Source organism: Nonomuraea fastidiosa (assembly GCF_042751225.1).
Lineage (GTDB): Bacteria > Actinomycetota > Actinomycetes > Streptosporangiales > Streptosporangiaceae > Nonomuraea > Nonomuraea fastidiosa.
This window is the reverse complement of sequence record NZ_CP170570.1, coordinates 1145133-1258312: the sequence shown is the minus strand read 5'-3', so window position 1 is coordinate 1258312 and position 113180 is coordinate 1145133. Positions and strand designations below refer to the sequence as shown.

Genomic DNA, 113180 nt, shown 5'->3' with positions numbered 1-113180 from the left:
AAGCGGCTGCGCGACGCGCTGCACGCCGAGGACGGCGTGCTGGTCGGCGGCTACAGCGCCCAGCAGGTGGACACCACGGAGACCGCGCAGAAGGACACGCTGCTCATCGTCCCGGTCGTACTGGTGATCATCCTGCTGATCCTCATCGTGCTGCTGCGCTCGCTGGCCATGCCCGTGCTGCTGGTCGCCACCGTGGCGCTGAACTTCCTGGCCACGCTCGGCGTCTCCATGCTCGTCTTCGAGCACCTGCTCGGCTTCACCGGCAGCGACGCGTCCGTGCCGCTGTACGGGTTCGTCTTCCTGGTGGCCCTGGGCGTCGACTACAACATCTTCCTGATGTCCAGGGTCCGCGAGGAGACCCAGGCGCACGGGCCCCGCGAGGGAGTGCTGCGCGGCCTGGTCAGCACCGGCGGCGTGATCACCTCGGCCGGGGTCGTGCTCGCCGCCACGTTCGCCGCGCTGGTCGTGATCCCGCTGACGTTCCTCGTGCAGACCGCGTTCATCGTCGCGTTCGGCGTGCTGCTCGACACGCTCGTGGTGCGGTCGCTGCTGGTGCCCGCGCTCGTCCGCGACCTCGGCGGGCGCGCCTGGTGGCCGAGCAGCCTGGGCCGGGCGCGCGAGCCGCTGCCGGCCGCCGAGCCGTCACCGGTCCAGCGTCACTGACCAGCTGCGGCGGGCGTTGAGCGTGGTGGGTTCGAACCCGGCCAGCTTCTTGTAGTGCAGGGCGATCTCCTCGCGCTCGGCCCGCGGCATCACGTACTCGATGTCGGAGAAGCCCTGCGGCGCGCGCTCGTCGACCATCTTCAGGATGACCTCGGGGCCGTCCTTGCGGTTGGCCAGCACGATCTCGCCGGTGACCGGGCGGCGCTGCTCCTCGTAGAACTCCAGGCCCAGGCCGTTGGCCAGCGCGTACGCCAGCACGCGCGCGTCGATGATCGCCTGGGTGCCGCCGTTGGACCCGGTCGGGTACATCGGGTGCGCCGCGTCGCCCACCAACGTGACGTTCCCCTTCGACCAGTACGGCAGGGGATCCCGGTCCACCAGCGGATATTCGAGCACCTGCTCGGCCCCCGCGACGAGCCCGTACACGTCGAGCTCGTCGCAGTGCCAGCCCTGCACGTGGGGCAGCACCTTGGAGACGCTGATCGGCTGGTTCCAGTCACCGGTGGGCACGCCCAGGACGTCGGTGCGGTGCTGGATCGCCCAGTTGATGAGCTGGGTGCCGTCCTCCGACGGCGGCGCGATCGGGTAGATGACGAGCTTCTGCGTGCGGTCGCCGAGCATGATCATGGACCTGCCGGTCATGAACGGCCTGCCGTACGTGGTGCCGCGCCACAGCACGTCACCGCCCGGTATCGGCTCGCCCTCGTCGGGGAAGAGCGCCCGCCGCACGTCCGAGCGGATGCCGTCGGCGCCGACGAGCAGGTCGGCGTCGTGGTCGAGGCCGGTGATGCGGGAGCCGAGCACGACCGCGTCGGGGCCGAGCCGCTCGCGTACGGCGTCGAGCAGCAGTAACTGCAGCCGCCCCCGGTGGATGGAGTACTGCGGCCACCGGTAGCCGGCGGCGAGCCCGCGCGGCTCCGACCAGATCTGCTGCCCGCGCGGGGTGAGGAAGGTGAGGTCGGCCGTGGCCACCCCGACCTCGGCCAGGCGGTCGCCCAGTCCGAGCTCGATGAGCTCGCGTACGGCGTGGGGGAGGAGGTTGATGCCGACGCCGAGCGGGTGGATCTCCTCCACCGCCTCGTGGACGGTCACGTCGGTGATGCCGGCGGCGTGCAGGCTCAGTGCGGTGGTGAGCCCGGCGATGCCGCCACCGGCGATGATCACGCGCATAGAGCTGGTTCCTGGCATGGGCGGCTCCCTGTCAGGCGTCCGGCCGGGGCCGGGCGGTGGCCTCGGGGCTCCGATCACGCGGGCGGCGCCTGGGTCCGGCCGTGAACGCTCCCCTGGGGTGGGCGTGGTGCAGGACACATGATCTTGATCTGGAGCCTATAGCGGAAGGTGGAAGATCGCCATGGCCGCCGACCAGCCGGGACACCCCGTCCGCCGACCGCCCCCGGGGCCGGCGGACGGGGGTGTCGGGGGAGCGCGGGGACCGGCGTCGGCCGGGGTGTCAGGGGAGCGCGGGGACCGCCGGCGGCGTATCGGTCCAGCCGGCCTCGACCAGCGTCGTGGTCGTCCGGTCGGCAGGCCCGGCGCCGTCCTTCCTGATGTTCTCGAACGACAGCGGCACCATCCGCCCGGTGTCGATGATGAACCGTTGCGTGCCCGAGCTCTCGCCCTCGGCCCAGGTGATGACGACCGCGGCGCCGGTGCGGCCGAGCGCGTCCTTGGCCTGGCCTGCGGCCCGCGCGCCGGGCAGCGTGAGCAGCAGCCGGTACGCCCCGGCACGGACCTCCTTCGGGACGGGCAGGTCGAACAGGAGCTTTTCCAGGTTTCCCTGGACCCACGAGTTCATCTGGTTCTCAGCGATCTTCCGGACCCGGCCGGCCTGGCTGAGCCAGTCCTTCAGGCGGCGGGGGTCGGCGGGCAGGCGCTGCACCTCGTCGTACGTCAGCCGCTGCCCCGCCAGCGAGAACTGGTTCCGTTCGCGCTCGGGGGTGACGTGCCCGTGGGCGGGCTTGGCCGACAGCTTGACCGTCTTGCCGTCGATCGTCTTGTTCCACGTGGCCGGGGAGCCGTCCCGCCGCCACGCCTTCTCGTCGGCGGGACCGGCCGGCCGCGCCCCCAGGTGCCGGCTTCCGCTCCAGAAACGGCCGTCGGGCGTGGCCCACTTCTCGGCGACCAGCCGTTCGGAGAGCCGGTACGGGTGCGCCTTCGTGCCGAACCTGTGCGAATTGCTCCACTCCATGATGATCCGGGTGCGCCAGTAGGCTCCCTCGGGCGGCGCGGCGGCGGCAGAGGCGGCCGGCGGTGCGGCGGCGAGGGTGAGCACCGCACCGGCGGCGATCACCGAGCGGACCATCGATCTCATACGTCTCGTCACGCCCTCCTATACGCCCGAGCCCGCCCGGCAGTTGCCCGCGGGCGCCCGCGAGATGATCGCCGGCCACCGGGCAACGCGGCTCGCGGCCCAGGCGTACTAGAGGGCGTGACAGTGGAAAGACGATCATGAGCGGCGCGGAACACGACTTCGCCGCGTTCGTGGCCGCACGCGGCACCAGCCTGCTGCGCGTCGCCTACCTCGCCTGCGGGGACGCGACGGAGGCCGAGGACGTGCTGCAGACGGCGCTGGAGCGTACGTATCGGAACTGGGACCGGGTCCGGCGCGACAGCCCCGAGCCCTATGTGCGCCGCGCCATCATCAACCTCTCCATCAGCCGCGCCCGCCGCCGGGCGATTCTCAGCATCATCCCGGTGCACAGCCCGCCGGAGCGTGCGGCCCGCGTCACGGACGCCGACCTGCGGCACGTGCTCATGGAGGCGCTGCGCGCGCTGCCGCCCAGGCAGCGCGCGGTGATCGTGCTGCGCTACTGGGAGGACCTCAGCGAGCAGCAGACGGCCGAGGTGCTGGGCTGCTCGGCCGGGACGGTGAAGAGCCAGGCGTCGAAGGCGATGGCGAAGCTGCGTGCGGCGTTCGGCGACGAGGAACTGGAAGGAGTGATCAGGAATGCCCACGCTTGAGGAGGCGCTCCGCCAGGCCATGGCCGAGGAGACCGCGCACCTGCAAGCCGCGCCCGACCTGCTGGAACGGGTGATCGCCGGCACCGGCAGCCGGCGCAGGAGGCTCAGGGCGGCCGCGGCGGCTCTGGCGATGGCGGCGGCCGCGGCCGTGCCCGCCGGGTACGTGGCCGCGGGCTCCCTGGCCACGCCTCCCGACCCGGTCACGGTCACTCCCGCGCCGGAGCCGCCGCCCATCGACGACCTCCCGCAGGAGCCATCGGATCCGCCGAGCCTCGGGGACCTGGGCGACGGGCGGGAGTTCGGCCACGTCAAGGTGGGCTACCTGCCCAAGGGCCTGCGGTGGAAGCACCGGTCGCTCGACTTCGGCGACAGGTACACCACCTCCTACGACTACAACGGCGACGAGAACGGCTACTACTGCGTCCAGCTCTACGTGTACGAGAACGACGCCGCCGCGGACGTCACCGACCGCATCCAGGCGCTGCGCGACGAGAAGGACGGCGAGGACGTCACCGTCGGCGGCCGCGCCGGCTACTACGTCGTCCAGGGGCCGGCGAGGACGGCGGCGACGGCACGCCGACGCTGCTGCTGCAACTGGCCGAGCGGCAGTGGGTGGAGATCTCCATCAGCCCGCTGCTCGTGAAGGACCTCGGGAGCATGGCGAAGGTCAAGGCCGAGATGTGGAAGATCGCCGAGGGGCTCAGTTCGACGCTCTGACCGCCCGGCCCGGCCTTCCGGCTGCGGACCTGGCGCGCAGGCGGCGGCCGAACGCGTGGGCGGGCCGCTCGACGTACCGGTAGGTCAGGGCGGCCGACCCCACCACCGTGCAGCCCACCGCGAGCCCGTAGCCGATGCGGGCGGGCAGCGGCACCGGCCCCGGGTCGGGGACCAGCCGCCGCAGCACCTGAATGTAGAGGGGGTGCACCAGGTAGACGGAGTAGCTGATGAGGCCGAGCCGGACGAAGGGGCGCGGCATCGCGTACGAGCGGAGCAGGCGGCAGGCCAGGAACGTCAGCCAGGCCGCCGCCACCGCCGCCGACCAGCTCCACCGGAACGCCATCGCCTCGTCGTCCGGCATCCCCCAGCCGGGGCCGTACCAGACGGCGGCGGCGATGGACGCGGCGGGCACCAGCCCGATCGTCCAGCGCGCCACGCCGCGCCTGAGCTGGCCGTGGTCGAGCCGGTAGAGCGCGGTCCCGGCGAACATGGTGGCCATGATGGCGACGCTCTGCCAGGCCCCGATGCGGCTGTTGACGCACAGCAGCACGACGGCCAGCGCGGCCATGGCGGCGGCCCCGGCCAGGCGCAGACGGGGGCCGCCGGCGAGGACGGCGGCCAGCCCCAGCACGCCCACGGCGGTGACGGCGAGCACGGTCGTCTCGACGCCCAGCGCGCTCGACAGCGCGCCCGCGGGCAGCAGCCCGCCCGCCAGCACGCCCGCGACGGCCACGCCGAGCACCCCGGCGGTGCGCGGGCGGCCCCGGCCGAGCAGGAAGAGCGCGGTCACCAGCAGGTAGAACACCATCTCGTACGACAGCGTCCAGAACACGTTGACGACGCTGGGCACCTGGAGGAAGTCCTGCAACATGGTCACGTGGGCGACGGCTCCCGCGATGGGGTGCTCGGCCACCTGCTCCGGCAGCTCCCAGTAGACGGGGACCAGAGCGAAGAGGGTCCCGGCGAGCGCCACCAGGATCCACAGCGGGTAGAGGCGGAAGAACCGCCCCGCCCAGAAGCCGGTGACGCTGCCCCGCCGTTCCAGCGAGGCCGGCACCACGTATCCGCTGATGAGGAAGAACACCATCACGCCGTACTGCCCGAAGTCGAACCACGGGCTGACGGTCGTACGAACCTCGGGGAACAGCGCGTCGATCAGATGCTCGAAGAGCACGGCGAGCACGGCCAGGCCGCGGAGCGCGTCAAGCCAGGTCTGCCGGGCTTCCAGCGCTTGCGTGTGCCTTTGCAGGCCGCTGCCTTTCTCGGCGGCCAGGTTGGTAACCATCCCATAACGCTAAAGGGTCAACCTGGGTGAACGCTGAGAGTCAAGATGTGGCGGGGTGCGGCTCCCCGCCGCGCACCCCCGCTGACCAGGTGTCATGCCAAAGCGGTTGGGCATGAGGGTGGCGAGGCGTCCCGGGGGGTGGAGGTGAGCGAGCAGGAACGCGAAAACGGCGCGTACGGCGACGATCTGGGCCCGCTCGGCGCGGAGAGCGTCCAGCGGATGCGAGCGGGGCTGCGGCAGATCCAGGAGCTGCACGGCCGGATGGGGCGGCTGCTCGACGCGTTTCTGGCGATCAGCTCGGAGCTGGAGCTGAACCAGGCGCTGCACACCATCGTGGAGGTCTCGGCCGACCTGGTGGACGCCCGCTACGGCGCGCTCGGCGTGCTGGACGAGCACGGCGAGTTCACCGACCTGGTCACGTACGGCGTGGCGGACGACGTCGCCGACGAGATCGGCCGCATGCCCACCGCGCACGGGCTGCTGGCCGAGCTGGTCTCCCGCCGCCGCCCCATGCGGGTGGACGACGTGACCACGCATCCCGCCTTCCGCGGCTACCCGACCGGCCATCCGGTGATGCGCACCCTGCTGGGCGTGCCCGTCATGGTGCGCGGCACCGCGTACGGCAACATGTACTTCGCCGACAAGCGCGGCGGCGGCCCGTTCACCGACGACGACGAGCACCTCATCGCGGCCCTGGCCAGCGCGGCCGGTGTGGCCATCGAGAACGCCCGCCTGTACGAACGACTCCGCCGCGCCGCGGAGACCTTCAAGCGCAGCCTGCTGCCGCATCTGCCCGACATGCGCGGCCTGCGGGCGTGCGCCCGCTACCGCCCCTCCAGTGCGGTCCCGCCGATCGGCGGCGACTGGTACGACGTCGTCATGCTGCCCGACGGCGTGGCCTGCCTGGTGGTCGGCGACGTCATGGGCCACGACGTGCGCTCGGCGGTCGTCATGAGCCAGATCAGCAACATGCTCCGCGTCATCGCCTGGGAGCAGTGCAGTCCGCCGTCGCGCATCCTCGACCGCCTGGACGAGGTGCTGCACGCCCTGCACGGCGGGCCGATGGCGACGGTGCTGCTGGCCCGGCTGGAGGAGCACGGCGACCGGGAGTGGCTGCTGCGCTGGTCCAGCGCGGGTCACCCGCCGCCGCTGCTGGTCACCGAGGACGGCACCGCCTCCTACCTGCGCACCGACGGCGGTCACCCGCTCGGCGTCGCACCCGAGCTGTCGCGCCCCGACCACGCGCAGGTCCTGCCCGCCCGCTCGACCCTGCTGTTCTACACCGACGGCCTGGTCGAGCAGCCGGCGGAGGGGATCGGCGCGGGCATGGACGACCTCGCGGCCGCCGCTTCCGCGCTGCGCCACCTGCCGCTCGAGGAGATGGCCGACCGGCTGCTCGCGCACCGCGGCGACCGGTTCTGCGACGACGTCGCCCTGCTCGCGCTGCGGCTGGACGAGCCCGCGTCGTTGCGGTCATGAGCCGGTACGGTGTCGCGCTCTCGGGCCGGGGTGTCGCTCGCGGTAGCGGAGGAAGACCGCCATCGAGCCCAGCGCCCAGACCGCCAGCACCAGGTACGGTATCAGCCGCTGGTGCCCGCTGAAGTAGACGGCGGTGTGCTGGGCGTTGACCGAGGCGCCGGGCGGCAGCCAGCGGCCGATCGCGCCGAGCGGCGACGGCAGCAGCGGCCAGGACACCGCGCCGCCCGACGACGGGTTGCCGAGCAGCACCATCAGCCCCCAGGTGGGCACCATGGCCCAGCGCCCGACGAGGGTGTTGAACATCGTGAACACCATCCCCGACGTGAACATGGTCAGCGCCAGGATGAACCACGACTCCGGCACCGGCAGGTGGAGCGCGCCGAGCACCCAGTCGACGATGGCCACGATGGCCAGCGCGCCGAGCCCCGCGTACGCCGCGACGGCCGCGATGCGCTCCCAGGGCGACAGCTCCGAGGCGTGCACGCTGAGCTGGACGGCGCCGATGAACCCCATGACCACGGCGGCCAGCGTGATGTAGAACAGCGCGAGGCCGCGCGGGTCGCCGCGCTGCAGCGGCTTGATGTCGCGCACGGTCAGCCGTACCCCGATGCGGGCGGCCACCTGGGGCGCGGCCTCGGTGAGCACCTGTGCGACCGACGCGCCCGCGGCGCCGGAGACGTCGAGCCTGACGTCAGAGCCGCGCACCACGAGGATGCCGAAGACCCGCTGCTCTTCGACCAGTTGCAGGGCCGCCGCCAGGGACGGCTGATAGGTCAGGTCGAGCGAGGCGTCCAGCGCCTGCTCCATGCCGGCGGCGAACGCTTCGCCGCGTACGGTCTCGTGGGTCACCCCGACCACGGCGACCGGGATCCGGTGCGGGGTGGGGTTCGCCATGGCGTACGTGTAGGACCCGGCGAACAGCCCCGCGCCCGCGGACACGATGAGGACGAGCACGGCGGCGGGCACGAACGGCGACTCCTTGAAAGCCGCCCAGTGATGGCGTATCCGGTCGTCCATGCGCTCACGCTAGGCACGGACGGGCCGCCGTCCCGCTGGTGACACGCGCCCCTTGTGCAGGTTTGATCCTCGCGGCTCTGCCGGCAGCGGATAGTCTCGCGCGGTGCAATCGACTGAGAACGACCGGCTGACCGACGACCTGCTGGAGATCGCCGACGCGCTGGTGCCCGGAGCGCCGCTCGACAAGGCGCGGCTCGGCCCAGGGAACGTGCACGACGTCGTGCTGCTGCCGGGGGTGGCGGCCGTCCGCGTCTCCAAGCGCCCGCTCGGAGCGGCGCAGATGCCGCGCGGGGTCGAGATCCTGCGGGCGATCAAGGCCGCGGGGCCGCCGTTCCAGGTGCCGGAGCCGCTGACCCCCGTGGTGGAGTTCGGCTCGCGCCGGGCGGTCGCGGTCTCGTGGATCGACGGTGCGGGGCTGCCTGAAGGCCAGGGCGATCCCCGGCGGATCGCCGGGCTGCTGTCGGCGCTGCGCGAGCTGCCCGTGACGGACGAGCTGCGCAGGCTGCTGCCCGCGCCCCGGGCGCACGACGGGCACTGGGCGCGCGTGATCGAGCACGACGTGCTGCCCCGGCTGCCGTCGCGGCTGCGGTCTGAGGCGGAGCGCCGGCTGGCGGCGGCGCTGGAGCTGGAGGCGGTGCCCGACGTGCTGGTGCACGGCGACCTCGCCGGCGGCAACGTGCACTGGGCCCCGGACGGGACGCTGGTCGGGGTGCTCGACTGGGACCGTGCGCACCTGTTCGACCCGGCGATCGACGCCGCGTTCATGAGCCGGCACGGCTGGCCGAACGTGCGTGCGGCCGTGGACGCCGGGACGTACCGCCGGGCGCGGGTCTGGGACCGGCTGTTCGGGGTGAACATCCTGTGCGCCGTGTTCACGATCGGCGGTGATCCGCTGCCTTATCCCGGCAGCTACGCCGAGCACATCGCGGCCTGGCTGTCGGCGGAGATGGGGGCCTCGGACGGGCCGATGCGTTGACCGCTTTACGTAGTGAATTCGCCGTCAAAGGTCGGCGAAATCCGGAAATATGTCCTAGTTTGTGGTGATTTCCGGCCTAGTGTGAATGCGAAGGGAGTAAACACGGGGGAGGAATCACCATGGCTGGGATCCCGGGATACGACCAAGGGGGCGGCTGCGGACGCCGAGGCTGGCGATGCCGCTGGCGGAGAAGGCGCTGGCGCTGGAGGAGGAGGCGCTGGTGGGGCTGGGGCGGCCCCTGGGGCGGCTGGGACTGGTAACGGTTCCCGCCCAAAGCGTACGAACGACCATGATCGTCCCGGGCCTGGGGGACCCGGTACGGTCACGACCGCTCGAACGTCACACGCGCAACGTCGCCGAGCCATTGCCGGGGAGCCATGGCTGAGCATGCTGGAGCCGGTCGCTGAGTCATGCTTGGAGCACGCAACCGCCGGCGGAAACGCCGCACCGGACGGTGGCGCCCTGACCGCGGCCGCTGCGTCGGTGAAGCCCCCGGCTTGTTCCCATACGCCCTGCCTTCGCCGGCCTCTCGCTGACACCGGGTCTGGCGGCGCCGCTCCCCGTGGCACACCGGTGCTGTCAGTGGCGCCGGTGCGGTCGGCGCCGCGTGCGTGGCGTCGGTCCGGTCGGCGTGCGTGGCGTTGGTGTGGCTGGTGCTGCGTGCGTGGCGTCGGTGCGGTCGGTGCCGCGCCCGTGACGCGGCATGGCCGGCGCCACTCTCGTGACGCCGACCTGGCGGCGGGCCCCCGGCTCGTGGGTCCGCCGCGAGCTCCCCGGCCGGCCGCACTGTAAGGCCACCAGGGCTTCACGACCGGCCAGAGAGGTCGAAAGGCCCGGACCGGCCGGAGAGGACGGCCCTGACGGTGTGGAAGGGGGACGGCCTGACCCACCGGGAGAGGACGGCCCTGACGGTGTGGGAGGGGGACGGCCTGACCCACCGGGAGAGGACGGCCCTGACGGTGTGGGAGGGGGACGGCCTGACCTGCCGAGAGAAGGACGGCTCTGACCGTGTGGGACGGGGACGGCCTGACCCGCCGAGAGGAGGACGGCCCGGACCTGCCGGGGGCGACATCATGGACCGCCCCGGGGGAGGGGGCGGCCACGACCGGCCGGGCGTGGAGGGCCGGTCCGGGCAGGATCGGCCGGCCTCTCGCGCCCCCGGCCGCCCGCGGTGGTCGCTCACCCCAGCCGACCCCGCACCTCCTGCCCGGACCGGTGACCGTGGGCTGCGGTCGCAGCCTGGCCTTGCAGCCGCCGTCCCGCCCGACCCGCCACTGCGGAAAGTGAGGCTGGGAGCTCCAGGGTGTGAGGCCGGCTGAGCCCACACCCGTCTGCGCGCCTGCGCGAAGCCGGGCGGGGCGGCCATCGCCCTGGCAGCCGTCCCGGCAGACGGCGCCGCCGTCCCCGCCCGGCACCTCGTGCCGGGGCCTGTGGTCGCACCTGGTCTCGCCTCCCGTAGGGCGAGTCGTCGGGGAGGTGGCCGCTCGCCCTATCCGGCCCTCGCGCCGGCGCGTTGTTGCGGTCGCCTCGGCTCCGGCTCGCATGGGCCGCCTCGGCTCCGGCTCGCATGGGCCGCCTCGGCTCCGGCTCGCGTGGGTCGCCTCGGCTCCGGCTCGCGTGGGTCGCCTCGGCTCCGGCTCGCATGGGCCGCCTCGGCTCCGGCTCGCGTGGGCCGCCTCAACTCCGGCGCCCGCGCGAGGGCTGCGGTCGCTCACCTCTGGCGGCCTCGCGCGGGCGGTCGGTCACGGCGGCGGGTCACCCCCCCATCGCACCCCACGAGGCGGGTCACCCCTCGCTCGCGCTGCCAGAGGCGGGTCACCCCTCGCTCGCGCTGCCAGAGCCGGGTCACCCCCGCTCGCGCCGCCAGAGGCGGGTCAGCCGGTACGGCAGGAGACCGAGGGCCAGTTCCAATTGCCGCCATGCTGGATCGTGAAGCCGAACGTGTTGCCGTTGCCGTTCGGCCGCATCGTCATCACGTACCCGCTGGAGTCCCACGACGGGGTGCCGTTCCAGGTGGCGATGACGCGCTGCGGCGGGGTCAGGGTGACGGTGACGATCCACGAGTTGGACCCGGACACGGTCACGGACAGGTTGAACCGGTCGTTCCACTGCTGGCCGGGCGTGATGGTGGCGGTGCAGGAGTCGCCGGGCGGCGGGGTGGTGGGATCGCCTCCGTCGTCGGGTGCGACGGCCCGGCCGGTGGTGGGCGAGATCATGCCGGCGCACAGGTTGCGGCTGCGGAGATTCGCGGCGATCTGGGGGATGGCGGCCAGGGTGGTGGCGTACTGGTCGTGCATGAGGATGACCTGGCCGTTCTGCAGGCGGCTGGCGGCCTGGACGATCTGGGCGGTGCTGGCGCCGTTCCAGTCCTGGGAGTCGACGTCCCACAGCACCTCGGTGAGCCCGAGCTGCTGCGCGACGGACCTGACCGTGCCGTTGGTCTCCCCGTACGGCGGGCGGAACAGCCGGGGCGCGCTGCCGGTCGCCTGCTGGATCGCCTGCTGGGTGCGCTGCAGCTCGGAGGCGACCTGCGAGCTGCCGAGCTGGGTCAGGTGGGGGTGCGACCAGCTGTGGTTGCCGATCCACATGCCGGCGTCGCGCTGTGCCCTGACCAGGGAGGGGTTGTTCTGGGCGTTCTGGCCGATGTTGAACATGGTGGCGCGCAGGCCGTTCGAGGTCAGGGCGTTGAGCAGGTTGGCGGTGTTGCCGGGGTTGGGCCCGTCGTCGAACGTCAGCGCGACGTAACCCGCGCTGCAGTCGGCGGCTGCGGTGTGGCGCTGCGCGGCGGAGGCCGAGGCGACGGCGGAGGTCACGGTCACGGCGAGGCAGGTGGCGAGGAGCCCGCTTAAAAGCGCGGTGGCGAGCGCGCTGCGGCGTTTCCTTTCGATCATGCTGGTCCCTTTGATCATTTCGGGGGCTGCACCTGCCGGTCATTGTGAGTACGCCTCCGAAATGTGTCAACGAGAAGCAGAAATGTTTCGGTACATCATCGGTAAAAGCCCGGGTAACAGCGGCTCTCACGTGGATCTATAGCGGCCGAAAATTATCGGAACCATGAAAGCTTCTTTCAGTCCTACGGCAGGGGTCGGTCAACGGCGGCCCCGTAGTCGGTCACGGCCGCGACCGGGCGAGAGTCGAAAGGTATTCTCGGCAATAGATGCAGATTTGTGCGTCTATGTCAGCTCCTGTCCCTTATATCCGGGAAGGTGAGGTGATCTGAACAGCCGTGAAGATCCACACGCTCGTCACCTTCTGACAAGGGAGAGTGCCCCATGTCCGGCAACAAGGGAGTCGTGTACGAAGGCCCAGGCAAGGTCGAGGTGCACGAAGTCGACTATCCCGATTTCGAGCTCAAGGACGGCCCCGGCGTCAACCCGGCCAACGTGGGGCGCAAGGTACCCCACGCCGCCATCGTCAAGACCGTCGCGACCAACATCTGCGGCAGCGACCAGCACATGGTCCGCGGCCGTACGACCGCGCCCCAGGGGCTCGTGCTCGGCCACGAGATCACCGGCGAGGTCGTCGAGACGGGGCCAGGTGTCGAGTTCATCAAGACCGGAGACCTGGTGTCCGTGCCGTTCAACATCTCCTGCGGCCGATGCCGCAACTGCAAGGAGGGCAAGACCGGCATCTGCGAGAACGTCAACCCGGACCGGCCCGGCTCGGCGTACGGGTACGTCGACATGGGCGGCTGGGTCGGCGGGCAGGCGCAGTACGCGCTGGTGCCGTACGCGGACTGGAACCTGCTGAAGTTCCCCGACAAGGACCAGGCGATGGAGAAGATCCTCGACCTGGCGATGCTCTCGGACATCTTCCCGACCGGCTACCACGGCTGCGTGACCGCAGGGGTGCAGCCGGGCTCGACCGTCTACATCGCCGGCGCGGGTCCCGTGGGGCTGGCGGCAGCCGCGTCCGCGCTGCTGCTCGGGGCCGCCGTCGTCATCGTCGGCGATCTCAACGAGCAGCGTCTGGAACAGGCGCGCAGCTTCGGCTGCGAGACCGTGGACGTCTCGCAGGGTGAGCCGAAGGACCAGATCGAGCAGATACTGGGCGAGCCCGAGGTGGACTGCGCCGTGGACGCGGTCGGCTTCGAGGCGCGCGGCCACGGTAAGGAGGCGCAGAAGGAGCACCCGGCGACCGTGCTCAACACGCTGATGGACATCACCAGGGCGGGCGGCGCGCTCGGCATCCCCGGCCTGTACGTGACCGGCGACCCCGGGGCCGCCGACGAGGCCGCCAAGCAGGGCTCGCTGTCGATCAGGATCGGCCTCGGCTGGGCCAAGTCGCACGCCTTCACGACCGGCCAGTGCCCGGTGATGCGCTACAACCGGCAGCTCATGCAGGCGATTCTGCACGATCGCGTACAGATCGCCAAGGCCGTCAACGCGACGCCGATCCCGCTGGACGAGGCGCCGCGCGGCTACCACGAGTTCGACGAGGGCGCGGCCCGCAAGTACGTGCTCGACCCGAACGGCTACCTCGGCGCCGCCGCCTGAGCCCGACGCGCCTCCGGAGGCCGCCTCTCGTGGCCGGCGGCCTCCGGCACGGTGTCGCGCGTGCTCTGCGGCTCTCCCGGCACCGTCCTCGTCGTCATCCGCGGCAACTCCGGCTCCGGCAAGACCAGCGTCGCCCGCGCGCTCAGGCAGGCGTACGGCCGCCGCGGCCTCGCCCTGATCGGCCAGGACGTCGTGCGCCGCGACATCCTGCGCGAGCACGACCCGCAGCGCAGCGAGTTCACCGTGGAGCAGATGCGGCGGTGGTACCGCGAGCGCGATCTGCTGCCGGGCGGGCGGGAGACGATCGTGGGGCAGGACAGCACGCCGCAGGAGACCGTCCGCAGAATTCTCGACGCCACCGGCCTGGCTCCTCACCAGACCCCATGAGCCCGCACGAAAAGGACAGCTTCCGAAAAACCCGTTGAACGAGCGAGTACTCACTCATTAGCCTCGATCCCATGAGTATGAGGCGAAGGGTGCCGGCGAGTAAGAGGCGAAGGGTGCCGGCGATGGCGCCGGAAGACCGCCGGGCCGCACTCGTCGAGGCCACGCTCCCCCTGCTGCGCGAGCACGGCACCGCGGTGAGCACCCGGCAGATCGCCGAGGCCGCCGGCGTGGCCGAGGGCACGATCTTCGGCGTCTTCCCCGACAAGGCGTCGCTCGTACGGGCGACGCTCGTGCGCGCGTTCGACCCCCGGCCGGCGGTCGAGGAGATCGAGGCCGTCGGCACCGAGCTCGAACTGCGCGCCCGCCTGGTGCGGGTGGTCGGCAAAGTGCGCCAGGGCATGGCGATCAACGAAAGGCTGCACATCGCTGCCAGAGACCTCGCGATGGAGGACGAGGAATTCGGCCGGCATCTCGTCGACAGCCGCAACCGGATCATCGACGCGCTGGCCGCCCTCATGGAGCCCGACCGCGACCGGCTGCACCGTTCCCCCGGACCGCGGCGCACCTGCTGCTCATGCTGATCGCGGTCGCCGCGCAGGCGAAGTCGAGCTATGGCGCCGACGAGATCGACGACATGGACGACGCCCAGATCGTGTCCCTGCTCCTCGACGGGCTGCTCGTACGGCCGTCGCAGGAGCGGCACGACGACGACCTCGTGCTGCTCGGCCGGCTGCTCGACCAGCCGGAAACCCCCACCCCTGACACAGAAAGCAGTAGCTGATGCTGTTCCGTCTCCTGCGCGTCCAGCTCAGGCCGTACGGGAAAGAGATCACGCTCGTCGTCCTCTTCCAGTTCGTCCAGACGCTGGCCACGCTCTACCTTCCCACGCTCAACGCCGACATCATCGACGACGGCGTCGTCAAGGGCGACACCGGCACGATCCTGCGCGTCGGGCTCGTGATGCTGGGCGTCACGCTCATCCAGATCACCTGCTCGATCGTGGCCGTCTACTACGGCGCCTACACCTCCATGGCACTCGGCAGGGACCTGCGGGCCGCGGTCTTCCACCGGGTGCAGGACTTCTCCGTCCAGGAGGTCAACAAGTTCGGCCCGCCGTCGCTGATCACCCGCAGCACCAACGACGTGCAGCAGATCCAGCTCCTCGTCATGATGACGCTGATCATGATGGTGGCCGCGCCGATCATGTGCGTGGGCGGCATCGTGCTGGCGGTGCGGCAGGACACCGCGCTGTCGTCGCTGCTGCTCGTGGTGCTGCCGGTGATGGTCGTCGCGGTCGGCCTGATCGTCGTACGGATGCGGCCGCTGTTCCGCCTCATGCAGGAGCGCATCGACCGCATCAACCAGGTGCTGCGCGAGCAGATCACCGGCATCCGGGTGATCAGGGCGTTCGTCCGCGACCAGCACGAGCGCGAACGCTTCGCCGTGGCCAACGACCAGCTCACCGACGTCTCGCTCAAGGCCTGGCTGATGGCGCTGATGTTCCCCTCGGTCATGCTGATCGTGAACCTCTCCAGCATCGCCGTCGTCTGGTTCGGCGGCCACCGCATCGCCGGCGGCGACATGCAGGTGGGCGCGCTGACCGCGGTCATCTCCTACCTGATGCAGATCCTCATGTCAGTGATGATGGCGACGTTCATGTTCATGATGATCCCGCGCGCCGAGGTCTGCGCCGAGCGTATCAAGGAGGTGCTCGACACCGAGCCGACCGTGCATCCGCCGGCGAAGCCCATCACGCCCGAGCGCCGCATCGGCGAGCTGGAGCTGCGCTCGGTCGGCTTCCGTTACCCGGGCGCGGAGGAGCCGGTGCTGTCGGACATCACGTTCACCGCCCGTCCCGGGCGCACGACCGCGATCATCGGCGGCACCGGCAGCGGCAAGACCACGCTGCTCAACCTCATCCCCAGGTTGTTCGACGCGACCGACGGCGAGGTGCTGGTCGACGGCGTCAACGTACGCGACCTCGACCCGGCCGTGCTCTCCCGCATCGTCGGCCTGGTCCCGCAGGCGCCCTACCTCTTCTCCGGCACCGTGGCCTCCAACCTCAGGTACGGCCGCCCCGACGCCACCGACGAGGAGCTGTGGCACGCCCTGGAGATCGCGCAGGCCCGCGAGTTCGTCGAGGCGATGCCGAACAAGCTGGAGGAGCCGATCGCGCAGGGCGGCACCAACGTCTCCGGCGGCCAGCGCCAGCGCCTGGCCATCGCCAGGGCCCTGGTGCACCGGCCGGAGATCTACCTCTTCGACGACTCGTTCTCGGCGCTCGACTACGCGACCGACGCCCGGTTGCGGGCCGCGCTCGCCGAGGAGATCACCGACGCCACCATCGTGATCGTGGCCCAGCGGGTCAACACGATCCGCGACGCCGACCGCATTCTCGTGCTCGACGACGGCCGCTTGGTCGGCAGCGGCACCCACGCCGAGCTCATGACGACCTGCCCGACGTACCGGGAGATCGTCCTGTCCCAGCTCACCGAACAGGAGGCCGCGGCATGACGACCCAGGCACCCGCGCGCCGGCCCCAACCGCAGATCGGCCCAGGCCGCATGATGGGCGGGCCGCCGGAGAAACCGCTCGACTTCGGCGGCACGCTGCGCAAGCTGCTGCGGCTGCTGCGGCCGGAACGCGCACATGTGATCGTCATCCTGCTGCTCGGCGCGTCCAGCGTCGCGCTCACGGTGATCGGCCCGAAGATCCTCGGCCACGCCACCGACCTGATCTTCTCCGGCGTCATCGGCGAACGGCTCCCGGCCGGCGTCACCAAGGAGCAGGCGGTGGCCGGGCTGCGCGCCCAGGGCCAGGACACCTTCGCCGACATGGTCGCCTCGATGCACGTCGTGCCCGGCCAGGGCATCGACTTCACCGAGCTGGCCCAGGTGCTCGGCTGGGCGCTGGCCGTCTACCTGCTGGCGGCCGGGCTCGGCATCGCGCAGTTCCGCATGACCACCACCGTCGTGCAGCGGGCCGTCGCCCGGCTGCGCGAGCGCATCGAGGGCAAGCTGAGCCCGGCTGCCGCTGCGGTACTTCGACGACCAGCCGCGCGGCGAGATCCTCAGCCGCGCCACCAACGACACCGACAACATCGCCCAGAGCCTCCAGCAGACGATGGGGCAGCTCGTCACCTCGCTGCTGACGGTCGTCGCGGTGCTGGCCATGATGTTCGTGATCTCGCCGATCCTGGCGCTGATCGCGGTCGTCACGGTGCCGGTGACGGTCGTCGTCACCGCGTTCATCGGCAAGCGGTCGCAGCCGCAGTTCATCGCGCAGTGGGCCGCGACCGGCAAGCTCAACGGCCACATCGAGGAGATGTACGGCGGCCACACGCTGGTCAAGGCGTTCGGCAGGCAGAAGGAGTCGGCCGAGACCTTCACCGAGCACAACCAGGCGCTGTTCACCTCCGGCTTCCGCGCCCAGTTCATCTCCGGCGTCATCCAGCCGGCCATGATGTTCATCAGCAACCTCAACTACGTGCTGGTCGCCGTGGTGGGCGGGCTCAAGGTGGCGTCGGGGTCGATCTCGCTGGGCGACGTGCAGGCGTTCATCCAGTACTCCCGCCAGTTCAGCCAGCCGCTCACCCAGGTGGCCGGCATGGCGGGCCTGGTGCAGTCGGGCGTCGCCTCCGCCGAGCGGGTCTTCGAGCTGCTTGAGGCTGCCGAGCAGTCGGCCGAGCCGGCCGAGCCCGCGCGGCCCGAGCAGGTCAGGGGGCGGGTGGCGTTCGAGAACGTGTCGTTCTCCTACAGCCCCGACCGGCCGCTGATCGAGAACCTGTCGCTCACCGTCGAGCCCGGCCAGACCGTGGCCATCGTCGGCCCCACGGGCGCGGGCAAGACCACGCTGGTCAATCTCATCATGCGCTTCTACGAGGTGACCGGCGGCCGCATCACGATCGACGGCGTGGACATCGCCGAGATGTCGAGGGAGGAGCTGCGCTCCAACATCGGCATGGTGCTGCAGGACACCTGGCTGTTCGGCGGCACGATCGCCGAGAACATCGGCTACGGCGCCGAGAACGCCACCCGCGCGCAGATCGAGGCCGCCGCCGAGGCCGCCCACGTCGACCGCATCGCCCACACGCTGCCCGACGGCTACGACACCGTCATCGACGAGGAGGGCGCGGCGGTCAGCGCGGGCGAGAAGCAGCTCATCACGATCGCGCGGGCGTTCCTCGCCGAACCGGCGATCCTGATCCTGGACGAGGCCACCAGCTCGGTCGACACGCGTACCGAGGTGCTCATCCAGCGGGCGATGAGCAAGCTGCGCAAGGGGCGGACGAGCTTCGTCATCGCCCACCGGCTGTCCACGATCCGCGACGCCAGCCTCATCCTCGTCATGGAGAACGGGCAGATCGTCGAGCAGGGCACGCACGAGTCGCTGCTCGCCGCGGGCGGCGCGTACGCCCGCCTGCACGAGGCGCAGTTCGCGCAGCCCGTGGCGGAGGTCGAATAGCCGAGGAGCGGTGCGGGAGGGGCCGCGCGGGCCCTCCCGCAACCCGCCGTCAGGTAAGGGCCTGGTCGATGCGGATGAACGTGGCGCCCTGGGAGACCGCGCGGGCGCCGAGCACGTGGCCGTCGCACATCCGCGTCTCGCCGCCCGACCGGTCGATCACCTTCCACGTCACCGGCGCCCCGCACGGCTGACCCGGCCGCGGGGTGCTCCGGCTCCACCCGCACACCCGGCACTTCGACACGCCCGCCATGGAGGAGAGCGTGTTGCCGTGCTCGGGGCAGACCGCCCAGGCCAGGCCGCACGGCTCCACCTGCAGCCTGGCCAGCTCGGTCGCCGCGCGCCGCAGGTCGTCGGTGCTCCTGGCCAGCCAGTCGGCGGCCTGCCGCGCCGCCGCCAGGGGGTCGGCGCCGGGCGACGCGCCGGCGTCCGGGGTGGTGACAGGGGAGGGGTGGGCGCACAGGGCGCGGACCTCGGCGGCGAGTGCTTCTGCCCGGTTCGCGAGTGCCCGCAGTTGCGCCGGAGTGACGGTCATGGACGCTCCACAAAAGGCCGATGTGGTGACGATCTCGACCCTACGTTCTGGCGGCGCCGCCCACGCCGGGAGCGCCGCCTTCCCCGGTCAGGCGGGTGAGAGTTCGAGGTTGCCGGAGTCGCTGGTCAGCTGGATCGAGCGCTGCGCCTTGGCGTCGCCGGTCGTCTTGATGTCCTTGTCACCGGAGTCGGTCTTGGCGGTGATCCGGTACGGCCCCTCGGGGACGCGTACCTCGGTGTCCCCCGAGTCGGTCTCGGTGGTGAGCGAATCCGGCGGCCCGGCGAAGGCCAGCGTCACGTCGCCCGAGTCGGACTTCGTGATGACCCGCTTGCCGCTCAGCTCGTCACCCTTGATCGAGCCGGAGTCGCTGGTGACCTCCACGTCGCCCGCGACGCCGATCACCTTCACATCGCCCGAATCGGAGGCCAGCTTGAGGCGGGTCGCCTTGGGCACCTCGACCCGGTAGGACACGTCGCAGGTGACGCCGGCCGCGCCGAGCCCCCACGCGGTGGGGCACTCGAACGCCAGCTCCAGCGTGTCGCCGCGCACGTCGTGGGACGTGGTCGGCTTGTCCTTGCGCCACTGCAGCCGCTCGGTCACGTGGATGCCCTCACGGTCGGACCCGACCACCTCGATGGTGCCGCTGTCGGTCGTGACCCGCAGCGCCGCCACCTTGTCAGGGACGTCGTACGAGACGGAGTCCTCGCTCACGTAGCCCCCCACGCCGCAGGCCGTCGTCACGGCCGCGAGCCCGGCGAGACCCGCGATCAGCACCGCTCTCCTCATCGTCATGTCGCACCATTCTTCCGGGGCGGGCCCGCTTCGCCCTCCGGGTCATCCCTGGAATCACCCCTGAAAGCGGGGGCTTCGGCCCGGCGGGGTCTCAGGACAGGTCGCACGTCGTCGTCGGTATCCACGGATTGGCCGGCATCTTGGCGCTGACGTTGGAGTAGCCCGGGTACTTCCACCGGCACACCGCGGCCAGGTCTATCGTCGAGTCGGAGCCGTTGCAGCCGGTGTAGGTCCACCCGGCGGTGTACGAACCCGAATAGCCCTTGGCCTTGCAGTACCCGTCGACGTCCGACCACGAGATCGTGCCCGTGGTGGGCTCGGGGGCGGGCGCGGCGGAGGTGCGCTTGGAGGCCGGTGACCTCGATGCTTTCGCGGTGGGTTCGGGCGTGCGGGTCGCCGGTCTGCGGGTGGGCGTCGCGGACGCCTTCCTCGTCGGAACGGAGGTCCTCGTCGGAACGGAGGCAGGGGTCGGGGCGGCGGTCGTGGCGGGGACGCGGCGCGGCGCGGTGGGCGTGGCGGATCTGGGCCGTGAGCTCGCCAGGTCCTTCGCCCTGCGGGTCCTGGCCTCGGCGGGCTTGCGCTCCTCCGTGGGCTCTTCTGCGGGCTCTTCTGCGGGTTCTTCGGTCGTCGTCTCGGCGGTGGGCTGCGGCGGTGGCTGCGTGGCGGTTGGCACGGGGGTGCGGGCCGCCGCCTCAGGCCGGGAGACGGCGGGCGACAGGGCGTACCAGCCGATCCCGGTGGCGGCGATCACGGCCACCGCCCCGACCGGGACGGCCACCTTCAGCGCGCGCGTCCTGCCGCGCGGAGTGGGTCCGGTGTCGAGCGCGGCCCCCTGCACCTGCGCGCTCGGGCCGGTGTCGGCGGAGGGCGGCCCCTGAACGGCGCCGAAAGGTCTGGAAGGTGGTCCTTGGACGGCGCCGGAGGGTCCGGAGGGTGGTCCTTGGACGGCGCCGAAGGGTCCGGACGGCGGCCCCTGAACCGCGCCGAAGGGGCCGGACGGCGGGCCCCCGGGCGATGACGGATTCCCGGGCGGGTTCCCAGGAGCGGATGGGTGCCCAGGAGCGGATGGGTCTCTGGAGCACGGCGGGTTTCCGGGGCTCGGGGCGGGACCCAGGCTGGGCATGCGCGGGTCCGTCAACGAGGCGAACGCCCGTAACCGCTCCACCACCTGCGCCGACGCCGGACGGCGTGCCGGATCCTTGGCCAGGCAGTCGCGCAGCAGCCAGCGCAGCCGCTCGTCAAGCGGCGTCAGGTCGGGCTCGCTCGTCAGCACCGCGTGCAGCGTCGCCGGGATGCCCTCGCCGCCGAACGCGCGCCGGCCCGTGGCGGCGTAGTACATGGTGGCGGCCCAGGCGAACATGTCGGCGGGCGGCCCCACCTCGCCGCCGGAGATCTGCTCGGGGGCCATGTACGCCGGGCTGCCGAACGGCTGGCTGCTGATCACCGACAGGCTCTGGTCGAGCGCCTTGGCGATGCCGAAGTCGATCACTACGGGACCGTCGGGCCCGAGCAGCACATTGGCCGGCTTGAAGTCGCGGTGCACCACCCCGGCGGCGTGGATGGCGGCCAGCGCCGTGGCGGTGTTGATCGCCAGCCGGTGCAGCGCCGCCGCGCCGCGCGGCCCGTCGTCGCGTACGGAGGTCTGCAGCGACGGTCCCGGCACGTACTCGCTGACGATGTACGGCCGGCTCCAGGCGAACCCCGAGTCGAGCAGCTGGGCCGTGCAGAACGGCGCCACCCGCTTGGCCGTCTCCACTTCGCGCAGGAAGCGGTCGCGGGCGCCGTCGTCGGCGACGAGGTGGGCGTGCAGCAGCTTGATCGCGACGAGGGGGCCGCCGGGGGCGCGGCCGGCGTACACGACGCCCTGCCCGCCGCTGCCGAGCCGCCTCTCGATCCGGTAAGGGCCGACCGTGGCGGGGTCCTCGGGGGACAGGGGCGGTAGGCCGTTGTCGTCGGTGTTCAGGGCGTCTTCTCCGTGGTCGGGATGGTGGGATCACCGGGGGGCTTGTGCGCCCATGGCGAGTCCGGGACGGGCGCGCCCGGCGGCAGCCGGGCGACCAGCCCCTCGACGGCCGCGCTGAGCAGCAGCACGAAGAGGTCCTCCGGGGTGTGGTGGGGGATGCCGGACTTGGCCTGACGCAGCAGTGCCGAGTCGTCCATCGAGGCGAGCGCCTGCGCGACGACCGGCGACCCGGCGATGGTGGCCCGCTCCTCCTGGGCCACCGTGAGGCCGAGCGCGATGATCGAGACGCCGGAGGCGATGACGGTCGCGGCGGCGGGATCGTAGCCGCGCCTGCCGAGGGCGAGCAGCTCCTCCTCCATCAGCCGGAGACCGGACGCCCCGCGCGGGAACAGGCGCAGCATGTAGGAGGCGCAGCCCGGATGGGCGAGCGCGAAGCGGTGCAGCTGCAGCGCGAAGCTCACCAGGTGGGCGACGAGCGGCTCGTCGGGGTCGTCGGCCAGCCGCAGCTCGTCGAGTATGGCCTCGCCGACCAGCGTCTCCAGGTCGGCGCGGCTCGGCACGTGGCGGTAGATCGCCGCCGTGGTCACGCCGAGCGCGTCGGCGACGCGCTGCATGGTCAGCTCGTTGAGCCCGATCCGCTTGCCGGCCGCGATCACGTCGGCGACGGTGAAGCTCGCCGGGCGGCCACCCGTCCGCACCGGATCACCCCCTAAGTTATGGACCGTAACTTAGGGGAGCGGTAGTACCCGCGCAAGCGGCTTGGATTGCTGGAACGTTCCCGGGTCGCAAGCCCGTCAATGGCGCGCTGCGCCGTGCCGTCCGGCCCTTGCGGGTCTTGAGTAACCGTTGAAGCAGCGCCGCGCGGGGCGGGGCGATGTGACGAGTTCGCCTATGTCCGAGGCCGGACCGTGTCCTTTGAATTGCTCTTCAACACCGCTGTTTCGGCGCCATTGAAGGCCGAACCGCGGGCCTCGCCGGCCCGTACCCGGAATCATGAGGTGGAGGGTATGTTTAGTGTTGACCAGGGAAAGCGCCGGAGGACGGGCCATCGGAGGCACGACACGCCCCTGAGATGCGATTCCTGCTGAAGAGCGTTACAGTACCTGCAACGTAAACGTATTTGGAGCACCTAATGGCGAAGCGCATTGTTGAATCCTTTATCGATGACATCGACGGCAGTGAAGCCGAGGGCACGACGAGGTTCGCGCTCGACGGCACCAACTACGAGATCGACCTGTCGGGAGCCAACAGAGAGAAGCTCGAGAAGGCGCTGGCGCCGTTTATCACCAAGGCCAGGGCCGTCCGCGCCGACCGGGGCGGACGCGGCCGCCGCGGCGGCTCCTCGCGTGCCGTGAGCCGCGAGAAGGCCACCGAGATCCGCAAGTGGGCCAAGGCCCAGGGTCTGCCGGTGAGCGAGCGAGGCCGCATCGCCTCCTCCGTCGTCGAGCAGTACGAGGCCGCTCACTGACGGATCCGGACACGGATCCGCTGACGGACGCGCCGAGGGGCGCGACGACCTCGCGTCCCCTCCGTCCGGCAGAGCCGGTGACGTGACTCCTCGCGCCGGAGGCGCCCGCTTCGCCGCCTTCGCCGCGCGCCGCCGGACAGGGTCGAGCCCCCACCGGGCCCCTATCCGGCGAGCGCCGGAGTCGCTCCACCGTCTCCCTTCCGAGCCGCTCTCCCGAGCAGGGCGGAGACCGGGCGAGGAGCACTTACGGCGGCCACGGCCGGGCCCGCCACGATCAGACATACGCGGGCCTGCCGCCGCCGCACGGGTGCCCCAAGAGTCCTCACGGGCCGGGCCGGGCCGCCGCCGCCCGGGTGCGCCCCTGAGAAACCCACACGGGCGAGCCGCTGCCGCACCTGAAATCCGCGCTGCCAGAGATCACGGGCAGTGCGCGTTCTTCGCTCCCGACGCCGTCACCATGCGCGACGAGGCGCTCCTGTACGACCTCGGTCCCGCCGGCGGGCAGCGCGTCGCGGGCGGCCGCGCCGCCTGCTCGCCGGCTACGACGGGGCCGGACCCGTCAGCAACTGGTCGGGCACCACCTTGGGCAGCCCGCGCAGCCACGTCTCCAGGTCCGAGGGCCACCACCGACCGGCCGCCAGGCGGCCCAGCTCATGGGCGACCGCCGACGACGACGCGGGCACCGGCACCACCCGTACGGGCGCCGCCCCCGCCAGCACGCCGAGCCACCAGTGCCGCCACGTCTGTGGCATGTCGCCGGACTCCAGCACCAGGTAGTAGTCGGGCAGCGCCAGCCGGTCCGCCCGCAGGTCGGCGAGCGCGGCCTCGATGGCCACCTCCAGCGCGCCGACCACGCCCGTGCCGTCGAAGTACGCGGTCCACGCCGCGGCCACGTCGGCCAGCGGGTCGGCGTCGTGCACCACGTACGTGGCCGCCGACCTGGCCGCGAGATCCGTCACCTCGGCCGCGGTGCGCTCGCCGCGCCGGATCGCGTACACGTTGTGCCGGTCGTCCAGCCCCGCGATCACGTCAGCGGCCCCATCCCCGGCGACCACGACCACCGTACTGCTCAAACGCCGCATATCCGGCAGTTTATGCGCCCGCCGTCCGGACGAGCCGCCGGTGCGGCGTGGCGCCGGCCGCGACGACGGTCGCGTTCGCCACCATGGGAGACGCCGGCCACACAAGGCGAGGGGGATGGATGCGGGCGATCGCGGCCATGGCGGTGACGCTCGCGCTCGTCGCCGCCCCCGTACAGGCCGCCGAGGACGATGACGACGGGAACGGCGACGGCAAGAAGCCGGTCTGGCGCACGCTCACCTCTTTCTTCGTCTCGCCCGAGTCGCCGCACCAGAACGACGTCATCCGCGTGCTCCTGCACTGCCCGGACGCCGCCAGCCACGCGATCGTCGGCTCGACGGCCTTCCCCATCAAGGGCTCCTGGCGCACCTTCCGCGAGGTGGGCGTGGGTCTCACGGGGCGGAACTTCGGCAGGCGCGGCATCATCATCTCCCGCTTCGCGCCGCCTGGGCACCACGAGGTGCGGATGAAGTGCGTCAAGGTGCGGATCGACAGGAAGAAGGGCATCAGGAAGGTCAAGGTGATCAGCCGCGCGTCGGCGTCGCTGACCGTGCGCCCCTTCCATATCGGCCAGTACTTCTGAACCGGCCAGTACTTCTGAACCGGCCAGTACTTCTCGCCAGCCCTGCCGGACCCGGCCGCTCTCATCCCGGCCCTCGCCGGAGCCGGCCGCCCCCGGCCGTGCCCGCCGGAAACGGCCCCTTCCGCCCCCGCGGGAGGAAGAGGCCGCACGGAACTCACTTCTGCTGGGCCAGCCACTCCTCGAACGTGGTCGGCATGATGCGTACGCGCTCGCCCGGCAGCAGCACGTCCCCCGCCATCGACGGCCCGAACAACCCCGACCAGGTCGGCACCAGCTTCACCTCGCGCCCCCGTACCTGGTGCGTGCGCCGTGCCATGTCCACGAGGTCCTGCGGGTCGGGCCCGGCGACGTCGGCATAGCGGCCCTGGGGCTCGCCGAGCGCGACCTCGGCCAGCACCGCTGCGACGTCCTCGGGCGCGATGGGCTGGACGAGCAGCGGCGCGATGGTGGCCACGCCGTCCTTCTCCGTCCAGCTCGCGACCATCTCCGCGAAGTCGTGGAACTGCGTGGCCGGCACGATCGTCCACGGCACCGGCCCTGCCTCCACCAGCCGCTCCTGCTCACGCTTGCCGGCGTAGTGGGCGTTGCCCGGCACGCGGTGGACGCCCACGATCGACAGCAGCACGTGGTGCCGAACCCCGGCGCGCTGCTCGGCGGCCAGCAGGTTGCGGGTGGTGGTGCCGAAGAACGCGACCGTCTCCTCCACGCCCCCCGGCGGGCCGTTGAGCGCGTCGATGACCGCGTCGGCCCCGGCCAGCGCCTGGTCGAGCCCCTCGCCCGTGGTCAGGTCGACGCCGAGCGACCGGCTGATGCGGACGACCTCGTGCCCGTCCTTCTCAAGGATGGCGGCCGTCCTGGAGCCGATGTTGCCGGTGGCTCCGGCGACTGCGATGCGCATGGTTGATCTCCCCCATGTGTGCGATGACGTCACGAACTATATCTCGGACTTTTCGGATCCTCAATATCTCAGATTATGCTGGTCGTCGTGAAGTTGCCTGTGAGCACCGAATGGCTGTTGCACTGCGCCACGACCCTGGCGCAGCTCGACCCGGGAGCGACCGCGTCGGCCGCACAGCTCGCCGACTACTACGACCTGCCCGCTCCCTACCTGGCCAAGCAGCTCCAGGCGCTGGTCAGAGCGGGGGTGCTGGCGACGACGACGGGGCCGAAAGGCGGGTTCAGGCTCGGCCGGCCGCCGGGCGAGATCACGCTGCTGGAGATCGTGGAGGCGGTGGACGGGGCTGCTTCGCCGTACGAGTGCCGCGAGATCCGGATGCGGGGGCGCGGCGCGCTGCCGCCCGAGGACTGCAGGGAGACCTGCGTGCTGGCGGCGAAGATGTTCGAGGCCCACGAGGCGTGGCGGCGCAGCCTCGCGGCGGTCACGCTGGCCGATGTGCTCGCCGACCTGCCGCCCACGGCTCCGGCCCGCACCCGCTCCATCATCGCGGGCATACCGAGAACGCCCCGCTGACCCCCGCGAACGGGGGCCGGCGGGGCGTACGCGTGGCTCCGCCGGGCTGACTCCGGTGAGCGGAAGGGGTCAGCGGGGCGTGGATGGTGTTCCACCGGGCCGCGCGGAGGGAGGAGACCCGCGCCTCGCCCGGTGAGAGCCCGCCCGGCCGCCACGACCGCCGGACGGACCCGGTCTCATCACGCGAGCCCGATGGTCATTCCGCGAGCCCGATGGCGGCCCCCGGGCACACGGCGGCCGCCTCGCGCACCGCGGCGTGCTGGCCCGCGCCCGGCGTCTCGTCCAGCAGGATCACGATGCCGTCGTCCTCACGCTGGTCGAACACCTCCGGCGCGAGCAGCACGCACTGCCCCGCACCACAGCACTTGTCCTCGTCGATGATGACCTTCATCGGTGTCCGTCTCCTCTCGAACGGGGTGTCACCAGCGGACGGGCAGCGTACGCAGGCCGCCGACCGCCAGCCCCTCCACGCGCTCCAGCTCTTCCACGGGCACGGCCAGCTCCAGCGACGGGAGCCTGCGCAGCAGCACCTCCAGCACGACCTGCAGCTCGGTTCGCGCCAGCGCCTGGCCGAGACACGAGTGCGCGCCGGAGCCGAACGCGAGATGCGGGTTCGGGCTGCGGGTCATGTCCATCTCGGAGGCGTTGGCGAAGGCGCGCTCGTCGCGGTTGGCCGCCGCCATGCTGCAGATCACCGTGGTGCCCTTGGGCAGCACCTCACCGCCGACCTCCGCCTCGACCGGCAGGTAGCGGGGCAGGCCGACGCCGGCGTTCGCGTCCATGCGCAGCGACTCCTCGACCGTCGTACGGATCAGCGCGGGCTCGTCCAGCAGCCGCTCCCACCGGCTCCGGTCGGCGAGCAGCATCGCGACCATCTTGCCGATCATGTTGGCGGTGGTCTCGTGCCCGGCAACCAGCAGCCCCATGCCCGTCACCAGGATCTGCAGGTCCGACAGCCCGCCCTGCTCGGGACCGCCGGCCGCGAGCAGCTCGCTGAGCAGGTCCTCGCCCGGCTGCTCCCGCTTGGCCGCGACGTGGCCGGACATGTACTCGAAGAACTCCGCCTGGGCGGCGTCGATCTCCTCCTTGGAGTAGCGGGTGAGGTTGAGGAACGTGTCCGACCAGTACGAGAACCGGTCGCGGTCCTCGGCGGGCACCCCGAGCATGTCGCAGATCACGTACACCGGCAGCGGGAAGCCGAGCGACGCCTTGAGGTCGGCGGGCGCGCCGCGCTTGACCATGTCGTCGATGAGGTCGTCGGCGATCTGCGTCATCGACGGCCGCAGTGCCGCCATCCGCTTGGCCGTGAACCACCGGCCCACCAGCCGCCGCCAGTGCTGGTGGCCCTCGCCGCCGTCGGGGATGATCTGCGCGATGTCGCTGTTGAACACCCCGCCGCCGTCCGCCGACAGCCGCGCCGCGTCGGGGGCGGTGAGCCGGCGGGTGAAGCGCGGGTCGGCGAGCACCGCCTTGACGTCCTCGTACCTCGTGATGAGCCGCGCGCCGTCGCCGCTCGGCAGCTTCACGTGCGCCACCGGGCACTCCGCGCGCAGCCGCGCCCACTCCGCGGGCGGGTCGAGCGCCGCGTCGTTGGGGATCGGGTAGTTCAGGACCTGCTCGTTGGCACTCATGCGGCCTCTCCTCGTGTTCGGATGGTCCGCCGCCCGGCGCGGGCGGCTCGGTGATGCCGGTGACGCCGCCTCACGCGGGCGTGAGGTGCTGCTGGCGCAGGACGCGGGCCTGCTTGGCCATGTTCCAGCCGAGCACGCCGGTGATCCGGCCGTCCTCGCGGTAGACGGCGGCGAAGCGGCGCTGCTCGGGATCGCCCTCCGCGATGCTCGTCTCGGCCGCGGCCGACGGCAGGCCGTGCGCCTGGATCTTGACGTCGTACTGGTCGGTCCAGAAGTAGGGGATCGGCGTGTACGCCCGGTCCGCGCCCAGCAGGTTGGCCGCCACGACCTGGGCCTGCTCGGTGGCGTTGGTCCGGTTCTCCAGGCGCAGCCTGCGGCCCAGCCCTTCGTGATGCCAGGACGCCACGTCGCCCACCGCGTAGACGCCGTCGGCCGCCCGGCAGCGCGCGTCGCACTCCACCCCGTCGCCCAGCCGCAGCCCGCTGCCCTCCAGCCAGCCGGTGGCCGGGCGGGAGCCGATGGCCACCACCACGGCATCGGCGTCGAGCGTCTCGCCGGTGGCCAGGCGCACGCCCGTCACCCGCCCGGCCGTGCCGGTCAGCGCCTCGACGGCGACGCCGAGCCGCAGCCGCACCCCCTGCTCGGCGTGCGTACGGGTCAGGTGATCGGCGATGACGTCGCCGAGCTGGTCGGCGAGGATCGCCCTGCCCATGCCGACGAGCGTCACGTCGAGGCCCATGCCCCTGGCCGTCGCCGCGATCTCCGCGCCCAGCACGCCCTCGCCGACGACCACCAGCCGCCTGGCCGCGGTCAGCCCGAGGCGCAGCGCGAGCGAGTCGTCAAGGCTGCGCAGTACGTGCACGCCCGCGAGGTCGTCCTGGCCCGGCAACCGGCACGGGACCAGGCCCGTCGCGATGACGACGGCATCGGCGCGCACCACGCGGCCGGACGCCGTGGTGACCGCCCGCGCCTTCGCGTCCAGGGCCGTGGCCGGCTCGCCGCGTACGAAGCCGGCGCCCAGGGCGTCGAGCTGCTGCTGCGTGCGGAGCTGCGCGCGCTCCGGCTCCCACGCCCCGGCCAGCACCTGCTTGGACAGTGGCGGCCGGTCGTAGGGGAGGTGCGGCTCGGCGTCGAGCAGCGTCAGCCGCCCGGTGTAGCCGTTGCGCCGCAGTGCCTCGGCCGTGCCCAGACCCGCGGCCGAGGCGCCGACGATCAGGATGCTCTCTGGCGGTGTCACTCCGCCTTCCTCCCGTCCCCGGCTGCATGTATGCGCATATGTCCTGGTCCTTTCCGCCCTCTCGCCCCGAACATTACCCACACATGTAGGAAAACCTACACCTGTCGTCAGAAGGTAGGGTGAAGCGCGTGGCGACCTCGAGAGCAAGCAACACACCATCGGGTGATCGGCGCGTCCGCCGCACTCAGGCCGCCCTCGCCCGTGCCCTGCTCCGGCTCGTCGAGGAACGCGACCTGTCCCGCATCGCCGTCGCCGACGTCGCCGAGCTCGCCGGAGTCAGCCGCTCGACCTTCTACGACCACTACCGCGACGTGCACGAGCTGGCCGAGGCCGCCTGCACCGCGATGATCGACCGGCTCATCGAGTCGCTGCCCATGCCCGGCCTCGACGCCGACGACCCGCTCGCCGAGGCGGCCGCGTCGCTGGAGGCGTTCTTCGCCAGCCTCGCCGAGCACGCCGGGCTCTACCGCGCGCTGCTCGGCCCTCAGGGCAGCGCCCGCGTCGCCGACCACATCCGCCGCCGCACCGCCGCCGCCATCGAGGCCCGCCTGCACGAAGAGTCCACCCGCGCCGGCGCAGGACCAGCCGAGCCCGCCGCCCGCGCCGGCGTGCGTCCGTCCGAGCCTGCCGCCCGCCCCGGCACGCCCGGCGACCGTGGCGACTCGCAGGACACGCACGACGTGGTCGCCGCCTTCACGGCCGGAGCGCTCATCGGCGTCGCCGCTGACTGGCTCCAGCGCGGCTGCCCCCGCCCTCCGTCGGAGATGGCCGCCCTCACCTGGCCCCTGATCGCCGCTGTCCACCCCATCCCCGTCCGCCAGACCCCCTCACGCACCCCTGCGACGGACGACACCCACCCGCGCACGTGACTCGGCCCGCCCACTGACCGTCGGGGCGCGTGCTCAGCCGGTGTGGTGCGGTCAGGTCGGCCGGAAGCGGGAGCGGGCGGGCGCCGGCACCCTGCTCGACCACCCGCTCCGGTTCCGCGCAGCGCCCGGCCCGGTCTCGAATGCGGGCGGTTGATCCACCTAGGATGCGGTTCATGCCGCTTCACCTCCCCCCGCCCGACGACCGGCTGTCCGGACACACCGGCTGGACCAGGGCCCACTGGGAGGCGATGGCCGACCATCTGCTGGCCTCGGTGGTGCCGTACGCCACCGAGGGCTTCGCCCAATACCGGCTGCCCGGCAAGCCCAGCATCTCCGGTACGGTCAGCGACGGGCTCGAAGGCTACGCGCGCACGTTCCTGCTGGCCGCGTTCAGGATCGCGGGGGCGCGCGGCGAGGTGCCGCCCGAGCTGATCGAGCGGTACGCGACCGGCCTGATCTCCGGCACCGACCGCGGCCACCCCTACGCCTGGCCGGAGCTGACCGACATGGCGCAGCCGCTGGTCGAGGCCGCTTCCATCGCGATCGCCCTGCACGAGACCCGGCCCTGGCTGTACGACGGGCTCACGCCGGAGCAGCAGGAGCGGGTGGTGAGCTGGCTGGCCGGGTTCATCGGCAAGCGCACCCCGGACAACAACTGGGTGCTGTTCCGGGTGATCGTCGAGCAGTTCCTGGCCGAGGTGGGCGGCCCGTACGAGCCCGGCGAGATCACCGGCGGCCTTGAGCGCATCGAGGAGTGGTACACCGGCGACGGCTGGTACACCGACGGCACGGGCAAGAACTACGACTACTACTGCGGCTGGGCCCTGCACCTCTATCCGTCGCTGTGGGCCAGGATGGCGGGCGACACCGCCCGCGCCGAGCGGTACGCCGAGCGCCTGCGCCTCTTCCTCGAGCAGTACCAGCACTTCTTCGCCGCCGACGGCGGGCCCGTGCACCAGGGGCGGTCGCTGACGTACCGGTTCGCGACCGTCGCACCGCTGTGGCTGGGCGCGCTGACCGGCGCCACGCCGCTGCCGCCCGGCCGGACCCGCCGCCTGGCCAGCGGCGTGCTGCGGCACTTCGCCGAACGCGGCGCGCCCGACGAACGCGGCCTGCTCACCCTCGGCTGGTACGACCCCTTCCCGCCGGTCGTCCAGCCCTACTCCGGTCCGGCGTCGCCGTACTGGGCCAGCAAGGCGTTCCTCGGCCTGCTGCTGCCGCCCGACCACCCGGTCTGGACCGAGCCCGAGGAGCCGGCCCCGATCGACCTGGCCGACCAGAGCGTGGCCATGCCGGCGCCCGGCTGGCTGATCGAGGCCACCCGTGGCGACGGCGTCGTACGCCTGCTCAACCACGGCAGCGACCGCGATCGCGTCAGGAACCCCGACGGCCCGCCCGACCCCCACTACCTGAGGCTCGCCTACACCAGCCACACCGGGCCCGAGGCGAGCGGCGTGGACAACAACCTGGCCGTCATCGCGCCGGGCGGCGCCACGTACCTGCGGCGGGTCATCGAGCCCCTCGCCGTCTCCGACGGGTTCGCCGCGTCGGCGTGGCAGGACGGGGAGGTACGCGTGGTGACGGCGGTCGTCGCGGCGGGCGCGTCAGAGATCAGGATCCACCAGGTCACCGCACCGGCCGGGCACCACGTACGCGACGGCGGCCACGCGCTCGCCGATGCCGCGCCGCCCGAGCTGCGGCAGGGCGACGGCGTGGCCTCGGCCCGGCGCGCCGACGGCCTGACCAGCGCCGTACGCGCCCTGCACGGCTTCACCGGCACCGGCCTGGCCACGGCGGAGCACGCCAACGCCTTCGGCCCCTGCTCCGCCACCCCGTACGCCGTCGCGATCGGACACCCGGGCGGCACCGCCGTCTACGTCAGCCTCGTCCACCTGTCGGGAACGCAAGCCGAGCCGCCCGCACCGTCGGTGACGGTGACGGACGACGCGGTTCTCCTGGGCCTGCCGGACGGCCAGACGGTCACCGTCCGGCTCGGCCCCGTCCCCGCCTGCACCCGCTGACCCGCCGTCACCGTGTCCTCGACGGCGCCGCCACGGCGGGCGCCCGCACCCCCGGAAGGCGCCCGGGCGGCGGCGCGGGGTCACTTCTTGAAGGCGTCCTTGACCTTCTTGCCCGCGTCCTTCACCTTCTCGCCGGCCTGCTTCAGGCCGCCCTCGGTCTGGTCGGCGCGCCCCTCGGCCTGCAGCCGCTCGTCGTCGGTGGCGTCGCCGATGTTCTCCTTCGCCCGCCCCTTCAGCTCCTGAGCCTTGTTGCGGATCTTGTCGTCGGTGCTCATGCCCGTTCCCTCCCGCTCGTCGGATGCGATCCCTCACCTAACCGAGCGGGAGGGCGGGAAACATCAGGCGTTCCTGAGGTGCTCGGCGGGCGACGGCCAGGACGCGAGCCGGGCGTGGATCTCCTCGCGCGCCGGGAGCGTGAGCGCCTCGGCGTACGCGCTGGACAGCAGCTCCTCGATCGAGACCCGCTCACCGGTCTCGGCCGCGTGGACCGCCGCCTCCACCATGGCCAGGCTGCCGATGTTACGGGCGATCGCCCCCGAGGGCGTCGGGCCGCCGCGCACCGCCGCGACGAACTCCACCAGCGCCCCGGCGATCTGCTCGTGCTCGCCGGGCGGCACGTCGGCGGCCCCGTCGAGGCTGGAGGTGATCCGGTGCTCGCCGTCCCAGGTGGCGCTGCCACCGGGGCCGACGGCCCGCCACTCGCCGTTCCACGAGGTCTCCAGCCCGTCGGCGCACCAGCTTCCGTTGTAGACGTAGCGGGTGCCGCCTTCGAAGCGGAAGGTCGCGGTGGCGGAGGCGTCGCCGCGGTACCAGCTCCACGGCGGGTTCCAGCTCTCGCACGTCACCGACACCGGCTCGGCGCCGAGCAGGTAGCGGGCCGCGTCGAAGGCGTGGATGGCCATGTCGACGAGCAGCGGCTGGGGCATCTCCTCGCGGAACCCGCCGAATCGCGGCCCGCGGAAGAACGACGTGGCGAGCAGGCCGGGCGGGCCCAGCCTGGCGATCAGCCGCCGGTACTCGGCCAGCGCGGCGTAGTAGCGGCGCGACTGACTGATCATCAGCAGCCGCCCCGACGCCTCGGATGCGGCGGCCTGCAGCATGGCCTCGGCCAGGGTCGGCGCTGCCGGTTTCTCGCACAGCACGGGCACGCCGGCGAACAGCGCCTCGACGCTGACGGAGGTGTGCGCGGCGGGGACGGTGACGTTGACGACCGCGTCCGGCTCGACCCGCGCGAGCAGCTCGCCGAGCGAGCCCGCGACCGGCGCCGCACAGCCCACCTCGCGTACGGCGGCCCGCGCCCGTTCGACATCGAGGTCGGCCACCCCGGCCACCTCGACGTCGGCCGACGCCGTCAGCGTGCGCAGCCAGGCCATGCCCATCGCGCCCGCGCCCACCTGGACGACGCGCAGCCTCCCGCTCACTCGGCGTCCTTGTTGTGCATCGCGCCCCGGTAGCCGTGCCCGTTGAAGAAGTCGCCCATCTCGTAGCGCAGCAGGGTCGGCAGCGCCCGCCGGTCGGGGTCTCCTGCGGCCCACTCGACCCCGTTGGCGATCACCTGCAGCACGTCGGGGTGGTGGTAGACGGGATAGTCCTGGTCACCCGGGCTGAAGTAGAAGATCTTGCCGTTGCCGCGCCGGAACGTACAGCCGCTGCGGAACACCTCGCCGCCGGTGAACGAGCTGATGAAGATCAGCTCGTCGGGGGTGGGGATGTCGAAGAATTCGCCGTACATCTCCTGGGCGGGGATCTCGATGGGGTGCGGCACGCCGCGTGCGATGGGGTGCGTCGGGTTGACCGTCCAGATCAGCTCGCGGTCGTTCTCGCTGCGCCAGCGCAAGGTGCAGGTCGTGCCCATCAACTTGGTGAAGATCTTCGACCAGTGGCCGGAGTGCAGCACCACCAGGCCCATGCCGGACAGCACGTGCCGGTGCACGCGTTCGACCACCTCGTCCGCCACCTCGGCATGCGCCGCATGGCCCCACCAGGTCAGCACGTCGGTGCCGGCCAGCACCTCCTCGGTCAAACCGTGCTCGGGGTCGTCGAGGGTCGCGGTGGAGACCTTCGCCCGCTCGCCCAGCCGGGCCTCGATGCCGCGCCTGATGGCGTTGTGCATGCCGTCGGGGTAGATCTCCCTCACGTGGGGTTCGACCTGCTCGTGCCGGTTCTCGCCCCACACCAGGACGTTGAGGGTTCGAGCGTTCATGCGGACGTCCTTTCCCGTCGTCATTTGACCGCGCCGCTGACGGCGCCGGCCGCTATGTAGCGCTGTGCGAAGATCAGCAACAGCCCCGCGGGGATGGACGCGAGCACGGCCGTGGCCATGACCGCGGCCCAGTCCTGCGAGTTGGCGCTGATGTAGTCGTAGATGCCGAGCGTGATCGGCCTGACCTCGGGCGTGCTGGTCAGGGTGAGGGCGAAGAGGAAGTCGCTCCACGCCGACAGGAAGGTGAACAGGGCGGCCGTGACGATCGCGTTCTTGCTGATCGGTACGACGATCGCGAGGAACGCCCGCAGGTTGCCCGCGCCGTCCACCATCGCCGCCTCCACCAGCGCCGGCGGGATGGAGCCCATGAACGCCCTGATGAGCAGCACCGCGAAGGGGATGCCCGCGGCGGAGTTGGCCAGGATCAGCCCGAAGACGTTGTTGATCAGAAAGAGCGCGTTGAACAGCGGGTAGAGGGCGTTGGCGATGACCATCGCCGGGATCATCTGCGTGATCAGCAGCACGAGCAGGAACACGTTCCCGGTCTTGGTACGGAAGCGGGCCAGCCCGTACGCGGCGGGCGTCGCGACGGCGAGGGTGAGCACCACGGTGCCGAGCGCGATGACCAGGCTGGTGACGAAGTTGCGGCCCTGCTCGGTGACGGCGGTGACGTAACCGCTGAGATCTGGACGTACGGGGAAGAAGTCGGCGGCGGCGGCCCCGGAGGCGGCCTGGAGGCTGGTGTTGACCATCCAGTAGACCGGGAAGATCATCACGGCCAGGAAGAGCACGCCGAGCATCGTCATGGGCAGCGTGCGTGCGGTGGAGGTGGGGTTCACGTGCGTCACCTCACTCGTGCGGCTCGCGGCGCGAGATGAACAGGTAGATGAGGGCGAAGACGAGCGAGACCACGACGAGGACGTTGCTGATGGCCGCGCCCTGGCCGAAGTCGAACTCGACGAACGACTTGTTGTAGGCGTTCGTGGCCAGCGTCTGCGTGGAGTTGGCGGGGCCGCCGCCGGTCAGGCCGAGGATGATGTCGACGACCTTGAGCGTGTAGACCACGCCGAGCACGATGACGATGCTCACCACCGACCGGATGTTGGGCCAGGTGATGTGCCGGAACGCGGTCCAGCCGGTGGCGCCGTCGAGCGCGCCCGCCTCGTACAGCTCCTTCGGCACGGCCTGCAGGCCGCTGTAGAGGATGGCGACGTTGAACGGGATGCCCAGCCAGATGTTCACGCCGATCACCCCGGCGAGTGCGAGCGTCGGATCGACCAGCCACGGCACGGCCGGGATGCCGAACAGGCCGAGGAACTGGTTGAGCGCGCCGCTCTCCTGGTCCAGCAGCCACTTCCAGACCGCGCTGGATGCGATCAGCGGCAGCAGCCAGGGCAGCAGCAGCAACGAGCGCAGGAAGCCGCTGAGCGGGAAGTTCCGCTTGAAGAACAGCGCGAGCGCGAGCCCGATCGCGAACTGGAAGGTGATCGAGCCGACCGTGAACAGCGCGGTGTTCACCAGCGTGGTCGTGAACAGGTAGCTCGACAGGATCGTCACGTAGTTGCCGAGCCCGACCCAGGGCGCGTGACCGCTGTAGAAGGTCGAGGTCGTGTACTCCTGGAAGCTCATGACGACGTTCTGGACGATCGGATAGCCGAAGAACATCGCCACGAACGCCATCGCGGGCAGCGTGAACAGCCACGGCGTGGCCCGCCTGAGCAGGCGCGCCCACAGCAGGTTGCGGCGGCCGCGCGCGGCGGCGGGGGAGAGGCTGAGCGGTGCCGAGGTCATCGCGCCGCTCCTTCGCCCTGTGCCAGGCGCAGGGCCTGCGCGGGCGGGGCCTTGCCGGTCAGCGCGAGCTGGACGCCGTTATAGATCTTGGTGGCCGCCTTCGGCCAGTCGGGCCCGAGCATCGCGGTACGTGAGCGCGCGGTCCGCACGGTGGTGACGAACGTCGCGATCGCCGGGTCCTCGGCCGCGGCGCGCTCGGCCACCTCAGGGTTCGTCGGTACGGTCTGCGTGACCTTGGCCGTTTCGAGCTGCTGCTCCGGTGAGACCAGGCACTTCACGAACCGTCCCGCGTCGGCCATCCTGGCCCGGTCGCCGGTGCGCGGCACCGTGAACAGCTCGCCGCCGAGCGGGGCGACCGTGGTCTGCGAGGCCAGCCGGGTCGGGATGGTGAACGTGCCCCAGTCGACGTCCCGCTGTTTTCTGAGCGCCGGGATCTGCCAGGGCCCGTTGACCACCATCGCGGCCTTGCCGGCGATGAACTGGTCGATGACGTCGTCCTGGCTCCAGATGATCGAGCTCTTCGACATCGAGCCGTCGTTTCGCAGATCGACCAGGAATTGCAGGGCCTGCACGGTCTCGGGGGTGGTGATGTCCTCCTCGGTGCCGCCGTTGCCCCACATGAACGGCAGGAACTGCCAGGAGCCCTCGTAGGTGTTGATGTTGCTCATCGCGAAGCCGTACCGGCCGGGCGCGGTGAGCCTTTTCGCGGTGGCGCGCAGCTCGTCCCAGGTTCTGGGGACTTTCGTGATGCCGGCCGCCTTGAACAGCGCTTTGTTGTAGAAGATGCTGAGCGTGTTCACCGAGGGGGCGAGGCCGTAGAGTTCTCCGGCGTACGTGCCCGCCTTCACCACGCCCGGCGTCATTCCCTCGCCGTGCATGCCGTAGTCGGAGAGCGGTGACAGCGCGCCTGACTCGGCGATCTGCTGGACGTCGGGGTTGTCGAGCATGAGCACGTCGGGCAGCGTGCGCGACGAGCTCTGCTGCAGCACCTTGGGGATCAGGCCGGGGCCGGCGATGTGATTGACCTGGATGTCGAGACCGGTCCTGCGCGCGCACGCCTGGTAGAGCGGGTCGCGCAGCTCGTCGTAGTAGTCCTGGATGACGAGCGGGCCGGTGTTGCGTACGCCGGCGGCCGCCCCGCCGCACGCCGACAGGGTGAGGGGAACGAGGACCGCCGCGACAGCCACTGTGGGCGCCTTCCCGTGACGCTTTCGTGCTGTCTCCATGTGAGCCACTCCTTGGGGGTCGCCACGGAGTCGATCAGGGGTCGAACAAAGTCGGAAATGGATCGGTGACAAGGAGAAAAGGGCTGCGGGAAGTGATCCGGCCGCTCGGGGGCGGGGCCGGACGCTGCTTGATGTAAAGCGCTTAACCGCGCTGGCTCGACCGCTATGTTGCGCCTATCTCACCGTGATGTCAATAACAAGTTAAGCGCTTTACGAAACTCCGGCGGGCGATATAGTCACAGGTGCTTCGCGCGGCCCTGACGAGTCGGGAGGCGGCATCACATGGTCACGATGCGCGACGTCGCCGAGCGGGCGAACGTCTCGATCGCCACGGTCTCGTTCGTCATCAACGGCACCAAGCGGGTCGCGCCCGAGACCCGCGCCCGCATCGAGGCGGCCATCCAGGAGCTCAACTACCGGCGCAACGTCGTCGCCCGCGCCCTGGCCAGCTCGCGCACCCGCATACTCGCGCTGGCGCACCCCGATCTCGAGCCCAAGCCCAACGCCACGGTGATCCAGTTCGTCATGGGTGCGGCCCACGGCGCCCGCGAGCGCGGCTACGACCTGGTGCTGTGGCCGGTGAACGACGACGAGCAGATGTCGCACCTGCTGGCCGGCGGGCTGGTCGACGGCGTGCTGCTGATGGAGGTGCAGATCCGCGACGCGCGGGTGGAGCGGCTGCTCGCCGCACAGGTGCCGTTCGCGCTGATCGGCCGCACCGAGGACGACGACCTGCCGTACGTCGACATCGACTTCGCCACCACCATCCACCAGGCCGTCGAGCACCTGCGCGGTCACGGCCACGAGCGCGTCGCGCTGGTCACCCAGCAGACCGGCGCGGCCGGCGAGCCGGGCCGCATCAAGCGGGTGGAGTCGGCCTACCGCGACGCGATCGCGCCGCTCGGCCACCCGCCCGCGGTGATCGCCGTGGAGAGCACCAGCGCGGGCGGCCGGGACGCCGCCCGCCGCCTGCACGACGACTTCCCCGAGGTCACGGCCGCCGTCCTGGTCAACGAGGGCGCCGCGGCCGGGCTGGTGAAGGGCACGCGGGCGCTCGGCAGGCACGTGCCCGGCGACCTGTCGATCATCTCGGCGGCGACCACGCGCGAGCTGGGCGAGATGATCGAGCCCTCGCTCACCGTCATGGCCGCGCCCGCGGCCGAGCTGGGCCGGATGGCCGCCGACGCGCTCATCGACCGGCTCGAAGGAGCCGGAGAGGCGCCGCCCAGCGTGCTCATTCCGTGTGCGCTGGTGCCCGGCGAGTCGGTGGGGCCGCCACCGGCCCGCTGACGTCGAGCCCCGCGTCGGGGCCGACCAGCCTGGCCAGCGCCTCCTGCGCGGTCGCCCGTACGGCGGCGGGATCGTCGAGGTCGAAGCCGACGACGAGCCCGTCGCGCAGCACGAGCAGCAGGTCGGCCGTCCGCTCCGGGTCGAGCTGCCCGACCACATCGGCCCCGAGGAGGGCCGCGCGCTCGTCGAAGCCATCCACCAGGTGTGCCCGTACTCCAACGCCACGCGGGGCAACATGCCGGTCGAGCTGGTCATCGAGTAGGCCGCCGCTCCTTAAAAGTCTTTGTCAGGGAATCTCCCGAAGATGGCGGCCAACGTCATCGCTGTGATGTTCTGGCCTCCGGGGGAGACGCGTGGGCAGACTGTGGGGCCGGTCGTTGCGGACGCGGCTTGCGATGTTCGCCAGTGTCACGATGCTGCTGCTGAACGTCATCGTGAGCGCTTTCGTGCTGGTCGGAATCAGGGACGAGGTCGCCGACATCCGGGCGCACGACCTGTCCGTCGTGTCCGTGCGCGTGCTCATCATGATCAAGCAGCAGCGGCTGCCGCAGGTGCTCGAGCCCGCGGGCACCGACGGCATTCAGGTCATCGACCAGACCGGCCTGCCGGTGGCCTGGACGCCCAGCCTGGCGGGGCAGCCGCGCCTGACCACCGCCCTGCCGGGCCGCACCCAGGCCAACGACACCGGGACGCTGTGCAACCTGCCGGCCTTCCCCGGTGAGTGCAAGATCGTCGTCACGGTGACGGCGTACCAGCCGGAAGGCGAGTGGCTCGTCTACGCCTTCGGCCCCGCCGTGCCGTGGTACGTCAGCCCGCAGACCGTCCTCTTCCAGCTCGGCGTGTCGGTCGCGCTGATCGGGCTCACCTGGTTCGGGGTCTCCCGCATCGTGGCCAAGACGCTGGCCCCCGTCGGCAGCATCACCAGGAAGCTCGCCGAGATCAGCGCGGGCGGCGGCGGGCTGCGGGTGCCGGTACCCGACACCGAGGACGAGATCAGGGAGCTGGCCGAGACGAGCAACCAGACCCTGGAACGACTGGAGGGCGCGCTCACCGGGCTGCAGGAGGCGATGGAACGGCAGCGCAGGTTCGCCACCGACGCCTCACACGACCTGCGCAGCCCGATCACCGCGATGCGCACGCAGGTGGAGGACGCCCTGCTCTACCCCGAGGACGCCGACTGGGAGGAGACCGGCAGGAAGGTGCTGGCCAGCCTCGACCGGCTCCAGGCGATCGTGAACGACCTGCTCACGCTCAGCAAGCTCGACGCCGGCGCCCCCGACGAGCGCGCGCCCATCGACCTCGGCGAGCTGGTCGCCGCCGAGACCGCGCGGCCGCGCAGCAAGGAGGTCGTCACCACCCTGCAGACCGGCGTCGTCGTCACCGGCGACCGGCTGCAGCTGGCCCGCCTGCTGACGAACCTGCTCGACAACGCGGAACGGCACGCAGAACGGAAGATCATCGTGACCGTGCGGCGGCAGGGCGACGAGGCCGTGCTCGAAGTCGTGGACGACGGCGCGGGCATCGCGCCGGAGCAGCGCGAGTTCGTCTTCCAGCGCTTCACCCGGCTGGACGCCGCACGCAACCGCGACGCCGGCGGCACCGGGCTCGGCCTGCCCATCGCCAGGGAGATCGCGACCGCCCACCTCGGCACGCTGACCATCGAGGACTCCGACGTCGGCGCCCGGTTCGTGCTGCGCCTGCCGATCCTCGAGGACTGACCCCGCTCTGCCGGGACGCGAGCGGGTCGTGACGCGAGCGGTTGTGGCGCGAGCGGTTGTGGCGCGAGCGCGGCCGGCGGCATGACTGACTTGGGGGCGATCGGGGCACATGCAGATCCGGACCAGGTTTGTGCCACCGAGGAAGGAGCCCACATGGAACAGCCGGGGACCGGTAGCCGGAACGCCCAGGCGGCCACAGGAGAGGCGCGCGGCCACGTACGCTGCACGCCACCCGCCGCCGCCGAGCTGTTCGAGATCGCCGTCCTGGACACCACCGGCGGGGATCCGCACTGGCACACCATCGGCTGGGGCGTGGATCGCAGCGAGGCCGACTCCATCGCGCAGTCGTACGTCACCCGGCCCCTGTGCCCGTACGAGGAGGCCAGGATCCGGCAGAACGGGCACTTGGTCGGCGTGCACCGCCGCAGGTCCTGATTTTCGCCGCGGCTTTCGTGTAGCCGGCGCGGGACGGGGCGCGGCTCGGGTGCGTCAGCCGCGCTCGTCCATGACGCCGTACGCCGTCGCGCGGAAGAGGAACGACGCCCACGACCGGTAGGGCCGCCAGGCGTCGGCCAGCCGCCGGTACGCCGACGGCGGAGCGTCCTCCGGCAGCCCGTACGCCTCGCGCAGGTTCGCGAACAGCCGCGGCTCGTCACCGGGGAACGCGTCCGGCGCGCCCGCGCCCCTGATGAGGATCAGCCCCGCCGAGAACGGCCCCACGCCCGGCAGCTCCCGAAGCTGCGCCAGCGCCTCCTCGGGCGCGAGCGAGCGCAGGTGCTCGGTGGTGAGCAGGCCGTCGAGCGCCGCCCTGGCCAGGCCGCGCAGCCATTCCTCCTTCTGCGCGGGCAGTCCGAGCCCGCCCGCGTCCAGCAGCGAGACGGGCGGCGGGAACGCGACGAGCCGGTGCCCGTCCACCTCCACCTCGGCGCCGTACCGCTCCGCGATGCGCTGCTTGATCGCGGACGCCACGACCATCGACGAGCGCTGCACGATCACCGCCCAGCAGGCCGCCTCCCACGGGCTCCAGAAGCACACCGGCCGCAACCCGGGACGCAGCCGCTGCAAGTCGCCCAGCACCGGGTCGGCCTCGCCCACCTTGGCGAAGCCGGTGCCGTCCACGTCGAGCGACAGGATCCGCGCCACCTCGCCCCTGATCGCCGGACCGGCCGGACGCGTCGTGGCGACCCGCACGCCGCCCGGGGCGGCCGTCACGCGCACGCCGATCGGCCGCCAGTCGGCCTCGGCGCAGTACGCGAAGCGCAGCGTCCGCCCGTCGGACGGCAGCCTGCTCGTGACCGGCCAGTCCTCCACGAAGCGCAGGGAGTCGGCGAAATCGAACGGGCCCTCGGCGGTCAGCGTGAACTCGTGCGTGGTCATGCCGCGTATGGTAGGCGGGCCCGGCCGTGCCCTGAGGGCGGGGATTACGCTGAATCCCTGACGCCGACGTCAAAGGCACAGGTCACGGCACGGGCCGCGGAGGGGGACGGGATGCGAATCGGCGAGCTTGCCGCCAGGACCGGCGTGAGCGTGCGCGCGCTGCGCTACTACGAGGAGCAGCGCCTGCTCGCCTCCGAGCGCACCGCCAGCGGGCAGCGCGTCTACCCCGAGAGCGCGGTGGAACGGGTCCGGCTCATCCGGCAGCTCTTCGCCGCCGGGCTCGCCAGCAAGGCCATCGAGCCGATCATGCCGTGCGTGGTGACCGGCGAGGTCGTGCCCGAGCTGCTCGAACGGCTGCGCGCCGAGCGCGAGCGCATGGACGCCAAGATCAACGAGCTGATCGCGGCCAGGGACAAGCTCGACGCCATCCTCGCCGGCGCCGACGCGGCCGCCCACAAGGGCAGGCCCTGCCCGCGCTGATCTCGGAGCCGGTGGGCCTCAGCGGGGGCGGAAGGCGTCGAGGAGCAGGTTCACCGTTCTGTGCCGGAGGTCGTCCGGCCAGCCGGCGGCGAGCGCGCCGTGGGTGACGGCGGTCAGCAGGGCCATGACCTCGTCGAGACGCACGTCCGCGCGGACCGTCCCGGCCTCGCGCGCCGCGTCGAGCAGCCTGGCGAAGACGTGGTCGAGCGCCATGATCTGCTCGCCCGGCTCGATGGGCGTGCCTTCATCGGCGAGCAGGCTCACCACGGCACCGGCTCCGGCCGAGCTGCCGACGAGGAACGTGAAGTACTCGAAGAACGCGGTGGCCGGATCGCCGCCGGCGATGAGCGCCTCCGCCTTCTCGATCAGCCGGCGCCGCAGATCCTTCATGATCGCGGCGAGGAGGTCGCGCTTGGTGGGGAAGTGGCGGAACACCGTCCCGATGGCCACGCCGGCGCGGGCGGCGACCTCCTCGGTGGACGCGGAGGCACCCCGTTCGGCGAACACCTCCTCGGCGGCGGCCAGGATGCGGGCGCGGTTGCGCCGGGCGTCGGCGCGCATGGGCTTGCTGTCGGTCATCCGTCTGCTCGTTGACAAAAGTGAGTCGTGGACTCATATTCATAAAGTGAGTCTGTTGCTCACCTTATCCTCGCCTCCGGAGGAAAGCCATGTCCGAGCGAACCTCGCGCGACCTCTTCGCCCGCTTCCAACGCAACGTCCTGTCCGGAGCGCCCGCCCTCGACGAGGAGATGCTGGCCGCCGACGTCGTGGTGGAGCAGCCGCACGCCCCTGACGGGCGGGGCACGATCGAGGGACGCGAGAAGGTCGTGGCGATGTCCCGGGCGGGCCGCGCGTCCCTCCCCGTCACGTTCGAGGAGTTCAGGGACGTGACCATCCACGACACCGCCGACCCCGAGGTGATCGTCGCCGAGTACCGGCTGGTCGGCACCGTCCCGGGGACCGGCACGCGAGCCCAGGCCGCGTTCGTCGTGGTGCTGCGCGCCAGGGACGGGCGGATCGTGCACTGGCGCGAGTACCAGGACCGCGCCGCCATCGCCGAAGCCCTGGCCTGACTGACCCCGGCCCGCCGCGTCGCGCGCTCAGGCGCGCCTGCCCGCCGTGTCGTCCCCTTCGGCGCGTCGCTTGCGGCGTCGCCTCACCGGCCCGCCTGGCGCCGCTCGCCGGCCCTGGCGTCGCCTCTCGCCCGGCCGCGTTGTCCGCCGCATGGTCCAGCCGGCTGTGTCGTCCTCGGCCCGTGGCGCTGCCCCGGCCTGTCGCGTTGTCCGGTGCCCGGCGGGTGGTGCGCCGTTCGGGTGCTGCTCGCTGCGGCACCGCCCACTGTCCGTGGGTGTCGCCTTGCCGTGGCCGCGTGCGGCCTCCTAGGCGCGTCGGCGTCACTTCCGGCCTGCGGCGTTGCTCCCTCTCGCCCTCCGTCCGCGGTGTCATCATGTCTCGTCGCGCGCGGCTTGCTTCGGCGTCTCCGGTGTCAGCCCTGGCGCGCGGTGGCGCCCGTTTTCGGCGGTTGTCCCGTTACGCGGGTGGGGCGCCGGGTGGGAGGGTGGGGAGGGTCTTCGGGGGGCCCTGGTCGATGAGGCGGAGGAGGGCGTCCGTGTTCAGGTTCTGCTCCACCAGGTCGGCGAGGGCGTCCAGGCGGTGCTCGCGTAGCCGGGCGAAGTCGGTGTCCGGGGCGGGGGTAGAGTCCCGGCCGGCTCGGCGGGCCACGTCGGTGAGGAAGGCGCGGCGGAAGCCGTCGTTCTCCAGGGCGCCGTGCCAGGTGGTGCCGAAGACGTTCGCCGAGCGGCAGCCGTCGAGGAAGGGCTCGCCGCCCTCCACGGTCGGGATCCCGTGGTGGATCTCGTACGCGCGCACCGGCTCCCCGTACGCCGTCCCCGCGGGCCTGCCGAGCCGCTTGTCCGCCCCGAACACGAACCGCACCGGCAGCAGCCCGAGCCCCTCGACCCGGCCCGCCCCCGACTCGACGTCGTCCACGATCTCCCGTCCGAGCATCTGAAAGCCGCCGCAGATCCCGAGAATCGGCCCGGTTCGCTCGCGCAGGGCCGCGGCCATGCCGTTCTCCCGCAGCCAGGCGAGGTCGGCGACGGTGGCCCGGGAGCCGGGCAGCACGACGAGGTCGGCGTCGTCCAGCTCGGCGGCCCCGGTGGCGAAGCGCACGACCACACCGGGCTCGGCGGCGAGCGCGTCCACGTCGGTGAAGTTCGAGATGCGCGGCAGCCGTACGACGGCGACCCGCAGCGTCTGCCGCCCGTACGGGGGCCGCACGGCCACCTGCCGCCCGTCGAGCGCCAGCGAGTCCTCGACGTCCAGCCAGAGCCCGTCCAGCCAGGGCAGCACTCCGTACACCTCGCGGCCGGTGAGCTTCCTGAGCATGTCGAGCCCCGGTTCGAGCAGCTCCTTCGCGCCCCTGAACTTGTTGACCACGAACCCCGCCACATGCGCCTGGTCGGCGGCGTCCAGGAGGCCGACCGTGCCGTAGAAGGCGGCGAACACCCCGCCCCTGTCGATGTCGCCGACCACGATGACGGGCAGGTTCGCGGCCCTGGCCAGGCCCATGTTGGCGATGTCGCCGCGACGCAGGTTGATCTCCGCCGGACTGCCCGCGCCCTCGCACACCACCACGTCGTACTGCTTCCTGAGCCGCTCCAGCGCCTCCAGCGCGGTCGTGCGCAGCAGGTCCTTCAGCGCGCCGTACTCCATGGCGTCCACGTCCGCGACCGGGCGGCCCATGAGCACGACCTGGCTGCGGCGGTCGCTGCCCGGTTTGAGGAGGATCGGGTTCATGCCGGCGGTCGGTTCGAGGCCGGCGGCCCGCGCCTGAACGGCCTGCGCGCGGCCGATCTCGGCGCCGTCGGCCGTGACGTACGAGTTGAGCGACATGTTCTGCGCCTTGAAGGGCGCGACGCGCACGCCCTGGCGGGCCAGCCAGCGGCAGATGCCCGCCGTGACCACGCTCTTGCCCGCGTCGGAGGTGGTGCCCGCCACCAGGAGTGCGCCGTTGACCATGGCCCACACGGTACCGAAGCCGCAGATCACGAAATTTCCCGGTAACCGGCCATTTACGAACGCTGTGATCTCTGTCACTCTGTCTAGAACATCGCCCTAGAACTGGATTCTAGAGTTAGCTAGCGAAAGGGTGGGCATGGTCGGGACGTTCGGCTCGCCACGTACGGGCACCATCGACGCGCGGTCCCGCGCACCGTTCGGCTGGGCACCGCTGGTGGTGCTGTTCATCGTCGGGCTCGTGGACAGGATGGAGGCCAACCTGCTGTCGGGCGTGCTCCCGCTCATCCAGCAGGAATGGCGATTCAGCGACACCGCGGCGGGCTCCATCCCGACCGCCGCGGCTCTGGCCGCCGCCGTGGTCTCCCTGCCGGCCGGTTACCTGGCCGACCGCTTCAGCCGTACCCGGATCATCGCGATCGTCGTCTTCTGCTGGGCGCTCGCCACGCTCGGCTCCGGCCTGGCCACCGGGTTCGCCATGTTCTACCTGATGCGCGTGCTGCTGGCCGCCGCCGAGAACATCGACAACCCGGCCGCGGGCAGCCTGCTCGCCGACTACTACCCGCCCGCCAGCAGGGCCAAGGCGTACGGGCTCACCCGCGTCACCACGTACCTCGGCGGCGTCGGCACCCTGCTCGGCGCGCAGCTCGCCGCCGCGTTCTCCTGGCGGACGGCGTTCCTCATCATGGTCGTGCCGGGCGTGCTCACGGCGCTGCTGGTCTGGATGCTGCGCGAGCCGCGGCGCGGCGAGCTGGACCGGCTGATCGCCGCCGGCGCGATCGCCCCCCACCCGTCAGGGACCGCATCCGGCGGGGCCACCTCCGGGGCCGGCGATTCCGCGTCCGGGACCTTCGCGACCGGGTCCGGGTCCGGCGAGTCCGCATCCGGTGCCTTTACGACCGCGTCCGGGGCCTTCACAACCGGGGCCGGGTCCGGGGCATCGCGGGAGGGCAAGCCGCCGTTCCTCAAGCAGATCCGCAGCGTGGCGGTCATCCCGACACTGCTGTTCGTCTGCGTCGGGCTCGCCCTGCTCAGTCTCGGGCTGGCCGGGGTGTTCTTCTGGCTGCCCACGTTCATGGTGCGCACCCTCGGCGCGGACGTCGCCACGGCAGGTACGATCAGCGGCCTGCTCACCATCGCGGGCACGCTCACCGGCACCCTCATCGGCTCCTGGCTGGGCAGGAAGTGGCACGGCACGATCAAGGGCGGCCGCCTGCTCGCGGGCGGCGGCGGCATCACGGCAGGCTCGGTGGTGCTGGCCGGAGCGCTGTCCATGGACTCGATCGGCACGCTGGCCGGGCTGACGCTGGTGTCGAGCGCGCTGATGTCGATCGCGATCCCCAACATGACGGCCTGCCTGGCCGACGTGGTTCCCGCCGCCTCCCGCGGGCTGGGCTTCGCCGTCCTGCAGCTCTTCCTGACCGTCGGTACGGCCTTCGGCTCGCTGGTCGTCGGCATCGTCTCCGACGCGACCGGCTCGCTGCTGACCGGCATGTACGTCCTGATCATCCCCATGGTCGCAGGCGGCCTGCTCACGCTGGGGGCCAGGCCGTCGTTCGAGCGGGACGCGGCGAAGGTCCTGGAGGACGCCCGCCGCTGAAGCTCGGCGGCGGGCACCCCACGAGGACGCCCGCCGCCGGAACCTTTCGCTGCTCAGCCCTCAGGCGGCATGCGCCGTTCCCGCTCTTCCTGCGTCGGAGGCTGCTGCTGCTCCGCCTGCTCACCGGGCTGCTGCTCCTGTCCGCCGCCGTAGCGCTGCTGGATGGTGTCGGCGCCCTTGCTGATGTGCTCGTCGTACTTGTGGCCGGTGCGCTCCTTGGCGTACTCCTCGGCGCGGTCGACGATCTGGTCGGCCTGCTTGGAGTGCCCCCTGGCGAAATCCTCTGCCTTCTTCAGCCACTCTCCGATGCGGCTCATGACCATTTCCCCGTTTCTATCGGTTACGTCCGCCCCCTACCCCGCCAACCTGGGTTGATGTCTTTGCCGGAAATCGGCAGCGAAAGGCCCCGCAAACTGCCGTACTCGCCCCATGACGCCGAACCGCCGCCGGCGCGACGATGCGGGCATGACAGCAGCGGTGCAGGCCGAAGGTCTGACCAAGTACTACGGCGACCGCCGCGGCCTTGAAGACCTCACGCTCGACATCCGGCCGGGGGAGGTCTTCGGCTACCTCGGTCCCAACGGCGCGGGGAAGACCACGACGCTCAGGCTCCTCCTCGACGTCATCATGGCCCACCAGGGGCACCGTACGCGTGCTCGGCGGCCACCCCTGCGACCCCGCCGTCCGCGCGAGGATGGGCTACCTGCCCGGCGAGCTGGTGCTGGAGGGTCGCGACCGGGCCGCCGACTACCTGCGCTTCCTCGGCCGGGTTCGCGGTGGCGTGCCCGCCGCCCGCATCGAGGCCCTGGCGGAACGCTTCGACGCCGACCTGTCGGTGCCCATGCGCAGGCTGTCCAAGGGCAACCGGCAGAAGATCAGGCGGTGACGTACCGGCTGGAACGCATCCGTCGCCTGACCGGCTTCTTCCCCGGACGACCCCACGCAGCGCTTCACGCTGGAGACGGCCGTGCTGGGCGCCCGCCTCCTCGGCTGGCCGGACGCCTTCGGCAAGGAGCCGAGGTCTTAGCCGGAGTCAGTCGCTGACCGCCAGCCGTACCCCGAACCCGACGATCACCACCCCGGTCACCCGATCGAGGAGCCGCCGCACCCGAGCCGACCGCAGGAACCCGCTCATCAGCGACGCGAACCAGATCACCGCCATGCTCCACACCAGCCCCTCGGCCACGTGCACCCCGGCCAGCGCCAGCCCCATGAGCGCGTGCGGCACCCCGTCAGGGATGAACTGCGGGAGCATCGCCACGTAGAACGCCCCCACCTTCGGATTGAGCAGGTTCGTCACCAGCCCTCTTCTGAACCCCCTCCAGAAGCGGACCTCCTGCCCGTCCACCCCCTCATGGCCGGAGGCGTCCCGCGCCAGCAGCATGCGCACCCCCATCCACACCAGGTACGCCGCTCCCGCCCAGCGCAGCACGTCGTAGGCCACCTGCGAGGCCGCCAGCAACGCCGACAGCCCCGCGGCGGTGAGCACACCCCACATCAACGTGCCGAGCTGGATGCCCAGCGTCACGCCCACGGCCGGACGCCGCCCGGCCAGCAGGGACGTACGCAGGACCAACGCCGTGTCCAGACCCGGCGTGACCGTGAGCAGCGCGACCACGGCCGCGAACGACCAGATCGATGTGGCGATGTCCATGAAGGTCAGGGTATGAGGAGGAGCTTCCCCGTGGTGCGCCGCCCCGCCAGGTCCTCATGCGCCTGCCGCGCCTCGGCCAGCGGGTAGCGGTGGGAGACGTTGATCCGTACCTGGCCCTTCTCGATCCAGCCGAACAGGTCGGACGCGCGCTGCAGCAGCTCAGCCCGCTCCGCCACGTAGTGCGCCAGCGTCGGCCTGGTCAGGAAGAGCGAGCCCTGCTTGTTGAGCACCTGCGGGTCGACCGGCGGTACGGGGCCGCTGGCGGCGCCGTACAGGGCCATCAGGCCGCGCGGGCGCAGCACCTCCAGGCCGCCGTCGAACGTGGCCTTGCCGACGCCGTCGTACACCACGTCGATCGAGCCCCGCAGCGCCTGCGCGAAGTCGTCGTAGCGCAGCACCTCGTCCGCCCCGGCCTCCCTGGCCAGCTTCTCCTTCTCGCTGGTGGAGACCGTCGTGTACACCGTGGCGCCCTTGAGCTTGGCAAGCTGGATCAGCAGCTGCCCCATGCCGCCCGCCCCGGCGTGCACCAGCACCCGGTCGCCCTCCTTCACCTCGAACGTGGAGTGCGTCAGGTAGTGGGCGGTCATGCCCTGCAACATCGCCGCGGCGGCCAGCTCGGCCGGCACGTCGTCCGGCACCGGCACCACCCGGTCGGCCGGCACCACGGCCTTCTCCGTGTAACTGCCCAGCACGCTCGCCCAGGCCACCGTGTCACCCACCTTGACGTCCTGCACGCCGGGGCCGACGGCGGACACGGTGCCTGCGCCTTCGGAACCGATGGTGGCAGGCAGGTCGAGGGGGTAGGCGCCGGAGCGGTGGTAGATGTCGATGAAGTTCACGCCGCTGGCGGCCACGTCGACCACCACCTCACCCTCACCGGGCACCGGATCGGGACGCTCGACGTACTCGAGAACCTCTGGACCGCCGTGGGCGGAGACAATGATCGCATGCATACCTCCTAGTCAACCCCGCCTCCGCCGACCCCCGCCACCCGCCGTACGCGGTCGGCCGCCCAGCTTGGCAGGGGCGCTGCCCGCGCGCAGCTCCGGGCAACGGAGTGAGGACTGCATGCCGTTCCGAGCTGCGGGCGAGGACCGCGCACCGTTGCGTGGACGGCGCGAGGCCGCCCGCAGCGCCGTTCCGGGGCGCGGGAGAGGCCCGCGGTGCTTCCAGGGCACGGAGCGAGGTCCGCGGTGCTGTTCTGGGCGCGGGATGTGGTCCGTAGTGCTGTTCCGGGCGCGGACGCGGTTGGTGGTGCTGTCTGGGCGCGGGATGTGGTCTGCGGTGCCGTTTCGGGCGGGGGATGGGTCTGCGGTGCTGTTTCGGGCGGGGGATGTGGTCCGTGGTGCCGTTCTGGGTGCGGGGGCGAAGGCCACGTGCCCTTCGGGGGTGCCGGTGGGATCTGCGTGCCGTTGCGGGTTGCGCGACGATGCCCGCGTGCCGTTGCGGGTTGCGCGACGATGCCCGCGTGCAGCCGTTCTCGCCTTGCGAGCTCACGGGTGCTCCTGCGGGTCAGGCGCACTCCGGCGAGCGGGCCACCGTCGAGTTCCACACTCCGGCGAGCGGGGCTTTGCCGGGTGCCGGCGGCTACGGCGAGGCCGCCGGGGCGTGGCGCCGGGTTCGCCCTGCCGCTGAATATCGGGGCAGCGCTAACCCAACCTCACACGGGCGGCGCTAACCCGGGATTTGCCGGGCAACGCTAAGCGGCGCGGCTTTCTCGTCGCCTACCGAACCTTGCCGGGCAGCGCTAACCCGGTGCCGACGCGTCGCTGGGGAGGTGCCGGCCCGGGTCGCCGACGCGTTACTGAGACGGCGCTGCGCTCGGGCCGCCGAGGCGGCGCGAGGCACAGTCGGCCCGGCCTCGGCGCTACACGGTGCAGTCCTCAGACCAAGGCGCCGGCTTCCAGGGCCGCCCAGGTCGCGCTGCCCGGGCCGGCGGTCAGGCCGTGGGGTCTGCCCTGCGGCGTGGGACGGTCGGCCTGGCTGCGGCGTTACGAGGTGCGGTCCACTCGGGCCAGGGCGCCGGCTTCCAGGGCCACCCAGATCGCGCCGTCCGGGTCGGCGGTCAGGCCGTGGGGCTCTGCCCGGCGTTCGGTGGCCGGCCCCTGATCAGCCTCCTTGTGCTCGGCGTTCGTTCCCCGCGAGGCGTCTTCGTGCCCAGCGCTCGTTCCCCGCGAGGCGTCCTCGCGCTCGTCGTTCACCCCCTGCGCTTCCTCACCGCGTTCGGTGGGAGCCGGCACCGAAGGGAGGGGGTGTTCGGTGATGTGGCCGTCCACGGTGATGCGGCCGAGGCGGCCGATGCCCCACTCGGTGAACCAGAGGGCGCCGTCGGGGCCGGGGATGATGGCGTGGGGACGGGCGGCGCGGTCGGGGAGCGGGTATTCGGTGATCTTGCCGTTGACGTCGATCCGGCCGATCTGGCCTGCGCCGATCTCGACGAACCAGAGCGCGTCGTCGGGCCCCCGCGTGATCCCCACCGGCGCCGCGCCCTCCGTGGGCAGCGCGTGCACGGTCACCTCGCCCGACAGCGAGATCCGGCCGATGGCGTTGCCCTGGTTGAGCGTGAACCAGAGCGCGTCGTCAGGACCGGCCGTGATGAACGACGGCATGCCGCCCTTGACCGGCACCTCGTAGGAGGTGATCGTGCCGTCGGCGGCGATGCGCCCGATGCTGTCGGTCTGCATGTGGGTGAGCCACATCGCGCCGTCCGGCCCGGCGGCCAGCCCGTACGGCGAGTCGACGGTGTGCACCGTACGCCGCCCGTCGGCGGTGATGCGCGTGACCCGGCCGCCCTGCCACTCGCTGAACCACATGGCGTCGTCGTGGCCGCGCACGATCACCGTGGGCTGCCCGTCGGCCGGGTCGAGCTGGTGGATCTCAGGCTTCTCGCCCGGCACCAGCCGCCCGACGCGCCCTTCGTGGACGAGCGTGAACCACAGTGCGCCGTCGGCGGCGGTCGCGATGCCGTACGGCGAGCCGCAGTCGATCATGGTCAACATGGGAGTCCCCCCGATGGTGGTGGTCAAAGGATGCGCCCTCCTGCGAGCTCGATCTCCCTGCCCCGGAAGCGGCGGACGAGGGCGCGATCGTGGGAGACCATGACGAGCGTGCCATGGTAGCCGTCGAGGGCGCGTTCGAGCTCCTCGGCGAGCAGCGGCGACAGGTGGTTGGTGGGTTCGTCGAGCAGCAGCAGGTCGTGCTCGCGGGCCAGCAGCTTGGCCAGCGCCAGCCGCCGCTGCTGGCCGACCGAGAGCTCGCCCACCCGCTGGTCGAGGGTGTGCGGCCGGAACAGGCCGGTGGCCAGCAGCGCCGCCCTGCGCTCGTCGGGATGACCCTCTCCGTACGCCTCCAGCACCGGCAGCGCCGGGTCGAAGCTCACCTCCTGCGGCAGGTAACCGACCCGGCAGCGCGCCTGGTCGGCCAGGACGCCCAGCAACGTGGACTTGCCCGCGCCGTTGCCGCCCTTGACCAGGATCCGCTCGCCTGCCTTGATGGTCAGCTCCTCGACCTGCAGCCGATCGCCGACCCGGACGTTCCTCAGTCGTACGAGTACCTGGTCGGTGTTCTGGTCGCCCTGACCGTCCTGGCCATTTCGTTGGTTCTGATTGTCCTGGTGGTTTTGGTCGTCCCGTCTGTCGCGGGTGACGTTGCTCGCGCCGGGGCGGTGGGGTGCCGGTACGGTCTGTGCGCGGGCGCCCATGCCGGCCTGCTGCCGAAGGGCGGTCGTGCCAGTCGGCTTCGTGGGAGTGCTGCCGGCGAGGGCGTGCGGGCCCGGCTGCTGCGCGGAGGTGCCGGTGCCGGGTTGCTGGGTGCGTGCTGCCTCCGTCTGGGCATCGGTGGTGGTCCGCGACATCGCCGGCGTGTCGGAGGTGGTGTCCGGGGGCGGGGTCGGCGCCGGGCCGAACGTCGCGCGGAAGTGGAGTGGGTCCGGCGGGCGGGGGACCGGGTCGGCTTCCAGACGGCGCAGCCGCTCGTGGGCGTTGCGGACCCGGCTGGCGATCGAGCTCTGCACCCGCCCGGCGTTGCGGTCGTACGCCATCTTGTTGTTGTCGCGCATCGCGCGCCCGGCCGCGACGCGATGGGCGGTGGTGGCCGCGTGTTCGCGGACCTGGCGCACCTCGGCACACCAGGCCGCGTACGCCTGCTCCCACCGCGCCCTGGCCGCCGCCTTGGCCGCGAGGTAACCGGTGTAGCCCCCGCCGAACCGGGTCACCGCACCCTGCTCGACCTCGACGATCGCGGTGGCCACCCGGTCGAGGAAGACGCGGTCGTGGGACACCACGGCCACCGCGCCGCGATGCTCGCGCAGCCGGTCTTCGAGCCAGGTCAGGGCCGACTCGTCGAGGTGGTTGGTGGGCTCGTCGAGCAGCAGCGCGCGGGGCGCGGCCGCCAGCACGCAGGCCAGGCCCAGCCGCGCCTGCTCGCCGCCCGACAGGCTGCCGAGCGTGCGCTCGCGGCCCACGTGGGCCAGGCCGAGCCCGTGGAAGGCCCGGTCGACGCGGGCGTCGGCCTCGTAGCCGCCGCGCAGCTCGTACGCGGTGCACAGCTCGCCGTACTCGTCCATGACCTCCTGCGACGCCTCCTCGGCCAGCGCCGACTCCAGCTCGCGCATCCTGCGCTCCATGGCACGCAGGTCGGCCAGCGCGGCGTCGACGGCCTCCTGGACCGTGCTGCCGGGCGGCAGGCCCAGCGTCTCGGCGAGCGTCTGAGCGACATAGCCGAGGTCGGAGGTCAGGTGAACCTCGCCCTCGTCGGGCCGCTCGACCCCGGCGAGCAGGCGCATCAGCGTGGACTTGCCCGAGCCGTTTTCGCCGACGATGCCGACGCGCTCGCCGGTTCGTACGGACACGGACACGTCGCTGAGGACGGCGCGCCCGTCGTAGGACTTGGAAACTCCGCGGAGGGTGATCAGGATAGAACTCCAATCGCAACCGTTGTAGCTTTAGCATGGCATGCGAACCGAGTTAACGCAACTGGAGTAGTTTTTGGAGCACAAAGAGCCCATGAAGCGCCCCGGTGGGCGCAGCGCCCGCGTACGCATGGCCGTGCGCCAGGCGACACTCGCCGAGCTGGCAGAACACGGCTACAGCGGCCTGACCGTCGAGCGCGTGGCGGAGCGTTCAGGCGTGCACAAGACGACCGTCTACCGGCGCTGGGGCGGAGTCGAAGGACTCATCGCCGACGCGCTCGAGCTCGCCGCCGACGAGCCGTGGCCCATCCCCGACACGGGCTCGATCGAAGGCGACCTGCGGGGGATCGTCCAGCTCGTCCGGTCCGGGTTCGCCGATCCCGAGCTGGGGCCGGTGTCGTCGGCCTTCGTGGCCGCCGCCGTGCAGAACGAGGCGGCCGCCCGTTCGCTGCACGATTTCCTCGTCTCGCGCAACGAGCAGTCGGCCGACGTCGTGCGCCGGGCGATCGAGCGTGGCGAGCTGCCCGACGTCGTCGATCCCCGAGAGGTGATCAGGGTGGCGGTCGCGCCCGTCTACTACCGGCTGTTCGTCGCCCACGAGCCGGTCACCGAGGACGACGCGAACCGCGCAGCCGACGCCGCACTCGCCGCCGCCCGCGCCGGCGTCCTCTGAGCCCCGCGTCCATGTCGGGCGGTCTCATGCGCCGTCCGTTCGTTGGGCGGTCTCTCGCGCCGTCCGCCCGTCGGACGGCCCATGAAAGCCGCTGTCCGCCCGTCGGACGCTCGTGAAAGCCGTCGTCCGTCCGGGCGCTGGCTGATACGGGCGTTCGCGGCAGGGCTCGCGGACGCGGGCGTCCGGCGAAGGTGCACCCGCGCCGCAGCGAGGGGAGGGTCAGCGCTCCAGGTTGCCGCGCAGCTCGAAGTCGTCCCAGGTGGTACGCACCACCGACCGGTCATCCTTAGGCGTGCGCGCGAACAACCCGAGCGAGCCGTTGCCGATCCCGTTCGGGTCCTCGACCTCCTGGACGAGCTCGTCGTTGACCCACATCGACAGCCGCACGGTCTTGCCGCTCTGCTCGCACGCCACGGTGATCCGCGCCTTGCCGGGCAGCGCGTCCACCTTCACGGGCTGGGCGATCACGCCGCCGGAGCCGTCGACGATGCGCCGGATGCGGGCGTTGCCCTTGGTGTCGAGGATGAACTCGTAGTAGTTCTCGCCGTCTTCGGAGTTGTGACAGTAGAGGCCGTACTCGCCGGTGCCGACGGACCTCTTGACGTCGGCGGTGACCGACATGACGACCGATTCGGGCAGCATCGGCGTCGGGCTCGCCGACGGGTCGGGTGACTGCGTCGGCTTGTAGAACAGGAAGGGGACGGGCGCCTTGGCCCACCGCTCCTCGTAGTCGGGCTCGGCGTCGATGCCGTACGTGCCGTCGGGCCGGTAGCCGACGCTCCCCGGGCTCTCCGGGTCGTAGGTGCCGCTCCAGCCGCCCGTCGTCTGCGTGAAGTCCTCCTGGTACAGCAGCCCCAGGTTGTCGGGCGGCCCGCTGGGGCCGAACAGCGCCCACGCGCCCACCCCGGCCGCGACCACGACCGCCGCGGCGGCGGCCAGCCCCGCGTACAGCCTGCCGCGCCGCGCGCGATCGCCGCCTCCCGTGGGAGGGATCGTGTACGGGGCGGTGGACTGCTGCCAGGCCACCTGTACGGTGTGCGCCGCCTGCTCGGGCGCCGCCGACCGGCCCACGAGCTGGTCGAGGAGCTGCTGCGCGGTGGGCCGCTTGGCCGGGTCCTTGTTCAGCGCCGCCGCGACCAGCTCGCGCAGGCCGGGGTCGATGGCGTCGAGGTTCGGCTCGGTGTTGAGCACCTGGTAGACCATGGCCGGCAGCGTGTCGCCGCCGAACGGCGCCCGCCCGCTGGCCGCGAACGCCACCAGGCAGCCCCACGAGAACACGTCGCAGGCCGGCGAGACCGGGTCGCCGCGCAGCACCTCGGGCGCCATGTAGCGGGGCGTGCCGATGACCTCGCCGGTGCCGGTGACGCCGCCGATCGTGTCGAGCGCCCTGGCGATGCCGAAGTCGATCACGCGCGGGCCGACCGGCGACAGCAGCACGTTGGACGGCTTCAGGTCGCGGTGGACGACCCCCGCCGCGTGGATCGCGGTGAGCGCGGTGGCCACGCTGACGGCCAGCGCGTCGAGGCTGGAGCCGCGCAGCGGGCCCGACTGGCGTACGGCCTCGTCGAGGTTGGGGCCCGGGACGTACTCGGTGACCACGTAGAGCTGGTTGCCCTCGAGCGCGGCGTCGAGTACGGCGGCCGTGCAGAACCTGCGCACGCGCTGCGCCGCGTCCGCCTCCCGGCGAAAGCGCGCCCGGAACTGCTCGTGCTGGCTGAGCTCAGGGTTGATCACCTTGATGGCGACCTTCTGGCCCGTGGGATCTTCGGCGAGGTGGACCGTGCCCATCCCACCTCGCCCCAGCACGCTTAGCAGTCTGTAGCGCCCGATGTGGGAGGTTTCACCGCTCACGCCGCGCAAGCTTACCGATACAGGCGTCATCGTCGCAGTTCTGCGCCCCGACACGCGGCGTACGCCGTCGGAGGCCCCGCACGCCTCGGCGCATGACGGGACTCAGCGCCCGATGCGGCCGCATGCCGAGCGCGGCGACGGCGGCCCGCGGTCCGGTCCCGCGATCGTCACCGCCCTGGCAGCGCGGTCTTCAGCAGCAGAAACCCGATCGGCGCGAACCGGCTCGCAAGGCATGCGGGCGACTTGCGTTTCGAGCCGGGAGAACATATGTTCGAGTCATAAGCGCCCGTCTTCCCCCGGGTGGCTCAGCACAGGCACCAGAGCCGCGGGGAGAAGCGTCTTGAGCAGACTCTATGGCGATCCGATAGAGGTGTGGACCCGAGACGGGGAGCCGACTCAGTTCGTCTGGCGTGACCGGCTCTACCTCGTCCGCCGCGTGCTCGACCACTGGGTGGTCGCACGCGAGTGGTGGAAGACCAGCGAGGCCGATCCCGGCGAGCGTCAGTTCTGGCGGGTGGAGGCGAGCCCGGGCCGCGAGGTGGGCTCCTACGAGCTGCGTTACGACACCGCCGGCAACGGCTGGCTGCTGCTGAGGGCGTGGGACTGATGGCGCCCCCGTTCCCACACCTCCACGTGTGCTCCGCCTACTCGATGCGCTACGGCACGGCGTTTCCGCGAGCGCTGGTGAGCCGGGCGGCCGAGTACGGCATGGACATCCTGGCGCTGACCGACCGCGACGGTCTCTACGGCGCGATGAAGCACGTGCAGGCGTGCGCCGACGCCGGGATCGCGCCGGTCATCGGCGTGAACCTGGCGCTCGACGCGCCCGCCACAGCGCCCGCCACAGGGCTCGCCACAGCGCCCGCCACAGCGCCCGCCACAGCGCCCGCCACAGCGCCCGCCACAGGGCCCGCCACAGCGCTCGCCACAGTGGCCGTCAGGGCGCCCGGCATCCGCACGCCCCGCCCGCGCACCGGTCCCGACGCCGAAGACCGCGTCACGGTGCTGGCCCGCGGCAAGGGCTGGGCGCGGCTGTGCCGCCTGGTCACGGCCGCACACTTCGCGGGCGAGCGCGGCGCGCCGAAGGTGACCCGCGAGCTGATCGCCGAGTGGGCGGGCGGCAGGGAGACGCCGGGGTTCGGCGCGGAGGACGGCCTCGTGGTGCTGCTCGGCCCCCGCTCCGACGTGGGCCGCGCGGTGGCGGAGCGGCGCGACGCGCACGCGCGCGCGCTGCTCGGGCAGTGGCGCGCCGCCGTGCCCGGCGTGGTGATCGAGCTGGTCGACCAGTACGGCTTCCGCGACGCCACCACGGCCGTGCGCATGCTCGGCCTGGCCGAGTCGATGGACGTGCCGGCCGTGCTGACCAACGCCGTGCGCTACCTCGACCCCGCCGACCACCAGGTGGGCGACGTGCTCGACGCGGCCCGCCAGCTCGTCCCGCTGCACCCGCGCCACCTCGACCGCACGACCTCACACGCCTACCTCAAGGGCACCAAGGAGATGCTTCAGGTGGCGGCCAAGGTGTGCGCGGGCGACCAGGAGCGGATGGTCCGCCTGCTGCGCACCACGAGGCTGCTGGCCGAGGCGTGCGCGATGGACCCGCTCGACGTGCTGGCGCTGCGCAACGACCCGCCCGCCCTGCACCTGCCGGAGATCGGCCGCGACCCGGTGCCGCTGCTGCGCAACCGGGTCGAGGACGGCCTGCACAGGCGCGGCCTCGACCGCTCGGCCGAGGCCAGGCGGCGGCTGGACGACGAGCTCGCCATCATCGAGCGCAAGCGCCTGTCGGGCTACTTCATCGCGGTGGCCGGCATCACCGACATGATCCGCGACATGGGCATCCGCTGCGCGATCCGCGGTTCGGGCGCGGGCAGCCTGGTCAACTACCTCATCGGCATCGGCGAGGTGAACCCGCTCGACCACGGCCTGCTCATGGAGCGCTTCCTGTCGGAGGGCCGCATCGGGCTGCCCGACATCGATGTGGACGTCGAGTCGGCCCGCCGTCTGGAGTGCTACCAGGCCATCTTCGAGCGTTACGGCGAGTCCAGGGTGGCCTGCGTGTCCATGATGGAGACCTACCGCGCCCGCAGCGCCATCCGCGACGTCGGGGGAGCGATGGGCCTGCCGCCACACGAGATCGACGCCATCGCCAAGGCGTTCCCGCACATCAGGGCCAAGCAGATCACCGCCTCCCTGCGCGACCTGCCCGAGCTGCGCGAGAGCCGGCTCGGCGACGCGGGGCTCGACCGGGTGTTCCGGCTGGCGGAGAGGCTCGACGGGCTGCCCAGGCACATCGCGCTGCACCCGTGCGGCGTGCTCATCGGCAACGCCGGCCTGCGCGACCGCACGCCGGTGGAGCGCAGCCTGCTGGAGTTCCCGATGTCGCAGTTCGACAAGGACGACGTGGAGGAGGCCGGGCTGCTCAAGCTCGACGTGCTGGGCGTGCGGATGCAGTCGGCCCTGGCGTACGCGCTGAGCGAGATCAAGCGGGTGGACGGCATCACGGTCGAGCTGGACACCCAGCACGGCCCCGAACGCCCCGACGTCCAGTACGTCCCCCACGACGACCAGGACACCTACGACATGATCTGCGCCGCCCGCACCCTCGGCTGCTTCCAGATCGAGTCGCCGGGCCAGCGCGAGCTGGTCGCCAAGCTGGAGCCGCGCAAGATGCACGACCTGATCGTGGACATCTCGCTGTTCCGCCCCGGCCCGGTCAACTCCGACATGGTCACCCCCTACCTGGAGGCCAGGGGCGGCTGGCGGAAGCCGTACTACCCGCACGAGAGCCTGCGCGAGGCGCTGAAGGAGACCCACGGCGTGGTGGTGTTCCACGAGCAGGTGCTGAAGATCATCTCGGTGATGACCGGGCGCGACCTGTCCTACGCCGAGAAGCTGCGCCGCACGCTCGACACGCCGGAGGGCCGCGAGCGGGTGCGCCGCGCGTTCGTGCCGCTGGCCAGGGCCAACGGGTTCGACGACGCGGCCGTGGAGCGCGCCTGGCAGGTGCTCGACGCGTTCGGCTCGTTCGGGTTCTGCAAGGCGCACGCGGCGGCGTTCGCGCTGCCCACCTACCAGTCGGCCTGGCTCAAACGGCACCACACGGCGGCGTTCTTCGCCGGGGTGCTCACGCACGAGCCCGGCATGTACCCGCCGCGCGTCATCATCGACGAGGCCAGGCAGTGCGGGGTGCGGATCCTGCCGCTCGACATCAACAAGTCGGGCAGGCACTGGCAGGTCGAGCGGCTCGGGCCGCGCGTCCAGGTGCGGGTGCGGCCGTCCGAGCTGGAGGGCGGCGGCTCGCGGGTGCGCAGGGAGTTCAGGATCGGCGACATCGGCAAGGGGTACGCGCTGCGCGTGCCGTTCTCGGCCATCAAGGGCGTGAGCGAGGCCGAGGTCGAGCGGATGGTGGCGGGGCAGCCGTACACGTCGCTGGCCGACTTCTGGGACCGCGCGCGGCCCTCGCGGCCCACGATCGAGCGGATCGTCCAGGTCGGCGGCCTCGACGCGCTCCACGGCCTGCGCCCCGGCGGCCCGCGCTGGCGGCCGGGCGAGCTGACCCGCCGCGACCTGATCGCCCAGGTGGGCGCGCTCGACCGCGCGTCGGCCATCGGGGTGCAGGCGGGCCCGCGCAAGTCCCGGCGCTACAGCTCCCACAGCTCCCGCAGCTCCCACATGTCCCCGATGTCCCAGGGTGCGTCGGCCAAGGACGCGGCTCCGCCGGCGGTGCAGCTTCCGCTCGGGTTCAGCGAGAGGCTGCCGCCGGGGGAGCTGCCCGAGATGACCGAGACGGAGATGGTCGAGGCCGAGCTGGAGATCCTCGGCATCGACGTCAGCCGCCACGTCATCAGCTTCCACGAGGAGCTGCTCGACGCGCTCGGAGTGGTACGTTCCAAAGACCTGCTCCGCCAGCGCAACGGCGCGGAGATCCTGGTCGCGGGGGTCAAGGTGGCCACCCAGACGCCGGCCATCCGCTCGGGCCAGCGGATCATCTTCACCACGCTCGACGACTCGACCGGGCCGATCGACCTGACGTTCTTCGAGTCGGTGCAGGGCCGGTGCGCGTCGATCGTGTTCGGCTCGTGGCTGATGCTGGCCAGAGGCGTGGTCAGGCGCACGGGCGCGCGGGCGGTGACGATGCGGGCGCTCGACTGCTGGAACCTGGCCGACCTCGACGCGCTGTGGCGCTCGCGGGGCATCGAGGCGGTGCGCGCCGTCATCGACCGTGCTCCCGAGGAGGCGGCGGGCGGCGTCGGTGGGCGCCCGATCGAGTACGCCAACGGCTTCCGCCTGTCGCCCTACTCCGACCTCGCCCCGCCCGCCACCGCGAACCCGCCGAGGCGGCTCTGGCACGCCAGCCCGGGCAGCTCGGGCCCGACGGCCGCCTGAGCCCTCAAGAGCCTTGAGGAGACGTTCGGAGTCGCACGGGGGCCGCTCGACCCGCCTGAGCCTGAGCCCTGAAGCCGCCCGGCGGCCCGGAGCCGCCCGGAGGCCCGGAGCCGCCCGGAGGCCCGGAGCTGCTCAGCCGGAGCCGCTCAGCCTGGGGCCGCTCAGCCCGTCTGCGGCTGCGTCTGGGGTGGCGCCTGAAGCGGGGCCTGCAGCGGCGTCTGGGGCGCGCTCTGGGCGGCGTCCTGCGGCGAGGACTGCGGCTGCGCCGGCACCATCGGCTGCGCGGAGGCCACCGGTTGCGCTGAGGCCACCGGCTGGGCCGGGACCACGGGCTGGGCGGGGACCACTGGCTGGGCCGGGGCCACGGGCTGCGCCTGGGTCCGCGGGGCGGACGGCTCCGCGGACCAGGTCGTGCGGGCGGCCCGCTGCAGCCCGGTCAGCTCGTGCACCGTGGCGGCGCACAGCACCGCCGCCACCGCCGCGCAGCCCAGCTCCGGCACGCCCACCCCGGTCAGGTCGCCCGCCGAGGAGCCGAGCGGCACCCGGATCGTCACCAGCGCCAGCGTGGCCAGCCAGCTCAGCCACCACGCCGCCAGCAGCGCGAGCCACCTGCCGCGGCGGCCGGCCGGCGGGCGGGCGCCCCGCCACACCTGGTCCACCAGCACCGCGGGGGCGGCGAGGTTGACGAACGGGATCAGCCAGGCCGCCGCCACCGGGCCGGTCGCGGCCGAGCGGTCGTTGGCCCGCCTGGCACGTACCAGCCAGGTCAGGTAGGAGGCCGCCGCGGCCAGCGTGGTGCCCGCCACCAGCATCATCAGCACCGCGAACGCGGTCACCGCGCCCACCACCGCCTCGGCGTCGGCGCCCTGGGGGCGGCCGCCGAACGCGGCGAGCCGCGCGGCGAGGTCGCGGCCGCGGGTCATTTCGAAGATCACGAGGGCGGCGAGGGAGAGTACCTGGGCGGTCAGCGTCACGTAGACGGCGGCAGCGGCTCTGGTGGGTGATGCCTGGGTGTAGCGCACGTTGTTCTCCCCCCGGGCCATGCGCTGAGGTTCTGATTCACTTGTATCCCGGGAGCCCCGCTGTTAATCAGCTCACCACGCCGGATTCCCACGCCCAAGCCGCGATTCCGACCCTGTTGCGCACGCCGAGCTTGGCCTGGATGCTCCCCAGGTGCGTCTTGACCGTCGACAGCGACACGAACAGCTCGGCGGCCACCTCCTTGTTCGTCTTTCCCCTGGCCACCAGGCGTACGACGTCCAGCTCGCGCTCGGTCAGCGGCTCGGCGCCCGGCGGCAGGGCGGGCTGCCGGGGCTTGGCCAGGTGCTGCAGCAGCCGTACGGTCACCGACGGCGACACCAGCGCGTCGCCCACGGCGGCGGCCCTGACCGCCTCCACGAGCAGCGTGGGGCCGCTGTCCTTGAGCAGGAAGCCGGTGGCCCCTGAGCGGAGCGCGCCGTAGACGTACTCGTCGAGGTCGAACGTGGTGACGATGACGACCCGCAGCGGGTTCTCCACGCCCGGCCCGGCCAGCAGCCTGGTCACCTCCAGCCCATCGAGCTTGGGCATCCGGATGTCGAGCAGGCACACGTCGGGGCGCAGCCTCCTGGCCTCGGCCACCGCCTCGGCTCCGTCGGCGACGGCGGCCACGACCTCTATGTCTGGTTGTGCGTCCAAAATCATCTGAAAGCCGGTTCGCACCAATTGTTGGTCGTCGGCGATGAGAACCCGAATAGTCACGTCGTCAACTCTAAGGATCGGCCGTTCGGCCGATGCAGGAATGGACGCACGGCCGATCCCCGGGCACCGGCCTTCGCGGAAGGCTTGACCTTATGAACGAGGTACTTGTTGGACGGGCCTTGACGAAGCGGTTCGGGCAGACGACGGCCCTGGCCGGCGTGGACATCACGGTGCAGGCGGGCGAAGCGGTGGCGATCATGGGTCCGAGCGGGTCCGGCAAGTCCACCCTGCTGCACTGCCTGGCCGGGATCATGAAGCCGGACAGCGGTGAGGTGCACCTGCTCGGCCAGCGCATCGACACCCTCGGCGAGCGCAAGCGCAGCGCCCTGCGGCGCACCCGCTTCGGCTTCGTCTTCCAGTTCGGTCAGCTCCTGCCCGAACTGCCCGCCGACGAGAACGTGGCCCTGCCGCTGATGCTGGGCGGCGTGTCACGGGCGCAGGCGGTGAGCCAGGCCCGCGAGTGGTTCCCGCCGCTCGGCCTGCAGGGCATGGAGGTCAGGCGGCCCGGCGAGCTGTCCGGCGGCCAGGCGCAGCGGGTGGCCATCGCCAGGGCCCTGGTCACCAAGCCGGCGGTGGTCTTCGCCGACGAGCCCACCGGATCGCTCGACCAGCGGACCGGCCAGGAGACCATGCGGCTGCTGGTGGAGGCGACCAAGCACAACGGCGCCAGCCTGCTCGTCGTCACCCACGACCCCAACGTGGCCTCCTGGTGCGACCGCACGGTCGAGGTGCGCGACGGCCGCCTGCTGCAGAGCGGAGCGATGGCGTGAACCTCGATCTCACCTGGCGACTGATCAAGGGTGGCGGGCGCAGGGGGATGCTCGGCACCTGGCTGACGTTCGGGGCGGTGGCGATGGCGACGGCGCTGCTGCTGTTCGTGGTGGCGGCCAACCTCGCGTTCCAGGCCAGGGCCGATCGCGGCGCCTGGCGCAACCCGGTGCCCGCCGCCTCCGCCTCGGCCGCGGTCGCGGTCGAGGCGATGCGCTTCGACTACGTACGCGACAAGAAGATCACCGTCATCGACCTGGCCGCGCTCGACGGCGCGAACCCGGAGGCGCCGCCCGGCCTGCCGCGCTTCCCCAAGCCCGGCGAGGTGTGGCTGTCGCCCGGGCTGGCCGCGCTGGCCGACGAGCTGCCCGCGAACGAGCTGGCCGACCGCTATCCCGGGCGCGCGGGCGTGCTCGGCGACGAGGCCCTGGTCTACCCGGGCGAGCTGGTCGCGGTCTTCGGCCAGAGGCCGGACGCGCCCGCGATGACGGCCCAGCGCGTCGACGACTGGGTCCAGTCCCAGCCGCCGGTCAAGGTCGCGAGCCTGGCGGGAGAGCCCAGCGAGGACGCGGTCGCCTACCAGTGGCTGTCGGCCATCGCCGGCGTGCTCATGGTGGTGCCGCTGCTGGTGTTCGGCGGGGCGGCGGCCCGGCTCACGGTGGCCAGGCGCGACAGCAGGCTCGCCGCGCTGCGGCTCGTCGGCGCCACGCCCGGCCAGGTCGTCGCGATGACCGTCACGGAGGCGGTGCTGGTCGCGCTGGGCGGCGCGATCGCGGGGGCCGTCCTGTACGCGCTGTCCGTGCCGCTGCTCACGCGGATCGAGATGCAGGGCGGGCCGTGGTTCGCCGGCGACCTGCTGCCCGGTCCGCTGACCCTGGCCGGGGTGCTGGTCGCGGTGCCGCTGCTGGTCGGCCTGTCGGCCGTGGTCGGGCTGCGGCGGGTCGTGGTGAGCCCGCTCGGCGTGGCCAAGCGGGAGACGCCGCCCGCCATGCGCTTCGTCCGCGTGCTCGCGCTGCTCGCCTCGCTCGCCGTCTTCCCCCTGCTGGGCGTGCAGACCAGCGTCACCATCATCCTGATCGCGCTCGCCGTGGCGTTCCTGTGCATCAACCTGGCGGGGCCCTGGGTGGTCGGCATGATCGGCAGGATCGCGGCTTCGACCGCGCGCGGCCCCGCCATGCTGCTGGCGGCCCGCAGGCTTGTGGACGACCCGCGCTCGGCCTGGCGCACGGTGAGCGGCGTCGCGCTGACCGGGTTCGTCGCGGGCTTCCTCGGCCTGCTCAGCCCGGCGGCGTTCGAGCAGGTGCCGGGGCCGCCGCAGCTCAGCGTGAACGTCACCGACGGCAGCCCCGCCGAGGCGGCCGCGCAGGCCCGCGAGCGGCTGCGGGCGGCCGGCGTGACCGCCACCGTCGAGCGGCGCGAGGACGTCGTGGTCGCCGCCCTGGGCAGCTCGGCCGACGAGGCGACCGTGGACAGGGCGCGCACCGCGCTGGCCGATCTCGTGCCCGGCCACACGCCCACCACGCCGGAGGACAGCCGGCGCTTCGGCACGGACATCGTGGCCGACATCCGGGTCGGGACGATCGTGGTGCTGTCGGTGTCGTTCCTGGTGGCCATCACCAGCTCGGGGATCACCGCGATGTCGTCGGTGCTGGACCGGCGGCAGACGTACGCGCTGCTGCGCCTGGCCGGCACGCCCCTGGAGGTGCTGGACAAGGCGCGCAGGTCGGAGACGCTGCTGCCGCTGATCGTGATGGGCGGCGGGTCGATCCTGACGGGCGTGTTCTGCGCGGCGCCGTTCATGCTCGACGAGCCCAACCTGACCGGCGCGCTGACGCTGGCGGCGTGCGTGGTCGTGGGCTTCGCCGGGGTGCTCGGCGCGGGCGCGATGAGCCGGCCGCTGCTGCGCGCGGTCACCATGGACCCCGCGCCCCGCCCCGACTGACCCGCCCCGACTGACCCGCCCCGACCGACCCGCTCCGACCGACCTGCTCCGGCCGACTCGCCCTGACTGACCCGCCCCGACTGACCCGGCGCCCTTTGACGCGCTCAGCCGAGCACGAGGTCGCGGACGAGCTTCAGCGAGGGCTCGTCCCGCACCCCCATCACCAGCAGGGTGGTGACCGGGCTGCGGTGCCACAGTTCGAGGCGTTCCTTGATCCGGCCGGGCGGGCCGACGAGCGAGATGCCGTCGGCCAGCTCGTCCGGGATCGCGCGGAACGCCTCGTCCTTGCGCCCGGCCAGGTAGAGCGACTGGATGTGCTCGGCGGCCTCGGCGTAGCCCATGCGGCCGATGATGTCGGCGTGGAAGTTGCGCTGCCTGGCCCCCATGCCGCCGATGTAAAGGGTGAGCATGGTCTTGACGCCGTCGAGCGCGGCCCGCACGTCGTCGGAGATCACCACGAGCACCATGGCGGCCACGTCGAAGTCCGCGGGGGCCTTCGACAGTGCGTCGCCGTACATCTGCTCGATCTTCTCCGGGAACGCGAACAGCGGCAGCCAACCCTGCGCCACCTCGGCGGCCAGCTCGACGTTCTTCGGCCCCTCCGCGCCCAGATAGACGGGGATGTCCTGGCGCAGCGGGTGCGTGATGAGCTTGAGCGGCTTGCCGAGGCCGCCCGGCAGCGGCAGCGGGTAGTGCGGTCCCTCGCTGGTCACCGGCTCCTCGCGGCGCCAGACCTTGCGCATGATCTCGATGTACTCGCGGGTCCTGGCCAGCGGCTTGGCGAACGGCTGGCCGTACCAGCCCTCCACGACCTGCGGGCCCGACGCGCCCACGCCGAGCAGCAGCCGGCCGCCGGTGAGGTGGTCGAGGGTCATGGCGGTCATCGCCGTGGTGACCGGGGGACGGGCCGAGATCTGCGCGATCGAGGTGCCCAGCTTGATGCGCCTGGTACGCGCGCCGTACCAGGCGAGGGGCGTGAAGACGTCGCTGCCGTACGCCTCGGCGGTCCACACCGAGTCGTAGCCGAGCCGCTCGGCCGCGAGCACCGATTCGGTCGCGTCGTCGGCGTGGCGCTGCCAGTAGCCGAGGTTCAAGCCGAGCTTCATCGAGGACCACCTCCGGAATTAAGTTCTATTACCGCCGTGACGGGCCTCACGTGTCAATAACGGACGCTCCGGGGAAGTCACACTCTGTGCTCAAGGCCCTGTGTCGACTCGTCTGCCTGCTGCTTGTTCTGCCGGCGGCCGAGCCCACCGTTGCCCAGAGCCAGTCGCGGCCCAACATCGTCGTCATCATGGCCGACGACCTCGAAAGCGGCACGCTGCGGCACTTCCCGAACATCACCCGCCAGCTCGTGGAGCAGGGCACCTCGTTCGACCGCCACTTCGTGACGAACTCCTGGTGCTGCCCGTCCCGCTCGTCGATCCTGCGCTCGCAGCACGTCCACAGCCACGGCGTGCTGACCAACACCGCGCCCGAGGGCGGCTTCCACCGCTTCCACGAGCTGGGCCTGGAACGCTCCACGCTCGGCACCTGGATGCAGCAGGCCGGCTACCGCACGGCGCTCATGGGCAAGTTCCTCAACCACTATCCGGGGGGCTCGGCGCCCGAGACGTACGTGCCGCCCGGCTGGAACGACTGGCGGGTCCCCGTACGCGCCCTGTACGAGGAGTACGGCTACCGCCTCAATGAGAACGGCGCGCTGCGCGACTACGGCTGGGGAGAGCGGGACTACCTGTCCGACGTGCTCGCGGGTCACGCCCGCGCCTTCATCAAGGCCTCGGACCAGCCGTTCTTCCTCTTCCTGAACCCGGTGGGCCCGCACAATCCGGCCAATCCCGCCTACCGGCACGCCGACGCGTTCCCGATGGAGGCCGCGCCCCGCACCCCGTCGTTCGACCAGGAGGACATCAGCGCCGAGCCGTTGTGGATGCAGATGCTGCCGCCCCTGTCGCGGCGCGCGGAGGCCGCCGTCGACGAGCGCTACCGCACCAGGCTGCGCTCGATGCTCGGCGTGGACGACCTGGTCGGCTCGGTGATGTCGGCGCTGCAGGAGTCCGGCAAGCTCGACAAGACCTACATCTTCTTCACCTCCGACAACGGCTTCCACCTCGGCACCCACCGGATCAAGCACGGCAAGACCACGCCGTTCGAGGAGGCGATCAGGGTGCCGCTCGTCGTGAGGGGGCCAGGCGTCGAGCCGGGCGCGACGATCGCGCACATGACGGCCACGATCGACCTCGCGCCGACCATCGCCGAGCTGGGCGGGGCCACCGTGCCGGCGTTCGCCGAGGGGCGCTCGCTGGTGCCGCTGCTGCGCGGGCAGCCGCCGCCGCAGTGGCGAAAACAGGTGCTGGTGGAGTTCGTCCGCCCGGCCAACCGGACGTCGGCCGCGCAGACGCCGGTGCCCGCCTATCAGGCGCTGCGCACCGAGCAGTACACGTACGTGCGGTACGAGACGGGGGAGCGGCAGCTCTACGACCTCGACGAGGACCCCTACCAGCTCGACAACCTCATCATGTCCGCCGACCTGTCGCTGCTGTCGCGGCTGGACCAGCGGCTGTCGGCGATGGTCGCCTGCTCGGGCGCGAGCTGCCGCCAGGCCGACATGGCGGAGTGAGTGTCAGCGGAAGAGCGTGGGGTAGGCGTGCGCCAAGTGCTCGGAGACCGCTCTCGCCGCCTCCTCGGGGTCGCCGGACTCGATGGCCTCCAAGATGCGTACGTGGTCGGCGCGCAGGATCGAGGTGTCCATGACCTGCCGCACCGCCTCCACCGAGTACTTGCGCATCGAGTCGCGCAGCGACCGCATGATGGCGGCGACGAGCCGGTTGCCCGAGGCGTCCGCGATCGCGCAATGAAAGGCCGTGTCGTGCTCCACGAACTGCTCGGGCGAGCCCGCCGCGTCCATCCCGGTCAGCGCCGCCGCCAGCGCCGAGGTGTCGGCCCGCGCCGTGGCCGCGCGGGCGGCGGCCCACTGCTCGATCATGAGCCGGGCGTCGATGACCTCGCGCAGCTCGAGACCGGTCAGGCCGAGATGCAGCCGCAGCAGGTCGCTCAGCGCCGCGTCGGGGCGCGAGGTGAGCACCGCGCCCGCGTCGGGGCCCCGGCCGACCTGGGAGGAGACCACGCCGAGGGTCTCCAGCACGCGCAGGGCCTCGCGTACGGAGGAGCGGCTGACACCGAGCTGCTCGGCGAGCTGGCGCTCGGCGGGCAGCCGGTCGCCCACGGTGAGGCCGTCTTCGGTGATGCGCCGTTCGATCTGGGCGAGCACGTCCTCGAACGTCCGCGTCCGCTTGACCGGACGCCAGCCGCTTACGTCCAAGAGCCCTCCCTGGCCCGAAATGATGTCTTCGACTATGGTCTGACCATAATGTGGTCGGACCATACCTTGGAAGGAGAGTCGTGCGAGTCGCACTGTTCATCACATGCGTGAACGACACGCTCTTCCCCGGAACCGGCAAGGCGGTCGTGTCGCTGCTGCGCAGGCTCGGCTGCGAAGTGGACTTTCCCGCCGCCCAGACCTGCTGCGGCCAGATGCACGTCAACACCGGCTACCGGACGGAGGGCGTACGGCTGGCGCGGCACTTCACCGAGGTCTTCGCCGGCGATGACGCCGTGGTGGCGCCGTCGGGATCGTGCGCGGCCATGGTGCGCGAGCAGTACCCGAAGCTGGTCAAGCCCGGCAGCAAGGGCGCGGCGGCCATCGCGGAGGTCACGCCGAAGGTGTACGAGCTGTCGGAGTTCCTCATCGACGTGCTGAAGGTCGAGGACGTCGGCGCGTACTTCCCGCACCGGGTGACCTACCACCCGACCTGTCACTCGCTGCGCGGCCTGCACCTGGGCGACCGCCCCCTGCGGCTGCTGCGGAACGTGCGCGGCATCGACCTCGTCCCGCTGCCGGGCGCGGAGGAGTGCTGCGGCTTCGGCGGCACGTTCGCGGTGAAGAACCCGTCGGTCTCCGCCGCCATGGGCGCCGACAAGACCCGCAACATCCTCGACACCGGCGCCGAGGTGCTGTGCGCGGCCGACAACTCCTGCCTGATGCACATCGGTGGCACGCTGAGCCGCCAGCGGGCGGGCGTCAGGACCATGCATCTGGCCGAGATCCTCGCGTCCACGGAGGAGTCCCAATGAGCGTGACCTTCATCGGGATGCCCCAAGCGTTCCCGAAAAAGTCTGAAAAAGCCGTACAGGACGCCCAGCTTCGCTTCAACCTCCGCAAGGCCACCCACACCATCCGGGAGAAGCGCGCCTCCGTCGTCAATGAGCTGCCCGACTGGCAGGACCTGCGCGCCGCGGGCAAGGCCATCAAGGACCACACCCTGCGCAACCTCGACCGCTACCTGCTCCAGCTCGAGGCGGCGGTGACCAGCGCGGGCGGCACCGTCCACTGGGCCAGGGACGCCGCCGAGGCCAACCGCATCGTGGCCGACCTGGTCAAGGCCACCGGCGAGACCGAGGTGGTCAAGGTCAAGTCGATGGCCACCCAGGAGATCGGGCTCAACGACGCCCTCGCCAAGGAGGGCATCACCGCGTACGAGACCGACCTCGCCGAGCTGATCGTGCAGCTCGGCGACGACTACCCCAGCCACATCCTGGTCCCCGCGATCCACCGCAACCGCTCGGAGATCCGGGAGATCTTCCTCGACAAGATGCCCGAGGTCTCGCGCGACCTCACCGACGACCCGCCCGCGCTGACCGAGGCGGCCCGGCTGCACCTGCGCGAACGCTTCCTCAAGAGCAAGGTCGCGATCTCCGGCGCCAACTTCATGGTGGCCGAGACCGGCACGCTCGTCGTGCTGGAGTCGGAGGGCAACGGTCGCATGTGCCTGTCGCTGCCCGAGACGCTCATCAGCGTCGTCGGCATCGAGAAGCTGGTGCCGACCTGGCGCGACCTGGAGGTGTTCCTGCAGCTGCTGCCCAGGAGCTCCACCGGCGAGCGGATGAACCCGTACACGAGCACGTGGACGGGCTCCGTCGATGGCCAGGAGTTCCACCTGGTGCTGCTCGACAACGGCCGCACCGACGTGCTCGCCGACGAGGTGGGCCGCCAGGCGCTGCGCTGCATCCGCTGCTCGGCCTGCCTGAACGTGTGCCCCGTCTACGAGCGCGCCGGCGGTCACTCCTACGGCTCGCCCTATCCCGGACCGATCGGCGCGATCCTCACCCCGCAGCTCAGGGGCATGCACTCGGACCTGGACGCCTCGCTGCCCTTCGCCTCCAGCCTGTGCGGCGCCTGCTACGAGGTGTGCCCGGTCGCCATCGACATCCCGTCGGTCCTGGTGGACCTGCGCGCCAAGGCGCCGCACGCGGCGGCGGAGAAGGCCGCCATGAGGGCGGCCGGCTGGGTGCTGGAGGACCACCGGCTCCTGACGAAGGCGCAGCGTACGGCCTCCCGCATGCGCAAGCTGGTGCCGAAGCGGCTCCCGGGGCCGCTGTCGGCGTGGACCGACACCAGGGACCTGCCGGACATCCCCGCCGAGCCGTTCAGGGACTGGTGGGAGCGCACCGGCGGCGGCGAGAGCGACGGGCACGACCGGAAGGAGGAGCGGTGAGCGCGCGCGAGGAGATCCTCGCCAGGATCGGCAAGGCCGTGGCAGGGGCTCCCGACGTGGAGATCCCCCGCGGCTACCGCGCCGGCCGGCAGGTGGAGGACCAGGAGGCGCTGGTACGGCTGTTCGCCGAACGGGTGGACGACTACCGGGCCATCGTGCACGTCGTACCGGCGGCCGAGGTGCCGGCCAAGATCGACGCGTGCCTGGGCGACAGGAAGATGTTCGTTCCCGAGGGCTTCGACCGCGAGGGCGGCTGGCCTGACCTGCGCACCGCCGACGGCGTCATCACCGGCTGCGCCGTCGCCATCGCCGAGACCGGCACCATCGTCCTCGACCACGGCCCGGGGCAGGGCACGCGGGCGCAGACGCTGGTGCCCGACTACCACCTGTGCGTGGTGCGCGCCGACCAGATCGTCCCCGGCGTGCCCGAGGCGATCGCCAGGCTCGACCCGTCGCGGCCGCAGACGTGGATCAGCGGACCCTCCGCGACCAGCGACATCGAGCTGAACCGGGTCGAGGGCGTGCACGGCCCCCGCACCCTGGAAGTGGTCGTCAGCGCCTGAGCGCCGGGGGAGCGGCCGTCAGTACCCGGGTGGCGGGAGCGGCCGTCAGTACCTGAGCACCGCCGCGACGTCGTCCACGGCGTCGGTGAACCACACCTCGGCGTCCGTCATCGCGGCCGCCCTGATCAGCGCGGAGTCGGCGCGCTCGCGCACCGGCTCCGCCACGCCCCAGTGGCGCAGTTCGTTGGGGTCGGTGCCCACCTGGGTGCCGGCCTCGCCGACCCAGACGGGCGCGGGCACCTCGCCGGGCATCAGCACCGCGTGCACGCGGCCCTCGCGCAGCGCCTTCGACACCCGGCACGGCCCGGTGGGCGCGTCCGTCTCCTGGTGGCGTTCGAGCAGCTCGGCGCAGCGGCGCGCGAGCCACTCGTCGAGCGCGCGCTCCACGTCCCGCTCGAACTGGCCGTGGTCCTCACGGCTGCCGTGCTCGACGATCGTCACCCGATCGGCCGCCTGCGTGCTGAGATGCCGCAGCAGGAACGCGCGCGACCTCGGCTGCCCGGCCACCAGCACCAGCTCGGCGCCGATCCTGCGCACCTGCTCGTCGATCTCCTGGGCCACGGCCACCGCGTTCTTCTCCCAGGTCTCCTCGACGGCCCGCTCGTAGCGGCGCTGCGACCAGCCGCCCTGCGAGGTCTTCTGCAGCGGCCACGACTCGCCCTGCACCGTCGTACGGCGCGGCGCGCCCTCGCCGAACACGGTCACCTCGGCCCCCGCATGGTCCACGATGACCCGGATGTGCGGCACGTTCTCACCGCGCCGCATCAGCATCGGCGTCACGTGCGGCAGCGGCGTGTAGGTCACCAGCTCCGACGGCGGCTCCTCCAGCGACTCGGCGAGCACCACCGAACCGTCCGTGGCGAACAGCGCCCGCCCGGCCGCCGCCTGCAGCGCCTCCTCCTCCAAGGCGTCCATCGTGGCCTCGTCGACGTCGTGATCGAGCCGGTCGCGGACGCTGCGCCAGTGGGCCTTGCGCTCGGCGACGGTGAGCGCGCCCAGGTAGACCGACGCGTACGGGCCGGGACGGTCGTACAGGTGGCGGATGAAGTCGAGCCGCACGGTTCAGAACCTCCGCTGCTCCACGCCGAGGCCCAGGGCCTTGGCGATGTCGGCCATGTTTCTGTAGTCGCGGTCGGGCAGGGACTCCACCATGTCGAGCACGGGATCGGGAGCGCCTTCACGCCGGGCGCGGTCCAGCAGCTCGCTCTTGGAGGCCGGCCAGTGGGTGTCGCTGAGCCACTTGGCCAGATCGCTGCGGACGTCCACGTCATGCGGAGTCATGCCCTGCGGGACCCCGGGCGCGTGGCCGGGCGCGTACGACGGGGTCTCCTCGCCGGACGACGACATGGCCTCGGGCTCCCTCCACTCCTCGGCGTGCGTCGTGCCGCCGCCGCGCACCATGCCCTCGGTCTCGTGCTTCTGCTGCTCGTCCAGGCGCGGGCCGTGCTTGTCGCTCCCACGTTCCATGGTTCCCACACTCCTTCCAAGCCCGGCCCCTACCCCCGCTTTCGTGGGCAAACATCGCGGCTGTGTACCCTGCCGAGCGTGTTCGACCCCGATGTGCGCATCTCTACGGCACGGCTGACGCTGCGGCCGTTCCGCCCCGAGGACGCGCCCAGGATCCGCAAGATCGTCGCCTCCGGGGCGCGGTTCCTGCCGCCCGGCGCGCCCGTCAAGACCGGCGGAGTCGACCACTGGCTGCGGCACGGCGTCCACGAGCTGCGCCGCAGCGGGCAGGGCATCCACCTGGCCATGACCGACGCCGAAGGGCTCATCGTCGGCGCGATCAGCCTGTTCAAGACCTCGTGGAGCACCGGAACCACCGAGGTCGGCTACGGCGTGCACCCGCTCTACCGGGGCCGCGGCTTCGCCACCGAGGCGGTGCGCGGGCTGACGAAGTGGGCGTTCGAGACGGTCGGGCTGCGCCGTATCGAGCTGACCGCGAACCTGGACAACCTCGCCTCGCTCGCCGTCGCCCGCAAAGCTGGCTTCACCTGGGAAGGCGTCATCCGCGACGGCGTGCTGGACGACGACGGCACCCACGACCTCGTGGTCTTCGGCCTGCTGCGCACCGACAGCCCAGCACCAGGCCCCATGCTGCCCAAGGACGACCTGCTCACCCCGCGGCTGCGGCTGCGCCCCCAAGAGCCGCGCGACGCGCCGTACCTGGCGGCCACCGGCGCCGACCCGGTCACCCAGGAGTTCACCGGCGTCCCGCGCGGCTACACCGAGGAGCACGCCCGCGCCTACATCGCGCACGCCGAACGCCAGCGCATCCGCGGCCTCGGCATCGCCTGGACCGCCGAGGAGCTCACCACCGGCCGGTATGCGGTCAACGTCGACCTGCGCGACCTCGACTGGCACAACAGGACCGCCGAGGTCGGCTACATGACCGCGCCCTGGGCCCGCGGCAACGGCTACGCCGCCGAGGCCGTGCGGGCCATCGCGCGCTGGCTGTTCGACCGGCACGGCTTCGCCCGGCTCCAGCTCCGCGCCGCCACCGTCAACACCGCGTCCCAGCGGGTCGCCGAGAAGGCCGGCTTCGTCCGCGAGGGCATCGCCCGCTCGTCCCTGGCCGGCGAGGACCTGATCGTCTACAGTCTCATCCCCTCGGACCTGGCCTGAAGGCACGGCGGACTGACCTCGCCACCCTTTGTGAAACCCCTCCGCAGCCGTCACCCTTGAATTGAGGACGGTGAGGCGCATGATCACGGTTGTCGGCTGGGACGGATCCGAGCTGTCGGCCAAGGCGGTGACCAAGCTGCACGAGGCGGGGCTCGTCATCGGCCCCGACGCCATTCTCGGGCGGCTCAAGCTGAACGCGGCGACCGCAGGAGACGGCGCGCTGCTGCAGACCATCGACGACCATCTCGAACACGGCGAAGGGCCCGCGGTCGTGCTCGCGCCCGGCGATCCCGGCTTCTTCGGCGTCGTACGCGAACTGCGCGCACACGGGCTCAAACCGGACGTCCTGCCCGCCACGTCGCTCGTCGGCCGGGCCTTCGCCGGTGCCCGGCTGCACTGGGATGACGCGCTGGTCGTCGCGCCGTCAGGCCCCGAGCAGCTCACCCGCGTGGTCAACGCCTGCCGCGCGCACCCCAAGGTCGCCCTGCTCGTCGCGCCCGGCGTCGGCCCCGCCGAGATCGCCAGGGAGCTGGCGCCCACCACGCCGCGCGCCCTGATCGTCTGCGAGGACCTCGGCGGCCCCGACGAGCGCGTCACCCACAGCCGCATGGGCGAGGCCACCACCCGGCCGTGGAAGGACCCCCAGGTGGTGCTCGTCATCGACCCGCTGCACCGGCCCGGGGAACGCGGCTGGGTGGCGGGCGCCCAGCCGGGGCCGCGGGAATGGGCGCTGACCTTCGGCGACGACGTCATGCCGCCGGAGGTCAGGGCGTACGTGCTGGCCAAACTGGGGCCGCGCCTCGGCGACCTGGTCTGGGACGTCGGCGCGGGCGTCGGCCAGATCGCCGTCGAGTGCGCCAGGCTCGGCGCGGCCGTCGTGGCCGTCGAACGGGACGAGGCCCGCTGCGCCGAGCTGCGCCGCAACGTGCTCGCGCACGGCGTGAAAGTGGCTCTCACCAGAGGGCAGGCGCCGCCCGCCCTGGAGCCGCTGCCCGACCCCGACGCCGTCTTCGTCGGCGGCGGCGGGCTCGACGTGATCGACGCCTGCGCCGCCAGGCGGCCGCGCACGCTCGTCTGCGCGCTGCGCAAGGTCGAGCAGGTGCCCGCCGTGCTCGACCGGCTGCGCGAGCAGGGCTACCGAGGCGAGGGCACGCAGATCCTGGCGTCGAGGCTCAGCGTCGAACCCGACGGCGCGCACGGCCTGACCCCCGCGGATCCCGTCTTCGTCGTGCACGCGAGGCCCGCCCACACAGCGTGACCTGTTCCCTACCGGCGCCCATCGGTTATCCTCGCGTGTCTTTGTCCACCGCACCGGAGATTCCCCCACGATGAAGCCACCGCTCCTGCTGATCGGGCAGGGCTCCCAGGACGACGCCTACGCCGCCGAGTTCGGCAGGTTCGTACACCGCCTGCGCTGCCGCCTCGACCAGACCGGCGCCGACGTCTCGGGTGGCTACCTCGAGCGGGCCACACCCCGGCTGAGCGACTCCGTCGCCTCCCTGGTCGCCAGGGGGCACCACAGGCTCGTCGCGCTGCCGCTGAGCCTGAGCAGGATGGGCGAGGAGTTCTCCGCCGCGATGGCCCTGGAGCAGCAGCGCCACCCCACGCTGGTCTACGACTACGGCCGCCCCCTCGGCCCGGACCCGCGCGTGCTCGCCCTGCTGGCCGAGCGGCTCAACGAGGCGGCCACCGAGATCTCCAGGCCGCGCTCGCTGGAGCTGGCGGGCGCGCGGCCCCGGCTGCGCGCCGTCGACTCCTCGCCGTCGGAGGACCCGCACGCCCACGTCGAGCCGGGCGAGACCGCCGTCGTCCTGGTCGGCGAGGGCTCGACCGACGCCACCGCCAACGCCGACGTCCACCGCGTCTCCCGGCTGTTCTGGGAGACGCACGCCTACGACTTCATGACCGTCGAGACCGCGTTCGTCTCGGTCACCCCGCCCGGCGTGCCCGGCGGGCTCGAACGCTGCCGCCGGCTGGGCGCCAAGCGCGTCATCGTGGTGCCCTACCTGCTGTTCGCCGGCGGGCTGCTGGAGCGCGTGTGGGCGCAGGCGCTGGCGTACGGCGCCGGGCACCCCGATCTCGACATCCGCTGCGCCGAGGTGATCGGCGACTGCGAAACCCTCGCCGACGTCGTCATCGACCGATACGAGGAAGCACTCCAACTCGTCCCGTAAGTGGAGGTTTTCGTGCTCGCCGAGACGCTCTCCGCCATCCGGCCCGCCGACCCGCAGGCGCTCGCGGACGCCCGCGCACACCACGACCGCCTCACCAAGCCGCGCGGCTCCCTCGGCGCGCTTGAAGAGGTCGCGATCCGTCTGGCGGGCGCGGCAGGCGTCAGCCCGCCGCCCATGCCCGAGCCGGCCGCCCTGGCCATCTTCGCCGCCGACCACGGCGTGCACGCGCGCGGCGTCAGCCCGTGGCCGCAGGAGGTGACCGTGCAGATGGTCGCCAACTTCCTGAACGGCGGCGCGGTCGCCAACGCCTTCGCCGCCCAGGCGGGCGCGTCGGTGACGGTGGTGGACGTCGGCGTCGCGGCCGACCTGCCCGACGCCCCCGGCCTCGTCAACCGCAAGATCGCGTACGGCACCGCCGACCTGTCGCAGGGCCCCGCCATGACCGTCGACCAGGCCGTCAGAGGGCTGGAGGTGGGCATCCAGGTGGCCAAGGACCTCGTCGCCGACGGCGCCCGCTGCCTCATCACCGGCGACATGGGCATCGCCAACACCACCGCATCGGCCGCCCTCGTCTCCGCCTTCACCGGCAGGGACCCCGGCGAGGTGACCGGGCGGGGCACCGGCATCGACGACGAGACGTACGAGCTGAAGGTCGGCATCGTCCGCCAGGCCATGCGTACGCACGCGCTCGCCGGCGTGGCCTCCTCGCCCAGCGAGTCGCTGCGGGCGCTCGCCGCCGTCGGCGGGTTCGAGCACGCCGCCATCGCGGGCTTCATCCTCGGCGGGGCCGCCCTGCGCGTGCCGGTCATCCTCGACGGCGTCATCTCCGGCGCCGCCGCGCTCGTCTCCGCCGCGCTCGACCCGGCCGTGACCGACCACTGCGTGGCCGGCCACCGTTCCGCGGAGCCCGGGCACGGCGCCGCGCTCGAGCACCTCGGGCTCCGCCCGATCATGGACCTGGAGCTGCGGCTCGGCGAGGGCACGGGCGGGCTGCTCGCGCACCCGACGGTGTGCGCGGCGGTACGGGTGCTGCACGAGGTGGCGACGTTCGACTCGGCGGGGGTGACCGAGAAGCAGGTGTGACCTCAAGGACCTGGACGGGGCCGTCCCCGGGGAGGCCGCGCGGCCTCCCCGGGGACGCCGCGCGATGGGGGAGGTTGTGCGGCTTCCCCGGATGTCGCGCGGTGAGGGACGCTGTGCGGTTTCCCCGGATGTCGCGCGATGGGCGAGATCGGCCGCGTTCCCGGACGCCGCGTTGTGGGGCTGCGGCGCGATTCTGTGGACACCGGTGCTCACCTGCGGAGGCGGGTTATCCTGGGACCCTGACAGCGATGGCCGGACGCCGTGGTCACGATGAAGGCGGGCCTCGCGGGAGAGGCGCGGGGATCGCAACAGCGGTCGTTAACGTGTGCGCAGCAAATGACACAGGCGAAGCCGGTAGGTTTACCTCTTAACACAACCTTCGCGAACGGGAGATTCCCCCCATGGGTCCCTACCTCCTCGGCCTGCGGCTTTCCGGCCGCCGGGTTCTCGTCGTTGGCGGCGGCCGCGTCGCCCAGCGCCGGGTGCCCGCGCTGCTAGAGGCCGGTGCGGAGGTCACGGTCGTCTCGCCGTCCGTCACACCGGCGCTCGACGACCTGATCGCCGCGGGAAGGGTCACGTGGCACGCCCGGCCCTACGAGGTCGGCGACTGCGACGGGGCCTGGCTCGTACAGGCGTGCACCGACGACCGATCGGTCAACACGGCGGTCGCCGCCGAGGCGGAGGCCAAGCGCGTGTGGTGCGTGCGCGCCGATGACAAAGACGCCTCCGCCGCCTGGACCCCCGCCACCGGACGGGTCGACGAGATCAGCGTGGCCGTCACCGCGGGCGGCGACCCGCGCAGGGCAGCCGGCATCCGCGACGCCGTCGTCGGCGCGCTGCGCGACGGCACTGTCGACGCCCGGCGAAACCGCACCAAACCCGTCGGCGTCGCCCTCGTCGGCGGCGGCCCCGGCGACCCCGGCCTCATCACCGTGCGCGGACGCCAGCTCCTCGCCCAGGCCGACGTCGTCGTCGCCGACCGCCTCGCGCCCCGCGCGCTGCTCGACGAGCTCGCCCCCGACGTCGAGCTGATCGACGCCGCCAAGGTCCCCTACGGCCGCTCGCTGCCCCAGGAGACCGTCAACGAGCTGCTCGTGGATCGCGCCAGGCAGGGCAAGTTCGTGGTCCGGCTCAAGGGCGGCGACTCGTTCGTGTTCGGGCGGGGCGGCGAAGAGCTCATCGCCTGCGCCGAAGCCGGCATCCCGGTGACCATCGTGCCCGGCCTCACCAGCGCCGTCGCCGTGCCCGCCGCGGCCGGCGTGCCCGTCACCCATCGCGGGGTGAGCCAGGAGTTCCACGTCATCTCCGTACACGTCGCACCCGACGATCCCCGCTCCACCGTCGACTGGCCCGCACTGGCGCGTTCCCAGGGCACGCTGGTGTTGCTGATGGCCCTCGAACGCCTCCCGAAGGTCGCAGAAGCGCTCATCCGTGACGGACGTTCGCCGGAGACTCCCGTAATGGTGGTGCAGGACGGTACCCTTCCGACCCAGCGGGCGGTCACCGCTTCGCTTTCCACCGTGGCCGACCGCGTGTCCGCGGCTGGGATCCGGCCGCCGGCGATCGTCATCGTCGGCGACGTCGTGAGGATCGGCCAGGAGGTCGAGATGGTTCGAGCGGAGCGCTTGCCGTGAACACGGCCATGGATGACGGGCGGCCCGAGTCGCCCGGGGAGCAGACAGTGAGCTTCCGCCCGGTGACCGACGAGGATCTCTCCGAGGTCCACGACGACACCACCCCCGGCCAGGGCGCGGGCGGGTCCGCGGACACGCCCGAGCCGGCGGATTCCGAGTCGCCCGGACCCGGCAAGCCGAGGGTGCCGGGCGACGTTCTGGACGACGAGCCGGCAGCGGAGGCACCCGCAGCGAGCGCGAGCGAAGGCACCGCCCAGCCCGCCCCGGACGGCGAGTCAGCCGAGCCCGCACCCGAGAGCGCCGGCCCCGCGCCGGAGGCCGTGACGTCCGCTGCCGAAGGCGCGGCGGCGGCTGATTCCGGCGAGACCGGGACCGGCCGGGCCGATGAGACCGAAGACGCCGCTTCCTCGGAGCGCGAGGCGCCTTCGAAAGGCGGCGCAGGAGCCCGCGGTGGCCTCAAGGCCGAGGTGGCCGACGTGCTCGCCAAAGTCGCCGCGGCCGGCCTGCCGGTTGACACCGAGCTGGGTGCGCTCAGCGGAGCCGCGCCGGGCCCGAGCGCCGAGGCCGAAAGCAGCAAGCCGGCGTCCGGCGGGCAACCTGGCGGCCCCCGTTCGCTCTCCGAACAACCTTCTTCCCCCAGACCTTCGCTCTTCGAAAAGCCAGCCGTGCTGCAAGACCCCTCTACGACCGACAGCCCTTCAGCGGAGTTCCCGCCACCGGCGCCAGGCCGGTCGGCCACCGCGGCTCGCGGCCCCCGTACGCCGTCCGGCGACGGGCCGCCTGGAACGCCCCGTACCCGAGGCGGCGGTGAGAGCCGCCCCGCAGCGGAAAGTCGCTCGGCGTCCGATGACGGGACCTCGTGGGCGTTCCGTCCGGCGCGCAAGGTCGATCAGCAGCCCGAGCCGCCTTCGGGACGCCCTTCGTTGTTCGAGAAGCCGGCCGCGCTGCGTCAGCCCGCACCGCCCGGCGAGCGGCCGTCCACCGACGGGCCGTCGTTTCCGTCCACGGACGCGCCGTCCATGCCGTCGATCGACTGGCCGTCGTTCCCGTCGATCGACACTCCGGCCGCCGGGCCCGCCTCCGGCGCGCCCGCGCCGCCTTCGGGGCGTCCTTCGTTGTTCGAGAAGCCGGCCGTGCTGCGGCAGGACGACGCCGGGGACGCCGCCGCGCCCGTTCAGGAGACCGATGCTTCCGTACGTACGGACGAACCCGGAACATCGGAGACCGGCGAGAGCGTCGCGCCTCAGTCTCAGGACGAGCCGGAAGGCCGGGGCGAGCCGGACTCCGGCGAGCCGGCGGACGCAGCGGAGCAGCCGGTCTCCGGCGCGGAGCCGGGCTCGGACGCGGAGCCGGGCTCGGACGCGGAGCCGGGCTCGGACGAGCGCGCGGAAGACGAGGCCGAGACCGTAGACGACAAGGAGCCGGCCGCAGCGGGCGAGGCGCAGGCCGAGGAGGCGACCGGCGTACCGGAAGCAGCGGCACAGGAGACCGAGGCGCAGGAGACCGAGGCGCAGGAGAGCGAGGCGCAGGAGAGCGACGACTCCTGGCCGGAGGTGTCGCCGCCGGGTCCCGGCGAGCGTGTGGAGGAGCTGCCGCCCGAGACGGTCGAAGCGCTCACCTCGGCACTGAACGCCCTCCGCGAGACCGTCGCCGACGTGCGCTTCTGCGAAGACCTCCCGGGTTCGGCCGAGGCGCGGCAGGCGCAGCAGGCACTGCTGGCCCAGCTGGAGAACTACGTCGTCCCGAGGATCAAGACCAGCACGGCCCCGGCGCTCATCGTGGTCGCGGGCTCGACCGGCGCGGGCAAGTCCACGCTGGTCAACAGCCTGGCCGAGAAGAACGTCTCGCGTACGGGCGTACGCCGCCCGACGACCGGCGTCCCGGTGCTGGTCTGCCATCCGGAGGACCACAAGTGGTTCGCCGAGGGCGAGCTGCTGGGCGGCCTGCGGCGGCTCGACAAGCCGGCCCCGACGCGGGCCTGGACAGCGTGGTCATCGTCCCGACGGAGAAGCTGCCGCAGGGCGTGGCGCTGCTCGACACCCCCGACATCGACTCGGTGGTCGAGGAGCACCACGAGATCGCCCGCCGCATGCTCGACGCCGCCGACCTGTGGATCTTCGTGACGACGGCCGCCCGTTACGCCGACGCCCCGGCCTGGAATGTGCTGCGCCTGGCCAAGGAGCGCGGCGCGCGGATGGCCATCGTGCTGTCGCGGGTGCCGGAGAAGTCGGCGGACGTGGTGCTGAAGCACTTCGTCCGCATGCTGACCGAGTACGGCCTCGGCGAGATCGAGCGGTTCGTCATCCACGAGTCGAAGGTGACCGACGGCAGGCTGCCCGACAGCGAGGTGACGGAGCTGCGGCTGTGGCTCGCGGAGCTGTCGGTGGACGAGGCGCGGCGGGCGCAGGCCGTACGCGAGACGCTGAACGGCGTGCTCAACAGCTTCCGCACCCGCGTGCCCGCGCTGGCCAAGCACCTTGAGGCGCAGGCCGCGCTCAGGGCGGAGCTGCGCAGCGACGTCGAGACGGCGTTCACGGGCGCGATGCGCGACATCGACGCCGCGTCGAAGAACGGCTCGCTGCTGCACGGCGAGGTGCTGGCGCGCTGGCAGGACTTCGCCGGGTCCGGTGACCTGATGCGGGCGCTGCACCTGCGCAGGAAGGGCCGGGCGGCCAAGCAGGCGCCGGAGCGGGTGCTCGCGTTCAAGGCGGCGATCAGGTCGGGGCTCGAATCGGTGATCGTCGCCGCGGCCAACCGGGCGTCGAAGGAGGTGGCGGCGCGCTGGCGGCACCGTTCGGAGCTGGGGGCCAAGCTCGGGGAGGACCTCGACAGGCCGTCGGACGATCTCGTACGCCACGCGGGCCGGGCCATCGCGTCCTGGCAGGATCACCTGGGCGAGCTGGTACGCACGGAGGGCGTGGCCAAGCGTTCGGTGTCGAAGATCGTCTCATTCGATCCCGAGTCGCTGGCCCTGATCTTCATGGTGGCCATGTTCAGCGGGGGCAACGGCGAGGGCGTGCCGCACCGGCTGGTGAACGCCCTGCTCGGCGCCGAGTCCCTGCGCGGCATCGGCACCAAGGCGTTCAGTGATCTGCGGGCCAGGATCGGCATGCTCTTCGACGAGGAGGCCATGCGTTACGTGAAGGCGCTCGACTCCGCCGGCATACCGGATGAGTCCGTCGCAACCCGCCTCTATCAGGCAACGTACAATCTCGAGGTCGCTCGATGACCACCACGACCACGACCACCCGGCCTGGGCTCGCCCAGAGGTTGTCCGCGCTCGCCAAGGTGGTTGAGCATGGAAAAGGGCGGCTCGATCCGAAGCTGCTCGAGGAGGCCAAGGCGCTGCTGTCGCGCGCCGGCGACCGGCTCAAGCTGTCGTCGGAGCACACCGTCGTCGCCCTCGCGGGCGGCACGGGCAGCGGCAAGTCGTCGCTGTTCAACGCCATCTCGGGGCTTGAGCTGTCGCCCACCGGCGTACGCCGCCCCACCACCGCCCGTACCCACGCCTGCGTGTGGGGGCTCGACGGCTCTGGCCCGCTGCTCGACTGGCTGCAGATCCAGTGGCGGCACCGCTTCTCCCGGGCGAGCGCGCTCGACAAGGGCGACAGCCAGCTGCACGGGCTGATCCTGCTCGACCTGCCCGACCACGACTCGATCAGAGCGCTCACCGACACCGAGGCCGACCGGCTCATCGGGCTCGCCGACCTGGTGGTGTGGGTGCTCGACCCGCAGAAGTACGCCGACGCCTCCACCCACCGCCGCTACGTCACCGAGCTGGCCGGGCACGACGCGGTCACCGTGTTCGCGCTCAACCAGGCCGACCGGCTGACCACCGAAGAACTGGCCGAGCTGGTCATCGACCTCAACGACCTGCTGCGCAAGGAGGGCGTCGAGCACCCGAGCGTCGTACCGACCTCGGCCGTCACCGGACGCGGCATCGAAAGCCTCAAGAGCGTGATCGCCACCGCGGTCGCCCGGCGCCGCGCCGCCATCCAGAAGCTCGAAGCCGACCTGCAGCGGCTCGAGCAGAAGCTCAGCCAGGCCATGCCGCTGGGCGAGGCCCTGTCGGTGCCGTCCTCGGTCGACGAGGCCCGCCGCATGGGGCTCACCGACGCGCTGTGCGACGCCGTGGGCGTGCCGGCCGTGGGCGAGGCCATGGAGAACATGTACGCAGAACGGTCGAACCGCTACGTCGGCTGGCCGTACCCGCGGTGGGTGGCGAAGTTCCGTGCCGACCCGCTGAAGAGCCTCAAGCTCAACGACATCGCGCAGGAGATCCGCGGTATCAGCGCCACCTCGGTCTCCGCGCAGTCGGCCGAGGTCGCCAACGCGGTGCAGGCGCTGGCCGACGGTCTGTCGGCGAGCATGCACCCGGTGTGGCGCACGGCCGTCTACAAGGCGGCGCGGTCGCGTTCCCGAGACCTCCCGAAGAAGCTCACCGACGACCTCGCCGAGGTGGCGCCGCAGCTCGACCGCGTACCGGTCTGGTGGTGGCTGCTGAAGGTGTGGCAGTACCTGCTGGTGGTGGCGTTCGTGGCCGGGCTCGCCTGGCTGGCGGTCGGGCTGCTCATGCCTGACCGGCTGCCGCAGTCGCTGGAGTGGCTCGGCGACAGCGCGACGCTGCCGTGGGTGGGGCTCATGACGGCGTCCGTCCTGGGGCTCGGCGCGCTGTCCGGCATCGCCTCCCGCAACTTCGTCGAGCTGGGGGCATCGCGGGAACGCGAACGCCTCGAACGCGAGATGCGCCGCCGAGTCGCCGCCGTATCCTCCACCATGGTGGTGGAGCCGGTGGAGCAGGAGCTGAAGCGGCACCACGCGTTCTACACGGCGCTGCGAGACCTGTCGGTCTGAAGGCTGTCGCCCGGGCTGGGGTGCTTGTCCGTACGAGCAGGCACCCCACCACGGCCACTCGCGAGATGACGGCCCGGCCCCGACACGGGCACTTCTTGGCCGGCGGTCGCCGCGCCCGCCCCGCTATTGCCGGTTCTGGCGAGGGATGGCCCGCCTGGATACGGGCACTTCTTGGCCGGCGGTCGCCGCGCCCGCCCCGCTACGGCCGGTTCTGAGAGCGACGGCCCGCCCGGACACGGGCACATCAGGGCCGCCTATCCGCCCCCAGAAGCGTCTCTTGACCCCCGCCGTATCGCCGGCACTTCGACCCGCGCGCCCTTATCGACAGGTATCGACAGGTATCGACGGGCGGAACTGCTATCCACAGGCGTAACCGCGCCTGCCTCCCCATCCACAGAACCCCGTTCGGAGCCTTCGGCCCCTGCCCTTCCACGGCACCCTACTGCCCAGGTCGCGGGCAGCCGGCCCGCCGCATGGGAGGCATCGAATGAACGACATCTACATCACGCTCACCGGAAACGTCGCAGCAGAGCCCAGGCAGTACAGCTTCGACGACGGCACCAAGGTCACCTCTCTGAAGGTCCTCACCGCACATCGCTACTTCGACAGGAAGACCGGCCAGTGGACGGACGGCGAGAAGGTCTGCTTCACGGTCCGCTGCTGGCGCGCGCTCGGGGAGAACGTCGCGGCCTCCGTACGTTCGGGCCAGCCGGTGGTGGTGTCGGGCAAGCTCCGCATCCGCGAGTTCGGCACCGAGGGAGACCGCCGCTTCATGCCCGAGATCGAGGCCAGCGCCGTCGGCCACGACCTGCGCTGGGGCACGGGCGTGTTCACCAAGCCCGAACGCGGCGGCATCGGCTCGCTGAGCAAGGAGATGCGCGACAAGCTCGATGAGGAAACCCGCGACTGGGCCATGAGCCACAGCCCTGCCCGCCCGACCGCTTCGGCAACCCCGGCCGCTCCGCGCCCCGGCGACGACGAGACCATCACTGCAGACACCGACCAGGCACACCCACCCACCTCGGAGGCCCGGGCCGAAAAGGGCAAGGTCGTCCGCACGCTGGGCCGGAACAATGACAGGGTCCGAATCCTGAGCGCCACCGACACGAGCGACACCGACACGGCGAAGAAGGAACGCCCGGCGCCAGAAGAGCGAGCAGCGGCGTAACCGCGCGGAGGAGTCGCACCGTAACGGCTTCCGGAAGTCGCAACGTACTGGCATCCGGAAGTCGCGCCGCACGGGCATCCCAGAGTCCCGCCGCACTGGCATGCGAAAGTCGCACCGCACGGGCATCCGGAAGTCGCACCGTACTGGCATCCGAGTCGCAACGTACTGGCATTCGGAAGTTCGCACCCCCGGCCGGCGCGTCATGACTCCCCTCCGCTTACCCCTCCGGCGGCGTGATCCTGGGCCGCCACCCCACCCAGTGATCGCGCCGCCCTCAACGAAGGCCGCATCCCATCAACACCTCACCCGATGGAGGTCGCAGGTGCGAAGGAGGGAGAAGAAGCGGAGCCGACAAAGAATGACGGAGAAACAGGAACCGGGTCGGCCGGAGAGGATGACGAGGGGAGGCCCAGGTAGTAGGGGGATTGCGACGGAGCCGCAGGCCGCGGGGTGCGGACGAGTTCTGCGGGTGAGGGTGAGTTCTGGCTGGAGCAGGAGGTGTGGGAGGGGGAGGGGGCACCGGCCGGAGCTTCGTGAACGCCCCCGAGGGACGGCCAGTGGGTGTGGCACCCGCCTTAGTGGGCTTGGGCGCCTGTCATGTCCAGGTCACGCCCCGCTCCATGGTCGCTCCTTTCCGACACGGCTGTCCGTCATGGCCCGCTCACGATGTGAGCAGGTGTGGTCATTGCCAAACGTATCGGTTCCCATCGCACATCGCACACTCCGCAATTATTGTGTTACACATCGTTAGTCAGAGAGGAGACGAGATGGCGGTGACCAGTCACGCCTCGATCAAACCTCGCGACGGTGTGTCAACAATGGCCGATCGCTGGCCGTTGCTAGGGCAACGCCGCCCCCTGGTCGGTTACCTGTGCGCGATCGTCACTCTGGATCTCGTCGCGATCATCCTGCTCTCGGCGTCCACCGCCTTCCACTGGCGGGACGTGCTGACGTTCGCCGCCCTCATGGCGTGCGGTGCCGTCTGCATCGAGGCGACCCGGCGGCTCGGCATGCCCGCCGGGGTGTCGCGTGATTTGCTGTCGGCCTGGTGGCTGCCGGTGGCGTTGCTCCTGCCGCCGTTGTACGCGCTCTTCGCCCCCATCGTGCTGCAGATCCTGCTGCAGGTACGCGTACGCGCCACCGTCCTCTACCGCCGGGTCTTCAGCTCGGCCGCCATCGGGATCGCCGGGTGCACGGCGTCCCTGATGTTCCACTGGTTCGTCCCCGACCCGATGGTGCTGGCGCGGGGGAGCGGGGGCCCGCTCATGTTCGCGGTGGCCGCCGCCGCGCTCTTCTCGCTGCTCAACACCGGTCTCATCGCCATCGCCGCCCACACCGCCGATCCCGACATGAGCTGGCGCGAAGTGCTGTGGGACCGGGAGAGCGTGCTGCTGGACGTCGTCGAGCTCTGCTTGGGCATCTTGGTCGCGATCGCCTGCGGTCTCAACCCGGCCCTGCTGCTGTTCACGCTCCCGCCCGTGGTGCTGTTGCAGCGCAGCCTGCTGCATGCGCAGCTTCAGGCGGCCGCCCGTACGGACGCCAAGACCGGGCTGCTCAACGCGGCCGCCTGGCAGCGCGAGGCCGACACCGAGATCGTGCGGGCGCGGCGCACCGGCGAGTCACTGGCGCTCCTCATCATCGACATCGACCACTTCAAGCGCGTCAACGACGCGCACGGCCACCTCGTCGGCGATCAGGTGCTGGTCGGGGTGGCGTCCACGCTGCGCAGCCAGTTGCGGGACTACGACGTGGTGGGCCGGTTCGGCGGGGAGGAGTTCGTGGTCCTGCTGCCGGGCGCCGACATCGACGAGGCCCGCCGCGTCGCCGAACGCCTGCGCGTGCACATCAGCCACATGGCCGTCCCCGTCGACGACACGCTGGTCAAGGTCACGGTCTCGACGGGCGTGGCGTTGCTGAGCATCCACGGTGACGACCTGATCGACCTCCTCGCGGCCGCCGACCTGGCGCTCTACCGGGCCAAGGAGCTGGGACGCGACCGCGTCTGCATCCCCGCCGTACAGCAGTCCCCGCCTTCGCAGGCTCCATCCCCCCAGTCCCCGCTTCCTCCGCAGGTTCCGCCTCTTCAGTCCCTGCCTTCGCAGGCTCCATCTCCCCAGTCCGTGCCTCCGCAGGGCCTGCCTCCCCAGTCCGTGCCCCCGCAGGCTCCGCCTTCCCAGTCCACGCCGTCCCGCGCGATCCCCGGCGACGCCGCCTCGCAGGATCCCGAATCCGGCCCTGGCTCCGACATCGATCCCGATCCCGATCCCGATCCCGATCCCGATCCTGATCCGGACCCGACCTCTTGATTCGTTCGCCCGCTGGCCTGTCCGCCAGCTGATGTGTCCGCCGGCTGATGTGTCCGCTGGCTGACCTGTCCGTCAGTTGATCTGCCTCGCCGGCCGACCTGTTCGCCGGCCTCTCGCTCTTCCTCCGCTCCCTCCTGTTACGTCTCGTTCGCCTTCCGCTCGTTGGTCTTCCAGGTCGTCCGTCCTTCTCGTCCAGCTCGTCTGCACCGTCGTCGTGGGTTGTGTCAGCGCTGTCAAGGGACTGGGCTGCCGGTCACCGGCCGCTGGCACAACCCCGTAGCGCCTGATGCGGTGGCGTCACCTCCCACGCCCTGGTCAGAGCCCGTGAGCTTCCGGTCCGAGCCGCGCTGGGAACGGGCTGCGGGTACGCAAGCGCCGTTTCATGCGCCCGGGGGCAGTGGACGGCGGGCGCTGACGTAGCGGATCCTTGCGGCTGGGTGTTCTCGTACGGCGTTACGACGTGTGTTCGTGCACGTCGGCGGCCGGTGGGCGCGTCGTGAGGCGAGAGCCGGGGCGGGCGGGGCTGAGGAGCGGCGGAAGCCCGGGTTGAGAGCCCCTAAGCTAGATGGCATGCCGGAGTACATCTACACGCTGCAGCGCGTGCGCAAGGCGCACGGCGACAAGGTTGTCCTTGACGACGTCACGCTGTCGTTCCTGCCCGGAGCCAAGATCGGCGTTTTGGGGCCGAACGGCACCGGGAAGTCGACGCTGCTCCGGATGATGGCCGGCCTGGAGCAGCCGTCCAACGGTGAGGCCAAGCTGATGCCGGGCTTCACGGTCGGCATGCTTCAGCAGGAGCCGCCGCTCAACGAGGAGAAGACCGTCCTCGGCAACGTGCAGGAGGGTGTCGCCGAGACGATGGCGATGCTCCAGCGCTACAACGAGATCGCCGAGCAGATGGCCACCGACTACAGCGACGAGCTCCTCGAGGAGATGGGCAAGCTGCAGGAGCAGCTTGAGCACCGCAACGCGTGGGACCTCGACAGCCAGCTTGAGCAGGCGATGGACGCGCTGCGCTGCCCGCCGCCCGACGCCGACGTGACGAAGCTGTCCGGTGGTGAGCGCCGCCGGGTCGCGCTGTGCAAGCTGCTGCTTGAGGCGCCCGACCTGCTGCTGCTCGACGAGCCCACCAACCACCTCGACGCCGAGAGCGTCCAGTGGCTCGAGTCGCACCTGGAGAAGTACCCCGGCACCGTCCTGGCGGTCACCCACGACCGCTACTTCCTCGACAACGTCGCCAACTGGATCCTGGAGCTCGACCGGGGTCGTTGCTACCCCTACGAGGGCAACTACTCCACGTACCTCGACATGAAGGCCCAGCGTCTCAAGGTCGAGGGGCAGAAGGACGCCAAGCGCAAGAAGCGCCTGGAGGAAGAGCTGGAGTGGGTCCGGTCCAACCCGAAGGCCCGCCAGACCAAGAGCAAGGCCCGACTCCAGCGCTACGAGGAGATGGCCGCCGAGGCGGAGAAGTACCGCAAGCTCGACTTCGAGGAGATCCAGATCCCGCCGGGCCCGCGCTTGGGCACCACGGTGATCAAGGCGGAAAACCTCACCAAGGGCTTCGGCGAGCGCCTGCTCATGGAGAACCTGACGTTCGATCTGCCGCGTAACGGCATCGTCGGCGTCATCGGCCCGAACGGTGTCGGTAAGACCACGCTGTTCCGCATGATCACCGGCAGCGAGACGCCCGACTCCGGCTCGATCACCATCGGTGAGACCGTCAAGATCTCGTACGCCGACCAGGCCCGGGGCGGCATCGACCCCAGCAAGAACGTTTGGGAGGTCGTCTCCGACGGGCTCGACCACATCAAGGTCGGCAACGTGGAGATGCCGTCGCGCGCGTACATCGCGGCGTTCGGGTTCAAGGGCCCCGACCAGCAGAAGAAGGCCGGCGTGCTGTCCGGTGGCGAGCGCAACCGGCTCAACCTGGCGCTCACCCTCAAGCAGGGCGGCAACGTGCTGCTGCTCGACGAGCCCACCAACGACCTCGACACCGAGACCCTGTCGTCGCTGGAGAACGCGCTGCTCGACTTCCCGGGCTGCGCCGTGATCACCTCGCACGACCGGTGGTTCCTCGACCGCATCGCGACCCACATCCTGGCTTGGGAGGAAGGGTCGAGCTGGTTCTGGTTCGAGGGCAACTTCGCCGACTACGAGAAGAACAAGGTCGAGAGGCTGGGTCCCGACGCGGCTCGCCCGCACCGCGTGACCTACCGCAAGCTCCACCGCGACTAGTTCGTTCATGCGTGGATGTCCGCGGGTGTTGTTCGTCGCCCCCGCGGGCATTCCAGGCGTCCCGTGGTCGTCCGCGCCGCCTGCCGGTGTGCGCGAGATCTGCGGGTGTCTATCCGGTCTGGCGGCGTTCGTGGGTTCGCGGACGTCTACCCGTTGCGGTAGCGCTCGCGGGTTTGCGGGCGTCTGTCTGTGCGGTGGCGTGTGCGAGATTTGTGGGCGTCCACACGTTGCGGTGGCGTGTGCGAGATTTGCGGGCGATTACCCGTTGCGGTGGCGTGTGCGGGATTTTGGGGGCGCCCACACGTTGCGGTGGCGCTCGGGGGCTTGGGGGTGTCGCCCTTTTAGGCGGCCCCGCAGGGAGCAGCGGGCGTCTGCAGGTGATCGCAGACGTCCGTGACGGTCGATGACGTCCGGCCGGGTGTTGCTTTCGGTGCGCCTTGCGCTGTCGTCATCCGGCGTGATGAGCTGCAGCCCGCTTCTCGGCGGTGGCCTCCTGTGGAGTACTGCGGTGGGGTGAAGGTGCCGTCCTGCTCGAATCTCCGGCATGTGCAGGGCGGTCGATCGGCCCGCCATCCGCTCAGGCCGCCGCCCCGGCCGTCCTGGCCGCCGCCCCGGACGCTCAGGCCACCGCCCCGTCCGTTCCGATGCTGCCTCGTCCGTTCCGGCCGGCGCGCCGGGCACTGCCCGGGACGCCTCGGCTGCTGTCGGTTGATGGCCTGGCTGCTCGGGGCCGGAAGAGGCCCGACCTGGGCAGGCACCATCGCGTGTCGAGTCCCGGTGCCCCTGCGCATGCATGGAGTCGGGCACTCAGCGCGAAGCCGGGCGCTCAGTGCGGGCCGGGCGCTCAGCGCGGTGCCCGACGGGAAGCGCGGGGCCCGTGGGTGAAGTACGGGGCTGGGCGCTCAGTGCGGTGCCCGGGGTGAAGTGCTGGGCTGGGCGTTCGGTGCAGAGCCGGGCGCTCAGTGCAGTGCCCGACGGGAAGCGCGGGACTGGGCGTTCGGTGCGGTGCCCGGGGTGAAGTGCTGGGCTGGGCGTTCGGTGCGGTGCCCGGCGTGAAGCCGGGCTCCGCGAGCTCGTACGGCTGACGTCACGCCTCCGCTTCCCCGATGCCCACCGCCGCCGGAGCGGGCTGGGCGGGGCGGCGCCAGGGACCGTTGAACATCAGGATGGCGGGGATGAACAGGACGAGGCATCCGAGCGCCACGAACAGCCACGTCTGCCAGTTGGTGGCCTCGACGACGTGCGGGATGACGAGCAGCCCGACCACCGCGATGCCCTTGCTGAGGAACCCGAACAGGCCCCACGCGGTGCCCTGCAGACGCGGGTCGGCGTCCTCGGCGTCCTCGGAGTAGTTGGCCATCCAGGGGGCGTACGCGACGCCGAGCGAGCCGCCGAGCAGCGCGCCGACGACCATGAGCAGGCCGGTGGAGACGCTTTCCTGGCCGAGCGAGAAGGCCAGGTACGCGGTGACGAGGACGGCCGCGATGGTGCCGCCGAGCGAGAACGGCTTGCGCAGCTGCGTACGGTCGGACAGGCGGCCGGTGACGATGAGCGTGATGAGGTTGAGGCTCCAGAAGGCGGCCATGATCGTGGACGCTTCCGCGCTGCTGATGCCGAGTGCGCCGACCAGCATGGTCTGCCCGAAGAGCGACAGCGTGATGTAGAGCACGAGCCACAGCGAGATGCCGACGACGTGGGCCCAGATGTTGCGGCGGCTGAACAGCGAGCGCAGGGTCGGCGGCTGGGAGAGGTCCACGACCTGGGTGGCGGCGCGTTCCGTGTGCTGGATTCTGGCCCGCAGCTCGGGGGAGAGGTCGGCGATGTTGAACGCGATGACGATCGAGATGACCAGCGAGAAGCAGCCCATGATGACGAACTGGGAGCGCCAGGAGTCGTTGAAGATGGGCAGCGTCCAGCCTGCGATGGCGGCGGCGAGGAAGTTGGCGCCGACGGGACCCCACGTCCAGAAACCGAACGCCTGAGCGCGTCCGAGGCGCGGTGAGAAGTCGCGGATGAGCGGCGCGGTGCTGGCCATGGCCACGCCGTCGACGAACGCCAGCACGACCCTGACGATCAGCAGGTCGCGCGGGGTGTGCACGAGGGTCATGGTGAAGCAGAGCACCGCCGTCAGCGCCATGAGGGGGATGAGCAGCCGGACCCGGCCCAGCCGGTCGGTGAGGCGGCCGCCGATGATGGAGGCGATGGCCCCGGTGATGGCGGCGCCGCCGGACACGGCGCCGTACGTGGCCAGCGACATGTCGAGGTCTTTGAGGAGAAGCGGGACGACGGGCGCGATCTGCCCTTCGTACGAGCCGATGAGGATGGCCAGCACGGCCATCGCGAGGATCTTCATGCGTCGGGCGCCGGTCGGGTACTCGTCGAGCTCACGGACGTAGGACAGCCTCATGGCCAGCCTTTCTGGTCGGGTCTTGACCCCCGTGTAGTTCTAGAAGGCGCCTCTAGAATCTATTTCTGCGATGCTGCCTCTCACAGGTGGCTCCGTCAAGAGTGAAGAGCCCGTCCATGGCTAGAATGAAATTCTAGGATTGCCGAGAGCGAGGAGCCCCCGCGTGAACTTGGAACTGGACGGCCTCGACGTGCACTTCGACCACACCGCCGTGGCGGCGCCCCGGATCAGGGACCTGCTGCCGATCTACCGCGACCTGCTGGGCGGTCGTCACCTGGGCGGCGGTGGTGACAACCTGCGGGCCGGCTATCGGACGCTGCAGCTCACGTACGGCAACGGCGGCAAGGTCGAGCTGATGGAGCCGCTGGCCGGATCCACGTTCTTCGACAGCTTCTTCGAGCTCACCAGGGGCAGGGGCGGCGTCCACCACCTGAACTTCCACGTCTCCGACATCGATGCGGCGGTGGCCAAGCTGACCGAGCGCGGCTACCGGCTGCACGGCCTCAACCTGTCGGATCCGCGCTGGCAGGAGGTGTTCCTGCACCCCAAGGAGGCGCACGGCGTGCTCATCCAGCTCGCCAAGCCGGGGCCGCGCGAGCCCGGCGAGGAGCGCCCGACGCTTGAGGACGTGCTGGCCGGTCGCGGCAGGAACGGCAACGGCATCCCCAGCCCCTGAGTGGTCGGCCTTCCCGTCCCGTGTGCCGGCCTCTTGAGCGGCTGTAGAACTTAGATCTAGAGTTGAATTCTAGAACTAGGATTGGGGAGGCCGATGAAGCCGGCACCTAAGCCCACACCGGAGACCCAGCCGTTCTGGGACGGGACGGCCGCGGGCGAGCTGCGGATCCAGCGCTGCACGGCATGCGAGCGCCACTACTTCTACCCCCGGCCGGGCTGCCCGCGGTGCGGTGGCGACCAGGTCGAATGGGTTCGCGCCAGCGGGCGCGCGACCTTGTACTCGTACGTCATCAACCACCGCCCCGCGCCGGGGTTCGAGGACGAGGCCCCGTACGCGATAGCCGTCGTGGAGCTGGAGGAGGGCGTGCGGATGATGACCAACATCGTGGGCGTGCCCAACGACCCCGAGCACCTGGAGCTGGACATGGAGCTGCGGGTGGTGTTCGAGCGGCGCGGCGATGTGACGGTGCCGCTGTTCGAGCCGGCCGGGGGTGCCCGATGACCGTGGTGATCGCCGGGGCCGCCGAGACCGACGAGGTGGGCCGCCTGCCCGGCCACTCCACCCTGCAGCTCCACCTGGAGGCCGCCAGGAACGCGCTCGCCGACGCGGGCATGACCATCCACGACATCGACGGCATCGCCACGGTCGGCACGCCGGGCCCGATCCAGGTCGCCCACGCGCTCGGCATCACGCCCGCCTGGCTGGACGGCACCGGCGTGGGCGGCTCGTCGTTCCTGTTCCACGTCCGGCACGCCGCCGCCGCGATCAAGGCGGGAATGTGCCACACCGTGCTCATCACGCACGGCGAGTCGGGGCGCTCGCGGGTGGGCGCGGGACGGTTCGGCATCACGCCGGACTCGCTGCTCGGCCAGTTCGAGCTGCCGTACGGCGTGATGGGCCCGACCACGTCGTTCACGATCACCGCGCTGCGCTACATGAAGGAGACCGGGCTCACGCACGAGCAGCTCGCCGAGGTCGCGGTGGCGCAGCGGCGCTGGTCGCACCTCAACCCCAGGGCGATGTACCGGGATCTCATCACGGTCGAGGACGTGCTCGCATCGCGCATGGTCGCCTACCCGTTCCACCTGCTGGAGTGCTGCCTGGTGACCGACGGAGGCGGCGCGCTGATCGTCACCACGCCCGAACGGGCCCGGCGCTCCCCGGTCTACCTGCTGGGCTCGGGGGAGGCGGCGGAGTCGCCGCTGATCTCCCAGATGGAGGACTTCACCACCTCGAAGGGCTTCCGGCTCTCGGGCGAGGCGGCCTTCGCCGAGGCGAAGATCACCCATGAGGACGTCGATCACCTCATGGTGTACGACGCCTTCGCCCACGTGCCCATCTACGGCCTGGAGGACCTGGGCTTCGTCGGGCGCGGCGAGGCCGGGGCGTTCATCGCCGAGGGCCACACCTCGCCGGGCGGCCGGCTGCCGATGAACACCAACGGCGGCGGACTGTCGTACACCCACACCGGCATGTACGGCATGTTCGCCATCCAGGAGTCGGTGCGTCAGCTCCGCGGCGAGGCGGCGGCGCAGGTGCCGGGCGTGGAGGTGAGCGTGGTGCTGGGCAACGGCGGCATGTTCGCCTCGGCCGCCACCCTCGTCCTGGCCAACCGCCTGCCATGAGACGGCCCCGGCGGGAGGGGACGCCTCTCCTGCCGGGCCCGGTTCCAGGCGACCCGAGCACGGGCTCAGGCCGCCCTGAACAGCGGAGCCGCCGCCAGGCCGCAAGGCCCGCGCGGGCATGGCCGGTGTCATGCGGGATCAGGGCCAGGCCGGCGGGCCAGAAGAGGTCAGCGCCAGGTCACCAGTGCGTCCAGCGCCTCCACCCGAGACCCTGTGACCAGCAGCGGATTGATCTCCAACGACTCCAGCCCGTCCCCCAGCGACTCGGCGAGGTCGGCGATCCTGGCCACCACATCGGCCACCGCGTCGAGATCGGCGGCCGGACCGCCGCGCACCCCGTTCAGCAGTGCGGCCCCGCGCAGCTCCGTCAGCGCCGTGCGCACCTCGGCGGCGTCCACCGGCAGCACCCGCAGCGCGGTGTCGCGCAGCACCTCGACCCAGACCCCGCCGAGCCCCACGGCCAGCGTCAGCCCCCAGGCGGGATCGCGGACGACGCCGACCAGCAGCTCGACCCCGCCCTCGCGCTGCGGCTGGACGAGCACGCCGTCGAGCGACGGCACGGCGGCGGCCACCTCGCGGTGGGCCCGCCGTACGTCCTCCGCGTCGCCGAGCCCGAGCCGGACCCCGCCGACGTCGCTCTTGTGCCCGAGCCCTTCGGCGGCGGCCTTGAGCACGACGGGGTAGCCGAACCGCTCGGCCGCGGCCACCGCCTCCGCCTCCGAGCGGGCCAGTTCGGACGGCACGACCGGCAGCCCGGACGCGGCCAGCAGCGCCGCCGCGCGGTGCTCGGCCCACACGCCGTGCGCGCCGCGCGGGCGCCGCGTCTCGCCGGTGCGGGGGAGTGGTGCGGGCCGGGACAGCAGCCTGGCCCGCGTGCGCGACCACCGTACGGCGGCCCCGATGGCGGTCATGCCGTGCTCGATGCCGCCCGCCACGTACGGGAACCCGGTCTCCTGCTGCACCTGCCGCCCGAACGCGGTGACGTCGGTCAGCACGTTGCTCACCACCACGACCGGCACCCGGGAGGCGGCGATGCGCTCGGCGCTGGCCCGGTACTGGGCGAGCACGGGGGCGGGGTCGGGCGGTGCGAGCTTGGGCGGCTCGGACAGCAGCATGACGAGGTCGATGTTCGGGTCGGCGGAGACCGTCTCCAGCGCGCGGCCGAGCAGGGTGCGGTCGATGAGCACGTACCCGGTGACGTCGAGCGGGTTCTGCACGGTGCCGAACGACGGCACGATCTCGCGCAGCCGCTCCACGGTCTCGGGTGCGAACGGCGGCAGCTCAAGACCCTCGTCCTCGGCCCGGTCGGCGATGATCTCCGATGCGCCCCCGGACGGCGTCACGACGCCGACGCGCGGCCCCGGCAGCGGCCCGCAGGAGGCGAGCAGCCCCGCCGTGATGATGAGGTCTTCCAGCGAGCGCACCCGGAGCACGCCGAGCTGCCGCAGCGCCGCGTCGATGACGTCGTCGTCGCCCACGAGCGCGCCCGTGTGGGCCTGCGCGGTGTGCGAGGCGAGCGCGCTGCGGCCGATCTTGAGCGCCACGATCGGTTTGCCCGCCTCCAGCGCCCGCCGCGCCACCCGGGAGAACTCGGCCGGGTTGCGCACGGTCTCCAGGAACAGCGCGATGACCCTGGTGGCCGGGTCGTCCACGAGGTAGTCGATGACGTCGGTGACGCTGACGACGGCCTCGTTGCCCATGGAGGTGAGCAGGCTGATGCCGACGTTGCGGGCTTGCGCGAAGGAGAGCACCGAGCTGGCCAGCGCGCCGCTCTGCAGCACCACGCCGACCTCGCCGCCCAGCAGCGGCGGCGGGATCGGCAGCCCGTACGGAGTGATGCCGGCGGCGGCGTTGATGTAGCCGTTGCCGTTGGGGCCGAGGACGGTCAGCCCGTGCTCGGCGGCGAAGCCGGCGACCTCCGCCTCCAGCCGCGCACCCTCCTCGCCGGCCTCACCGAACCCGGCCGTGAGGATCACGTAGCAGCCGATGCCCAGCTTGGCGCCTTCGCCCAGCACGCCGAGCACGGCCGTGGTCGGCACCATCACGTACGCCAGATCGACGGGCTCGGCGATGTCGCTGAGACTCTTGTGCGCCGGCATGCCGTGCACCACGCCGCCCCGCGGGTTGACCAAGTGCACGGGCCCGGGGAAGCCATGGGCGCGCAGGTTGTTCAGCGTGCTGATGGACCAGCCGGACTTGTCCGTCGCGCCGACCAGGGCGATCGAGCGCGGGTTGAACAGCTCGCGGACGGACATGCCGCTCACTCTCCGATGAGGCCGAGTTTGACGTGCCCCTTGATGAGGTTGCGGGCGATCGTACGCCGCTGGATCTCGTCGGTGCCCTCGAAGATGCGCAGCAGCCGCAGCTCGCGATACCACCGCTCGATCGGCAGCTCCTTGGTGTAGCCCATGCCGCCGTGGATCTGGAGGACGCGGTCCACGACCTGGTTCGCCATGACGGCGCCGTTGAGCTTGGCGATGGAGGAGGCGTGCCGGGCGTCCATGCCCTGGCTCACCCGCCAGGCGGCGTACAGCGTCAGCCACTTGGCGGCCTCGATCTCCACCTGCGAGTCGGCGATCATCCACTGGATGGCCTGGTAGTTCGCGATGGGCTGGCCCATCGACTTGCGGATCTTGGCGTAGTCGATGGCCATCTGGAGCATGCGCTCGGCCGAGCCGATGGCGCGGGCGGGGATCATGTAGCGGCCCTGGCCGATCCACTGCATGGCCAGGTCGAAGCCCTTGCCCAGCTCGCCCAGGATGTTCTCCTCGGGCACCCGTACGTCCTCGAAGACGAGCGAGGCGGGCCCCCACTGGCCCATGGTCGGGATCGGCTCGGACTTCCAGCCCATGTCCCTGTCCACCAGGAAGCAGGTGACGCCGTACCCCTCGGCGACGGCGAAGACCATGACGAAGTCGGCCTCGTTGCCACCGGTGATGAACGTCTTCTCACCGTTGATCACCCACTCCGAGCCGTCACGGACGGCGCGGGTGCGGATGTTGCGGGCGTCGGATCCCGCCCCCGGCTCGGTGATCGCGAAGCAGGAACGCCGCTCGCCCTCGATGGTGGGGATGAGGTAGCGCTGCTTCTGCTCTTCGGTGCCCGCGTACAGGATGTTGTCGGCGCTGCCGCCGAACGAGAACGGCACGAACGTCCTGCCGGTCTCCATGGCGATGATCGCGGACATGATGGGACCGAGCGCGGCGCCGCCGTACTCCTCGGGCGTGTTGATGCCCCAGAAGCCCGACTTCCTGGCCTTGGCCCGCAGCTCCTTCAGCACGTCGGGGGAGAGCCCAGGGCGGCCCTCGCGCTCGTTGCGCAGAACCTCCGGCTCCAACGGCATGACCTCCTTCTCGATGAAGGACCTGACGGTGTCACGGATCTGCCGTTCCTCGGGGGTGAGCGAGAAGTCCACAGCCGCCTCCCTGGGCATTTCTAGAATCGTTCTCTAGGAAGAGGTTCTAGCCTCCGCGGGCCGGTGTCAAGAATCGGATTCTAGAATTGACTGCGCTACGATTACCGGCATGGCACGCAAGTCCTCGTGGGAGTGGAGCCGCTCGGCCCAGACCCGCAAGAGCATGCTGCAGGCCGCCCGAGAGGTCTTCAGCGAGCACGGCTTCGCCGACTCCAACGTCTCCGACGTCGTCGCGCGCGCCGGCTCCAGCGTGGGCAGCCTCTACCACCACTTCGGCGGCAAGACGGAGCTGTTCCTCGCCCTGTACGAGGACCACCAGGCGGCCCACGAGCAGGCGTCGGCCGCCAGCGTGGCCAAGGCCAAGAAGGAGGGGGTCACCGACCCGGTCGAGCTGCTGATCGCGGGCGCGCGGGCCTACCTCGCGGGCGCGTGGGAGCGGCGCGACCTGGTCAGGCTCTTCATCGACGGCGACGGACCCCCGGGCTTCGAGCTGATCCGCCGCACCCGCGGGCGCGAGTGGGTGCGCCAGAACGCGGTGCTGCTGGGCGCGGGCGGCGACCCGCTCGACCGGTTCACGGTGGCCGTGCTGACCAGCATCATCGGCGAGGCCGCCCGCGAGGTCGCCACCTCCGACAGCGAGGAGGAGGCGCAGGAGGTCATCGAGGCGGCGGTGACGCTCATCCGCCGCCTCGACCCACTCAAGGCGCTGCACACCGGCGACTAGACGATCGTCGCGCGGCCCCGGTCGATCACCACGGTCCCGTCGTCTTTCGCGGTCCTGAACAGCACGTCCGTGCCGTCCACCCAGATCGAGACGGTCAGCGACTCGCCGGGGAAGACCGGGGCGGAAAAGCGCCCCGACATGGCCTTGAACCGGGCCGGGTCGGAGCCGGCCACGCTGTGCAGCAGCGCCCGTCCGGTCACCCCGTACGTGCACAGCCCGTGCAGGATCGGCCGGTCGAACCCGGCCCGCGCGGCGAACTCGGGATCGCTGTGCAGCGGGTTGTAGTCGCCCGACAGCCGGTAGATGAGCGCCTGCTCGGGGCGGGTCTCGTACGTCACCTTGTGGTCGGGCGCCCGGTCCGGCGCCGCCCACGCGTCGCGCGGCCCCCGGTCGCCGCCGAAGCCGCCCTCGCCCCTGATGAAGACCGAGCTGCGCGAGGAGACGACGAGCTCGCCGGTGCCGAGGTCGACGGCTCTGGACTCGGAGACCACCAGCGCGCCCGAGCCCTTGTCGTAGATGCCGGTCACTTTCGACGTGGTCCGCACGCCGCCCGCGGGCGGCAGCTCGCGGTGCAGCTCGAAGCCCTGCTCGGCGTGGACCAGCATGGCCGGGTCGAAGCCGCCGAGCCGCCGCCCCGGCGCCTGCGCGGCCAGCACCGCGAACGTCGGCAGCACCCGCTGCCCCTTCTCCGTGGTGAACTCCAGCTCCGAGACGCCCGCGCCGACGCCGAGCGCGTACAGCATGGTGTCCTTGGCCGTCCACGTGCGCTCGTACGGCTCGCTCTCCACGCCGATGACGCTGTGATCGAGTGGCATGTCAGTCCTCCCGCCCGGGGATGCGGCCGTTGGTCAGCGCGTTGGGCTGGGCCTTCTCGACCAGGCCGGGGATGACCGAGCCCAGCTCGGCCGGGTCCCAGCGGCTGCCCTTGTCCACGCCGGGGCCGGCGTGCCAGCCCTCGGCCACGCTGATCGCGCCGCCGCGCACGTTGAACACCCGCCCGGTGATGCCGCGTGCCTCCGCGCTGGCCAGCCAGACGACCAGCGGCGCGATGTCCTCGGGATCGGCGCCCTTGGCGCCCTTCGGCAGCAGGTTCTCGGTCATGCGGGTGAGCGCGGCGGGCGCGATGGCGTTGACCGTCACGCCGTAACGCTCGAGCTCCCTGGCGGCGATGATGGTCAGCCCCGCGATGCCGGCCTTCGCGGCGCCGTAGTTACCCTGTCCTGGGTTGCCGTAGATGCCGGAGGACGATGTCGTGTTGATGACGCGGGCGTCCACCGGCTCGCCCGCCTTCGCCTTCGAGCGCCAGTAGGCGGCGGCGTGGCGCAGGGGAGCGAACGTGCCGCGCAGGTGCACCCTGATGACCGCATCCCATTCCTCGGCCGTCATGTTGACCAGCATCCGGTCGCGCAGGATGCCCGCGTTGTTGACCAGCACGTCGAGCGTGCCGAAGCGGTCGATGGCGGCGCGGATCAGCCGCTCTGCGCCGTCGAAGTCGGAGACGTCCTCGCCGTTGACGATGGCCTCGCCGCCCATGGCCTCGATCTCCGCCACCACCTCGGCAGCCGCCCCCGATCTGCCGGTGCCGTCCACCTCCGCTCCGAGGTCGTTGACCACCACCTTCGCGCCCTGCCTGGCGAACTCCAGGGCGTGCCCCCGGCCGATGCCTCTGGCCGCGCCCGTGACGATCACCACGCGGCCCTCGACTATCCCGCTCATCCGACACCTCGATCCTTGACCGGCTGACGATGCGAATAAGATTCTAGTATTGAAATCTAGAAAGGATAAGTGCCTTTGGCGGCGACCACCCCGACCCTCGGCTACGCCTGGCGGACCCTGTCGGTCGTGAGCCTGGCCAGCGTCCTGACCGGGCTCGGCGGCAGCGCGATCAACGTCGCGCTCCCCGAGATCGCGAGGGAGACCGGCGCCGACGCTACGGCGGCGAGCTGGATACTCCTCGGCTACCAGTTGACCACGACCGTCCTCATGGTGGTATTCGGGAGATTGGCCGACTTGTTCGGCAGGCGCAGGATGTACCTGCTGGGGCTTGCCACGTACACGGCCGCCGCCCTGCTCGCCGGGCTCGCCCCGAACCCCTGGCTGGTCGTCGCCATGCGGGTGGTGCAGGCCGCGGGCGCCGCCATGCTGCTCACCAACAGCGCCGCGCTGGTCAGCGACGCCTTTCCGCGCGAGCGGCTGGGCGAGGGCATGGGCGTGTACGTCGCCTCGTTCTCCATCGCCGGCCTGATCGGCCCCACGCTGGGCGGCGTGCTCGCCGAGAGCCTGGGCTGGCGCTGGGTGTTCTGGTTCAACGTGCCGATCGGGCTGATCTGCCTGCTGTGGGGCTCGCTCACGCTGCGCAGGACGGCGCCCGACCGGCGCGACGGCGGGCTCGACGGGCCCGGCAGCCTGCTCGTGCTGCTGACGCTCGGCGGGCTGCTGCTCGCGCTGTCGGAGTTCACCAGGCTCGGCTGGGGGCACCCCCTGGTGCTCGGCGGCGCGGTGCTCTTCCTGCTGGGGCTGCCGCTGTTCGTGCTCAGGGAACGGCGCGCCCCGCACCCCGTGGTGGACATGAGCCTCTTCCGCGAGCCGTCGTTCGCCTTCGGGAGTCTCGCCTCCTTCCTCAACGCCGTCGCGCGCATGGGCATGGTCTTCCTCGTCGCGCTCTACTTCCAGGCCGTACGCGGCGATGACCCCGTACAGGCCGGGCTCAAGGTGCTGCCGCTGGCCGTCGCCGCCATGACCGCCTCGGTGATCTCCGGCTTCCTGCAGCGCCGCTTCGGCGCCCGCACCCTGGCCGTGGCCGGGGCCGCCACCACCACCTGCGGCCTTGCGGTCATGATGGCGGTGATGTCCACGACCATGCCGTACGCGGCCGTCGCCGCCGGGCTGGTGCTCATCGGGCTCGGCTCCGGCGTGTTCCTGCCCGCCAACAACACCGCCATCCTCGACGGCCTGCCGTCCAGCAGGCTCGGCATCGTCAACGCGATGCGCCTCATGCTGCAGAACACCGGTAACGTCGTCGGCACCGGCATGGTGCTGTCGATCCTCGTCGCGCCGCTGCCCGCCGCGCTGCACCAGCAGGTCTTCGCCGGCACGCTCGGCCTGCTGTCGGGGGAGGCCGTGGGACAACTCGTGACCGGCTACCGGTGGGCGCTCGGCACGATGGCCGCCGTCTCGGTGCTGACCGTGCTGACCTGCCTGGCCCGCCGCCGCGCCACCTGAGCGCGCCCGGTACGGTGGCGGACGTGGTTGCACCTTCCCCGGCACGACGGCACATCTATCCCCGCGTGGTCAGATTCGGCGATATCGACTCCCAAGGCCACGTGAACAACGTGCGCTTCCTCGACTACCTGGAGGACGCGCGGTTCGGCATGCTCAGCATCGACCCGTACAACGAGGGCCACGAGCCCTTCGGAGGGCTCGTGGTGACCCGCCACGAGATCGACTACCGCCGCCCGCTGGGTTTCCGCGCGGCGCCCGTACGCGTCGAGACCTGGGTCACGGAGATCCGCCCGGTACGGTTCACCCTGCAGTACGAGATCCGCGACGACGAGGACCTCTACGTCACGGCGAAGTCGGTGCTCGCGGCCTACGACGCCGAGCGGGCCGCCCCGCGCCGCCTGACCGAGAGCGAGCTGGCCTACCTCAAGCGCTACGCGGTCTGAGCCGTCTCGCCCGATGAGACGGTGGTGGATGCTGGCGCTGGGCGTCAACGCGCACGCCAGCGTCACGTTAGGGCTGTACGGGCTGCCTCTGGTGATGCCCGAAATTCTGCGCCATTTCGGTGTCTCGCTGCCCGTGGGCGGCCTGATCGGTAACGCCCCGGCGATAGGGATTCTGAGTGCCCTGGTCGCCTGGGGCGCGCTCGCCGACCGCCACGGCGAACGGCTCGTGCTCGGCCTCGGCGTCGGCCTGGCCGCCGTGACGCTGGCCGGGGCCGCCTTCGCCACCAGCACCTGGGCGGTCATCGCGCTGCTGGCCGCCGCCGGTGCGGGCGGCTCGGCCGCGATGGTCGGCGGCGGCCGGATCGTGCTGCGCTGGTTCCGGCCGCCGGAGCGCGGCGTCGCCATGGGCGTGCGCCAGGTCTCCTACACCCTCGGCATGGCCGTGGCCGCCTTCGTGCTGCCGCCCGTGGCCGCCGCTCACGGCCTGACCGGCGTGCTGCTGCTCTGCTCGGGGCTCGCGCTGCTCGCCGCCGTACTGGCCGGGCTCTTCCTGGCCGAGCCGCCGCACGCGACGCCGGAGAGCAGGCCCGCCGCGGCGGGGTCGCCGTACCGGCAGCCCGCCCTGTGGCGGGTGCACGCCACCAGCGCCCTTCACGCGGTGCCGCAGATCGTCGTCACCACGTACGGGGTGGACTGCCTGGTCACCTCCTACGGCTGGGACGGCGTCGCGGCCGGGCGGCTGTTCGGGGTTGCCGCGATCGCCGGCGCCGCCGTACGCATCGCGGCCGGTCGCTGGTCGGACCGCACCGGACTGCGCATGCGGCCCCTGCTGCTGATCACGCTCTGGAACCTCGTCGTGCTCGCCCTGCTGGTCGCCGGGAGCTTCACCGGGGCCGCGTTCGGCGTGGCCATGCTCGCGCTCGCCTCGGTGATGACCGTGGCCGGCAACGGCCTCGCCTACCTCGCGGCGGGCGAGCTGGCCGGGCCCGGCTGGGCGGGGCGGGTGCTCGGCACGCACAACACCGTGCAGAACACCGTCGCACTCGCCGCCACACCGCTGCTCGGCCTGCTCATCGAGGGCTCCGGCTCTTGGGCGGGCTTCGCCGCCGGGCTGGGCTGCGCGCTGATCTCGCTGCCCGTCATCCCGCTGCGGGCCGAGCGATCATGACCGGCGGCGCAGCCACACCGCCGTGTCCGGTGGCAGCAGGTCGCGCCTGAGCGGGCCGCTCGGCAGCAGCACCTCGTCGTGCTCGGGCAGGCGTACCGGGGCGGTGCCGCAGTTGATCGCGCAGATCAGCGACCCCCTGATGAAGAAAAGCGCTCCCTCAGGGGAATCAAGCCACTCCAAGGTGTAAGGAATCTCCCCCACCAGCTCGCGGCGCAGCGCCAGCGCCCGCCGATAGAACTCCAGCGTCGAGTCCGCCACGCCCTCCTGCTTCTCCACGCTCAGCTCGGCGAACGAGGCGGGCTGCGGCAGCCACGGCTCCACCCCGCCCGGCGAGAACCCGTGTGAGGGCGGATCCACCGTCCACGGGATCGGCACCCGGCACCCGTCGCGCCCCGGCTGCTCGCCCTTCGACTGGAAGAACACCGGGTCCTGCCTGGCGGCGTCCGGCAGGTCCGTCACCTCCGGCAGCCCCAGCTCCTCGCCCTGGTAGAGGTAGGCGGAGCCGGGCAGGGCCAGCATCGCCAGCAGCGCCGCCCTGGCCCGCGCCAGGCCCGTGCCGGGCTCGGAGGTCTCGTAGCGGGTGCGGTGGCGTACGACGTCGTGGTTGGACAGCACCCAGGTCGCGTGCGGCACCGCCGCCAGCGTGTCGCCGATCACCTTGCGGAACGCCTCGGCCGACCAGGGCGCCTGCAGCCAGGCGAAGTTGAAGCTCTGGTGCAGCTCGTCGGGGCGTACGTAGCGGGCCAAGTCCTCGTGGTCGTCGGTCCACACCTCGCCCACGGCCATCCGCTCGCCCGGGTAGGAGTCGAGCAGCCGCCGCCACTCGCGGTAGACGCCGTGCACCTCCGGCCGCCCCCACATCGGCGAGACCGTGCCGAACGCCTGGCCGTCCACATCGGGCAGCCCCTCCGCCTTGTACAGGCCCATCGCCACGTCGATGCGGAACCCGTCCACCCCGCGATCCAGCCAGAACCGCAGCACGTCGAGGAACATCTCGTGCACCTCGCGGTTGCGCCAGTTGAAGTCGGGCTGCGCCGGCGCGAAGAGGTGCAGGTAGTACTGCCCGTCGGCGACCTGCGTCCAGGCGGAGCCGCCGAAGGTGGACTGCCAGTTGTTGGGCTCGTCGCGGAAGATGTACCGGTCGCGGCCTGCGCCGCGCAGCGCCTCCTGGAACCAGGGGTGCTCCGACGAGCTGTGATTGGGCACGATGTCCACGATCACCCGCAGGCCCAGCTCGTGCGCGCTCGCCACCAGCGCGTCGAAGTCGGCGAGCGAGCCGAACATCGGGTCCACGCCGCGGTAGTCGGCCACGTCGTAGCCGCCGTCGGCCATGGGGGAGGGGTAGAACGGCGTCAGCCAGATGGCGTCGACGCCCAGCCGCCGCAGGTAGGGCAGGCGCTCGCGGATGCCGGCCAGGTCGCCGACACCGTCTCCAGAGGCGTCGGCGAAGCTCCGGACGTAGATCTCGTAGACGACCGCGTCACGCCACCAGGGGATCTCCATGTGGCGTGTCATGCCCCGTTACGTGGGTGAGTTCACCAGGCTGTGGGCGGCGTACACCAGGTAGTCCCACAGCCGCTTTTCGTACTCCTCCGGCAGGTCGAGCTCGTCGACCGCGTCGCGCATGTGGCGCAACCAGGCGTCCCGCTCGCGCTCGCCGATGACGAACGGCATGTGGCGCATGCGCAGCCGGGGGTGGCCGCGCTGCTCGCTGTAGGTCTTGGGACCGCCCCAGTATTGGATCAGGAAGCCCCGCAGCCGCTCTTCCGCGCCGGTGAGGTCGGCTTCCGGATAGAGCGGCCGCAGCAGCGGGTCTTCCGCAACCCCCTCATAGAAGCGGTGTACGAGGCGCCGGAACGTCTCCTCGCCCCCGACGGCGTCGTAAAAGGAGGTTTCTGTCACGCTTACTAGCTTAGGCGCTGCCTACAAGCTGGATGCCCGCCGTGTCGAGCGCCTGCTTGACCCGCAGCCTCATCTCGCGCGCCACCTCGGACTGCGCGGCCGGCAGCGTCTTGGTGGTGATGCGGAACACCAGCGAGCTGTCGGAGAGCTGCTCCACGCCGAACACCTGCGGCTGCTCCACGATCTTGGCCTCGCGCAGCTCGGGGTCGGCCCACATCTCCTCGGCCACCTGCTCGAGCAGCACCTTGACGCCCACCACGTCGGCGTCGTACGGCACCGGCACGTCCATGTACGCCCGGGACCAGCCCTGCGACTCGTTGCCGACCCGGGTGATCGTGCCGTTGCGGATGTACCACACCCGCCCGTCGGCGTCGCGCAGCCGGGTGATCCGCAGCGTGACCGCCTCGACCGTGCCCACGGCGGGGCCCGCGTCGATCACGTCGCCGACGCCGTACTGGTCTTCGAGCAGCATGAACATGCCGGCGATGAAGTCCTTGACCAGCTCCTGGGCGCCGAAGCCGACCGCCACGCCCACGATGCCGACGCTGGTGAGCAGCGGGGCGATCGGGATGGTGAGCCGGTCGAGCACCGTCAGCACCGCGGTGCCGAGCACCACGACCGACGCGACGTGCTTGAGAATCGAGCCCATCGTCTCGGCGCGCTGCCTGCGCCGCTCGTGCAGCAGCGCGTCGATGCCGTCTGTCGCCGCTCCTCTGCGGAACCTGCTCGTGAGCGAGCCGCCCGTGGCCGCCCGGTTGACCACCTTGGTGATGATCCGGTGCGCGATGTTCCGCACCACGAAGGCGAGCACGAGGATGAGGACGATGGTTATCGCGTTGGACACCAGCGGCGCCCAAGGCTCGTTGCCGAACACCTTGACCAGCGTAGAGCAAAGGATGGTGTCGCTTTGGCAGACGGCCGACATCTGCGTGGTGATCTGGTCGACGTCGGGCAGCAACGATGGAGACGGCGACGTCGGCTGTGGCGACGGCGTCACCAGCAGTAACACTATGGTGGATCCCCCTCCGGAAGCGGAACGGCCGACTCTTTGGACCGTTTCGATCCAAAAATACAGCCGGCCGAACCGCCCGCCGTCACATCACGCCGGGGAAGACGGGGTCGCCGGCTCTCTGGGCCGCGGAGGGAGAGAGACGGCGCTCCGATGACGGACGGCTCGGACGGGACACGCACCCGGAAGCGTGCCCCGAGCCGGTTCCGGGAGGGATCCCCCGGACACCCGCCCGGCTGCGCGGACGGGTGGCTCGTGGTGCGGCCTGTACGGCCGGCCGGAACCGGCGGGGTGACCAGAGGCCCGGTACGCCGGCGCCCCTCCGCACCGGCCACCCCGCCGGCTCCCAGGAGCCGCCGTGGGTCGCGGTGAGCCGCGGTGGCTGCGCTCCACCCGGTTCACCGCCGTGTGCCGTGACGAGCCGCGGTGGCTGCGCTCCACCCGGGTCGCCACGTCGTTCACTCACCCGCGACGGCGAGCACGCGGGCGACCTTGTTCGCCGCACCGGCCGGATCGTCGGCCGTGTGCATCCGGTCGCCCCAGGACCAGCAGTACCACCAGGACGAGGCCTCCGAGACGGCGGCCGGTCGGCACGTGACGTTCTCGGACAGGCTCGTGGCGTCCGGGTTGATCACCCGGACGAAGGTGCGCCCGCTCTGGGTCCGGACCACTCGTGCGAGCAGACCGCGAGCACCGAGCTCGGTCACCAGACGCTCAAGGTGCTCGAAGTTGTCGTCCCCCACCGTTCGTCCCTCCCTTGGGATTCCTAGCCGGTGCGCCAAACATGGCCCAAGTCAGGGGATTGCGCAACGGCGCTATTCGTTCACGGGGAGTCGCTTCTCACTCATGGGTTGTAAGAAACAGTCCTCGGGAGGACGATCCTTAACCGTAGGCTCCCTATCGGCGTTTCCCATCCCGCCGTCATTGCTTCATAGTCATGGGTAGGCGTACAGCGACTCAAGGGCTACGCTGAGTCACCAGTTGCGGACCGGTCGAGACTTGCGTGAGAGGGGCCGGGGATGTCCGGCAGACAGCACCGAGAGACTGAGATCGCTCGGCGGATCAGGGCCAGGGGCCTCGCCGCGGGGCGCACCACGGCCCAGATAGCCGATGAGATCCATGAGGCGTGCACTGCGCAGTTCAGCACGACCCGCATCAAGGCGCATCGTCTGGCGTACGGCATTGCGCTCGCCGACGTGATCGAACAGGTGCGCGCCCTGTTCGAACGCGACAACAAGCCGATGCCCGGCATCGGCGAGACGCTGCTGTCGGCGTACGAGAGCGGCTTGAAACGCCCCGGCCCCGAATACCTGCACTATCTGTGCACCGTCTATCGCGTCGAGCCGCTCGCCCTCGGCTACGACGCGCCCTGCATCTGCGGCCACAGCCACCGCGCCCCGAGCGCCGGCATCGAGATCAAGGAGCGCTGCGGGCAGCAGGAGCGCGACCTGACGATCAAGCCGATGGACCCTGAGCCCGACGCGGAGGAGGACGAGAACATCCTCCGGCGCACCCTTTTAAACCTGCTCAACAACGACAGCAAGGGCGTGGAGCTCGACGGGCCGGTGCTGGGGGCGTGCGAGGGCATCCGGCGCAGGATGGACGAGACGCTGGTCTCGGCCACCGTCTCGGCCGCGATGCTCGACCAGTGGGAGGAGGCGACGGTCAGCTTCGGCCGCCAGTACACGACGACGGCGCCGCTGCGGCTGCTGTGCGACGTGCTGCTCGAGCTGAGCGCCGTGCGCACGGCGATGTCCCGCCGCCAGCCGATCGACCTGCAGGAGCGGCTGTGCAGGATGGCCGCCCAGCTCGCCGGCCTGAGCGGGATGATCCTCATCAACCTCGGCGATCACCGGCTGGCCCGCTCGTTCTTCCGCACCGGGCGCACCGCCGCCGACGAGACCGGCGACCGCGCGCTGCGGGCGTGGATCTGCGCTCGCGAGTCGCTCGTCCCCCTCTACTTCGGCGACGCCCGCGAGGCGCTCAACCTCGCGAAGAAGAGCCGCGACATGGCGGGCTCCATGCCGTGCCCCGCGCAGGCCATGGCGCCGGTCGTCGAGGCCAGGGCGCTGGCCGCGATGGCCGCCGGCGAGAACAAGAAGGAGATCGTCGATCAGGCCAAGCGCGCGCTGGCGCGGGCGCGCAACGCGTTCGCCCACATGAAGGCCGAAGACCGCGAGGACGTCGCCTTCGGCTACACCGAAAAGCAGCTCTACTTCTACCAGGGCGACGTGCTCACCAAGCTCGGCCAGACGATCGAGGCGGAGGTCGTGCTCGGCCAGGCGCTCACCAAGTACGAAGACCACATCCTCGACCAGACGCTGATCAGGCTCGACCAGGCCCAGTGCAAGCTGATCGACGGCGAGCTGGGGGAGGCGGTGGCCATCGGCACCCGCGCGCTCAGCCTGGTCGGCGACGAATACTTCACCGACCTCATCGTCCGTCCTGCGCTCGCGCTCGGAGAGGCGCTCAAGGCGGCCGGCGCGCCAGGGGTGGACGAGTACTTCGCGCAGCTTCGACGACCCAGACAGCACCAGATGCAAGGGGGCGATAAATGAAGCTGAGGATCAGGCGCTATCGCTGGTCCGACCTCGACACCCTGCTCGCGCTGCACCGGATCTGCCTCGCCGAGGTGGGCCTGGTGCCGGGAGACGGCGTCTACTACGAAGACGACTTCCCCCGCATCCAGGAGGTCTATCTCGCCTGCGGCGGCGACTTCCTGGTGGGCGAGGTGGGCTCGCGGGTCGTGGCGATGGGCGGTCTGAAACCCATCGACACCTCCACGGCCGAGGTCTGCCGGCTGCGCGTGCATCCCGAATATCAACGGCGCGGTTACGGCGCGGCCATGCTCGCCGCGATCGAGCGGCGCGCCGTCGAGCTCGGCTTCCAGCGGGTGCGCGGTGACACCACGCTGAATCAGGAGGCCGCGCTGGCGCTCTATCAGCGCCGGGGCTGGCGCGAGCTCTCCCGCGAGCGGGTCGGTGAACACACCGTGATCTACGGAGAGAAACGGCTCGTCCCGCGTACCGTAATGGAAAGCTGAACAGCCCCGCTCACATACGACCCCAAACACCCCCTCCTGGGGTCGCCACCTCTGCTTTTCCCGGTGACCATTTCCGGGTCTCCCGGCGTGACATGCCCGCCGGTTCCTTTTAAGGCCGTTCCGCGGCCCCGCCCGACCGGGCCCGATATCTGAGCGGAACGTGTCCGAGACGCCCCCTTCAGCCCTCACGGATGAGGTTGTACGAACCCGCGGGTGAGGCTCTTACCACCGAGGTGTAAGCAACCCTCACCGGCTGCGCCCTGTACATCTGACGTCGCGATTAGTAGTGCCATGCTTTTGCCATGGCAGTCTTGCCCGCTCCCCGCCCCCTACTGGGAGCCGCGCTTCTCTTGTTCGTCAGCGCCGCCTGGGGGTCGGCGTTCCCGCTGATGAAAGATCTCATCCCCCGTTTACCGGTGGAGGATCTGCTCGCCGAGCGGTATCTCATCGCGGGTCTCACGCTGATCGTCATCAGGCCGCGCGGCCTTCGGGGGATGTCGCGCCGCTCCTGGTTTCACGGCGTGATCCTGGGGGTCTTGTTCGGGGTGGGGCAGACGGCGCAGGCCATGGCGCTCAACGACCTGCCGTCCGCGGTGTCGGGGTTCGCCGTGGGGTGCAGCGTGGTCATCACGCCGCTGCTGTCGCTGGTGCTCTTCCGCCAGCGGGTGCCGCGGCGCATCTGGGCGGGGGTGGCGCTCGCACTGGCCGGCATGGGGGTGTTCACGCTCGTACGCGGCATGGACGCCGACGACATGTCCGTATCCGCGCTGGGGGTCACGCTCCTCGCCGCCGCTCTCTACTCGGGTCACACGCTCTTTCTCGCCCATCTGTCCAAGCGGCCGTCCGGCTTTCCCGCGTACGGGCTGACCACCGTCCAGCTGCTCACCATCGGGGTGCTGACCGGTGGTTTCGCCGTACGCGACGGGGTCAGCCTGCCGGGCGGCCTGACCGACTGGCTGATCCTCGCCCACCTGTCGGTGGTGTCGTGCGCGCTGGGCTTTCTCGCCCGCTCGTACGGGCAGGCCCACGTGCCCGCGATGCCGAGCCAGATTCTCATGTCCACGCAGCCCGTCTGGGTGGCCGCGATCGCGGTCATCTGGTTCGACGAGCCGATGGGCTGGGGGATGGTGCTCGGCGGCGTGCTGATGGGCGGGGCGACGCTGCTCGCGCTGCCCAGGCCCGCAGGGTCGCCGCCGCCGGAGGAGCGGCGCCGCCGCCACCTGCTCTCGGTCGCCCGCAGGGCCGCTCACGTGCTGGCCGAGCACCGCGTCAAGCGCGAGGACCGGCTGCGGCTCAAGAGCGGGCCGGTGCCGTACATCAACAGCGGCGCCTGCACGGACGTCGCGTCGTGCCCCTGGCGGACCCGCTCGCTCAAGGGCGGCGCGGAGCCCAGCCTGGAGCGCCTGCTCGACCGGGCCACCCGCATCGTGCGGGCCAAGAGCTCGCCGGGGCCGGGATGCTGCCAATCGATCACGCTGCTGGGGCGGTGCCTGTGCGATCTCATGGAGGATTCCGAGCGGTCTCATACCACACGATTGCAGCGCTGGTTTCGCTCCTAATGGGTTACATATACCATTCGAAAGGCAAGTGCATTTTATCCAGTAGCCTCCCACTTAATTCGGATAAATCTTGCTATTCGGTGGGGTGTCCCAATAATGGGTGATTAACCCCGAGTGGAGAGGCACGCCATGAAGCGCATCGTCGTCCGCAAGCCTGGTACCGCGAGGCTCGCAGGGACCTCCAGCGTCATTCACAAGGGGTGACTGAGGAGAGGTCCCACCTCAAGGTCGAGGGCGGACCACCCGCCCAGAACGGGGCCGCGCGGCTGCTGATGCCGATGATCGACGCGCATCGCAGGCCGCGCGGCCCCTACACCTTGGCCGCCGCCCTCCTCGGCCACCTGGTGCCGGCGGCACTGCGGGACGCTCCAGAACTGGTGGCCGCGCACGACATCGAGATCCTGGCCGCCGCGCCCGAGCTGGCCGGCGACGTGCCCGTGCGGCGCGGCACGATCGACGCCGGGCTCTCCGACGAGGAACGCATCCTCGTGCCCGCACCCCGCCGCACGCTGCGGCTGGCCAACGGGATCGCCGAGTTCGTCCGCGACGCCGTGCCGCCCGGGTCGGCCATCGCCGTGTGCAACGCGGCCGCCGCCGACCCCACTGACGCCGAGCTGCTCGACGTGCTGATGCGGCGCGTACCGCCCGGCATCCTGGCGATCACCGTCTACTCCGGCGGCCCCGAACCCCCGCCGGGGCCCAGCGACCCCGAGGAGCTGTGGCCGCTCGTCGATCGCTGCATGCGCGAAGGGTTCCTGCACGCGGCCATCGAGCTGGGCCGGCTGGGCATGGCGCGCACGGAGGCGGGCGGATCCCGCTGGTGGGACTTCGCCCAGCGCACCGCCACCGCGCTCGGCGGGCTCGGGCGCACCGACGAGGCCCGCGCGCTCTGGGACCGCGTACGCGTGGCCGGCCAGGACCCCGCCATGCACGCCGCGGCCGCGTACGGCACCGCCATGCTCGACGCCCGCCACCCCGACCCCGCCCGGCGCGACCTCACCCGCGCCCGCGCCTGGATCAACCTCGCCATCGCCATCTCCGGCCTGCTGCCCGACCCCGCAGAGCGCGCCTTCAAGCTCGGCTTCGACCGCAACGGCCTGGCGCTCGTCGAGCTGCGCGAAGGCCGGATCGACGCCGCGCTGTCCCTCGTCGAATCCGCCATCGAGCTGGCCCGCGAGCTCGGCGCCCGGCACCCCGTACACCGGATGGTGCTGCTGGCCAACCGCGCCCAGTTACTGGCCGCTCAGGGGCGCCACAAGGAGGCCCTGGAGGACTACGCGGCCGCGATCGCTCTCGACCCCGGCTTCCCCGACTACTACCTGGAACGCGGCAACCTGCTCTTCCGGCTCGGGCGGCACGAGGAGGCGCTGGCCGACTTCGAACAGGCCATCGCCGCCGGGCCGCCGCTGCCCGAGGCGTACTACAACCGGGCGGAGCTGCGTACCGTGCGGGGCGACATCGACGGAGCCCTCGCCGACCTGACCCGCGTGATCGAGCTCGACCCCGGCTACCTGGACGCCTACATCAACCGCGCCGGGCTGCTCGCCGCGCTCGACCGCGACGACGCGGCCAGGGCGGACGTCGAAGCCGGGCTCGCCCTCGCACCCGGCAACCCGCACCTGCTCACCGTGCTCGGCCAGCTGGAGACCGCCGCCGGCCGCTTCCCCGAGGCCGCCGCCGCCCTCGGCCTCGCCGTGAAACACGCCCCCGACCTGGCCGCGGCCTGGGGCAACCGTGGCATCCTGCGCTACGCGACCGGCGACCTGGAAGGCGCCCTCGCCGACCTCACCCAGGCCATCACCCTCGACCCTCAGCCCGACCTGTACACCGACCGCGCCATCGTCTTACGCGCCATGGGCCGCCACCCCGAGGCCGCCGCCGACGACCACCGCGCCGCCGCACTGTGACGCCGTCCACGCGTTGACTCGCCGGCAAGGCACGGACCGGAGGCCGCGCCGTGCGCCCACCGCGCTTGCCTGCCCGACATCGCCTCGCGCCGCCCGCCCTCGCCGCGCCTGCTCGACATCGCCTCGCGCCGCCCGCCCTCGCCGCGCCTGGGCGACGTCGTCTCGCGCCTGCGGTCGCCTTTCGGCCCTTGTCCGCGAGACCGTTGGCGCGATCCTGTCCGCGCCCGGCGGGGCGGCCCTGCACGGCACCGAGCCCATCGCATCCGTGGGGCGCAGGCGGGGAGGGCCGTCGCCGATTCACCCGTTCTCATGTCCCGCCCCGCTCGGCGTGGGCAGGGCGGCGCGTTCTGCGTGGTGGGAGCATGTAGGGCATGGGGCGGCGAATCGGGCGGGGTGCCGCGGTGTGCGGGGCGCTCGGCGCGTGGTGGTGGGCGAGCGTGCGGCTGGCCTGGGCGGGCGTCGGGTGCGGGGACTGGGGGTGCCTGGTTCCGGCCATCGGCGTGGTCGCCGCCATCAGCCTGGCGCTGCTGGCCGTCGCGGCGTACGCGCTGGACGGGGCGGACGTGCGCCCCGGACGGCGGGTGGCGCTGGTCGCGGCGGGGATGTACGTGGTGTTCAGGCTCGCGGCGGAGCCTTTGCCGTCGTGGACGTCCACGCTCGCGCACCTGGCGGCCACCGGTGCGATGTTCGCCGGGGCGGGTGCGCTGGCGGCGTACGTGACGGAGCCCCGGACGTCGCGTGGAGGGCGGATCGCCGCGATCGCGGGAGTCATCGCGCTGCTTCCCGCCGCTCTGGCGATCACCCTCACCCTGTACGACCTGTGACGAACCCTCTTATCCGTGTACGGCCGACGGCCCGGATGGCGCGGGGCGGGCGGCCGGTGGGTCTACGGTTGGGGCGTGAGCTTCAACGAGTTGCTCGACGACCTCGACCAGAGCGCCGGAGCCCAGGCGGCGGGCATCAGGCGCGGCTACGGCGGGCCGCCCGCCCGTACGGTCGAGGTCAGCTCGGGCTTGACCAGGCTGCGCTGCGCCTCCCTGCTCAAGCCCCTGTACGCGTGGGTGGCGGCCGGCCGCATCGCCGACGCCGAGCGGTGGCGCCGGCATGCCGAGCCCGCGGTGGTCGTCTCGTCCAACGCCGACACGCTCGCCCTGTGGCTGTC

General features: G+C 71.6%; 100 protein-coding genes and 1 pseudogene (2 of these 101 cut by a window edge). 56 read left to right on the top strand and 45 right to left on the bottom strand.

The window, feature by feature from the left end:
• On the top strand, positions 1-663 hold the final stretch of the coding sequence (locus tag ACFMQL_RS05655) for an MMPL family transporter (RefSeq protein WP_364058069.1). It extends 1437 nt beyond the left edge of the window; the window shows 663 of its 2100 coding nt (coding positions 1438-2100); its start codon lies off the left edge, out of view; the stop codon is at positions 661-663.
• Here ACFMQL_RS05655 and ACFMQL_RS05650 read toward each other — a convergent pair.
• Entirely contained in the window at positions 643-1833 is a 1191-nt protein-coding gene (locus ACFMQL_RS05650) for a flavin-dependent oxidoreductase (protein ID WP_378784801.1), read from the bottom strand. The genes ACFMQL_RS05655 and ACFMQL_RS05650 overlap by 21 nt on opposite strands.
• Positions 1834-2113: 280 nt before the next feature.
• The gene (locus ACFMQL_RS05645; RefSeq protein WP_364058063.1) at positions 2114-2974 is read right to left on the bottom strand and encodes a CU044_5270 family protein; all 861 of its coding nucleotides are present in this window, start codon (positions 2972-2974) and stop codon (positions 2114-2116) included.
• A gap of 137 nt (positions 2975-3111) precedes the next feature.
• Between ACFMQL_RS05645 and ACFMQL_RS05640 the strand changes: the two genes are divergently transcribed.
• Entirely contained in the window at positions 3112-3624 is a 513-nt protein-coding gene (locus ACFMQL_RS05640) for a SigE family RNA polymerase sigma factor (protein ID WP_378784800.1), read from the top strand.
• A complete protein-coding gene (locus tag ACFMQL_RS05635) occupies positions 3611-4267 on the top strand; it encodes a hypothetical protein (RefSeq protein WP_378784798.1) in 657 nt (218 codons plus the stop codon). Before ACFMQL_RS05640 ends, ACFMQL_RS05635 begins: the two co-directional genes overlap by 14 nt.
• A gap of 57 nt (positions 4268-4324) precedes the next feature.
• Here the strand turns inward: ACFMQL_RS05635 and ACFMQL_RS05630 are convergent, their stop codons facing one another.
• Complete coding sequence (locus ACFMQL_RS05630) at positions 4325-5626, bottom strand: acyltransferase (RefSeq protein ID WP_364058054.1); 1302 nt, start codon at positions 5624-5626, stop codon at positions 4325-4327.
• 144 nt (positions 5627-5770) lie between these two features.
• Between ACFMQL_RS05630 and ACFMQL_RS05625 the strand changes: the two genes are divergently transcribed.
• Complete coding sequence (locus ACFMQL_RS05625; protein ID WP_378784796.1) at positions 5771-7105, top strand: PP2C family protein-serine/threonine phosphatase; 1335 nt, start codon at positions 5771-5773, stop codon at positions 7103-7105.
• Here the strand turns inward: ACFMQL_RS05625 and ACFMQL_RS05620 are convergent.
• The gene (locus ACFMQL_RS05620; protein ID WP_378784794.1) at positions 7100-8122 is read right to left on the bottom strand and encodes an ABC transporter permease; all 1023 of its coding nucleotides are present in this window, start codon (positions 8120-8122) and stop codon (positions 7100-7102) included. The two genes, ACFMQL_RS05625 and ACFMQL_RS05620, sit on opposite strands and share 6 nt — an antisense overlap.
• Positions 8123-8225: 103 nt before the next feature.
• On the opposite strand from ACFMQL_RS05620, the gene ACFMQL_RS05615 reads away from it, so the two are divergent.
• Entirely contained in the window at positions 8226-9098 is an 873-nt protein-coding gene (locus ACFMQL_RS05615; RefSeq protein ID WP_378784792.1) for an aminoglycoside phosphotransferase family protein, read from the top strand.
• Positions 9099-10972: 1874 nt separating this feature from the next.
• On the opposite strand, the gene ACFMQL_RS05610 is transcribed toward ACFMQL_RS05615, so the two are convergent.
• The gene (locus tag ACFMQL_RS05610; protein WP_378784790.1) at positions 10973-11989 is read right to left on the bottom strand and encodes a polysaccharide deacetylase family protein; all 1017 of its coding nucleotides are present in this window, start codon (positions 11987-11989) and stop codon (positions 10973-10975) included.
• A gap of 381 nt (positions 11990-12370) precedes the next feature.
• Here ACFMQL_RS05610 and fdhA point away from each other — a divergent pair, with 381 nt between their 5' ends.
• From fdhA to ACFMQL_RS05580, 6 genes are all read left to right on the top strand, one after another.
• Entirely contained in the window at positions 12371-13594 is a 1224-nt protein-coding gene (gene fdhA / locus ACFMQL_RS05605) for a formaldehyde dehydrogenase, glutathione-independent (RefSeq protein ID WP_378784788.1), read from the top strand.
• Between the two features lie 60 nt (positions 13595-13654).
• Entirely contained in the window at positions 13655-13981 is a 327-nt protein-coding gene (locus ACFMQL_RS05600) for an AAA family ATPase (RefSeq protein WP_364058036.1), read from the top strand.
• 122 nt (positions 13982-14103) lie between these two features.
• Positions 14104-14562: a TetR/AcrR family transcriptional regulator gene (locus ACFMQL_RS05595; protein ID WP_378784786.1), complete on the top strand. Its 459-nt coding sequence runs from the start codon at positions 14104-14106 to the stop codon at positions 14560-14562.
• Positions 14556-14762, top strand: a complete 207-nt coding sequence (locus ACFMQL_RS05590) for a hypothetical protein (RefSeq protein WP_378784784.1) — start codon at positions 14556-14558, stop codon at positions 14760-14762. Before ACFMQL_RS05595 ends, ACFMQL_RS05590 begins: the two co-directional genes overlap by 7 nt.
• Complete coding sequence (locus ACFMQL_RS05585) at positions 14762-16495, top strand: ABC transporter ATP-binding protein (RefSeq protein WP_378784783.1); 1734 nt, start codon at positions 14762-14764, stop codon at positions 16493-16495. Before ACFMQL_RS05590 ends, ACFMQL_RS05585 begins: the two co-directional genes overlap by 1 nt.
• A gap of 513 nt (positions 16496-17008) precedes the next feature.
• Positions 17009-18445: an ABC transporter ATP-binding protein gene (locus ACFMQL_RS05580; protein ID WP_378790137.1), complete on the top strand. Its 1437-nt coding sequence runs from the start codon at positions 17009-17011 to the stop codon at positions 18443-18445.
• Between the two features lie 49 nt (positions 18446-18494).
• Here ACFMQL_RS05580 and ACFMQL_RS05575 read toward each other — a convergent pair whose 3' ends face one another.
• The 4 genes from ACFMQL_RS05575 to ACFMQL_RS05560 all read right to left on the bottom strand — a co-directional run bounded on the left by ACFMQL_RS05575 (position 18495) and on the right by ACFMQL_RS05560 (position 22430).
• Positions 18495-18977, bottom strand: coding sequence for a hypothetical protein (locus ACFMQL_RS05575; protein ID WP_364058024.1), 483 nt, complete (start codon positions 18975-18977; stop codon positions 18495-18497).
• 87 nt (positions 18978-19064) lie between these two features.
• Entirely contained in the window at positions 19065-19769 is a 705-nt protein-coding gene (locus ACFMQL_RS05570) for a DUF4097 family beta strand repeat-containing protein (protein WP_364058021.1), read from the bottom strand.
• Positions 19770-19860: 91 nt separating this feature from the next.
• The gene (locus ACFMQL_RS05565) at positions 19861-21663 is read right to left on the bottom strand and encodes a protein kinase (RefSeq protein WP_378790136.1); all 1803 of its coding nucleotides are present in this window, start codon (positions 21661-21663) and stop codon (positions 19861-19863) included.
• A 65-nt stretch (positions 21664-21728) separates the two neighbouring features.
• The gene (locus ACFMQL_RS05560) at positions 21729-22430 is read right to left on the bottom strand and encodes a TetR/AcrR family transcriptional regulator (RefSeq protein WP_364058018.1); all 702 of its coding nucleotides are present in this window, start codon (positions 22428-22430) and stop codon (positions 21729-21731) included.
• Positions 22431-22864: 434 nt separating this feature from the next.
• Between ACFMQL_RS05560 and ACFMQL_RS05555 the strand changes: the two genes are divergently transcribed.
• The gene (locus tag ACFMQL_RS05555; protein WP_364058015.1) at positions 22865-23200 is read left to right on the top strand and encodes an Lsr2 family protein; all 336 of its coding nucleotides are present in this window, start codon (positions 22865-22867) and stop codon (positions 23198-23200) included.
• Positions 23201-23739: 539 nt separating this feature from the next.
• Here the strand turns inward: ACFMQL_RS05555 and ACFMQL_RS05550 are convergent.
• Complete coding sequence (locus tag ACFMQL_RS05550) at positions 23740-24282, bottom strand: hypothetical protein (RefSeq protein WP_364058012.1); 543 nt, start codon at positions 24280-24282, stop codon at positions 23740-23742.
• A 119-nt stretch (positions 24283-24401) separates the two neighbouring features.
• Between ACFMQL_RS05550 and ACFMQL_RS05545 the strand changes: the two genes are divergently transcribed.
• Positions 24402-24863 (top strand): hypothetical protein, encoded by a 462-nt coding sequence (locus ACFMQL_RS05545; protein ID WP_364058009.1) that lies wholly within the window; start codon positions 24402-24404, stop codon positions 24861-24863.
• Between the two features lie 154 nt (positions 24864-25017).
• On the opposite strand, the gene ACFMQL_RS05540 is transcribed toward ACFMQL_RS05545, so the two are convergent.
• Positions 25018-25761, bottom strand: a complete 744-nt coding sequence (locus ACFMQL_RS05540) for an NAD(P)H-binding protein (RefSeq protein WP_364058006.1) — start codon at positions 25759-25761, stop codon at positions 25018-25020.
• Between the two features lie 87 nt (positions 25762-25848).
• On the opposite strand from ACFMQL_RS05540, the gene ACFMQL_RS05535 reads away from it, so the two are divergent.
• Positions 25849-26334, top strand: coding sequence for an Rrf2 family transcriptional regulator (locus ACFMQL_RS05535; RefSeq protein WP_364058003.1), 486 nt, complete (start codon positions 25849-25851; stop codon positions 26332-26334).
• 196 nt (positions 26335-26530) lie between these two features.
• On the opposite strand, the gene ACFMQL_RS05530 is transcribed toward ACFMQL_RS05535, so the two are convergent.
• The 3 genes from ACFMQL_RS05530 to ACFMQL_RS05520 all read right to left on the bottom strand — a co-directional run bounded on the left by ACFMQL_RS05530 (position 26531) and on the right by ACFMQL_RS05520 (position 29202).
• Positions 26531-26725, bottom strand: a complete 195-nt coding sequence (locus tag ACFMQL_RS05530) for a ferredoxin (protein ID WP_364058000.1) — start codon at positions 26723-26725, stop codon at positions 26531-26533.
• Between the two features lie 28 nt (positions 26726-26753).
• Positions 26754-27965: a cytochrome P450 gene (locus tag ACFMQL_RS05525; RefSeq protein WP_364057997.1), complete on the bottom strand. Its 1212-nt coding sequence runs from the start codon at positions 27963-27965 to the stop codon at positions 26754-26756.
• 70 nt (positions 27966-28035) lie between these two features.
• Positions 28036-29202 carry an FAD-dependent oxidoreductase gene (locus ACFMQL_RS05520; protein WP_364057994.1) on the bottom strand — a complete coding sequence of 389 codons (1167 nt, stop codon included), beginning with the start codon at positions 29200-29202 and terminating at the stop codon, positions 28036-28038.
• Between the two features lie 128 nt (positions 29203-29330).
• On the opposite strand from ACFMQL_RS05520, the gene ACFMQL_RS05515 reads away from it, so the two are divergent.
• The gene (locus tag ACFMQL_RS05515; protein WP_364057991.1) at positions 29331-30071 is read left to right on the top strand and encodes a TetR/AcrR family transcriptional regulator; all 741 of its coding nucleotides are present in this window, start codon (positions 29331-29333) and stop codon (positions 30069-30071) included.
• Positions 30072-30244: 173 nt separating this feature from the next.
• Positions 30245-32092 carry a DUF2264 domain-containing protein gene (locus ACFMQL_RS05510; protein ID WP_364057988.1) on the top strand — a complete coding sequence of 616 codons (1848 nt, stop codon included), beginning with the start codon at positions 30245-30247 and terminating at the stop codon, positions 32090-32092.
• A gap of 80 nt (positions 32093-32172) precedes the next feature.
• Here ACFMQL_RS05510 and ACFMQL_RS05505 read toward each other — a convergent pair whose 3' ends face one another.
• From ACFMQL_RS05505 to ACFMQL_RS05480, 6 genes are all read right to left on the bottom strand, one after another.
• Positions 32173-32367: a CsbD family protein gene (locus ACFMQL_RS05505; RefSeq protein WP_364057984.1), complete on the bottom strand. Its 195-nt coding sequence runs from the start codon at positions 32365-32367 to the stop codon at positions 32173-32175.
• Positions 32368-32430: 63 nt separating this feature from the next.
• Entirely contained in the window at positions 32431-33513 is a 1083-nt protein-coding gene (locus ACFMQL_RS05500) for a Gfo/Idh/MocA family oxidoreductase (protein ID WP_364057981.1), read from the bottom strand.
• Positions 33510-34295 carry a ThuA domain-containing protein gene (locus ACFMQL_RS05495; protein WP_364057978.1) on the bottom strand — a complete coding sequence of 262 codons (786 nt, stop codon included), beginning with the start codon at positions 34293-34295 and terminating at the stop codon, positions 33510-33512. The genes ACFMQL_RS05500 and ACFMQL_RS05495 overlap by 4 nt, the downstream gene beginning before the upstream one ends.
• Before the next feature lie 20 nt (positions 34296-34315).
• Positions 34316-35134, bottom strand: coding sequence for a carbohydrate ABC transporter permease (locus ACFMQL_RS05490; RefSeq protein WP_364057975.1), 819 nt, complete (start codon positions 35132-35134; stop codon positions 34316-34318).
• A gap of 10 nt (positions 35135-35144) precedes the next feature.
• A complete protein-coding gene (locus ACFMQL_RS05485) occupies positions 35145-36086 on the bottom strand; it encodes a sugar ABC transporter permease (protein WP_364057972.1) in 942 nt (313 codons plus the stop codon).
• A complete protein-coding gene (locus ACFMQL_RS05480; RefSeq protein ID WP_364057969.1) occupies positions 36083-37273 on the bottom strand; it encodes an extracellular solute-binding protein in 1191 nt (396 codons plus the stop codon). Before ACFMQL_RS05480 ends, ACFMQL_RS05485 begins: the two co-directional genes overlap by 4 nt.
• 321 nt (positions 37274-37594) lie before the next feature.
• Here ACFMQL_RS05480 and ACFMQL_RS05475 point away from each other — a divergent pair, with 321 nt between their 5' ends.
• Positions 37595-38602, top strand: a complete 1008-nt coding sequence (locus ACFMQL_RS05475) for a LacI family DNA-binding transcriptional regulator (protein WP_364057966.1) — start codon at positions 37595-37597, stop codon at positions 38600-38602.
• Here ACFMQL_RS05475 and ACFMQL_RS05470 read toward each other — a convergent pair.
• Entirely contained in the window at positions 38547-38801 is a 255-nt protein-coding gene (locus tag ACFMQL_RS05470) for a hypothetical protein (protein ID WP_378784778.1), read from the bottom strand. The genes ACFMQL_RS05475 and ACFMQL_RS05470 overlap by 56 nt on opposite strands.
• Positions 38802-38997: 196 nt before the next feature.
• Here ACFMQL_RS05470 and ACFMQL_RS05465 point away from each other — a divergent pair, with 196 nt between their 5' ends.
• On the top strand, positions 38998-40320 hold the full coding sequence (locus tag ACFMQL_RS05465) for a sensor histidine kinase (RefSeq protein ID WP_378784776.1): 1323 nt from the start codon (positions 38998-39000) through the stop codon (positions 40318-40320).
• Positions 40321-40473: 153 nt separating this feature from the next.
• Positions 40474-40755 (top strand): hypothetical protein, encoded by a 282-nt coding sequence (locus tag ACFMQL_RS05460; protein ID WP_364057957.1) that lies wholly within the window; start codon positions 40474-40476, stop codon positions 40753-40755.
• A 54-nt stretch (positions 40756-40809) separates the two neighbouring features.
• Here the strand turns inward: ACFMQL_RS05460 and ACFMQL_RS05455 are convergent, their stop codons facing one another.
• The gene (locus tag ACFMQL_RS05455) at positions 40810-41697 is read right to left on the bottom strand and encodes a DNA-3-methyladenine glycosylase family protein (RefSeq protein WP_378784774.1); all 888 of its coding nucleotides are present in this window, start codon (positions 41695-41697) and stop codon (positions 40810-40812) included.
• A gap of 111 nt (positions 41698-41808) precedes the next feature.
• Here ACFMQL_RS05455 and ACFMQL_RS05450 point away from each other — a divergent pair, with 111 nt between their 5' ends.
• Positions 41809-42177, top strand: coding sequence for a MerR family transcriptional regulator (locus ACFMQL_RS05450; protein WP_364057951.1), 369 nt, complete (start codon positions 41809-41811; stop codon positions 42175-42177).
• Between the two features lie 18 nt (positions 42178-42195).
• Here the strand turns inward: ACFMQL_RS05450 and ACFMQL_RS05445 are convergent, their stop codons facing one another.
• Positions 42196-42756 carry a TetR/AcrR family transcriptional regulator gene (locus ACFMQL_RS05445; RefSeq protein WP_378784773.1) on the bottom strand — a complete coding sequence of 187 codons (561 nt, stop codon included), beginning with the start codon at positions 42754-42756 and terminating at the stop codon, positions 42196-42198.
• 89 nt (positions 42757-42845) lie between these two features.
• Between ACFMQL_RS05445 and ACFMQL_RS05440 the strand changes: the two genes are divergently transcribed.
• Entirely contained in the window at positions 42846-43250 is a 405-nt protein-coding gene (locus ACFMQL_RS05440) for a nuclear transport factor 2 family protein (RefSeq protein ID WP_378784771.1), read from the top strand.
• A 457-nt stretch (positions 43251-43707) separates the two neighbouring features.
• Here the strand turns inward: ACFMQL_RS05440 and ACFMQL_RS05435 are convergent, their stop codons facing one another.
• Complete coding sequence (locus tag ACFMQL_RS05435; protein ID WP_378784769.1) at positions 43708-45198, bottom strand: cobyric acid synthase; 1491 nt, start codon at positions 45196-45198, stop codon at positions 43708-43710.
• A 136-nt stretch (positions 45199-45334) separates the two neighbouring features.
• On the opposite strand from ACFMQL_RS05435, the gene ACFMQL_RS05430 reads away from it, so the two are divergent.
• Positions 45335-46795, top strand: coding sequence for an MFS transporter (locus ACFMQL_RS05430; RefSeq protein WP_378784767.1), 1461 nt, complete (start codon positions 45335-45337; stop codon positions 46793-46795).
• Positions 46796-46848: 53 nt separating this feature from the next.
• Here the strand turns inward: ACFMQL_RS05430 and ACFMQL_RS05425 are convergent, their stop codons facing one another.
• On the bottom strand, positions 46849-47112 hold the full coding sequence (locus ACFMQL_RS05425; protein ID WP_364057936.1) for an antitoxin: 264 nt from the start codon (positions 47110-47112) through the stop codon (positions 46849-46851).
• 112 nt (positions 47113-47224) lie between these two features.
• Here ACFMQL_RS05425 and ACFMQL_RS05420 point away from each other — a divergent pair.
• Positions 47225-47386, top strand: a pseudogene (locus tag ACFMQL_RS05420) (hypothetical protein); the annotation flags it as partial.
• Positions 47387-47447: 61 nt separating this feature from the next.
• On the top strand, positions 47448-47681 hold the full coding sequence (locus ACFMQL_RS05415) for a hypothetical protein (protein WP_378790277.1): 234 nt from the start codon (positions 47448-47450) through the stop codon (positions 47679-47681).
• 147 nt (positions 47682-47828) lie between these two features.
• On the opposite strand, the gene ACFMQL_RS05410 is transcribed toward ACFMQL_RS05415, so the two are convergent.
• From ACFMQL_RS05410 to ACFMQL_RS05395, 4 genes are all read right to left on the bottom strand, one after another.
• On the bottom strand, positions 47829-48449 hold the full coding sequence (locus ACFMQL_RS05410; protein ID WP_364057930.1) for a LysE family translocator: 621 nt from the start codon (positions 48447-48449) through the stop codon (positions 47829-47831).
• Positions 48450-48454: 5 nt separating this feature from the next.
• Entirely contained in the window at positions 48455-49402 is a 948-nt protein-coding gene (locus tag ACFMQL_RS05405) for a quinone oxidoreductase (RefSeq protein WP_364057927.1), read from the bottom strand.
• A gap of 1038 nt (positions 49403-50440) precedes the next feature.
• Positions 50441-51448, bottom strand: coding sequence for a virginiamycin B lyase (locus ACFMQL_RS05400; protein WP_378784764.1), 1008 nt, complete (start codon positions 51446-51448; stop codon positions 50441-50443).
• A 23-nt stretch (positions 51449-51471) separates the two neighbouring features.
• Complete coding sequence (locus tag ACFMQL_RS05395; RefSeq protein WP_378784763.1) at positions 51472-53304, bottom strand: ABC-F family ATP-binding cassette domain-containing protein; 1833 nt, start codon at positions 53302-53304, stop codon at positions 51472-51474.
• 148 nt (positions 53305-53452) lie between these two features.
• Here ACFMQL_RS05395 and ACFMQL_RS05390 point away from each other — a divergent pair, with 148 nt between their 5' ends.
• Positions 53453-54031, top strand: a complete 579-nt coding sequence (locus tag ACFMQL_RS05390; RefSeq protein ID WP_364057918.1) for a TetR/AcrR family transcriptional regulator — start codon at positions 53453-53455, stop codon at positions 54029-54031.
• A 219-nt stretch (positions 54032-54250) separates the two neighbouring features.
• On the opposite strand, the gene ACFMQL_RS05385 is transcribed toward ACFMQL_RS05390, so the two are convergent.
• Positions 54251-55912, bottom strand: coding sequence for a serine/threonine-protein kinase (locus tag ACFMQL_RS05385; protein WP_364057915.1), 1662 nt, complete (start codon positions 55910-55912; stop codon positions 54251-54253).
• 310 nt (positions 55913-56222) lie between these two features.
• On the opposite strand from ACFMQL_RS05385, the gene ACFMQL_RS05380 reads away from it, so the two are divergent.
• On the top strand, positions 56223-56489 hold the full coding sequence (locus tag ACFMQL_RS05380) for a DUF6504 family protein (protein WP_364057912.1): 267 nt from the start codon (positions 56223-56225) through the stop codon (positions 56487-56489).
• The gene (locus ACFMQL_RS05375) at positions 56489-60271 is read left to right on the top strand and encodes a DNA polymerase III subunit alpha (RefSeq protein WP_378784762.1); all 3783 of its coding nucleotides are present in this window, start codon (positions 56489-56491) and stop codon (positions 60269-60271) included. Before ACFMQL_RS05380 ends, ACFMQL_RS05375 begins: the two co-directional genes overlap by 1 nt.
• Positions 60272-60432: 161 nt before the next feature.
• Here the strand turns inward: ACFMQL_RS05375 and ACFMQL_RS05370 are convergent, their stop codons facing one another.
• On the bottom strand, positions 60433-61314 hold the full coding sequence (locus ACFMQL_RS05370) for a DUF4328 domain-containing protein (protein ID WP_364057906.1): 882 nt from the start codon (positions 61312-61314) through the stop codon (positions 60433-60435).
• A 46-nt stretch (positions 61315-61360) separates the two neighbouring features.
• Positions 61361-62011 (bottom strand): response regulator transcription factor, encoded by a 651-nt coding sequence (locus ACFMQL_RS05365; protein WP_364057903.1) that lies wholly within the window; start codon positions 62009-62011, stop codon positions 61361-61363.
• Between the two features lie 92 nt (positions 62012-62103).
• Here ACFMQL_RS05365 and ACFMQL_RS05360 point away from each other — a divergent pair, with 92 nt between their 5' ends.
• Entirely contained in the window at positions 62104-62781 is a 678-nt protein-coding gene (locus ACFMQL_RS05360; protein ID WP_364057900.1) for an ABC transporter ATP-binding protein, read from the top strand.
• Positions 62778-64721, top strand: coding sequence for an FtsX-like permease family protein (locus ACFMQL_RS05355; protein ID WP_364057897.1), 1944 nt, complete (start codon positions 62778-62780; stop codon positions 64719-64721). Before ACFMQL_RS05360 ends, ACFMQL_RS05355 begins: the two co-directional genes overlap by 4 nt.
• A 104-nt stretch (positions 64722-64825) precedes the next feature.
• On the opposite strand, the gene ACFMQL_RS05350 is transcribed toward ACFMQL_RS05355, so the two are convergent.
• On the bottom strand, positions 64826-65827 hold the full coding sequence (locus tag ACFMQL_RS05350) for an LLM class F420-dependent oxidoreductase (protein ID WP_364057894.1): 1002 nt from the start codon (positions 65825-65827) through the stop codon (positions 64826-64828).
• An 86-nt stretch (positions 65828-65913) separates the two neighbouring features.
• Here ACFMQL_RS05350 and ACFMQL_RS05345 point away from each other — a divergent pair, with 86 nt between their 5' ends.
• Positions 65914-67341, top strand: a complete 1428-nt coding sequence (locus ACFMQL_RS05345) for a sulfatase (RefSeq protein ID WP_378784758.1) — start codon at positions 65914-65916, stop codon at positions 67339-67341.
• A gap of 3 nt (positions 67342-67344) precedes the next feature.
• Here ACFMQL_RS05345 and ACFMQL_RS05340 read toward each other — a convergent pair whose 3' ends face one another.
• Positions 67345-68043: a FadR/GntR family transcriptional regulator gene (locus ACFMQL_RS05340; protein WP_364057888.1), complete on the bottom strand. Its 699-nt coding sequence runs from the start codon at positions 68041-68043 to the stop codon at positions 67345-67347.
• Between the two features lie 80 nt (positions 68044-68123).
• Between ACFMQL_RS05340 and ACFMQL_RS05335 the strand changes: the two genes are divergently transcribed.
• Genes ACFMQL_RS05335 through ACFMQL_RS05325 form a run of 3 tightly spaced genes read left to right on the top strand, consistent with a single transcriptional unit; the run spans position 68124 to position 70839 of the window.
• Positions 68124-68855 carry a (Fe-S)-binding protein gene (locus ACFMQL_RS05335; protein WP_378784756.1) on the top strand — a complete coding sequence of 244 codons (732 nt, stop codon included), beginning with the start codon at positions 68124-68126 and terminating at the stop codon, positions 68853-68855.
• Positions 68852-70276: a lactate utilization protein B gene (locus ACFMQL_RS05330; protein WP_364057882.1), complete on the top strand. Its 1425-nt coding sequence runs from the start codon at positions 68852-68854 to the stop codon at positions 70274-70276. Before ACFMQL_RS05335 ends, ACFMQL_RS05330 begins: the two co-directional genes overlap by 4 nt.
• The gene (locus tag ACFMQL_RS05325; RefSeq protein ID WP_364057879.1) at positions 70273-70839 is read left to right on the top strand and encodes an LUD domain-containing protein; all 567 of its coding nucleotides are present in this window, start codon (positions 70273-70275) and stop codon (positions 70837-70839) included. Before ACFMQL_RS05330 ends, ACFMQL_RS05325 begins: the two co-directional genes overlap by 4 nt.
• A 45-nt stretch (positions 70840-70884) precedes the next feature.
• Here the strand turns inward: ACFMQL_RS05325 and ACFMQL_RS05320 are convergent, their stop codons facing one another.
• Both ACFMQL_RS05320 and ACFMQL_RS05315 read right to left on the bottom strand, forming a co-directional pair.
• Positions 70885-71898, bottom strand: a complete 1014-nt coding sequence (locus ACFMQL_RS05320) for a Vms1/Ankzf1 family peptidyl-tRNA hydrolase (RefSeq protein WP_378784755.1) — start codon at positions 71896-71898, stop codon at positions 70885-70887.
• Positions 71899-71901: 3 nt separating this feature from the next.
• On the bottom strand, positions 71902-72306 hold the full coding sequence (locus ACFMQL_RS05315) for a DUF2795 domain-containing protein (protein WP_364057873.1): 405 nt from the start codon (positions 72304-72306) through the stop codon (positions 71902-71904).
• Positions 72307-72384: 78 nt separating this feature from the next.
• On the opposite strand from ACFMQL_RS05315, the gene ACFMQL_RS05310 reads away from it, so the two are divergent.
• The 10 genes from ACFMQL_RS05310 to ettA all read left to right on the top strand — a co-directional run bounded on the left by ACFMQL_RS05310 (position 72385) and on the right by ettA (position 88918).
• Positions 72385-73464 (top strand): GNAT family N-acetyltransferase, encoded by a 1080-nt coding sequence (locus ACFMQL_RS05310; protein WP_378784754.1) that lies wholly within the window; start codon positions 72385-72387, stop codon positions 73462-73464.
• A 79-nt stretch (positions 73465-73543) separates the two neighbouring features.
• A complete protein-coding gene (locus ACFMQL_RS05305; RefSeq protein ID WP_378784752.1) occupies positions 73544-74722 on the top strand; it encodes a precorrin-6Y C5,15-methyltransferase (decarboxylating) subunit CbiT in 1179 nt (392 codons plus the stop codon).
• Between the two features lie 70 nt (positions 74723-74792).
• A complete protein-coding gene (locus tag ACFMQL_RS05300; RefSeq protein ID WP_378784751.1) occupies positions 74793-75638 on the top strand; it encodes a sirohydrochlorin chelatase in 846 nt (281 codons plus the stop codon).
• A gap of 12 nt (positions 75639-75650) precedes the next feature.
• Complete coding sequence (gene cobT, locus ACFMQL_RS05295) at positions 75651-76721, top strand: nicotinate-nucleotide--dimethylbenzimidazole phosphoribosyltransferase (RefSeq protein ID WP_364057861.1); 1071 nt, start codon at positions 75651-75653, stop codon at positions 76719-76721.
• Between the two features lie 401 nt (positions 76722-77122).
• Entirely contained in the window at positions 77123-78355 is a 1233-nt protein-coding gene (gene cobA / locus ACFMQL_RS05290) for a uroporphyrinogen-III C-methyltransferase (RefSeq protein ID WP_378784749.1), read from the top strand.
• 1987 nt (positions 78356-80342) lie between these two features.
• Positions 80343-81584, top strand: a complete 1242-nt coding sequence (locus ACFMQL_RS05285) for an AAA family ATPase (protein WP_378784748.1) — start codon at positions 80343-80345, stop codon at positions 81582-81584.
• Entirely contained in the window at positions 81581-83209 is a 1629-nt protein-coding gene (locus tag ACFMQL_RS05280) for a GTP-binding protein (protein ID WP_378784746.1), read from the top strand. Before ACFMQL_RS05285 ends, ACFMQL_RS05280 begins: the two co-directional genes overlap by 4 nt.
• A 487-nt stretch (positions 83210-83696) precedes the next feature.
• Positions 83697-84377, top strand: coding sequence for a single-stranded DNA-binding protein (locus ACFMQL_RS05275; protein ID WP_364057849.1), 681 nt, complete (start codon positions 83697-83699; stop codon positions 84375-84377).
• Between the two features lie 818 nt (positions 84378-85195).
• On the top strand, positions 85196-86683 hold the full coding sequence (locus ACFMQL_RS05270; protein ID WP_378784744.1) for a diguanylate cyclase: 1488 nt from the start codon (positions 85196-85198) through the stop codon (positions 86681-86683).
• A gap of 570 nt (positions 86684-87253) precedes the next feature.
• Complete coding sequence (ettA, locus tag ACFMQL_RS05265) at positions 87254-88918, top strand: energy-dependent translational throttle protein EttA (protein ID WP_364057843.1); 1665 nt, start codon at positions 87254-87256, stop codon at positions 88916-88918.
• A gap of 1087 nt (positions 88919-90005) precedes the next feature.
• On the opposite strand, the gene ACFMQL_RS05260 is transcribed toward ettA, so the two are convergent.
• The gene (locus ACFMQL_RS05260) at positions 90006-91325 is read right to left on the bottom strand and encodes an MFS transporter (protein ID WP_364057839.1); all 1320 of its coding nucleotides are present in this window, start codon (positions 91323-91325) and stop codon (positions 90006-90008) included.
• A 163-nt stretch (positions 91326-91488) separates the two neighbouring features.
• Here ACFMQL_RS05260 and ACFMQL_RS05255 point away from each other — a divergent pair, with 163 nt between their 5' ends.
• The 3 genes from ACFMQL_RS05255 (at position 91489) to ACFMQL_RS05245 (ending at position 93626) form a co-directional block, all read left to right on the top strand.
• Positions 91489-92001 carry a VOC family protein gene (locus ACFMQL_RS05255; protein ID WP_364057836.1) on the top strand — a complete coding sequence of 171 codons (513 nt, stop codon included), beginning with the start codon at positions 91489-91491 and terminating at the stop codon, positions 91999-92001.
• Positions 92002-92094: 93 nt separating this feature from the next.
• A complete protein-coding gene (locus ACFMQL_RS05250; protein ID WP_364057833.1) occupies positions 92095-92502 on the top strand; it encodes a Zn-ribbon domain-containing OB-fold protein in 408 nt (135 codons plus the stop codon).
• Positions 92499-93626 carry a thiolase gene (locus tag ACFMQL_RS05245; protein WP_364057830.1) on the top strand — a complete coding sequence of 376 codons (1128 nt, stop codon included), beginning with the start codon at positions 92499-92501 and terminating at the stop codon, positions 93624-93626. The genes ACFMQL_RS05250 and ACFMQL_RS05245 overlap by 4 nt, the downstream gene beginning before the upstream one ends.
• 167 nt (positions 93627-93793) lie before the next feature.
• Here the strand turns inward: ACFMQL_RS05245 and ACFMQL_RS05240 are convergent, their stop codons facing one another.
• Both ACFMQL_RS05240 and ACFMQL_RS05235 read right to left on the bottom strand, forming a co-directional pair.
• The gene (locus ACFMQL_RS05240; RefSeq protein WP_378784743.1) at positions 93794-95881 is read right to left on the bottom strand and encodes an acetate--CoA ligase family protein; all 2088 of its coding nucleotides are present in this window, start codon (positions 95879-95881) and stop codon (positions 93794-93796) included.
• Positions 95882-95886: 5 nt separating this feature from the next.
• Positions 95887-97059 (bottom strand): acyl-CoA dehydrogenase family protein, encoded by a 1173-nt coding sequence (locus ACFMQL_RS05235; protein WP_378784741.1) that lies wholly within the window; start codon positions 97057-97059, stop codon positions 95887-95889.
• A gap of 91 nt (positions 97060-97150) precedes the next feature.
• Between ACFMQL_RS05235 and ACFMQL_RS05230 the strand changes: the two genes are divergently transcribed.
• Positions 97151-97765: a TetR/AcrR family transcriptional regulator gene (locus ACFMQL_RS05230; RefSeq protein ID WP_364057821.1), complete on the top strand. Its 615-nt coding sequence runs from the start codon at positions 97151-97153 to the stop codon at positions 97763-97765.
• Here ACFMQL_RS05230 and ACFMQL_RS05225 read toward each other — a convergent pair.
• Positions 97762-98580 carry a MaoC/PaaZ C-terminal domain-containing protein gene (locus ACFMQL_RS05225; protein ID WP_364057818.1) on the bottom strand — a complete coding sequence of 273 codons (819 nt, stop codon included), beginning with the start codon at positions 98578-98580 and terminating at the stop codon, positions 97762-97764. The two genes, ACFMQL_RS05230 and ACFMQL_RS05225, sit on opposite strands and share 4 nt — an antisense overlap.
• A gap of 1 nt (position 98581) precedes the next feature.
• Entirely contained in the window at positions 98582-99481 is a 900-nt protein-coding gene (locus ACFMQL_RS05220; protein ID WP_364057815.1) for an SDR family oxidoreductase, read from the bottom strand.
• Positions 99482-99550: 69 nt separating this feature from the next.
• Between ACFMQL_RS05220 and ACFMQL_RS05215 the strand changes: the two genes are divergently transcribed.
• The 3 genes from ACFMQL_RS05215 to ACFMQL_RS05205 are packed head-to-tail and all read left to right on the top strand — an operon-like array spanning position 99551 to position 102598.
• Complete coding sequence (locus tag ACFMQL_RS05215) at positions 99551-100987, top strand: MFS transporter (protein ID WP_378784739.1); 1437 nt, start codon at positions 99551-99553, stop codon at positions 100985-100987.
• A 23-nt stretch (positions 100988-101010) separates the two neighbouring features.
• Positions 101011-101430 carry a thioesterase family protein gene (locus tag ACFMQL_RS05210; protein ID WP_364057809.1) on the top strand — a complete coding sequence of 140 codons (420 nt, stop codon included), beginning with the start codon at positions 101011-101013 and terminating at the stop codon, positions 101428-101430.
• Positions 101431-101443: 13 nt separating this feature from the next.
• Complete coding sequence (locus tag ACFMQL_RS05205) at positions 101444-102598, top strand: MFS transporter (protein WP_364057806.1); 1155 nt, start codon at positions 101444-101446, stop codon at positions 102596-102598.
• On the opposite strand, the gene ACFMQL_RS05200 is transcribed toward ACFMQL_RS05205, so the two are convergent.
• From ACFMQL_RS05200 to ACFMQL_RS05185, 4 genes are all read right to left on the bottom strand, one after another.
• Entirely contained in the window at positions 102593-104101 is a 1509-nt protein-coding gene (locus ACFMQL_RS05200; protein WP_378790135.1) for a glycoside hydrolase family 13 protein, read from the bottom strand. The genes ACFMQL_RS05205 and ACFMQL_RS05200 overlap by 6 nt on opposite strands.
• An 18-nt stretch (positions 104102-104119) precedes the next feature.
• On the bottom strand, positions 104120-104500 hold the full coding sequence (locus ACFMQL_RS05195; RefSeq protein ID WP_364057803.1) for a globin: 381 nt from the start codon (positions 104498-104500) through the stop codon (positions 104120-104122).
• Between the two features lie 10 nt (positions 104501-104510).
• Positions 104511-105509 carry a mechanosensitive ion channel family protein gene (locus tag ACFMQL_RS05190; protein ID WP_378784737.1) on the bottom strand — a complete coding sequence of 333 codons (999 nt, stop codon included), beginning with the start codon at positions 105507-105509 and terminating at the stop codon, positions 104511-104513.
• 458 nt (positions 105510-105967) lie between these two features.
• A complete protein-coding gene (locus ACFMQL_RS05185; RefSeq protein WP_364057797.1) occupies positions 105968-106252 on the bottom strand; it encodes a hypothetical protein in 285 nt (94 codons plus the stop codon).
• A gap of 276 nt (positions 106253-106528) precedes the next feature.
• Here ACFMQL_RS05185 and ACFMQL_RS05180 point away from each other — a divergent pair, with 276 nt between their 5' ends.
• From ACFMQL_RS05180 to ACFMQL_RS05155, 6 genes are all read left to right on the top strand, one after another.
• A complete protein-coding gene (locus ACFMQL_RS05180; RefSeq protein ID WP_378784736.1) occupies positions 106529-108067 on the top strand; it encodes an XRE family transcriptional regulator in 1539 nt (512 codons plus the stop codon).
• Positions 108064-108552 (top strand): GNAT family N-acetyltransferase, encoded by a 489-nt coding sequence (locus ACFMQL_RS05175; RefSeq protein WP_364057791.1) that lies wholly within the window; start codon positions 108064-108066, stop codon positions 108550-108552. Before ACFMQL_RS05180 ends, ACFMQL_RS05175 begins: the two co-directional genes overlap by 4 nt.
• 302 nt (positions 108553-108854) lie before the next feature.
• Entirely contained in the window at positions 108855-110111 is a 1257-nt protein-coding gene (locus ACFMQL_RS05170) for a DMT family transporter (RefSeq protein ID WP_378784734.1), read from the top strand.
• A gap of 200 nt (positions 110112-110311) precedes the next feature.
• Positions 110312-112018 carry a tetratricopeptide repeat protein gene (locus tag ACFMQL_RS05165; RefSeq protein WP_378784733.1) on the top strand — a complete coding sequence of 569 codons (1707 nt, stop codon included), beginning with the start codon at positions 110312-110314 and terminating at the stop codon, positions 112016-112018.
• 371 nt (positions 112019-112389) lie between these two features.
• Entirely contained in the window at positions 112390-112842 is a 453-nt protein-coding gene (locus ACFMQL_RS05160; RefSeq protein WP_364057782.1) for a hypothetical protein, read from the top strand.
• Between the two features lie 75 nt (positions 112843-112917).
• Positions 112918-113180, top strand: the 5' portion of a protein-coding gene (locus ACFMQL_RS05155) for a hypothetical protein (RefSeq protein WP_364057779.1). It continues 517 nt past the right edge of the window; only the first 263 of its 780 coding nucleotides appear in the window; it begins with the start codon at positions 112918-112920; its stop codon lies beyond the right edge, outside the window.

Coding starts and splice junctions, on each gene's coding strand:
- ACFMQL_RS05630 (WP_364058054.1), bottom strand. CDS start 5,626: ATGGTTACCAACCTGGCCGCCGAGAAAGGCAGCGGCCTGCAAAGGCAC.
- ACFMQL_RS05230 (WP_364057821.1), top strand. CDS start 97,151: ATGGCACGCAAGTCCTCGTGGGAGTGGAGCCGCTCGGCCCAGACCCGC.
- ACFMQL_RS05530 (WP_364058000.1), bottom strand. CDS start 26,725: ATGAAGGTCATCATCGACGAGGACAAGTGCTGTGGTGCGGGGCAGTGC.
- ACFMQL_RS05245 (WP_364057830.1), top strand. CDS start 92,499: ATGACCGTGGTGATCGCCGGGGCCGCCGAGACCGACGAGGTGGGCCGC.
- ACFMQL_RS05275 (WP_364057849.1), top strand. CDS start 83,697: ATGAACGACATCTACATCACGCTCACCGGAAACGTCGCAGCAGAGCCC.
- ACFMQL_RS05375 (WP_378784762.1), top strand. CDS start 56,489: ATGGCGCCCCCGTTCCCACACCTCCACGTGTGCTCCGCCTACTCGATG.
- ACFMQL_RS05160 (WP_364057782.1), top strand. CDS start 112,390: ATGGGGCGGCGAATCGGGCGGGGTGCCGCGGTGTGCGGGGCGCTCGGC.
- ACFMQL_RS05180 (WP_378784736.1), top strand. CDS start 106,529: ATGTCCGGCAGACAGCACCGAGAGACTGAGATCGCTCGGCGGATCAGG.
- ACFMQL_RS05220 (WP_364057815.1), bottom strand. CDS start 99,481: ATGAGCGGGATAGTCGAGGGCCGCGTGGTGATCGTCACGGGCGCGGCC.
- ACFMQL_RS05440 (WP_378784771.1), top strand. CDS start 42,846: ATGTCCGAGCGAACCTCGCGCGACCTCTTCGCCCGCTTCCAACGCAAC.
- ACFMQL_RS05260 (WP_364057839.1), bottom strand. CDS start 91,325: ATGAGGCTGTCCTACGTCCGTGAGCTCGACGAGTACCCGACCGGCGCC.
- ACFMQL_RS05410 (WP_364057930.1), bottom strand. CDS start 48,449: ATGGACATCGCCACATCGATCTGGTCGTTCGCGGCCGTGGTCGCGCTG.
- ACFMQL_RS05545 (WP_364058009.1), top strand. CDS start 24,402: ATGCGGGCGATCGCGGCCATGGCGGTGACGCTCGCGCTCGTCGCCGCC.
- ACFMQL_RS05430 (WP_378784767.1), top strand. CDS start 45,335: ATGGTCGGGACGTTCGGCTCGCCACGTACGGGCACCATCGACGCGCGG.
- ACFMQL_RS05650 (WP_378784801.1), bottom strand. CDS start 1,833: ATGCGCGTGATCATCGCCGGTGGCGGCATCGCCGGGCTCACCACCGCA.
- ACFMQL_RS05575 (WP_364058024.1), bottom strand. CDS start 18,977: ATGACCGTCACTCCGGCGCAACTGCGGGCACTCGCGAACCGGGCAGAA.
- ACFMQL_RS05585 (WP_378784783.1), top strand. CDS start 14,762: ATGCTGTTCCGTCTCCTGCGCGTCCAGCTCAGGCCGTACGGGAAAGAG.
- ACFMQL_RS05620 (WP_378784794.1), bottom strand. CDS start 8,122: ATGGACGACCGGATACGCCATCACTGGGCGGCTTTCAAGGAGTCGCCG.
- ACFMQL_RS05570 (WP_364058021.1), bottom strand. CDS start 19,769: ATGACGATGAGGAGAGCGGTGCTGATCGCGGGTCTCGCCGGGCTCGCG.
- ACFMQL_RS05235 (WP_378784741.1), bottom strand. CDS start 97,059: ATGCCCAGGGAGGCGGCTGTGGACTTCTCGCTCACCCCCGAGGAACGG.
- ACFMQL_RS05555 (WP_364058015.1), top strand. CDS start 22,865: ATGGCGAAGCGCATTGTTGAATCCTTTATCGATGACATCGACGGCAGT.
- ACFMQL_RS05455 (WP_378784774.1), bottom strand. CDS start 41,697: ATGACCACGCACGAGTTCACGCTGACCGCCGAGGGCCCGTTCGATTTC.
- ACFMQL_RS05485 (WP_364057972.1), bottom strand. CDS start 36,086: ATGACCTCGGCACCGCTCAGCCTCTCCCCCGCCGCCGCGCGCGGCCGC.
- ACFMQL_RS05460 (WP_364057957.1), top strand. CDS start 40,474: ATGGAACAGCCGGGGACCGGTAGCCGGAACGCCCAGGCGGCCACAGGA.
- ACFMQL_RS05250 (WP_364057833.1), top strand. CDS start 92,095: ATGAAGCCGGCACCTAAGCCCACACCGGAGACCCAGCCGTTCTGGGAC.
- ACFMQL_RS05435 (WP_378784769.1), bottom strand. CDS start 45,198: ATGGTCAACGGCGCACTCCTGGTGGCGGGCACCACCTCCGACGCGGGC.
- ACFMQL_RS05330 (WP_364057882.1), top strand. CDS start 68,852: ATGAGCGTGACCTTCATCGGGATGCCCCAAGCGTTCCCGAAAAAGTCT.
- ACFMQL_RS05300 (WP_378784751.1), top strand. CDS start 74,793: ATGAAGCCACCGCTCCTGCTGATCGGGCAGGGCTCCCAGGACGACGCC.
- cobA (WP_378784749.1), top strand. CDS start 77,123: ATGGGTCCCTACCTCCTCGGCCTGCGGCTTTCCGGCCGCCGGGTTCTC.
- ACFMQL_RS05280 (WP_378784746.1), top strand. CDS start 81,581: ATGACCACCACGACCACGACCACCCGGCCTGGGCTCGCCCAGAGGTTG.
- ACFMQL_RS05175 (WP_364057791.1), top strand. CDS start 108,064: ATGAAGCTGAGGATCAGGCGCTATCGCTGGTCCGACCTCGACACCCTG.
- ACFMQL_RS05640 (WP_378784800.1), top strand. CDS start 3,112: ATGAGCGGCGCGGAACACGACTTCGCCGCGTTCGTGGCCGCACGCGGC.
- fdhA (WP_378784788.1), top strand. CDS start 12,371: ATGTCCGGCAACAAGGGAGTCGTGTACGAAGGCCCAGGCAAGGTCGAG.
- ACFMQL_RS05225 (WP_364057818.1), bottom strand. CDS start 98,580: ATGCCACTCGATCACAGCGTCATCGGCGTGGAGAGCGAGCCGTACGAG.
- ettA (WP_364057843.1), top strand. CDS start 87,254: ATGCCGGAGTACATCTACACGCTGCAGCGCGTGCGCAAGGCGCACGGC.
- ACFMQL_RS05450 (WP_364057951.1), top strand. CDS start 41,809: ATGCGAATCGGCGAGCTTGCCGCCAGGACCGGCGTGAGCGTGCGCGCG.
- ACFMQL_RS05550 (WP_364058012.1), bottom strand. CDS start 24,282: ATGCGGCGTTTGAGCAGTACGGTGGTCGTGGTCGCCGGGGATGGGGCC.
- ACFMQL_RS05270 (WP_378784744.1), top strand. CDS start 85,196: ATGGCCGATCGCTGGCCGTTGCTAGGGCAACGCCGCCCCCTGGTCGGT.
- ACFMQL_RS05465 (WP_378784776.1), top strand. CDS start 38,998: ATGTTCGCCAGTGTCACGATGCTGCTGCTGAACGTCATCGTGAGCGCT.
- ACFMQL_RS05635 (WP_378784798.1), top strand. CDS start 3,611: ATGCCCACGCTTGAGGAGGCGCTCCGCCAGGCCATGGCCGAGGAGACC.
- ACFMQL_RS05505 (WP_364057984.1), bottom strand. CDS start 32,367: ATGAGCACCGACGACAAGATCCGCAACAAGGCTCAGGAGCTGAAGGGG.
- ACFMQL_RS05510 (WP_364057988.1), top strand. CDS start 30,245: ATGCCGCTTCACCTCCCCCCGCCCGACGACCGGCTGTCCGGACACACC.
- ACFMQL_RS05315 (WP_364057873.1), bottom strand. CDS start 72,306: ATGGAACGTGGGAGCGACAAGCACGGCCCGCGCCTGGACGAGCAGCAG.
- ACFMQL_RS05170 (WP_378784734.1), top strand. CDS start 108,855: ATGGCAGTCTTGCCCGCTCCCCGCCCCCTACTGGGAGCCGCGCTTCTC.
- ACFMQL_RS05445 (WP_378784773.1), bottom strand. CDS start 42,756: ATGACCGACAGCAAGCCCATGCGCGCCGACGCCCGGCGCAACCGCGCC.
- ACFMQL_RS05200 (WP_378790135.1), bottom strand. CDS start 104,101: ATGGAGATCCCCTGGTGGCGTGACGCGGTCGTCTACGAGATCTACGTC.
- ACFMQL_RS05305 (WP_378784752.1), top strand. CDS start 73,544: ATGATCACGGTTGTCGGCTGGGACGGATCCGAGCTGTCGGCCAAGGCG.
- ACFMQL_RS05360 (WP_364057900.1), top strand. CDS start 62,104: ATGAACGAGGTACTTGTTGGACGGGCCTTGACGAAGCGGTTCGGGCAG.
- ACFMQL_RS05590 (WP_378784784.1), top strand. CDS start 14,556: ATGCTGATCGCGGTCGCCGCGCAGGCGAAGTCGAGCTATGGCGCCGAC.
- ACFMQL_RS05540 (WP_364058006.1), bottom strand. CDS start 25,761: ATGCGCATCGCAGTCGCCGGAGCCACCGGCAACATCGGCTCCAGGACG.
- ACFMQL_RS05405 (WP_364057927.1), bottom strand. CDS start 49,402: ATGCATGCGATCATTGTCTCCGCCCACGGCGGTCCAGAGGTTCTCGAG.
- ACFMQL_RS05495 (WP_364057978.1), bottom strand. CDS start 34,295: ATGAACGCTCGAACCCTCAACGTCCTGGTGTGGGGCGAGAACCGGCAC.
- ACFMQL_RS05425 (WP_364057936.1), bottom strand. CDS start 47,112: ATGAGCCGCATCGGAGAGTGGCTGAAGAAGGCAGAGGATTTCGCCAGG.
- ACFMQL_RS05645 (WP_364058063.1), bottom strand. CDS start 2,974: ATGAGATCGATGGTCCGCTCGGTGATCGCCGCCGGTGCGGTGCTCACC.
- ACFMQL_RS05525 (WP_364057997.1), bottom strand. CDS start 27,965: ATGAGTGCCAACGAGCAGGTCCTGAACTACCCGATCCCCAACGACGCG.
- ACFMQL_RS05475 (WP_364057966.1), top strand. CDS start 37,595: ATGGTCACGATGCGCGACGTCGCCGAGCGGGCGAACGTCTCGATCGCC.
- ACFMQL_RS05400 (WP_378784764.1), bottom strand. CDS start 51,448: ATGTTGACCATGATCGACTGCGGCTCGCCGTACGGCATCGCGACCGCC.
- ACFMQL_RS05370 (WP_364057906.1), bottom strand. CDS start 61,314: ATGGCCCGGGGGGAGAACAACGTGCGCTACACCCAGGCATCACCCACC.
- ACFMQL_RS05385 (WP_364057915.1), bottom strand. CDS start 55,912: ATGACGCCTGTATCGGTAAGCTTGCGCGGCGTGAGCGGTGAAACCTCC.
- ACFMQL_RS05595 (WP_378784786.1), top strand. CDS start 14,104: ATGGCGCCGGAAGACCGCCGGGCCGCACTCGTCGAGGCCACGCTCCCC.
- ACFMQL_RS05240 (WP_378784743.1), bottom strand. CDS start 95,881: ATGTCCGTCCGCGAGCTGTTCAACCCGCGCTCGATCGCCCTGGTCGGC.
- ACFMQL_RS05350 (WP_364057894.1), bottom strand. CDS start 65,827: ATGAAGCTCGGCTTGAACCTCGGCTACTGGCAGCGCCACGCCGACGAC.
- ACFMQL_RS05205 (WP_364057806.1), top strand. CDS start 101,444: ATGAGACGGTGGTGGATGCTGGCGCTGGGCGTCAACGCGCACGCCAGC.
- ACFMQL_RS05610 (WP_378784790.1), bottom strand. CDS start 11,989: ATGATCGAAAGGAAACGCCGCAGCGCGCTCGCCACCGCGCTTTTAAGC.
- ACFMQL_RS05390 (WP_364057918.1), top strand. CDS start 53,453: ATGAAGCGCCCCGGTGGGCGCAGCGCCCGCGTACGCATGGCCGTGCGC.